Raw genomic sequence first — 113327 nt, 5'->3', positions numbered from 1 at the left:
GGCACGCAGGCGCGAGTGCATCAGCATCTGAATATCGGCCAGGGCGAAGTGCCGTGGGACGACTTCTTCGGCACGCTCTCCGAAATCGGTTTCGACGGCATCATGACCTCCTGCGTCTTCGCCTGGGAGGACAGGGCGGATGAATCGAGCAAGTTCATGCGAGCCAAGATGCAGGACTATATCGACCTCTATTTCAAGAAATAACGCGGCAAACCGGCGCTGATGACGAGGCAGGCCTTGCCTCACGCGACAGACCATTCGGAACATCAAATTGAAAGGCGATTGACATGATCAACGGAGAAAGACTGATTTCACGCCCGCTGCGCTGGGCCATGGTGGGCGGCGGACGCACGGGACAGGTAGGTTACAAACACCGCACCGGCGCATTGCGCGACGGCAACTACCAGCTCGTCGCGGGCGCCTTCGATCTCGATGCCGAAAGGGGCCGCGATTTCGGCGTCAATCTCGGCGTGGCGGCGGAGCGCTGCTATGCGGATTACAAGGCGCTGATCGCGGGTGAAACCGCCCGTGAAGACGGCGTGGACGTCGTCTCCATCGCCACCCCCAATTTCACCCATTATGAGATCACCAAGGCCTGCCTCGAAGCCGGGCTGCATGTCGTCTGCGAGAAACCGCTGTTCTTCACCGTGGCGGAATGCGATGAAGTGGCGCGGCTCGCCGAACAGAAGGGCCTGATCGTCGGCGTCACCTATGGCTTTACCGGCCATCCACTCGTCCACCAGATGGCGGCCATGGTCAAAAAGGGAATGCTGGGCGACATCCGTATCGTTGACCTGCAATATACCCACGGCTTCAATGCCGGTGACGATGTGGGCGCGGGCGAGGCCGTCAAATGGCGCACCAATCCCCGTACCGCCGGCCCGACCTTCGTGCTGGGCGATATCGGCACGCATCTTTATTATCTCTCGGAAGTCGTGCTGCCGCATATGAAGGTGGAACGGCTGCTCTGCGACCGTAAGGCCTTCATCCCCACCCGCGCCCCGCTGGAAGACCACGCCACCGTTCTGATGCACTATGACAATGGCGCACGCGGCCGCCTCTGGGTCTCCTCCGTCAATGCCGGCAATATGGGATCGCAGCGTTACCGCTTCGTTGGCTCCAAGGCCTCGCTTGAATGGTCTGATTCCCACCCCGACCAACTGATCTACGAGGTTCAGGGCGAACCCGGCCGCATCCTACACCACGGCATGCCTTATCTGGAACAGGAAAGCCTCGCCATCGATCGTATGGGGGCGCTGCATACCGAAGGCCTCGGTGACAGCTGGTCGAACATCTACCTCTGGATCGCCCAGGCGATCGACGCAGCAAATCGCGGTGACAGGGCCTTTCTGAAAACCCACCATTATCCCGGCATCACGGCCGGCACCGAAGGGGTTCGCTGGCTGGAAAACTGCGTCCGCTCGGCCGATGCCGGCGCCGCCTGGGTCGACTTCGCATAACCAGTTCGGGGGCGCGCCGGACCACTCTCCCGTCCTCCTCCTCACGCGCGTCCCCATATTTTTCGGAAAGACAACACGATGAAACTCGCGATTTGTACTGATGTCATGGCGAACTTGTCCTTCACAGATATGCTCGACAAATGCGTCGCGCTTGGCGTCGAAGGCATCGAGATGACCGGAGGCGGCTGGTCCAGTGGCCCGCATTTCCGGGCGGACGAACTTCTGGCGAACAAGGGGCTCCTCAAATCCAAGCTCAAGGAAATCGAGGCCCGCGGCCTCGAAATCGCCGCCCTCAATTGCTCCGCCAACCCGCTCGATCCCGGCGATATGGGCAAGCGCCACCTGAAGGAAATGCAGGACACCGTTCGGCTCGCCGGTGAAATCGGCGTGACGAAGATCGTCACCATGTCCGGCCTGCCGGAGGCGGCGCCCGGCGATACCGTGCCGAACTGGCTCGTCTACACCAAGAGCTGGCCGAACGAGATGCCAGAGCGCGACCGTTACCAGTGGGAAGATCGCGCTTTCCCCCTCTGGCATGGGCTCGTGAAGCTCGCGAAAGAAGCGGGCGTCGAAAAATATGCGCTCGAGAATTTTTCGGCCATGCTCGTCTGGAACCCGGGAACCCTGTTCCGCCTGCGCAACGAAGTCGGCCCGACGGTGGGCATGAATCTCGATCCGTCGCATCTGATGTGGATGGGGGCCGATCCCATCGCGTCGGCCCGCGCACTGGGCGGCGCAATCCACCATTGCCATGGCAAGGACACCCGCATCGAACGCGGACTGGCGGATGTGAACGGTCTGCTGGAGCTGAAGGAGGTGACTGACGTCGCCAATCGCAGCTGGAACTATGTGGCGGTAGGCGCCGGCCGCGACCTGCAATGGTGGAAGGAGTTCTTCTCCGTCGTGCGCATGGCCGGTTACAATAGCTGGGTGAGCCTCGAAATGGAAGATTTCACCATGTCCACCGAGGCGGGCATCCAGTCCTCCATCGACGCCCTGCAAGCCACCATCAGCCGCTGAAACCTGCTCCGGGCCGCAGAAGGCGGCCCGGCGTCAATTGCGCCACGAGGATGCCATGACCAACCAGATCACCATCACCACCGCTCCCTGCTGCTGGGGCGTCGACGACGTCAAAAATCCCCATCTACCCCATTGGGAAAAGGTGCTGGGCGAGGCGAAGGCCGCCGGTTTCGGCGGTCTGGAACTCGGCCCCTACGGTTATCTGCCGCTCGATCTCAAGCGGGTTTCACAGGCGCTCAATGAGCGCGGCCTGAAGATCGTCGCCGGTACGATCTTCGACGATCTGGTCTCACCGGAAAACCGCCGCAACCTGTTGCGCCAGACCGACGAGATCTGTGCGTTGATCACCCGCCTGCCAAAACCCGAAACCCATGCCGGCCAGCGTTTTCCCGCCCCCTATCTGACGGTGATGGACTGGGGACATGACGAGCGGGACTATGCCGCCGGCCATTCCGACCGCGCGCCGCGCCTCGATGGAAACGCCTGGAACGGCATGGTGGAAAACATCCGCGCCATCGCAACGCTCGCCCGTGAAAAATACGGCGTGCGCGCCACCATCCATCCCCATGCCGGCGGCTACATCGAATTTGCCGATGAGTTGCAGCAGATCGTTGAGGACATTCCCGCAGATCTGGCTGGCCTCTGCCTCGATACCGGCCATATGGCCTATTCCGGCATGGATCCCGTCGCCACGCTTCGCCGCTATTGGGATCGTGTCGACTATATTCATTTCAAGGATATCGACGCCACGGTTTTTGATGCGGTTATGGGAGAACGTATCCGCTTCTTCGACGCCTGCGCCAAAGGCGTCATGTGCCCGATCGGTCGCGGCTCAATCGATTATCCGGCCATCCGCAGCCTTTTGACGGAACTCGGCTATGGCGGCTATATCACCATCGAACAGGAGCGCGATCCGCGCAATGCCGGCGGCGTTCTGGATGATCTGGCGGCCAGCAGGGCGTTTCTCGCTGAGAATGGGTTCTGAAACGGACACAAGATAGACCGTTGAGCTGTCCCAATGATTATCCCGGTGCGGCGAGCCAGCAATAACTGGCGAGCTTGTTTTCTCAGTGAAAGACCTTCGAAACGAAGCGTCCTATGGCGGAGAGGGTGGGATTCGAACCCACGATACCCTTGCAGGTATGCCGCATTTCGAGTGCGGTGCATTCGACCACTCTGCCACCTCTCCGCATGCGCGAACGCTTGCGTTGCGCGCTCCTCTTAAACATCAATGGCGTGACTGACAAGGGGAATTTCGTGTTTGTGTCACAAATTATTCGTCATGGATGAGGCTGGGGAAATGCTTCGGCTTCTGGCTGTTTTTGGCGGATATTTTGACGTGACGCGCACGAACCGCGACGGTGCGCGTCATATTCGGCAGCGGCGTTAGAGCCGTTGATAACGCCGCAAGATTTCCACGATTCTGTCATCCTGCTCTTTATCCGGCAGAAGAGCCGGTTGGCGGCTGGCGCCGACGGAAGAGTCCTGAAGATAAAGCGAGCGTTTGACCATGGCCGGTGCGAAACCGAGTGCGTAGAGATCAGTGCGGAAGTCGGCGTAGATTGCCTGCTGGCGTTCGGCCTCAGCGATGTCACCGGCGTTGAAAGCACTGAGAATGCCGGCGAGCACATCCGGCAATGCGTTGCCGAGGCCGGAAATGCAGCCTGCGGCACCGTTCTGCAACGACCAGAGAACGAGGTGGTCCGGGCCGGAATAGACCTCGAAACCGGGCATCTCCTTTGCCACCTGAAGATAGGCCTCCAGCGTCTGCTGTGCACCGCCGGAATCCTTGATACCGGCGATATTGCCATGGGCCGCGAGTTTGCGGGCGGTTTCCGGCTCTATGTGGTTCTGGGTTCGGGCGGGAATGTCGTAGAGATAGATCGGCGTTTCAACGGCGTCGGCCACCGTCGAAAAATGGCGGATCAGCCCGTCCTGCGTACAGGCGATGAAGAAGGGTGTGATGACGGCGATGCCATCGACGCCGATGCGGTCGAAGGCCTCGGCGAGCTGCAGGGTTTCGTAAGTGGCGGGCATGCCGGCATTGACAATAACCCGGGCGCGGCCTGCCACTTCGTCCACCACCTCTTCGGTCAGCCGGACCTTCTCCTCGTGCGTCAGCGCGGTGAAATCGCCATTGGTACCGGCGCACATGATGTTGTTGCCGGCCGCCACCTGGCGGCGCACCTGCGCGCGTGTCGCCTCGTAATTGATGGTTTCGTCTTCGTTGAAACAGGTGACGAGCGCGACGAAGGCTTGTTTGGTCATGAAAGAACTCCGCTTGGATTTCCAATAGTGTGATCGGCGCCGGCCGGACGACGCGTAGGCTGCATATCGGGGTCGGGATCGAGGCTGGCCGAAAGGAGCGCACGCGTATAGGCTTCGCGCGGCGCCTCGAAAACCTGCCGAACCGTGCCGAACTCCACCACCTCTCCCCGCTGCATGACCATGACGTGATCGGCAAAATCCCGGACCACGGGCAGGTCATGAGCGATGAAGATGAAAGAAAGGCCCATCTCGCGGCGAAGCTTGTCCAGAAGCGCAATAACCTGCGCCTGAACCGAAACGTCGAGCGCCGAGACCGCCTCGTCGCAGATGATGAGCTTCGGCTCCAGCGCCAGCGCACGGGCAATGGCAATCCTCTGCCGCTGGCCGCCGGAGAACTGATGCGGATAGCGGCGCATATGTTCCGGCGAAAGGCCGACCTGATGCAGCAATTCCGCGACCCGTTCGCGCCATTTCGCTTTGGGCAATATATCGGGATGGATGACCCAGGCTTCGGAAATAAGCTGGAACACCGTCATTCGGGGATTGAGCGACTGGGTGGGGTCCTGAAACACCATCTGCAGATCACGCCGGAGCGCAAAGAGTTCCGCAGGCGAAAGCTTGAAGAGATCGCGACCTTTCCACGAGGCGCTGCCCGCATCCGGCTCGTCGAGCCGAAGGAGAATGCGCGCGAGCGTCGATTTGCCGGAGCCGCTTTCGCCGACAACGGCAATGGTTTCCCCGGCCATGAGATCGAAGGAAACACCCTTCAGCGCCTCGAAGGCGCCGTAACGCTTGCGCACGTCGCGCACGCTGAGCAGCGCTTCGCCCGCCGCCTGCGGCTCGTGCATTTCGCCTCTGCCGGGTGCGGCGCTGATGAGCTTGCGGGTATAGGGGTGCTGCGGATTGCGATAGACCTCACGAACCGTGCCGGCCTCAACCAGAACGCCCTTTTCCATCACTACCACCCGATCAGCAATTTCGGCGACAACGCCGAGATCATGGGTGATGATGAGCACGGCCATGCCGGTCTCCCGCTGCAATTCCTTGAGCAGCGAAAGCACTTCTGCCTGCACCGTCACGTCAAGCGCGGTGGTCGGCTCGTCGGCGATCAGGAGATCAGGCCGAAGCGCAAGCGCCATGGCGATCATCACACGCTGGCGCTGGCCGCCGGAAAATTCGTGCGGATATTTCTTGAGCGCCCGGTCGGGATCGGGAATGCCGACGCGCGCGACCAGCCGCCTCGCTTCCGCTTCGGCCTTTGCCTTGTCCATGCCATGGGTGGTCATCGCCTCGCGGATCTGCCAGCCGACGGTATAGACGGGATTGAGATGGCTGAGCGGGTCCTGAAAGATCATGGCGATACGCCGGCCGTTAATCTCGCGGCGCGCTTCAACCGGCATTGTCAGAAGGTCCTGACCGTCGAGCAGTATCTGGCCGCTGCTGATATGCCCGGGCGGCATGTCGATGAGGTTCATGATGGCTGACGATGATACCGACTTGCCCGAACCGCTTTCGCCGAGGATAGCCAGCGTTTCGCCGCGGTCGATATGGTAGGAGACATCCTTCACCGCATGGACGATACCGCTTGCGGTGTGGAACTCCACGGAAAGGTTGCGCACGTCGAGAAGATGGTCAGCCATGCTTGCGGCCTTTCATTTCCAGCCGCCAGCGCTGCACGGGATCAAGCGCGATACGCAGCCAGTTGGAAAGCAGGTTGAGCGACAGGGTGGTGAGGATGATGGCGAGCCCCGGCCAGAACGACAGCCACCAGGCATTGGTGAGATATTGCCGCCCCTGCGAAATCATCAGGCCCCAGGTGATTTCCGGCGGCTGAATGCCAATTCCGAGGAAGGAGAGAGCACTTTCCGCCAGCATCACATAGGCGAAATCCAGCGTTGCGAGCGTCGTCAGTGTTGGCAGCACGACGGGCAGGATGTGGCGGAACAGAATGCGTTTGCCGGATGCGCCCATCACGCGCGCTGCCTGCACGAACATGCGTTCGCGCACCTCCAGCACCTCGGCCCTTGTGGTGCGGATGTAAACGGGAATGCGGGTGATGGCGAGAACCAGCATCAGATTGAGGATGGAGGAGCCGAGCAGATAAAGCACGATGACCGCGATCAAGAGCGACGGGAACGACATGATCACATCCGCGAGCCGCATGATGATCTGGCCGACACGGTTTGAGGAAAAACCGGCAATCAGGCCGAGCACGGTGCCGGTTATGGCGGAAAGAAGCACTGCGCCGGCCGCAATCATCATCGTATTTTGCGTGGCGGCGACGATGCGCGCGAGAAGCGAACGGCCGAGCGCATCCGCCCCCAGCCAGAAATACCACTCGCGCTGCCAGTCGAACGGGGCGAGATTGCGTCCGCGCAGGTTCTGTTTCGTCGCGAGATCACCGAGCCATGCCGGGCCGACAAAAGCGAGGATAACGACGATGATAAGGAAGACCGCGGCACAGAGCGCGAATTTATCCGCCCACAACATGCGCAGCATGCGCGTTGCGAAGGAGGGTTCGGCTATGATCTCGGTGTCGGCGTTGGAAAGGCTCATGGCTGAAGGGCCTCCTCAGTGCCGGATACGCGGATCGAGGAGCGCATAGGCGATATCGATCAGAAGATTCATCAGGAAGATCGCCAGCGCGGTCACGAGAATGGCGGCCAAAACGACGTTGAAATCGCGTTGAAGAATGGAATCGATCATCAGCTTGCCGACACCGGGAAAGCCGAAGATGGTTTCGACGATGACCGCACCGTTGAGAAGGCTTGCCGCCTGGTCGCCAATGACGGTGATGACCGGCAGCATGGCGTTTCGCAAGGCATGGATGAAAATGATCGGACCCGACTTCACGCCCTTGGCGCGCGCCGTTTTGACATAGGCCGAGGACAAAGCGCCGATCATCGAGCCGCGCACCACCTGCACGATAATACCGAAGGGGCGCACGAACAGGACCGCGATCGGCAATATCCAGTGCAGCACGGAGCCCGTGCCTGACGTGGGCAGCCAGGCAAGATTAACGGAGAAGACGACGATGGCAACGATCGCCAGCCAGAAATCCGGCACGGATGCACCGATGAGCGAGATGCTCGAGGCCATGCGGTCGAAAAAGCCGCCGGAGCGGAAAGCCGCAAGCGAACCCACGACGATTGCGGCGGTTGTGACCAGCGACATGGTGATGACCGCAAGCCACAGCGTCCAGACGAAAGCCTCCAGCACAACATCCAGTGCCGGGCGGGCTTTTCTGAGCGATTCGCCCAGATCCCCCGTCATCACATCGCCCGCATAACGCAGAAACTGCACCATCAGCGGATCATTCAGCCCGTGCAGCGCCCGAAACTGCTGCTTCAACTCCTCCGAAGCCTCCACCGGCAGAAACAGCGCGGCCGGGTCCCCCGTCAGGCGGGACAGGAAGAAAACCATAACGATGAGGCCGACCAGGGAGATCAGGCTTGCAACGGAACGTTTTCGGATGAAGCTCAGCATGGTTGCCTCCGGTTTTTCAATGCGGCGGCGAAGCTTTCGCTGCGCCGCCGCTTCTCAGTTGACAAGACGCGGGGTCTTATTTGATGCCAATTTCCGAAAGCTGCAGCATCGAGTTCGTTGCAATGGTGGGCTTGAAGTCCAGCCGTTCCGAGACACGGGAGAAGCCGACCATGTGGAACAGCAGCACATCAGCCACCACGTCGTCATGCAGATAAGCGATGAGTTCCGACCAGAGCTTGGCGCGTTCGTCACCCACGGCTGCGGATGCACGTTCGATCAGATCATCCACCTTCTTGTCCGAGAAGCCAGACTGCGTGCCCTTGGTGGCATATTTGAAGAACATGGTGAAGGACGGGTCGCCCTTTGAATTGTCGTGCATGGCGGCGACAATCTGCGGACCGCGGCCTTCCTTGAACGGCTTGGAATAATAGCTTTCGTGCTCGGCCACTTCCACGAATTTCAGGTCTATCTTGAAGCCGACTTCCTGCAATTGCTGCTGGATCGCCTCCATGATCTCGGTGACGTTGGGGAAATTCGCGGTGCGCGCGATGATGGTGATCGGCGTATCCACCTTAACGCCGGCAGCCTTGGCTTCCTCCAGCAGCTTCTTTGCGCCCTCGGGGTCATAGGGGAAGACCTTGACGTCAGGGTTCCAGCCAAGCGTGGTCGGCGGAACGAGCGCGGTGGCCAGCACGGCACCTTCCGGAACCAGTGTACCGAGGAAGGCCTGCCGGTCGATGGCAAGGTTGAGCGCGCGGCGCACCCGCACATCGTTCAGCGGCGCTATATTGTGATCGAGACGCATATAGACCGTCTCGCTGTCGAGATAGGAAAAGTCGGTCTTCGCATTGGTGGCGTCGAGCTGGGAAATGGAAGGCGAAAGATCGGCTTCGCCGGTTTGCACCATGGCGGCGCGAACCGAAGGATCAGCGCGGAAAAGATAGGTCGCTTCCGTCACCTGCGGCTTAGAGCCCCAATAATCGTCGCGCGCGGTGAGAACAATCTGCTGGCCCGGCGTCCAGTTGGTCAGCTTGTAGGGCCCGGTGCCCACAGGTTCGCGAATGAACTCCATCTTGGTTTCTTCGGGAACGATGGTGACGAGCGACATCAACAACGGCAGAATGGGCTGTGCCGGTTCGGTCTTGAAGTCGATCGTGTGGTCGTCGACGATCGACGGGGTCACGGTCATGCCACCGAAATATCGGCGGGACTCGCAGGCGTTCTTGTCGCTCATGATGCGTTCGAAGCTGTGCTTGACGTCCTTGGCATCGAATGCCGTGCCGTCGGAAAACTTCACGCCTTCACGCAGGTGGAAACGCCAGCTGCCATCGGCATTCTGCTCCCACTTCTCGGCAAGGCGCGGCTGAACACCCTTCTTGCCGCGCACATCGAGCTCGGTCAGCGTCTCGCTGACATTTTCCATGATGATGCGGCCGATATTGGAGCGGGTCGCCATGCAGGGCTCAAGCAGATCAGCTTCTTCCGCCAGCACGATCTTGATCGGCCCCGATGCCGCAAGCGCCGGCGAAACCGCGGCGCTGAGGGAACCCAAGACAAGGGCGCCCGCAATCAATGACTTCTTCATTCCGTTCTCCTCCCAGATCAGAAATTCAGCAACATGGCGGCGCACCGCAAGGGACGTTCTAAAAGCCCCATCTCCTGCATTGAGGAGCATGGCGTGCGGATGATCGTCTCCTCCACCCGTAAGCAGAGCATCGACGTTATCGCATTTTTTGTCAAATTATTTTTCGAATGCAATTTTTATTCAAGCCAAATCTATTAATTTTATTATTTAAAAACAAATATTTAATTCAGAAAATCAAAAATATTAGATCCTTTTTTTTCATCAAATAAACTTGACAACTTTTTGAATATGCCATTTTCATCAGGACAAGAGGAGACCACGATGACCCCTGATGACATTGCTCACGCCATGACCGGAGCCATGCACGCCGCGTCGGAAAACCGGCAGGAAGCATTCCTGCCATCACCCATGATCCAGAACCATGCGAGCTTCCTGCACCTTCTGGATGACGGCACCCTGATCTGCGTCTGGTTTGGCGGCACATTGGAGGGAAAATCGGATATTTCGATCTTCGCATCCGTGCTGACACATGGTTCAACCCGCTGGGGGCCGCCGCAGCGCCTGAGCCATGACCCCGCCCATTCCGAACAGAACCCGGTTCTCTTCACCGCGCCGGATGGCGTTCTCTGGCTGTTTCACACAGCCCAGCCCTCCGGCAACCAAGATGAGTGCCGCATTCGCATGGCGCGGGTCACACGCGACCCGACAGCACCGGAAAAGCTCGTCTCCGAGGAAGGACGGTTTCTCGATCTCCCGCAGGGCTGCTTCATCCGCGCGCCGCTGCGCATCCGCGATGACGGCGCTTGGCTGCTGCCGATCTTCCGCTGCGTCCAGCGTCCCGGCCAGAAATGGAACGGCAGCCACGATACGGCGGCGCTCGGCATATCCACAGACAATGGCGCGACTTGGCAATTGCAGGAATTACAGAAATCGACCGGCTGCGTGCATATGAGCCCGGTCGCGGTGACGAATGGCCACTACGCCGCCTTCTTCCGCCGTCGTCAGGCCGATTTCGTTTACCGCACGGAAAGCGCCGATGGCGGCCGCTCATGGTCAAAGCCGCAGCCGACCGATGTGCCAAACAATAATTCCTCCATTGCCGTGATCAGGCTCGGCGATGGCAGGCTGGCAATGATCTGCAACCCCATCAACGCCGCGCAGTCGAGCGATCGCCGCGCCTCGCTTTATGACGAGCTGGGAGAGGAAGACGACAGGCCGGATGCCGATCCGAGCGGTGGCTGTGTGCCGGTCTGGGGCGTGCCGCGCGCGCCGGTTTCGATCTGCCTCTCCAATGATGACGGGCGCAGTTTTGCCACCCGGATTCTGATCGAAGACGGGCCGGGCACCTGCCTGTCGAACGATTCGACGGATGGCCGCAATCAGGAAATGTCCTATCCATGGCTTCTGGAAGCGCCGGACGGTACGCTGCATGCGAGCTACACCTATCATCGCCGCGCAATCAAATATGTCCGGCTGGCGCCCGGCTGGGCTGACGAGAACGACGGGAGACAAAGATGAGCAATATCATTGGCATCACCATGGGCGACCCCTGCGGCGTCGGCCCAGAAATCACGGTGCGGTCGCTGGCGGACATGTCCGCGCCGGATCGCGCGGCGACGCGGATTTACGGAAATCTCGCCACGCTGGAAGCGGCGCGGGATGCGCTTGGCGTTGATATCGATCTCTCTCAGCATGTCGTCGACTTGGCCGTGGAAGGCGCGCCGCTGCCCTGGGGTACATTGTCGCCGGTGGCTGGAGACGCCGCTTTCCGTTTCATCGAAAAGGCGGTTCGCGATGCCGAAGCGGGCGCAATCGGCTGCATCGTCACCGCGCCGATCAACAAGGAAGCCTTGAATCTCGCCGGCCACCATTATGATGGGCACACCGGCATGTTGCGCAGCCTCACCGGTTCCTCGGCCGCCTATATGCTCCTCGCCTCGGAACGGCTGAAAGTCATTCACGTCTCGACCCATGTTTCCCTGCAGGAGGCCATTCGCCGGGCAACGACGGAGCGGGTACTGGCGACCATCCGCGCCGGCAACGCGCATCTGAAGCGCATCGGTTACGAGCGGCCGCGCATCGCGGTTGCCGGCATCAATCCGCATTGTGGTGAAAACGGGCTGTTCGGCACTGAGGATGACGACCAGATCGCACCGGCGGTCGCCGCCGCCCGCGCCGAAGGCATCGAGGTGCAGGGGCCTATTTCCGCCGACACCGTATTCCACCGGGCTTATTCCGGCGCTTTCGATCTTGTCGTCGCCCAATATCACGATCAGGGCCATATCCCGATCAAGCTTGTTGCTTTCGATACCGCCGTCAACGTTTCCGTCGATCTGCCGATAGACCGCACCTCCGTCGATCACGGCACGGCTTTCGATATCGCCGGCAAAGGCATCGCCAATCACGGCAACATGAATGCGGCCATTGCCTATGCGCGCAAGCTCGTGGCGGGCAAAGAACCGAAGGGATGAGTACCATGTCTACAGCTCCCATTCTCATCCACCAGCCACGCCGGCTCGCCGTTGGCGCAGGCACCATTTCACAGGTCGGCGCCTGGGCGGGAAAAACCACCTCGACCCTTATTATCGCCACACCGCTGACGGCGAAATTTGCCGACCGGCTGCAATTGCAAGGTCCTTTCACCATATTCGATGCCATTCCCGGCGAGCCGGACACCACAACGCTCGATGCCGCCCTTGCCGCGGCCCGCGCCGCCAAACCGGATCTGGTCATCGGCCTCGGCGGCGGTTCGGTGATGGATGTGGCAAAACTGGTCGCGGCGCTCTGGAATTCCGGTCAGACGCTTGAGGATGTGGCGGGGCCGAACAGGGTTGTCGGGCGCGACACGCGGTTGGTGCAGATCGCCACCACCGCCGGCACCGGTTCGGAGGCTGGCATCCGTTCGCTCATCACAGATCCCGTCAAAGGCAACAAGATCGCGGTCGAAAGCCCTTATCTGATTGCGGATTTCGCCGTACTCGATCCGGAACTCACCTATTCCGTGCCTTCAGCCGTTACGGCGGCAACGGGGGTGGATGCCATGGCCCATTGCGTTGAAGCCTTCACCAACCGCAAGGCCCATCCGATGATCGACGGTTTCGCCCGCATGGGCTTTGCGCTGGTGGGCAAATATCTGGCGCGCGCCGTCCGCGATGGCGCGGATACCGAAGCGCGAGAAGGCATGATGCTCGCTTCCTATTATGGCGGCATCTGTCTCGGCCCGGTCAATACGGCGGCCGGTCACGCCATTGCCTATCCGCTCGGCACGCTTCTCAACCTGCCGCACGGGCTGGCGAACGCCATCGTCTTCCCGCATGTTCTGGCCTTCAACCAGCCTGCGGTTTCGGCGAAAACCGCAGAAGTAGCGGGAGCGCTCGGGCTCCGCGAACACCTTTCGCCTGATGATCTGCGCAAGGCGGCGACGGATTTCTGTGCCGGGCTCGGCATCGAAATGTCGCTCGCACGGCACGGCGCGACTGAAGCCGATCTTCCCCGCTACGCTGAGGATGCGCACGCCATCCGCCGGCTGATGGACAATAACCCCGTCGATATGAGCGTCGAAGACGTGCTCGGGATTTACCGCCACGCCTTCTGAGCAAAAATCCGGTACGCGGACACGCGCATCGGCCTTCCGCTTAATCCGTATGCGAAGACTCAAACAGGCGGTCGCGCGATCCGGTCAGGTGCTGGAGCATAAGCTGGCGTGCCGCCTCTGCATCCCCATCGGCGATCGCCTTAGCGATTGCCTCATGCTCGGCAAAAACACGCGTCAGACCGGATGCCTCCCGCTTCACCGACATGCCGTGGAACTTCATTCCCACTGCAATATGGTCTTTCAGCGCTTCCATCGCGGTGGAGAAATAACTGTTTCGCGCCGCCCGCGCGATGGCAAGGTGGAACTGATAATCGGCATCCTCGCGGTGAGACTGGCGATTGGTCGCGTCCCGCATCAGTTCGAGCGCCTTCCTGATCGCCGCAAGCCTTTCGCCATCGTGCCGCAATGCCGCTGCTGCGGCCGCCGCCGGCTCCAGCGTCAGCCTGAATTCGTAACAGTTGAGAAGATCAGCAACGTTTTCGAGCTGCCCGAAGCCGAGCGGTTCACGCAGACCAAAGGCCCTGACATAGCTGCCGGAGCCTCTGCGGGAATAGATGAAACCCTGCTCGCGCAGCCGCCGGAGTGCTTCACGCACCACCGGCCGCGATACTTCGAATTCCATGGCGAGTTCGTGTTCGGTCGGCAGCCGCTCATCCGGCTTGTAGGCGCCGGATTTGATCGCCCGGTGCATTCTCTCGAAAATAATGTCCGGAAGTGCCTTGCGCGCCGTTTCTTTCATCAGCCCCATCTGGTCAGCTCTCTCCAGCGTCATTGTCGCCAAGCATCATTTTCGCGATCCGTTTCAGCGTGTCAGCTTGCCCAAAACCGCCGGACTTCGCAATGATGCATTGGTCTCCGGACCAGCCGACGCCGAGACCCGGCAGGCATTCGCCGGCAAGACGCAAGCGCGAAATGCCCATGGCCCGCAGCACGGCTTCGGCCGTGGCTCCACCCGATAACAGCAGTCTTGCCGCCCTGGCGGTAAAATGCGGCACGACGCCTTCCGCCAGCCGGTCTGAAACCGCAAGCGGCGACAGATTTTCCGCACCCTGCGTTGCTTGAACCAGCGTCAGGCCGGCACCCCCATCTGCATGACTGGGCACGATACCATTCGGCGCCTCAACGATCGAGACAGGCCCAACACTCCCAAGTACGTCAATCTGCTCCACCGTGATCGGATCGCGGGACCCGATGACAAAAAGCCCCTTGCCGGCTGGAACGGCCGCCGCCTCAGGGACAGTCTGGCCCGTCATCGCCTCAGCCAGCGCCTCGGCAAGCCCACGCGCGCCGACCAGAAGATCTGCCCCCTCCGCCTGCGCGGCGGCGAGAGCTTCCCTGATATCGCCCTTCGATCGCGTATCGGGTACCGTGCAGCGGCCGGCGTGTCCGCCCAGTCTGTCATGAACAGGAATGGCAATTTCGACGCCAAAGCCGGAAACGGCTCCGTCAACAACGACACGGTCAAAGTCCGGAATGGCGGGCGCGACAAGCGCGTGGCGATAGGAAATCGCATCCATTTCCGCTGCAATATGCCCCTTCAGGCGGGAATCGATCTTCTTGAACAAAATTGTACCGGCCGGAACCAGCGCCAACAGTTCCTGCGTGCGGCGGCGGGCTTCATCTGCCTCGCCATCGCGACAGCCGAGATTGACGCTGAGGACGGCAGGCGCATCCGCGAGCGCTGCACGCACACCGTCAAGCCCGATCGCAACCTCGGTCGCCAGCCCGCGCCCGGCAAAGGGGGCGGCGGCGTCGAGCGCTCCGGTCAGATCATCGGCAAAAATCAGCAGCACGAACGAAGCCTTCATAAAAGTTGTAATGTTTTACGTCGATAAATTGATTTATAATCAATAGATAATGGGATGTGAATAACAAAAATTGTAACACGCTATTTCGAATTGACCAAACGGCTGCGAAGAGACCCGCAGAGCGACGGCAGAATTCGGAAATAGTGGCAGGGGATGTCAAATGCGGACCGCAGCCACACATGGCTGGACGGGGCAAAGATGACAAACCGCCGAGGTTGCTAGATGAACCGGAAGGGCAGGCCCGAGATGAGCGCTTTGACAAAACGTTTTTTTTGAAAGCGCCCGTTCAGCGATACCCGCGGCAGCTGCGTCGGCTTTTCGAGGCTGTGGGGACCAATAACGCCGGCCTGCGTGGTCACGGCCGCGGAAAATCCCGCGTCGTGAACAGCTTTCGCTTCGCGTTCTCCCACCGCCCTTACCCAGCCATAGGGATAGGAAAAGGACCGTGGCCGATGGCCGACATAGGCTTCCACCCGACGTGCCGATTCTGCGATCTCATAAGCCAGGCGCGCCGCATCGACCTTGCGCATATTCACATGCGTCATGGTATGGGCACCAAAATGAACCAGAGGATCTTCCGACAGCGTCCTGAGCTCATCCGTATCCATGACGAGTTCGTCCACGATCGCGATGGGATCGACGCCATGTTGCCTCGCGGCACGGTCGATTCTTTCCACCGCCTCGTCTTCCGAAAAGTTCTGGACGAAATCTTCAAGCCGCGTGAATGCCTCCGCTTTCTGCGAAGGGTTGGCGCATGCCACCTGCTCCGGCCCCGCCCCGAAATCGAATTCGAAAGACGCGGCCTTCTGCGTCAGGGCAGCGGCGGTTTCCCACCAAAGGCTGCGTGTTCGCTCGACAAAGCCCGGCGTGATGAAAATAGTGTAAGGCACGGCATATTTGCGGAAGATCGGCGCTGCATGATCGGCATTGTTGCGATAGCCATCATCAAGCGTGAAGGCGCAGAACGACCGACCTTCGTGGTTATCGGCTAGCAGAGCCGGCAGATCGTGCAGATGGACCGGAACGAGGCCGCATTCGAGCGCAGCCTGTATCGCCTCTTCCAGAAATTGCGGCGTAACAGACAATTGAACGTTCGGTACAAAGGCCGAAACAGCCCTGCCCGGGCGCACATGGTGAAGTGTAAAAATCACACCACGCCCGGCAAAGGACGGAAACGCCGACCGGACAGGCGGGAAAGAACTCACTTCCAGCCCCGCCCTTATGGCCCCATATTTTGCGAGGCGTTTGAGCGGCGGTAAAAATCCCGTTTTCGATTGCCCTGACGCCAGACCGGGAAGGATGCGTTTTTTTATGACCCGCCAGACCGTCAATGGCAGATCGATCAGGCCCGGCAAGGGATCGTTCAGCGCAAAAGAGGCCCAGCTGCGGATTTTGCCCAAAGAGGCGAAATAGTCTCCAATCCTCGTCTCACCCCTCCGGGCCAGAGTGAAAGCCGCAACGGTATCGCGGACAAGATAAGACCAGGAAACGCCCTGCCGCGCGCTGACGGGCTGGCCAGTCTGTTCGTCATTCGCGACCCGCCACAGCAAAGCACCAAGATCGACGCCTGCGGCCGAACAGAGGCCGAACCACGACCATGGGCGCGGATTGACATCGAGAAGTTTCAACTCGCCATCCCGGCCGTCGAGCTTGAACTCGACCTCGACAAGCCCGCTATGGCCCGCGGATTTCAGCATTTTTCGGGCCGCATCGATCGCTTGCCCGTTATCGACAACCTCGACACGAGTGCTGGTATAACCGAAATCGACGGGGTATTGCCGGGCGCGCCGGGCCGTGAATTCGGCCACCGGCTCTCCATTGAGCCACAGTGCCGCGTAGGAAAACTGGCTTTCTCCGCAGCCGGGAATGCGTTCCTGCACAACGACATTGCCAGCGCCGATCTCTCCACTCGCATCGGCGAAAGCGGTCTTCAGCGCCTGGCGATCATCCGCCCGGATCACCTTCGCCCGGGCAATCGTGGTATCACCGCCCCCCATGTTGGGCTTGAGAATGACGGGAAACATCACATCCAGCGCATCGATGTCGGCGTCCGATGTCAATGCATAGGTCCGGGGAATGTTGACGCCAAGCTCCGCCGCGCGCTTGTAAAGCAGCGGTTTTTCACACAGCCATTGCAGAGCCGCCCAATCCGGCAGAACGATTTTATAAAGAGCGGAAAGCTCCTCACGGTGCTGCGAAATGAGCTGGACCTCGCCATCGCCGGACGGCACCAGCAGACAGCCCTTCAAACCGTGCTTCTCGGCCATTTGACGCAGGAACACGATCGCCCCGGCATCATGCGGGCCAGCCCAGCGAATTGTTTCCCGCACGAAGCGCGACCAGCCCGGCAAGGGGGAATCGTGGGTGAGATAATAGACGGGCACATTCAGGACGCCGAGGCTGCGCGCAAGGGCTAGCGTGCCGTGAGCGCCGCCGACAATAACAACACCTGGAATGGTCAAAGCCTGATCCCCGTCCTATTCCATATCTTGATCGCAAAAATTGATAAATAAATTCGATATTTCGAAAGTATTGAGCGGAGAGATATCGAATGGCGCGGAAGGCCAAAGCGCCTGTGCTCTTTATTCCTTTGGCAGGCGCTTTGTCGTTGCTTTGAAAAGACGGCGACCTTCAAGCCTCTTTGCGGACGGGGCGCGGCTCACCATTGTCATCCACCGCGACCATGATGAAGACGGCCTCCGTCACCTTTTCGCGTGAATCCTGATAATGCCTGCGGGTCCAGGCTTCGATCTTGAGCGTGACGGAGGTGCGGCCGATCTTTTCGATCCTGGTATAGACGCACAATGTATCGCCGATCTTGACCGGCTTCTTGAAGACGATCTCATTGACTGCCACGGTGACGGTGCGGCCGCCGGCCACATCATTGGCGCGAACGAAAGCGGCAAGGTCCATCTGCGACATGACCCAGCCGCCGAAAATATCACCGGCCGGGTTGGCGTCGGCGGGCATTGCAAGCGTTCTGAGCGTGAGTTCCATGTCGGCGGGCGGTTGCTGGTCCATGTCTCAAAATCCTTTCACAAACCTCCCGCTGCCGGACTTAAACAACCGCGCCCTATCCGCCAATAGCCGATTTTTCGCGGCAGCCCTTCCAAAACAGCAAGGAATCACAGGGCCGTCGTAAGCTTCGGTTAACCATGATGGGGCACGATTCCAAAAAACGCGAGGGCGTGCGAATGGCCTATGACTGGAGTGGAAACAACACAATACAGCAGCGCTACGACCGTATTGTCCTGGCGGTCGCAAGCGTCGTCGCCATCAGCCTGGCGACAGGCACACTTGCCCTGCGCTCGCAGGTGGAGCCGGAATCCGCGATAAGCCTCGTCAAACAGCAACGGCTCGCTTCAGACAGCTGGCATTTGCGGCTCTGATCCGCTCCCATCAGGCTCAGGGCCCGACGATTTACTGCGGAGCACTATCGGGCCTGGAAGTATTTTCCTTCGGAAAGGTGTGGTCGAGATGGGCCACTTGAGGCGTGAGGATCGACAGGAATGTTTCCGACCGGCCGATATAGATGATCGCCGCGCCGTCGATCCCGTTCAAAACCTCCGCCAGCGTATCCTGCGTCTGTTTTTCCAGCCCTTCCAGCAAATCGTCGATCACGAGGAATTTCGGCTTCAAAAGCAGGGCATTGGCAACACGGATGCTGGCCTGCTCATCCGAATCGAGTTTCTTGTCCCAACGGATATTTTCATCGAGACGCGAGGCCATTTCTCCAAGCCCGCATGCGGTGAGCACCGCGAGATAATCCGCATCCGTAAACCGCTGCGGCGCGCGCGGATAGGCGAGGATTTCGCGCAGTGAACCCGACGGTAGATAGCCGTGCTGGGCGATGAAAAGCGTGTCGGATTGTTCGGGCATCTCGATCCTGCCCTGCCCCCAGGGCCAGAGCCCCGCCATGGCCGCAAACAGCAGCCGCCTGTTCACGCCCTGCTCGCCGTTTATCATCAGCCGTCCGCCCGGCCCGACCTCGATCTCGGCCTCGCGCAACCTGAACCCACGCTCCATATCCTGTCCGCCCGCATCACGGCAGATCGTGACCGACTGCAAACGAACCCTCTCATTCTCCGCGCTGCGTTGCAGATCAATCGTCAGGCCGTGCTGTTCAACGCTGTCCATCTGGATAAGGGCATTCCGGAAGACGGAAACGCGCTGCAATGTCGCCTTCCAGCTGGCGATAGGGCCGAAATTGTCGATATACCAGCGCAGCGCCGTATTGACCTGGTTGAAGGCGCCGACGGCCATCATCAGCCCACCGAAGGTGAGGTTGCCGGAAAAATAAACCGGCGCCGCGATCAGGATCGGCGCCACCACCGCCAGCCAGCCATACCCTGCCGAGACCCATGTGAGATGCGTCAGCGCCATGGCAAGGCCCCGGATGACGCCGAGCACCGCGTCAATATCGATACCGATCCGACGCCTTTCGTTCTTCTCACCGCGCGCAAGGGCAATGGCGGCAAGATTTTCGCTCGCCCGCATCAATGAAAAACGCAGTTCCGCTTCTTTGGAATAACGTTCGGCATTCAGCCCGACCAGCCGATAACCGACGAGATTGCTGAGAAGCGAGGCGGAACCGGCATAAAAGATCGCCGCCCAGACCATATAGCCGGGGATAGCATAGGTATCGCCGCTGATGGTGATGGTAAAACCGGCCGAGAGCGACCAGAGGACGCCGATAAAGCTGACGAGCAGGATCGTCGCGTTCACGAGACCGATAGAAAGCGCCGTACTGCTTTCCGCAAGGTTGCGGACATCGTCATGCAGGCGCTGGTCGGGGTTGATGGCGATCGTGCCGAAACCTGCAAGACGGGCGGCGCGACCCGGTTTCAGCCATTGATCCACCATATCCTTGGCAAGACCTTCGCGCATGTTCAGCGCCGTCATCTGGTTCAGCCAGGTCTGGATGACGTTGAGCAGCAGCAGCAGTCCCGCGATGATGGCGAAGACCTCGAGCTGATGAATGAATGCATCAAGATCGCGCCGTTCCAGGGCATTGTAAAACGGCGCATTCCATTCATTGAGCCTGATCTGCCCATAGGCGGTGAGCAATATCACCGTGAGCAGCGCGATCGACAGCAATATCAGCCGGGTGCGCACCGGCGATGTCCAGAAGGCGCGCCCCATCATCCGCAGCTGGGCGGGAAAATCGAGATCGAAACCCGAAAGATTAGCCGCGCTCTTGCGCTGATCGTCGGTCACGGTTGTTGCCATTCATTCCATTCCGAAACGTCAGTCGGCAAAGAAAGCGGGTCGCGATTCTGCGCCTTGCGATGCCAAGCAATAACATGCTGTTTAACCTTGTCCACAATCCCGGCGAAATCTCCGCGACGGTGATTGAAAAGCCCGGGCAATTCTTCGTTCGGGCAAACATCGTGGTCTCAACCAACAATGCGATTGCCCCCGGAAATGATCCTTGCTTTCTTTTCCTGCATTGCACAAAATCCGAATAATTTCAGAGGGGCGGACAAACCGCATAAACCGGAAAAACCGGGCAAGGCAGATTAATGGCGATCAAAGCGAGCATTTATCATCTGACGCATTATAAATACGACAACCCGGTTCGCCTTGGACCACAGATCATAAGACTAAAGCCCGCCTCGCACTCCAGAACCCGCGTCATCAGCCATTCGCTCAAGGTTTCACCCTCCAATCACTTCGTGAACCTTCAGCAGGACCCCTACGGCAATTACCTCGCCCGTTTCGTTTTTCCCGAACCGGCCACGGAGTTTAAGATCGAGGTCGATCTTGTCGCCGATATGACGGTTTACAATCCGTTTGATTTCTTCGTGGAGGAAGAAGCGACAAAGTGGCCCTTCGATTATCCGCAGGAATTGCGTGACGATCTCTCCATCTACATGAAGCCGGAACCGACCGGCCCGCTGCTCGCCGCCTTCATGGCCACCGTCGACCGCACACCGGGGCAACCGACTGTGGACATGGTCGTTGGCCTCAATGCCCGCCTGCAACAGGAGATCGGCTACGTCATCCGCATGGAACCAGGCGTGCAGACGCCTGAGGAAACGCTTGCCTCCGGCAAGGGGTCGTGCCGCGATACCAGCTGGCTGCTCGTGCAGGTTCTGAGGCACCTTGGCCTCGCCGCCCGCTTCGTGTCGGGATACCTCATCCAGCTGACGCCAGACCTCAAGGCGCTGGACGGCCCATCCGGCACCGAGGTGGATTTCACCGATCTTCACGCCTGGGCGGAAGTCTATATGCCCGGCGCAGGCTGGATCGGCCTCGACCCCACCTCAGGTCTTCTGACCGGCGAAAGCCATATTCCGCTGGCGGCAACGCCACATTATCGCAATGCCGCACCGATTTCCGGCGGCTATTACGGCCATGCCAACACGGAATTCGCCTTCGACATGCAGGTCCGCCGGGTTGCCGAAACGCCGCGCATCACCAAACCTTTTTCGGATGAAAGCTGGGAGGAACTCAATGCGCTCGGCCAGGAGGTCGACGAGGTTCTGAATAGCCATGATGTCCGGCTGACGATGGGCGGCGAGCCGACCTTTGTTTCCATCGACGATTTCGAATCCGACGAGTGGAACACCGGCGCGGTCGGGCCGACGAAGCGTGAAAAGGCCGACGCCCTGATCCGCCGCCTGCGTGAGCGTTTCGCACCGGGCGGCTTTTTGCATTACGGACAGGGAAAATGGTATCCGGGCGAAAGCCTGCCCCGCTGGACCTTCTCGCTCTATTGGCGAAAGGACGGCCTGCCGATCTGGCAGAACCCGGCGCTGATCGCCGAAGAGGGCGCCAATACAGGCGTCAGGGCGGAGGATGCGCAGAAATTGCTGGACGGCATAGCCAACCACCTCGGCATCGAGCCGGAGCTGGTGCTGCCGGCCTATGAGGATCCGGCCGAATGGATCATCAAGGAAGGCAGCCTTCCCGACAATGTCGACCCGTCCAATTCCAAACTGAAAGACCCGGAAGAGCGAAATCGCATTGCCCGCGTCTTCGAGCGTGGACTGACGACACCGACCGGCTATATTCTTCCCGTTCAGGCGTGGAATGCACGCGCCGCCGGCAAGCGCTGGATCAGCGAAAAATGGAAAACGCGACGCGGTAAAATATTCCTCGTTCCCGGTGATAGCCCGGTGGGTTACCGCCTGCCGCTCGGCACCCTGCCTCATGTGCCGCCATCCGCCTATCCCTATATTCATGAGGCCGACCCTTCGATCCCGAGAGGTCCGCTTCCCGATGTCCTGACGCCATCTGGCCGCGCCATGCCTGAGGCTTCCTTCCAGGCGAGTGAAGGGGCGGGGCAGGAGCGCATCGAGCAGACGCTCGGCGAAATCGGCGGCGCGGTGCGCACCGCACTCTCCGTCGAGCCGCGCGATGGCCGGCTCTGCGTCTTCATGCCACCGGTCGAGCGCATCGAGGATTATCTGGAACTGATCGCCGCTGCGGAAGCGGCAGCAGCCAATCTTGGATTACCCGTCCATATCGAAGGTTATGCGCCGCCCCATGACGAGCGTATCAATGTCATCCGCGTCGCGCCCGATCCCGGTGTCATCGAAGTCAACATCCACCCCGCCGCGGGCTGGAAGGACTGTGTCGATATCACCACCGCCGTTTATGAAGAAGCGCGTCAGTCGCGTCTCGGCGCCGACAAGTTCATGATCGACGGCCGCCACACCGGCACCGGCGGTGGCAACCATGTGGTCGTGGGTGGGGCGAACCCCAATGACAGCCCCTTCCTGCGCCGTCCTGACCTTCTGAAGAGTCTCGTCCTGCACTGGCAGCGACATCCGTCGCTCTCCTACCTCTTTTCCGGCCTGTTCATCGGCCCTACAAGCCAGGCGCCGCGCATCGACGAGGCGCGCCATGACAGTCTCTACGAGCTGGAAATCGCGATTGCGCAGGTGCCCGCACCCGGCGAGGGCGTGCCGCCGCTGCCGTGGCTGGTCGACCGCCTGTTCCGCAACCTGCTGACAGACGTGACGGGCAATACTCACCGCGCCGAAATCTGCATCGACAAGCTGTTTTCGCCTGACGGGCCGACCGGCCGCCTCGGCCTTGTGGAATTCCGCGGCTTTGAAATGCCGCCGAACGCACGCATGTCGCTTGCCCAGCAATTGCTGGTGCGTGCCCTCATTGCCCGCTTCTGGAAAAACCCGGTCGCCGGCAAATTCGTGCGCTGGGGCACAGCGCTCGCCGATCGTTTCATGCTGCCGCATCATATCTGGGCGGATTTTCTGGATGTGCTCGCCGATCTCAGGGAAAACGGCTTCGACGTGAAACCGGAATGGTTCACCGCCCAGCAGGAGTTCCGTTTCCCCTTCTTCGGCGAGGTGGAATATGAGGGCGCGAAGCTGGAACTGCGCCAGGCGCTGGAACCCTGGCATGTGATGGGCGAACAGGGCGCCATTGGCGGCACCGTGCGTTTTGTCGACAGCTCCGTCGAGCGCCTGCAGGTGCGGCTGGAGACCTCCAATCCCGCCCGCTACACCGTGGCGTGCAACGGCCGCGCCGTTCCGCTGACGCCGACGGAAAACCGCAGCGTTGCGGTGGCCGGCGTCCGCTTCAAGGCATGGCAGCCCGCCTCCGGCCTGCATCCCGTTCTGCCCGTCAATTCACCCTTGACCTTTGACATTTATGATACATGGTCGAGGCGATCGATCGGCGGATGCATCTACCATGTTGCTCATCCGGGCGGGCGCAATTACGAGACCTTTCCCGTCAACGGCAATGAGGCCGAGGCACGCCGCCTCGCCCGTTTCGAACCATGGGGGCATACGGCAGGGCAATATCCGCTACAGGCGGAAACCGTGTCGCCAGAATTTCCGCTGACGCTCGATCTGCGTCGGCCTTACGGAGTGTAAATTGTCCAAAGCCCCGGCAACGGAACGCAAAACGGAAACGAGCGCGCAACCGCGCGGGCTTGAATATTCCCCCTTGCCGGGCGTCGCTGACGAAATGCTCGATACCAACGGCAAGGTGAGGCCGGTCTGGAAAAACCTGCTCGATGCCCTGTCGCGCATGTCTGAACGGGAACTGCACGAGCGTTTTGCCCGCACAGACCGTTATCTGCGCGATGCCGGCGTGTTCTACCGCGATTACGGCAAGGGCAGCAGCGAAAGAAACTGGCCGATCTCCCATATTCCCGTGCTGATCGACGACAGGGAATGGGCCGTCCTTTCCGAAGGGCTGAAACAACGCGCCGATCTTCTGGAAGCCATGGTCGCCGATTTCTACGGCGAAAACCGGTTGGTGAAGGAAGGTTACGTGCCGCCGGCACTGATCGCTTCCAATCCGGAATATCTGCGGCCCATGGTCGGCGTAAAACCGGCAAGCGGCCATTATCTGCATTTCTGCTCGTTTGAAATCGGCCGCGGCCCCGATGGAAACTGGTGGGTGCTGGCCGACCGGACGCAGGCGCCTTCCGGTGCGGGTTTCGCGCTTGAAAACCGGGTGGCGACCACCCGCGCACTGTCCGACATCTACGCGGAAACCCATGTGCACCGTCTGGCGTCGTTTTTCGGCGCTTTCCGCGATACGCTGCAGGCGCACCGGAAACACCCTGACGACCGCATCGCGGTGCTGACGCCCGGCCCCGCCAACGAGACCTATTTCGAACACGCCTATATCGCCCGTTATCTCGGCTTCATGCTGCTGGAGGGCGAGGACCTCACCGTCGTCAACGGCCGCGTCATGGTCAGAACCGTGGCGGGGCTCAAACCCGTCGGCGTTCTCTGGCGGCGTCTGGACGCTTCCTATTCCGATCCGCTGGAACTCAACCAGCAATCCCATATCGGCACGCCGGGCATGGTGCAGGCGCTGCGCAATGAAGCGCTGACCATCGTCAACGCACTTGGCAGCGGCATTCTCGAAACGCGGGCGCTGCTCGCCTTCATGCCGCGCATCTGCCGCCACATTCTGGGCGAGGAACTGAAGCTGCCCTCCATCGCCACCTGGTGGTGCGGGCAGGAGGCCGAGCGCCGCCATGTTGCCGGCAATATCGAAGGTATGGTCATCGGCCCGGCCTATTCGCGGATGCCTTTCTTTGACGATAACGGCCAATCCGTGCTCGGCTCTTCGCTGCGGGAAACGGCAAAGGAATCGATCAGCGACTGGCTTGCCTCCGACGGCCACAGGCTGGTGGGTCAGGAAGTGGTGAAGCTTTCAACCACCCCGGCCTATATCGACAACAAGCTCGTGCCGCGCCCAATGAGCCTACGCGTTTTTGCCGCCCGCACCCAGGATGGCTGGCAGATCATGCCGGGTGGCTTCGCACGGATTGGAAGCGGCGACGACGTTTCCGCAATCGCCATGCAATCTGGCGGGAGTGCGGCGGATGTCTGGATCGTCAGCGACAAGCCGGTGGAACGCACCACCCTTTTGCCCGCAGAGGAGAGCTTCACCCGCAACATGCCCGGAAGCCTGCCGAGCCGTGCGGCCGACAATCTCTTCTGGCTTGGCCGCTATATCGAGCGTTCGGAAGGCGCCTTGCGCATCCTGCGCGCCTGGCATGGACGTTATGCCGAATCCGCTGATCCACGCCAGCCGCTGCTCGCCCATGTGACGCATTATCTCGAAGCGCTGGACGTGGAGATGAACGACGCCGTGCCGGAAAGCCTGTTGAACAACATCAACAGCGCGCTTTATTCCGCCAGCAATATCCGCGACCGCTTTTCGCCTGACGGATGGCTGGCGCTGAACGATCTTGCCAAGACTGCCCGCCGCTTCCACGCGAAAGTGGCCCCCGGCGATGATGCCACCCATGCCATGACGATCCTCTTGCGCAAACTTGCGGGCTTTGCCGGTCTCGTGCACGAAAACATGTATCGCTTTACCGGCTGGCGTTTCCTGTCGATCGGCCGTTATCTCGAACGTGGCCTGCATATGACACGTCTTCTCGGCCATATGACCGGCCCGGATGCGCCTGACGGTTCCTATGACATGCTGCTCGAAATCGGTGACAGCGTCATGACCCATCGCCGCCGCTACAATGTCAGCACGGCCGGCCTGACCGTGACCGATCTTCTGGCGCTCGACCCGCTCAATCCCCGTTCGATCCTGTTCCAGCTGAACGAGATCCGCACCGAGGTGGAGCAGCTTCCGAACGCCTTCGTCAATGGCCAGATGTCGCCCTTCTACCGCGAGGCGATGCGCCTGCATTCCGGGCTGGCGGTCATGACGCCTGAAAACATGAACGGCGCGATCTATCGTCAGCTCGAAACCGATATGGAACATCTCTCCGATGTTCTTGCCCGAACCTATCTCGGATAATCCTATGCTCTACGACCTTTCCCTGCATATGGGTTACACCTACGACACACCGGCCCACGGCGCGCGCCACATCATCCGCGTTCTGCCGCTCTCCATTCCCGGCCGGCAGCGGCTTGTCGCCGGTTCCATCGATGTTTCGCCGACGCCGGAAGAACGTGTCGCCTTCGATGATTTCTTTCATCAATCGGCGACCTCGGTGCATCTGCGCGCGCCGCATGAAAAACTCGACATCCGCATGCAGGCCCGCGTGATGGTGGAGGCACCGGCGCTGACGGCGGATTTCTCTCCGGAGCTTTACCGCCTGCCGCAGGAGCTTGCCGATGTCTGGTCGCTCGATTCCCAGTCGCCGCACCATTTCATTGGCGCAAGCCCGAGGATTGGAATGGACGCGGCGATATCCGCCTATGCCCGGGAGTTGCTGAAACCCGGAATGACCATTCGCGAAATCGCGCGCTCTCTGTGCAAACGCATCCACAGGGATTTCACCTATGATGGCGAGGCGACGACGGTGGATACGACGCCATCGGAAGCCTTCAAGCTGAAGCGCGGCGTGTGTCAGGATTTTTCGCATATCATGATCATGGCGCTGCGCAGCCTCGGCATTCCCGCCGGATATGTCAGCGGCTTCCTGCGTACCATTCCCCCACCGGGCAAGGAACGGCTGGAAGGCGCCGATGCCATGCATGCCTGGGTTCGCATCTGGTGCGGCGAGGCAGCCGGTTATCTGGAGCTCGATCCCACCAATGATATCGTCGCGGGAAGCGACCACATCGTCGTCGGTTATGGCCGGGATTATTCCGATGTCGCCCCGGTCATCGGCGTCTTGAAGAGCTATGGCAACCAGCAGATAAAACAGGCCGTCGACGTCATCCCCGTCCAGTAATGATACGACGTGTATTATTGCGGCCATCGCGCGAAACAATTCTTGAAAATACTTTGAAAACTGCACCAAATTGAACGCTGCGTAAAATTGAACCGATCACGTTAGCGGATTCTACATCGTTTGCGGGTTTCCTGCGCTCAATCGAATATTCTAATCGGTGAGCACCACTATGACCGCCTCCGCACCTCACAAATTGAAGCGCCGTTTCCTTGCCGATAAGAGCGGCAATTTCGGCATGATGACGGCCATTCTGCTGCCGGTCCTGCTGGGTTTTGCCGGCGCCGGCATGGAGTTGGCGAATGTGATGCAGGTGAAAGCCGATCTGCAGAATACCGCGGATTCTGCAGCCCTTGCGGCGGCGACCGAGGCCCGTTTGAAAATGGGCGACCTGACGGACGAGCAGATCAGGGCAATCGCCAAGAACTTCATTGCGGCCCAGATGGAAAAGAACCTGACCGTGGAAGAGAAAAAGGAACTGGAGCAGAACTCTCCAACCGCTATCACGACGACGGAAAATGCCCGCGGCAAGACCTACACCGTCGAGACGACGATCAACCACCGGGTACAGCTCAACCCACTGCTGGGGTTCATTGGCGCCAAAACACTCGATCTTTCGGTAACCGGTACCGCAAAGAGCACCGTCAACAAGGGCGCACCGATCTCCATGTATCTGGCACTTGACCGTTCCGGTTCGATGTCATTCAAGACGGATACCATCGATACGAAAAAAACGTCATGCCAGAACTATACGGCTGACAACTGGAATAAATATCCCAATCTGGGCAAGACATCGCCCTGCTATGTCAACAAGGCCACGTCGCTCAAAACCGCCGTCGGGTTTCTGGTCGCGACGTTGAACAAGGCCGATCCGACCTATACCGCCAACGGCGGTTCCGAGCTCGTTCGCACGGGTGCGTCGGTCTATACACATGAGACCTATGCCGCGCAGACCATCAGCTGGGGCACCAGCAGCGTTGCCAGCTATGTCGACAAACAAATCCCGGAATTTCCGTCCGGCGGCACCGACGCCCGCAGCAGCCTGAACGCCGCATATAACGCCCTTAAAAAAGCCAACCCGGATGAAGCGAAAGCACATAAAACGAAGGGGAGTGAATCCTTCGAGCGCTATATCGTTCTCATGACCGACGGTGAAATGACGGGAAACAGCGCCGCGTGGAATTCGAGCATCGACCAGTCGGTACGCACCACCTGCGAGACTGCCAAGAAAGATGGGATCAAGATTTTCAGCGTCGCTTTCATGGCGCCGGACAAGGGTAAGTCGCTGCTGCAATATTGCGCATCCAGCATCGACAATTATTACGCCCCTGAAAACATGGAGCAGATCGTCACCGCATTTGGTGAAATCGCCCGCAAGGCAGCCGGCAGCATGGCCACGCTGACCAACTGACAAGCGCACAAGGAAATCCCCGGGGCGATATTGCTTCGGGGCTGATGTTGCCAGACTGCATGGCTGGCAAGACACGCACGGCAGGTGACAGCGGCGGCGGCCCGTGGCATAGGAGGGCCGCTCCCATTCACAGGCCCTGTCATGATCCGCATCGAAAATATCAGCAAGTCGAACAGTCACCGCATTCTCTACATCGAGGCCTCCGCCGCGCTCAATCGCGGCGAGAAGATCGGTCTTGTCGGTCCGAACGGCGCCGGAAAGACCACGCTGTTCCGGATGATAACGGGTGAAGAGCAGCCCGATGAGGGCCAGGTCGTTGTCGAGAAGGGCATGACGGTCGGTTATTTCGATCAGGATGTCGGTGAAATGTCCGGCCGCTCTGCCGTCGCCGAAGTCATGGAAGGCGCAGGCCCGGTCAGTGAAGTGGCAGCCGAACTTCGCGAATTGGAAGCAGCCATGTCCGATCCCGACCGGATGGACGAGATGGACGCCATCATCGAACGCTACGGCGAAGTGCAGGCGCGTTATGAGGAGCTGGACGGCTACGCACTGGAAGGCCGCGCCCGCGAGGTGCTGGACGGGCTGAGCTTCAGCCAGGAGATGATGGACGGCGATGTTTCCAAGCTTTCCGGCGGCTGGAAGATGCGCGTGGCGCTTGCCCGCATTCTTCTGATGCGCCCGGATGTGATGCTGCTCGACGAACCCTCGAACCATCTCGATCTTGAAAGCCTGATCTGGCTCGAGGACTTCCTGAAGAATTATGACGGCGCGCTGCTGATGACCTCGCATGACCGCGAATTCATGAACCGCATCGTCACCAAGATCATCGAAATCGATGCCGGCAACCTCACCACCTATTCCGGTGATTACGGCTTTTACGAACAGCAGCGCGCGCAGAACGAAAAGCAGCAGCAGGCGCAGTTCGAACGCCAGCAGGCCATGCTCGCCAAGGAAATCAAGTTCATCGAACGCTTCAAGGCCCGCGCTTCTCACGCTTCGCAGGTGCAGAGCCGTGTGAAGAAACTCGAGAAGATCGACCGCGTCGAGCCGCCAAAACGGCGTCAGACAGTTGCTTTCGAATTCGCGCCGGCGCCTCGCTCCGGCGAGGATGTCGTGGCGCTGAAGAAGGTCAACAAGGCCTATGGCAGCCGCACGATCTATGGTGAGCTGGACTTCATGGTGCGGCGCAAGGAGCGCTGGTGCATCATGGGCGTCAACGGCGCTGGAAAGTCGACGCTGCTGAAACTGGTGACCGGCACGGCGGAACCGGATTCCGGCAATGTCACCCTCGGCGCCAGCGTCAAGCTTGGCTATTTCGCCCAGCATGCCATGGATGTGCTGGATGGCGACAGCACCATTCTCGAATGGCTGGAGGAGCGTTTTCCGAAGGCGGGTCAAGCGCCGTTGCGCGCCCTTGCTGGCTGTTTCGGCTTTTCCGGCGACGACGTGGAAAAACGCTGCCGTGTTCTTTCCGGCGGTGAAAAAGCCCGTCTCGTCATGGCCGCCATGCTGTTCGATCCGCCGAACTTCCTCGTGCTGGACGAGCCGACGAACCACCTTGATCTCGACACCAAGGAAATGCTGATCAAGGCCCTGTCGGGTTATGAAGGCACGATGCTCTTCGTTTCGCACGATCGCCATTTCCTGGCCGCGCTCTCGAACAGGGTGCTAGAACTGACGCCTGATGGTATCCACCAATATGGCGGCGGCTATACCGAATATGTCGAAAGCACGGGACAGGAAGCGCCGGGCCTTCGCAGCTAAGCCACCTGCCGGACCCACCGCCCTGTAACGGCAGCTTTCGTTTGGAGACTGGAGAAACAGATGCGGATCGTGGTCTACAGCGCCAAACCCTATGACAGGCAGTTCCTTGACGCCGCCGCCCGCCCTGGCATGCGGATGCAATATTGCGAAGCACGCCTGTCTCCCGAGACCGTGGCGCTGGCGGAGGGAGCGACGGCGATCTGCGCCTTCGTGAATGACGACCTGTCGCGACCGGTGCTTGAGAAGCTGGCGGAAATGGGTGTTCGGCTCATTGCTCTACGTTGCGCCGGTTTCAATCAGGTCGACCTCGCCACTGCCGAAAAGCTCGGCCTGACCGTTGCGCGCGTCCCGGCCTATTCGCCCTATGCGGTTGCCGAACACACCATGGCGCTCATCCTGTCGCTCAACCGCAAGATTCACCGCGCCTATAACCGTGTCCGTGAAGGAAACTTCGCCCTTGATGGGCTGCTTGGCTTCGATCTTCACGGCAAGACCGTCGGCATTGTGGGTACGGGGAAGATTGGGGCGATTTTCGCGCGCATTGTGGCCGGTTTCGGCTGCCGTCTCGTCGGCCACGATCTCCGGCCAAATCCCGATTGCGAGGCGCTGGGCATGGAATATGTCACGCGCGAGGAACTGTTCCAGACATCGGACATTCTGGCGCTGATGTGCCCACTCACACCGGAGACCCGTCACCTCATTCGCAGGGAGACACTGCCGCTGCTAAAAAAGGGCGTGATGCTCGTCAATACCAGCCGCGGCGCCATCATCAACACGCAGGCCGCGATTGCGGGTCTGAAAGACGGCACGATCGGCAGCCTCGGCATCGATGTCTATGAAGAAGAAGCCGATCTCTTTTTCGAGGACCTTTCCAATGACGTGCTGCGCGATGACGTTTTCGCCCGATTGCTGACCTTCCCCAATGTCCTGGTGACCGGCCATCAGGGCTTCTTCACGCAGGAAGCCCTCACGAACATCGCGGACACCACGATCGGCAATATCGAGAGCTTTTTCAGAACCGGCAGGGCGTTGCATGCCGTTTCCACGGAACAGTTTGCCGGCCCAGCCTAGTATCTCCTGCCAGAGTCGGGAAGATTTTAATGCCATCCTGCCCGACTTCTGCAGGAAAGCGGGTAAAATTGGTATGATCATTGAGTTTTATTGAAATTCATCATACATATTTGACAGGCTCCACGCCTGCCTCGATTTTAATGCATGGTGACCGACGTGCCTGAACAGCAAAAACAGCGCAGCAAATCCTCCGGTTCTCTGGTCAGCAGAGTTAGCCTCAGCCTGAGAAACGCGATTGCCTCAGGGCAATACGGACCCGGTGACCGCTTGCCCAGCGAAATCGAGATGACGGAAACCCATGGTGTCAGCCGCACCGTCGTGCGCGAGGCGGTCACGGCGCTACGCTGCGACGGGCTGGTAGAAGTTCGCCAGGGGGCAGGCATTTTCGTGCTGAAGCGTGAAAAGGAAGCGTCACCCACGCCCGGTATCGACCGCGCCCGCCTCTCTTCCGATCTGGAAGTGCTGGAAATCAGGACGCCGCTCGAAATCGAAGCGGCGGGGCTCGCCGCCCTTCGCCGCTCGCCATCGCAGGAGGAGGCGATTTTCGACTGTCACGCCCGGCTTCTGCAATGTATCGAAGAAAACCGCTCCATTCGCGAAGCCGATCTCGCGCTGCATCTGGCCATTGCGGCCGCCACCAACAATCCGCTCTTCACACAGTTTCTCGAACTGCACGGCCAGGCCGTGATTCCACAATCGCGCGTGGTTTCCGAAACCGCGGAGAACGACCAGACAGCTTACCGGCGATTGATCCACAAGGAGCATGAAGCCATCGTCATCGCCATATCCGACCGAAACGAACAGGCCGCGAAGCTGGCGATGCAGGCGCATCTGCGGGGCAGCCAGCACCGCTACCGCGACATGATGCGAGACCTGCGCGGCATCGCGCACAGCTAAGGGATTTCCGGTAAACTGCGTCGTCGCTCTATGCTCTGAAGGGCGCGATCAGGAACTACGGCGCTTCCCGCAGATCCGCACCCCAGACCTCGATCTGCGTCAGTGCGGGAAAGGGCGAAGGATCGTCCGCTTTCTTGAGATCGTGCAGACGGATCCACTCCACCCGGCGCGGCACGACCGGAAAACTCTGGGCAGCCCCGGTTTTTTGCAGGGAAAAGCTCGCGCTTTCACCGTCAGAAAAAGTGACGCTCGCTTTTTCCCACCAGGCATCATGGGGGAAATCCGCCCTCAGATAAAAGGTCAACTGGTCGATGAGGACTGCGCGGCCGAATACGAGCGTCAACGAGGCTTCGGGATCGCGGTTGATGCCCCAGCTGGTATAGGGCCAGAAACCATGACCAGCGCTTGCCTTTTCGCCATCAATGACATTGCGGGCCGCAAAGGCCGCCTCCCCGCGCGTTTCGGTGCTCGCATAGACATGCGGAAACAGCGAGGTGTTTTCATGATCATCAAACGGGTTCAGGGCCAGATTCCTGCGAACTCCAATCTCGCCGGCAAGTGTGCGGCGGGCAGCGATCCGGTGAAGGTTACCGCTGAAGGCCTGCGGCGGATAGGATTTGCGCTTTGCAGCGGAAGGAACAGGCAGGATGAACTCGTTCCCGTGCAAGAAAACCAGCGTCGGCGGCATGCCGGCATCGAGCGCGAGCCAGATGTGGCCTGGCTGCGAAACCGCGACGACAAGCCTGTCTCCCTCGCAATATTCTGCGCGATAGACTAGCAAAGCTTCATCCTCCGCTCCGGCTTCCGCCAGAACATCTCCCGCCGCATTGACGACCTTGAGTGTGAGCTTCATCGGCACTTCCTTAACTGATCGTCAGGCACAGACGTCCGGCTTTGATGGGAATGAGAACGCGATAGATTTCCGGCGGCCAGGACTGGCGAAGGCGGGCATCGTTGATTGTTATGGCTTCGATGACAGGCTCTCCTGCGCCTTCGCAGGCTATCTCTCCCAGCCCCGCAAAGACCAGGCCACCCGGCATGAGGGCAGGTTTTTCGGCGACCATGAGCGACAGAACCGCCTCCCGGCCGCCCAGATAGTCGTCAACGACCTCCACATGGCTGCCACGCAGCAGTCGGACGCGGCGACGATAGTGTTCAACACCCGCGACGCTGGGATAAGCCCCGGCCATATCGAGAGAAAATTCCGCCTCTTCTTCAGAAAACCTGGTCACAAAATCTGCAGCTGCAAACTCTGCCCCGGCGACCTGCATGACGCCGCCGAAAGTCGGCAGATTGTGAAAGGCCGACTGCATCGTCCAGATGTCATAGCGCTGCGGCGAGAAGGTTTTTGCAGTGTAGGTTTCCACCCCGACATCGATGATGAACGGCCTGCCGTTCTTATAAAGCGTGAAGCTGCCGACATCGTTGTGGTTATGGCTCTCGCCATTATTGTCCGCCTTCACGGCAAGATCGAAAACTCCGTCGCGGGCAATCGCCAGACCGATGCCGGGATAGACGATGTCGGTCTTTGCGGGGTCGGCGGCAGTGAGCGCAGACAATTCCTGTGTGGCCAGAACCGCCTGGACACGATACCAGAGGTTCCACTCCTTGTGCATAAGCCGGTCCGGCGAGCGGTTCCAGCAGGCGGTAGCGAAAGTCTGGAGTGACGGCGAAGAAACGGCCTTGCCGAAAAGATATTCCCGCACGCCGGATGTCTCGATCTTCGCCGGCGCATCGGCGAAGTTGAAAAACTTGTCCCCCGCCACATGCATGTTGACGATGAATTCGGCCATGTTGCGAAGCTTCGGCGCATGAAAGAGCGGTGCCATGGAGCCGGGCGCGGAGGTTTCGAGAATGCTCATCGCCCCGAACATACAAAGTGCCGCATGACCGTAATAAAGAACACCCTCTTCGCAGGCGCCGTCTTCTGCATAATCCTTCTGAAAGGCATCTAGACTCTTGAGCGCCTTTTCGACGACCGAACGTCTCGTCGGCTGGTCAGTGGGAGATAGCATGGTCGAGAGAAGAACATTCTGGGTGATCCAGGCCGTCCAGTTGTTCATTCGCTCGTCGCCATTCCCCATCCACCAGAAATGCCGGGCTAGATAGGGTTTTGTTATACGCTGATCGATCCCGGCGCGGACCCGCGAAACGAGATTTGTATTTGCCCGCTCCAGCTCCGGTGCGAGCAAATGCAGGCACACAGCGAGGTTGGCGCCCGTTTCAGCAGCAAACAGGTCTATCACCGGATTTTGCGGATCGGGCAGAGGATCTCGTGGGCCGCCGCGAATATGGGAGTTATGGGCGGGCAATTGCCAGCCGCTCTCTTCGCATATCAGCCAGAGACCATCGATGATGGCATCGAGAAAACGGCCCTGCCCTTCGGCGCATTCCCCCAGAACCAGCGCGTTCAGCTTCAGTCGCCGGGAAAAATAAAGCGCCTCGAAACGATCGCGATTGCCAGTACGGCTATATTCCCGGTAATCGCCCGCCAAAATGACGGACCACGGCTCGCCAAGCGCCTTTTCCGCCGCCTCGACGAGGCTGCGGCAAACCGTATCCGGCGCTGAAGACCGTATTTTTTCCACCGTCAGTTCCACACCGAAATCGGCGAACCGTTCGGGCAGGAGCCGCATCATTTCGACAAACACGCCCTCAAACCTCCCGCGCGTTCCGCAATCCGATATGCGGCTCCTATCATACGTATTTCTAGAAAACCAGAAAATTTGTCTGACTTTATGCAAAGTTGTTTGACCAATATTGATATTGTGTTATCCAGAGCGCGGGAGGCGGCAGGGTGAAGACCCCGGTCGTAATGGAAAACGCAGCAGCCGACACCGATGACGCGGTGAAACGGCAGCAATGGGAGGTAGGCTGTGGCAATCGCAACCGCGACCATGTCCGACAAGCAGGCGGTTCCGTATGGGAAGAAGAAAGTCCGGGTCGTCTCCAAACGGCGGCGCAGGATCGAAAATGCGCTCGTCGCCTATTCCTTCATTGCACCCAATTTTATCGGCTTTGCGATTTTCACGCTCGGGCCGATCCTCTTCGCCTTTGCGCTGGCCTTCATGCATTGGGATGGCTCCAATGCAATGCGTTTCGCCGGCCTCGATAACTTCTGGCGGCTTTTCGAAGACAGGGCCTTCATCGCTGCCTTCTGGAACACGGTCATCTACACGGTCGCATCGGTGCCGGCGACGCTCGCCTGCGCGCTGGGGCTTGCGATCCTGCTCAACCAGAAAATCCGCGGCCGCAATTTCTTTCGTACCGCGATGTTCTTTCCCTATGTCGCATCGCTGGTCGCCGTGGCCGTCGTCTGGAACATGATTTTCAATCCGGAAATGGGTCCGGTCAACATGCTGCTTTATACGCTCGGCCTTGATCCCGCCGATATGCCGGGATGGGCGGCGGACCGGCACTGGGCCATGGTCACGGTCATTCTCTTCGGCGTGTGGAAGAGCATGGGCTATTACATGGTCATCTATCTCGCCGGGCTGCAGGGCATCAATTCGGAGCTTTACGAAGCGGCGGGGCTGGATGGCGCCAATGCCTGGCAGAAATTCATCCACGTCACCCTGCCGCAGCTTGCACCGACCACCTTCTTCGTCACCGTCATGCTGACGATCCAGTCCTTCAAGGTTTTCGATCAGGTCTATATGATCACGCAGGGCGGGCCGGGCACCTCGACGCTGGTTCTCGTCTATCACATATACAATGAGGCCTTCATTTCTTGGGATCTCGGCTATTCCAGCATGATCGCGCTCGTCCTGTTTTTCCTGGTCCTTGTCGTCACCATCGTCCAGTTCAAACGGCAGCGGGAGGATTGATCCATGCGCATCATGGGCCGTAAAATCCCCACCGCGACGATCGGTATCTATCTGACCGTCATCGTCGTCACCATCGTCATGCTTTTGCCCTTCGCATGGATGCTGTCGGCATCGCTGAAGCTCAGCCGTGATGTCTTCGCCTTCCCGATCGAATGGATACCCTCTCAGCCGCGCTGGGAGAACTACGTGGAAATCTGGACGAAGATCCCGCTGGCGCTGTTCATCTACAACACGTCGAAGCTGACGATCATCGTCACGCTGCTGCAATTGCTGACATCGAGCTTTGCGGCCTATGCCTTTGCCAAGCTGCATTTTCCCTACAAGAACACGTTGTTTCTCGGCTATATCGCCACCATCGCCATGCCCTGGCAGGTCTATATGGTGCCGCAATTCCTGCTGATGCGAGAATTCGGGCTCAACAACACCCATCTCGCCCTGATTTTCCTGCAAGCCTTCACCGCCTTCGGCGTTTTCCTGATGCGGCAGTTCTACATGTCGATCCCGAACGAGCTATGCGAAGCGGCCCGCATCGACGGCATGAACGAGTACCAGATCTGGGCGAAGATCATGCTGCCGCTTTCCAAACCGGCGCTTTCCACATTGACGATCTTCACCTTCGTCACAACCTGGAACGATTTTCTCGGGCCGATGATCTATCTCACCAAGACCGAGCTGAAGACCATTCAGATCGGTCTTCGCATGTTCATTTCGCAATATTCGGCCGAATACGGGTTGATCATGGCCGCGTCGGTCGTGGCGCTTATCCCGGTTCTCGTCGTTTTCCTGGCATTGCAGCGCTTCTTCGTCGAAGGCGTCGCTTCCACTGGCCTCAAGGGTTGATTTCATGCTCGATTTGACCACGTCCCTTCCAACCCCGATCACCATAGCGGAAATCGATGCTGCGCTGACGGCCGCCATCGCGCAGGTCAGGCGCAATCTGCCGCAATTCACCTACGCGGCGCAGAACCATTCGAGCGTGAAGAATTTTTACCCGGCAGTCGCCAACGACCAATGGACCGCCGGTTTCTGGCCGGGCCAGATATGGCTCGCCTTCGAACATACCGGCGACAGGACCTTTCAGCATGCGGCGCAAATACAGGTGCAGAGCTTCCTGCACCGTATCGAAAACCGCATCGAGACCGACCATCACGATATGGGTTTTCTCTATTCGCCCTCCTGCATCGCCGCATGGAAACTGGTGGGAGACGAAGACGGCAGGCGCGCGGCACTTATGGCGGCCGATCAGCTGATGGAGCGGTTCCAGCCCGTCGGGCAATTCATTCAGGCCTGGGGCCGCAGGGACAACCCCAACGAATATCGCTACATCATCGACTGCCTTTTGAACCTGCCGCTGCTTTATTGGGCTAGCCGCGAAACGGGCCGGGAAGACTACCGGACCGTCGCACTCGCCCATGCCCGCACCACACTTGCCCATTCCGTCCGGCCTGACGATTCCACCTATCATACATTTTACATGGACCCGGAAACCGGCGCGCCGGTGCGCGGCGTCACGAAGCAGGGTTATAGCGACGAGAGCTACTGGGCCCGTGGACAGGCCTGGGGCATCGCCGGCATGGCCATCTCCTATCGTTACGAGCGGCTGCCCGCGTATCGCGACACGTTCGAGCGGCTTCTGGCCTTCTATCTCAAACATCTGCCCGACGATCTCGTGCCCTATTGGGACCTGATCTTTGTCGATGGCGACGGTGAACCGCGCGACAGCTCGGCAGCCGCCATCGTCGCCTGCGGCCTCCTGGAAATGGCGGAGCTGGAGACGCCGGAAAAGGCGGGAGAATACCGCGATCTGGCGAGGCGCATGGTGAAAAGCCTCGCCGATATCTATTCGGTTCGCGATCCCGCGATCTCCAACGGGCAGCTTCTGCACGGCACCTATTCCAAGAAAACGCCCCATAATACCTGCCGGGGCGAAGGCGTCGATGAGTGCGTCTCATGGGGTGATTATTATTATCTGGAAGCGCTGATCCGGCTTTCGCGCAACTGGTCTTCCTATTGGTGAGCGCGAGGAACAGATGGCTAGCATTTCCCTGAAAAAACTCAACAAAACCTTCGGCGCACTCAAGGTCGTTCACGATATCGATCTGGATATTGCCGACAAGGAATTCATTATTCTGGTCGGCCCTTCCGGATGTGGAAAATCCACCACGCTCAGGATGATCGCCGGGCTGGAGGAAATTTCCGGCGGCGAGTTGCGCATCGGCGAAGACGTGATGAATGACGTGCCATCCAAGGATCGCGATATCGCCATGGTGTTCCAGAATTATGCGCTTTATCCGCATATGACCGTCTACAAGAACATGGCCTTCGGCCTGGAACTTAGGAAAGCGCCGCGCGATCTCATCGATACCAAGGTCAAGGAAGCGGCGAAAATTCTCGACATCACCCATCTGCTGAACCGCAAGCCCAAGGCGCTGTCCGGCGGCCAGCGCCAGCGTGTCGCTCTCGGCCGGGCGATGGTGCGCAATCCGGAAGTTTTCCTGCTCGACGAACCGCTTTCCAATCTGGACGCCAAGCTGCGCGGCACCATGCGGTCGGAAATTTCCAAGCTGCACAAGCGGCTGGACGCCACCTTCATTTACGTGACCCATGATCAGGTGGAAGCCATGACCATGGCGGATCGTATCGTGGTGATGAAGGACGGCCATATCCAGCAGGTGGATACGCCGCAAAACCTCTACGACCGGCCGATCAACATGTTCGTCGCGGGTTTCATCGGCGCACCACAGATGAACATGCTCCCCGTGACGCTACGCCGTGACGGGGACCGTTTCACCGCCCTGTTCGACGGCACTTCCCTGCCGCTGCCAGCCGAAATCGATGCCGGGCGTCTGCGACCTTACGAGGAAAAGGACATCATTCTCGGCATCCGACCGGAAAATTTCCACGAATTCGCCCCCGCGGATATCGATGCCGGCAATGTTTCTCCCTTCGCGGCCGCCGTGGAACTGGCGGAGCCAATGGGATCGGAAGTGCATCTCAACCTCGTCTCCGGCGGCAGAAACCTTGTTGCGCGCGTCTCACCACGTTTCAGGGCAAAGATCGGCGATCCCGTCGAACTGGTGGCCGATCTGACGAATGCGCAGCTTTTCGATCCTGTCACCGAACGATCGATCCTTTACTGACGCGGCCGGGAGAAACGCGATGCAATGGCTGGAAGGGTTATGGACGAAGGAAGGAGCCGGGATCGACAAGAACGCCCCGCCACTGACCGGCCTTGCGCTCTTCCTGGATATCCTCAAACGCGAATGGTGGGAGATGGTGAAGCTCAACATCCTCTTCATCATCGCCAGTCTGCCGGTGGTGACGATGCCGGCGGCGATGTTCGCCATGGCCCGCATCTGTGTGTCCTTCGCGGACGATAAAAATACCTATCTGCTACGTGACTTTCTCGAAGCCCTGCGAAAACTCGCCCTGCGCGGCACCGCGCTTGTGGTGTTAAGCGCATTGCTGGTGAGCGCCGGTACTTATGCGACTGTCAGTTATGCCGGGGCCGCCCGGCTTCAGCTCGCTTACAGCCTGCCTTTTGCGATCAGCCTGGCGGTAACGCTATTCCTCATCCTCCTCAGTGCCTATGCCAGTGTTGTTCTGGCCAGGCAGCAGGACCTGCCACTTTCGGAAACCCTGCGGCAGGCGGCATTTCTTGCACTCACGAAACCGTTGCCGATGTTGGCGGCGCTCGGGTTCGTCGCAGCGCTCTGGCTCGCACATATCCTTTTTTATCCGGTGTCCGTGTTCATGCCGGCAACCATCAATTTTTCGCTCGGCATGTTCGCCCTGTGTTTCGCGGCGAGAAACGCCGCCGCGAAAACGCGTGTGCGGATGCCCGAACCGGCGGGGAGCGGCACTTAAGGCAGACCAAAATCAAAACGACATCAGTCAGGGAAGGAGAAACGGGCTATGGAGTTTACGACAACCAGACGTGCATTTGCTCTCGCAACCGCCGGTCTCGGCATTGCGATCGGCATGGGAGGAACCGCGCTTGCTGCGGGTGATGCACCCGTCACGCTTAAATGGGCGTTGTGGGATCTGGATAAGGGCGCTTATTTCAAGCCCTTGATGGAGGCCTACAAGCAGAAGCATCCGAATGTGACGTTCGAGGTGGTGGACCTCGGCTCGCAGGACTATACGCAGATGATATCCACGCAGCTGACCGGCGGCTCCAAGGATATTGATGTCGTCACCATCAAGGATGTGCCCGGCTACGCCAATCTGGTGCGCGCCGGCAACATCACCGATCTCAGCGGCTTCATCAAGGACCAGAAGATCGAGACGGCCCCCTATGGCGGCCTGATCGAGGAACTGACCATCGATGGCAAGATTTATGCTTTGCCGTTCCGCTCGGATTTCTGGGTGGTCTATTACAACAAGGATATTTTCGACAAGGCGGGCGTGCCTTACCCCAGCAATGACATGAGCTGGGCGCAATTCGATGAAATCGCCGGCAAGCTGAAGAGCGGCATGGGTGCCAACCGCACCTATGGCGCGCTGCTGCACACCTGGCGTTCGACGGTGCAGCTGCCGGGCATTCAGGATGGCAAACACACGCTGGTGGACGGCAATTATGAATTCCTGAAACCCTGGTATGAGCGTGCGCTTGCCCTGCAGAAAAGCGGCGCGATACCGTCCTATGCCTCGCTGAAAACATCCAACACCCACTATTCCGCCCTGTTCTTCAACGGAACGATCGGCATGTTGCCCATGGGCACATGGTTCGTCGGAACCCAGATCGCCAAGGTAAAATCGGGCGAGTCGAAAAGCGCCAACTGGGGCATCGTGAAATTCCCCCATCCGGATGGGGTCGCGGCAGGCGCGACGGCCGCGCAGATTGCCGGATTGTCGGTGAATGCCAATTCCGGCCACAAGGAAGCGGCGCTGGATTTCATCCACTTCGTCACCGGACCTGAGGGTGCGGCGATCATTGCCTCCACCGGCACTTTCCCTGCACTCAGAACCGACGATGTTGCCGAGAAGATCGCAGCGCTGCCGGGCTTCCCGCAGGATCAGGGCAGCAAGGACGCGTTGCAGGCGGGCAAGGCCTATCTGGAAATGGCGGTCAACCCGAATGCGGCCAAGATCGAGGTCGTTTTGAACCGCGTGCATGATGCGCTGATGACCGACAATATCTCCATCGATGACGGCATCAAGGACATGAATGACGGCGTCAAAGCCATCAAATAATTACCACGGGGGCCGTGGGCGATAAGCCCGCGGCCCTTCCTTTGATCATGAATTCCGGACATTCATAACCGTGCCTCACGAGACCGCCACAGCCAATCCGCTCTTTCACAATCCGCTGCTCAGCAGGGACGATCTCGCAAAGGCGGTGATCGATCTCTTCAACCCGCTGCTTGCCTATTTTTCGCCCGGCGGCGCGCGTGTACGGCTCGGTGCAACCGGGGCGATTTTCGATTTTCCTGCGGCGGAACTGGAGGGTTTTGCCCGCCCACTGTGGGGCATCGTCCCGCTTGCCGCCGGTGGTTATGACTTTCCGCACTGGGATCTCTATCGGCGTGGACTGGCCAATGGCACCGACCCGGCTCACCCCGAATATTGGGGCGATACCGCCGACCGGCACCAGCGGCTGGTCGAACTGGCGGCCATAGGATTTGCGCTCGCCATGGTTCCCGAGCATATCTGGGAGCCACTCGCCGAAACGGACAAACAGGCTGTCGTCGCCTATCTGCTGGCCGCCCGCGAGCGGGAATTCGTCGACAATAACTGGAAATTCTTCCGCGTCCTGATCGATCTCGGACTGGAAAAGGTGGGTGTGGAATTCGACCGCGCTAAGACCCAGACCTATCTCGATGAGCTCGAGGCTTTCGATATCGGCAATGGCTGGTATCGAGACGGGCCCGTGCGCCGGGTCGATCATTATATTCCCTTCGCCATGCATTTTTACGGTCTGATCTATACCGTGCTGGCGAAAGGGGACGACGCGCGAAAAACACGGTTGCTGGAACGCTCGCACATCTTCGCCCGCGACATGCGCCACTGGTTCGGGCCGGACGGAGCCTCGCTCGCCTTCGGGCGCAGCCAGACCTATCGTTTTGCTGCAGGCGGTTTCTGGGGCGCTCTCGCCTTTTCAGGTTTGGAAGCGCTGCCGTGGCCGGAGATCAAGGGCTACTACATGCGCCATATCCGCTGGTGGTCGAAGCGGCCTATCGCCGATCACGATGGCGTCCTGTCAGTTGGATACGCCTATCCGAACCTTCTGATGAGCGAGAGCTATAATTCTCCCTGTTCGCCCTATTGGGCGCTCAAATTTTTCCTGCCGCTGGCTCTGCCCGCCGATCATCCCTTCTGGGATGCGGAAGAAGCCGAACCGCAGGCGTTTAGCGAACCGGTTGCCTTACCGGAGCCGGGCATGGTGGCCTTTCATACACCCGGCAATATCGTGGTTCTATCCTCCGGACAGCAGCACGACAGGATGCGCGGCGCGCAGGAAAAATATTCAAAATTCGTCTATTCCACCCGTTATGCCTTCAATATCGAGGCGGATGACCGGCATTTTGCCGCCGCGAGTTTTGACGGCATGCTCGGCCTTTCCGACGATGGGGTGCACTTCCGCACCCGCGAGACGATGGAAGAGGCGTTGATTGCCAAAGACTGCCTCTATTCCCGCTGGCGGCCATGGGCGGATGTCGAGATCGAGACCTGGCTCGTGCCGCAAAACCCCTGGCACATAAGGCTGCACCGCATCCGCACCCCACGCCCCTTGCAAACATCAGAAGGCGGATTTGCCATAGAGCGGGCCGATTTCAATAGCGACCGCACCGAGGCGGGCGAAGGTCGCGCCGTCTGTTACGGACAGACTGACACCAGCATCATCGCCGATCTTTCGGCCGGTATTCGGCGCGAAGGCCTATGCCATCAGGCAATCGCCAATACCAACCTTATCCACGCAAGAACCCTTGTTCCGCAATTGCGCGGCACCATCGCCTCCGGCGAAACGCTGCTGGTGACGGCGGCCATGGCACTGCCGGCTGGCAAAGAGGCCGAGGCCGCATTGGCTGCCCTTCCCGATATTCCTGATCTCGCAGGGCTGGAAAAGATGTTCAAGCGGAAAGGACGGCGCGTTCCCGCCCATGCTCTCGATGAAAACCGCGCAGGCTGACGGAGATGACCCACGACACACCGGGTGTCTCCCAGAGGCCGGATCGGCTGAACATCCTGACCTGGGAGCGGAAGCAGGAGGATATCGACAGCCCCGACCATCAGGCGCGGCTGCGCGGCCTTGAGCGCTCCGCCAACGCCGTTTTCGGGCAGGGCGTTTACATTGCCGACAAGGCCGAGGTGCATACGGACAGGTTATTGATGGGTGCGCAGTCGTGGGTCGCCGGTTATGCAATCGTGCGCGGCAATATCGAACTGGGTGAAAATGTATCGATCAATCCCTATGCCTGTCTTTCCGGCAAGGTGACGATCGGCAACGGCGTGCGTATCGCCTCACATGTCAGCATCGTCGGCTTCAACCATGGTTTCGACGACATTGAAACTCCGATCTATCGCCAACCGCTGACCTCGCTCGGGATAGAGATTGGTGACGACGTCTGGATCGGCGCCAATGCGGTTGTGCTTGATGGCGTGAAGATAGGACGCGGCGCTGTTATCGCCGCAGGCGCGGTGGTGGCGAAAAACATTCCCGCCATGGCCATTGCAGGCGGCGTTCCCGCCCGGGTTCTGCGATACCGCGGAGGAAAAGCGGCCGCACCGAAGCTGCCCGATCATCTGCTGCAGGAACTCGGCAAGGAGATTGCCGGCGACTGGCTTGCCGCCATCCGCTCCTATGGCGAAGATGGCATCTATCGTTCCGCCGATGCATCCGGACATGAGGTCGAAAGCGTCAGGCATCTGTGCGATGCGATCGAGATCGCGGCGGCCTTCGGACAGGAGGATATCGCTTTCGATGCCGGAAAAACCGTGGCCAGCCTTCAGGCCCTGCAGGATCAGGAAACCGGACTATTTTTCGCCGGTGACCGCCGCCCCTTAACGCCGCCCGAGAAGGACCCTGCCGTCCTCTACAATATTCTGGCGGTCGGATATGCGCTTGAATGTTTCGGCGCCGCGCCGAAACAGCCGGTCGCTTTCGTGGAGCATCTTCGCGCCGACGAACTCATCCTGTTGCTGGAAAAACTGCCGTGGCAAAGCCGGGCATGGCATTGCGGCGCCACCATAGACGCCATCGCCACCGCGCTTTATGTCAACAGGCGCTATTTCACATCCGGCGACAATCTCACCGTTCTCTTCGGCTGGCTGGCCATGAACGTGGAGAAAACCACCGGGCTTTGGGGTGAGCCGACCTCCACACAGGGCCTACTGCAACCGGTCAACGGCTTTTACCGGCTTACCCGCGGCTCCCATGCCCAGTTCGGCCTGCCCGTTCCCTATCCGGCAGCAGCAATAGACTCCGTCATCGCCAATTATCATGCCTATGGCGGTTTTCATGGCGAGAATTTTAATGCCTGCAACCTGCTCGATACGATCCATCCCCTTCTTCTCTGCCTGAAACAGACGGATCACCGGCAAGATGAGGCAAAGGAGATAGCCCGGGAAATTCTGCGCCGAAATGAGGGGCGCTGGCAAAGAGGCAAGGGCTTTGCCTTCGCCGAGGGGCACCCGGCCGGGCTGCAGGGCACGGAAATGTGGATGTCGGTTCTCTGGCTTTCAGCGAAGCTTCTCGGTGCAGAACAGCTCTTGCCGTTCCGACCTCGCGGCATCCATCGCTTTGAGCCTGCGGAAATCGTCCATGGCATGATTGCCCGCCCTAAATCTCCGGTATAGGTTTCCGATACTCTTTTGAAAGCTTTCAAACCGGACCGGTCGGGTAACAGATGCAACTCAGCGACTGCTATAATTTCCACGATTTTCGCCGCATGGCCAAACAGCGTCTTCCCGGACCGATCTTCAACTACATAGACGGCGCTGCCGATGACGAGGTGACGTATCGGCGAAACACGGCCGCCTTCGAAAAATGCGATCTCGTTCCCGATGTGCTGCGGGGCGTGGCCGATGTGGATATGTCGGTCACCGTCATGGGGCAGAAGCTGTCCATGCCGGTCTATTGTTCCCCGACGGCGCTGCAACGCCTTTTCCATCATCAAGGGGAACGGGCGGTTGCGGCAGCGGCGGGGAAATACGGCACGATGTTCGGCGTCTCTTCGCTCGGCACCACGAGCCTGGAAGAAGCGCGCCGGATCAGCGGCGGCCCACAGGTCTATCAGTTCTATTTCCACAAGGACCGAGGCCTCAACCGCGATATGATGGCGCGTGCCAAGAGCGCCGGTGTCGAGACGATGATGCTGACCGTCGACAGCATCACGGGCGGCAACCGCGAGCGCGACAAGCGTACCGGCTTTGCCATTCCGTTCAAGCTCAATCTTTCCGGCATCGCGCAATTCGCCATCAAGCCGGCCTGGGGCATCAATTACCTTACACATGAGCGCTTCAGCCTGCCGCAGCTCGATGACCACATCAAAATGGACGGCGGCGCTCTTTCCATCAGCCGCTATTTCACCGACATGCTCGACCCTTCGATGAACTGGGACGATGTGGCGCAGATGGTGCGCGAATGGGGCGGGCCGTTCTGCCTTAAAGGCATCATGTCGGTGGATGACGCCAGACGCGCCGTGGAAATCGGCTGCAGCGGCATTGTGCTTTCCAATCACGGCGGGCGCCAGCTCGATGGCTCCCGCAGCGCCTTCGATCAACTGGCCGAGATCGTCGATGCGGTCGGCGACCAGATCGACGTGATGATGGATGGCGGCGTGCAGCGCGGCACCCATGTTCTGAAAGCACTGTCTCTCGGCGCGAAAGCCGTGGGGCTCGGCCGCTATTACCTTTTCCCCCTTGCCGCCGCCGGGCAACCGGGCGTGGAACGGGCGCTTGAGCTGATGCGTATCGAAATCGAGCGCGGCATGAAGCTGATGGGCTGCACCTCCGTCGATCAGCTTACACGCCGAAACCTTCGGTTCCGTTGAGCAGGCAGGACGGTTACAGAAGGACTTGCGCGGAGCGCGGTCACTATCGACCACTGAAACCGCATGCCATTTCAGCCGCGTTTCGTCGCTGCTCCTGAAGCGCCATGCCGATATTCCAGACGAGCGCCAGGCACACAAGTCCACAAAAACAGGCTGAAATCAGCGACCGATGGCGTTTGGCTCCGGAGAGAAACATCCAGCCGATAATTGCATAGACCGCAAGCGCCGGCACGGCGGCAATCAGAACGGATATGGGGCCATCGCAATCGACAGCCTTCATGCCGATGGCGCGATATTCGTTCGGAGTCGCCACCAGGCCGAGGACGGCCACGGGAAACATGGCGGCTAAAACCGCATAACGGAAAAATCGGGGCGTGTCGGGCATGCCTGCTCCATAGCCGGATAATCAACTGCCGCGAACGCGGCCGGGAAATTCCACCGTACGGTCTCAGCGACCATCCATCTTGCCGATGATATCGGTTTAGCCACCATTGTCGGCGACCGGGAGAGCAGATTGCCCGCTTTTGCTGAGAAAGCCAGCCTTTTACGTTGGCAGCAATCTTGGCAAGCGAAGCAGAATGTGATTATGGTTGCATGATGCAACCATAATGGATCAACCGTGTCCCAGCAACCTGTCCCCGTAAGCGATATCCGCTCCACCTCGCGCCGGCTCGTCCGCGAACTCGGCTTCATGGGCGGAGATTTTGCCGGCACCGATCTGCCGCCCTCCGCCGTGCATGCACTGATCGAGATCGAGACATGCCCCAACATCACGGCGCGGGATCTGGGAAAGCTGCTGCGGCTTGAAAAATCGAGTGTCAGCCGCATGCTGCGCAAGCTCGTGCTTTCCGGCGATGTTCGCGAAGAAACGGATGAGGAGGATAGCCGTATCAAGCGGTTGCGTCTGACGGGGAAAGGGCAGGAGAAGGTGGGCGCCATTCACGGCTTTGCGAACCGGCAGGTCTCTGACGCCCTGACGCAGCTTACGTCGGCGGATGCCCACACGATCCTCCAAGGGCTCCGTCTTTACGCCGATGCGCTGGGAGACCGGACCGATACCGTTGCTCCCTCCACAGAGATCCAGGAGGGGTACAGGCCGGGTATCATTGCCCGTATCACGCAGATGCATGCGCTTTATTACGCCCGGACATCCGGTTTCGGCCAGCGTTTCGAATCCGTCGTGGCCGAAGGCCTCGCGGCTTTCTGCAACCGGCTCGAAAGCCCGAAGGATGCGATCTGGGTCGCAATGCGTGGACAGGAGGTCATCGGCTCCGTCGCTATCGATGGTGAAGATCTCGGAGCGGATATTGCGCATCTGCGCTGGTTCATCGTTGATGACGGCGTACGCGGTGGCGGTGTGGGACGCAGGCTGCTGGAGACTGCGTTGGCCTTCGTTGATGAAAGAGGGTTTGCCGAGACCCACCTCTGGACATTCAACGGCCTTTTGGCCGCGCGACACCTTTACGAAGCCCATGGTTTCGCATGTGTTGAGGAACATCCGGGCAGCCAATGGGGAAGCGAGGTGCTAGAACAGCGCTTCGTCCGGCCACGGCCCGAATGATCTTTCAACCGCGCGTAAACGGCCGCAATCGAAATCTTCCTGCGACCGTTTCGAAACCAGGGAACGGCGCCCGTTAAAAGGCGAGTTGAACCTTCATCGACCTGCTTCTGTCACCGGCGGCTTCAAATGCCGCAACCGCTTCTTCTAGTGGAAAGGTTCCGGTCAGCAGGGGCTTCAGGTCGACACGGCGCTGATTGATGAAATCGACGGCAAGTCCGAATTCCTCATGGAACCGGAACGTGCCCTTCATCTCGATTTCCTTGGCAACCACCATATTCTGCGGAATGGACACATCGCCGCCGAGGCCAAGCTGAACCACGGTAGAGCGGGGTTTCAGCGCTTCGAGACCCGAACGGACGGCTCTTTCATTTCCGGACGCCTCGAACTGAACGTCGAAATAACCCTTGTTCGCCGAATAGGCGGAGAGCCCATCCGGGTCGCTGGCGACATTGATGACGCGGTCGGCGCCGATGGCGAGCGCCTTTTGCAGAACCGCATCCATGATGTCGGTCGCGACGATTTCCCGGGCGCCATGAGCACGGGCGGCAATGATCGCCAACGCACCGATCGGCCCACAGCCGGTGACCAGAACACGTTTGTCGGTCAATGCGCCAGCGCGGTTGACGCCGTGCAGCGTTACCGCGAAGGGTTCGGCCATGGCCGCTTCATGGATGGAGACGCCATCCCGCACCTTGTGGCACTGGTATGCTTCGGCGACGAGGCGCTGGCGGAATGCACCCTGAATATGCGGCATGGGCATGGCGGAGCCATAAAAGCGCATGTTCAGGCACTGGTTCTGCTGACCCTTCAGGCAGAATTCGCAATGGTTGCAGGGCCGGCTCGGCGATACGGCAACACGGTCGCCAACAGCCAGACCGGAAACCCCCTCTCCCAAAGCCTTGATGGTACCGGCCACCTCATGGCCAAGGATCATCGGCTCACGCACGCGCACGGTGCCGAAACCGCCGTGATTGTAATAATGCAGGTCGGAGCCGCAGATGCCGCCCGCCTCGATGGCGACCTCGACCTGTCCCGGGCCGGGCTGTTCGTCCGGCCGTTCCTCGATCCGCAGATCCTTCGCCGCGTGGATGACAACCGCTTTCATAGTCTCTCCTCCCATGAGGGTTCGGCATGGCGGCTAATGCCGCCAGGCCATTCCCCGGATTTCTCAGATATCGACCACGAGGCCCTTGGCTTTCAGCACAGCCTCGAGCTTGCTGACCTCGATCACCGACTTGCCCTGCTTGTAGGCTTCGATGTAACCGGCCTCGGCATCTTCGCGGGCCTGCGAAAGCTTGGCCGCTTCCTGCGCTTCATCGCGTCTGACAACGACGAGACCATCGGCATCACCGACGATAATATCGCCCGGATTGATGATCTCACCGCCGACGATCACCTGATCATTGACCGCGGCAATGGTCTCCTTAACCGTGCCCTTGATGCAGACGCTGAGCGAGAAGACCGGGAAACCGAGGTCTCGCAGCTGCAGCGTGTCGCGCACGCCGGTATCGGTCACCAGGCCGCCAATACCCTTTGCGAGGCAGGCATTGGCGAGAACGTCGCCGAACGAACCGGCTTCTTCATATTCGCCGGCGGAAACGACGATGATGTCGCCCGGCTTGGCATAGTTGATGGCAAGCTGCAGCATGATGTTGTCGCGCGGCGCACATTTGACCGTGAAGGCCGGACCGCAGAGCTTCATGCGATAATCGACCGGCTTCAGCCGGGATGACAATGCGCCGCGACGTCCCTGCGCCTCATGAATCGTGGCGGGAGAGAATTTGGCTAGGGCTTCGACATCCGCCTTGGCCGGACGCTGCGCGATATCTTTAATGTGGATCATGAAAACCTCCCACGTTGAAACCGTCGGCGAGAACGTCTCGCCGACCGATGATGGTGTTGAATGGATGGAATGATGGCCGAGGCTGAGCCGAAGCTCAGGGGATCGGATCGAACTTCAATTCGGAAAGAGGCACGACCTTGTCGGTGCGCGTCATCTTGTATTCGGTGTTCGGGCCAAGCCACTTGTCCCAGATGCGGTTGATCTCGCCATCCGCATCGAGCTTGCGGAGAATCTCGTTGATCTTGGCGGTCAATGCCGGATTGTCCTTGGCCATGCCAATGCCGATGGGCTGGAAGAGCATCGGCTCTTCGATCATGCGCATCTGCTTGCCCTTGGTCTTGGATTCGTTGACGAACTTGGTCATCGTCATGGTGTTGCCAACGATGCCGCGCGCCTTGCCCTGCTGCACGGCGAGATAGGCGGACGCCGTATCCTGGAACGTCAGCGGCTCGGACTTGTTGAGCTTGACGGAGAGTTCCGACGTCGAGCCCTTGCTGGAAGCGATGCGCTGGCCGACGAAATCGGACTTCTTGGTGCCGGGGTCGTCGACCGGAACGATCAGCATTTCCTTAGCCAGATAATATGGATCGCTGAACTGGATCTGTTCGGCGCGGCTCTGGGTATAGGCAAGGTTCGCTACCGAGAGATCGACGCGGCCGAGCTTGACTTCGGGAACGCGCGCTTCGACCGACACCGGCTTGATCTCAGCCTTGACGCCCAGTTCCTTGGCGATAGCGCCGCACAAATCGACGTCGAAGCCTGCCATTTCACGCGTCTTCGGGTCCGGCGAGGCGAAAGGCGGGACGTCGGCGAATGTCGCGCAACGCAGCGTCTTGTTTGCAATGATCGTATCGAGTTGATCCGCCTTGGCCGGAATGACCGCAGCCGAGGTCGCCAATATGGCGGTAAGAGTAATGCACTTCCAGTTCATTTCAGTTCTCCCTGTTATTATAGAGGTTGGGTCCTAGTGTCTCAGATCGGCAAGAAACCGCTGGGCACGCGGATGTTGCGGATTTTTGAAAAACTCGTCCGGTTTCGCGGTTTCGAGAATGCGCCCGGCATCGATGAACCAGATGCGGTCGGCCACTTCACGGGCAAAGCCCATTTCATGGGTGACGCAGAGCATGGTCATGCCTTCGGCAGCGAGGCTCTTCATGACGGCGAGCACCTCACCGACCATTTCCGGATCGAGCGCTGAGGTCGGCTCATCGAACAGCATGACCGGCGGCTCCATGGCGAGCGCCCGCGCAATAGCGACGCGCTGCTGCTGGCCGCCGGAAAGCTGGGCGGGATAGGAACCGGCCTTGTCGGCAAGGCCGACGCGATCGAGAAGCTTCAGCGCCTTTTCATGCGCAACCGCCGGGGAAACACCCTTCACCCGGATCGGCGACATGGAGACATTTTCCACCACGGAAAGATGCGGGAAGAGGTTGAAGCTCTGGAAGACGAAACCCACACGGCTGCGCAGCGCATTCAGCTCCTTGGCGCGCATCTGGGCATGGATGTTCCTGCCATCCAGCATGATCGAGCCGCTGCTGATCTCCTCCAGACGGTTGATCGTGCGGATGAGGGTGGACTTGCCGGAACCCGACGGCCCACAGATGACCACGACCTCGCCACGGGTGACGTTTTCGTTGACATCCTTGAGCACCTGATAATCGCCATAGCTTTTGCAGACTTGCGAAAGCGTGATGGTGTAGTCCTGAGTGGCGGAAACTGGCGCGGTCATAGCTGCTCCGTAACGATATTGGCGGGGGCCGGTGCGGTGTCAACGGCAAGCTTGCCGCGCGGGCCGGCGCGCCGGCGGGCGATGCGGCGCTCGAGAAGATTGGCGACTTGGGTGAGCGACCAGCAGATGATGTAATAGACCAGCGCCAGAATGAGGAAGACCTGGAAGGGCTGGGTCAGGAGCTGGTTGTTCACCTGGTTCGCCGCAAAGGTCAGGTCAGGCACATTGATGACGTAGCCGAGGGTCGTGTCCTTGATGGTGGATACGAAGGTCGATATCAGGCTCGGGATCATGTTGTAGAGCGCCTGCGGCAGGATGATGTAACGCATCGCGCTGAAATAGCCGTGGCCGAGCGCCCGCGCCGCATCCATCTGCCCCGTGCCCAGCGATACGATGCCGGCGCGCACGACTTCGCTCATGAAAGCGCCCTGATAAATGACGAGCGTGGTCAGCATGGTGACAAAGCTCGGCACGTCGGCGCCGGTCCAGAGCGGAACGAGAAAATAGCTCCAGAGAATGAGCATCAGCAGCGGCACGCCGCGGGTGAAATAGACCAAGGCGGTGACCGGCCAGCGCAGGAGCCGCCATTTCGACAGCCGTGCCAGCGCCATCAGGATGCTGACGGGAAAGGCGAGCGCGATGCTGAGCGCCGACAGGATAAGCGTGTTGGCAAGCCCGCCGAGCGGCCCGTTGGGATATTGGCCGATGAGGAGCAGCAGCCAGTAATCCTGGATGATTGCGATCATGTCGTGGATCATGCCCGTGCCCTCCGGAGAGGATCGGCGCGCATGGAGATATAGGCTCCAAGACCCATGATCAGCAGCGAGAAGAACAGATAAAGCACGGTGGCGACCAGATAGACCTCAAATGTCCGGAAACTCAGATTCTCTACTTCCTTGACGGCATGGGTCAGTTCCGGTGCACCGATCAGAACGCCGAGACTGCTGTTCTTGAAGAGGGAAGTGCTGTGATTGATCAGCGGCGGCAGCGCATTGCGAACGCCCTGCGGCATGATGACGAAACGCATGGCCGAGACATAGCTATGCCCGAGCGCACGTGCGGCCTCGATCTGGCCGGGATTGATCGAACGAACGCCGGAGCGCAGATCCTCGCTGAAATATGCCGCCTGACAAAGACCGAGACCGACAATGGCGAAGATCGCTTCGGCATTATGGCTCGAAAGCCAGCTGGCCAGTCCGCTCGGCAGCAGCGTGAACACGCCGAAATACCACAGCATCAGCTGCACCAGCGTCGGCACGTTGCGGTGATAGGACACATAGGCCGCCACCAGCGGATCACCGAAGCGGAAAGGTGACAGGCGGATGGCAAGCAGCACGATGGCGAGCGACATGGCAAGCAGCCATGAGCCGGCATAGATGATGAACGTCATCTGGATGCCATGCAAAAACATCGAGACGTAGTCCGCATTGTTCAGAATTGCCCAGAGGTCAAAACCGCTCACGCGACTCTTCCTCCGGCTCCACCCGCCGCAGCCTTATTTTCAGTTGGTCGATTTTCAACCGTTTGGGGCTTGGCCGTCTGCAGACCGCCCATGACCTGAAGCGTCGGGGTAATTTCCATGTGGCCAATATTCATGGCCACGGGCGCAGCGATGGCAAACGCGATCGCATCGGCGATATCGGAGGCCTGCGGCAGCTCGAAACCATCGATGAAACGTTCGCGAATGCTCGGATCATCGCCATGAACATGGTTGAAGATGTCGGTTGCGACGCGGCCAGGGCAGATTTCCGTCACCCGCACGCGTTTACCGAAAGCATCGATGCGCAGCTGGTTGGACAGCATCGCCACGCCTGCCTTGCTGGCGTGATAGGTGGAATTGCCACCGAAATTATAATTGCCGGCAATCGAGGAGATGTTGATGACATGGCCGCGATCGCGCGCCACCATGCCCGGCACCACCATGCGGCAGAGATGCAGCACGGCGCGCAGGTTGACGTCGATCAGGAGATCGATATCACTCTCATCCGCTTCCAGAAATTTCTTCGGGCGGTCGACACCGGCATTGTTCACGAGAACATCGAACGCCACCTCACTGGTGAGCTTCGCGAGCGCCGCCCGGTCTGTCACATCTATGGCATGTGCGAAACAGCCCGTGCGCTTCGCCAGCTGGTTGAGGGCGTCCACACTTCTGGCAACCGCATGCACTTCCAGCCCTTCACGGCAAAGTCGCTCGACGACAGCGGCGCCAATTCCGGAAGATGCGCCGGTTACGAGTGCGGTCTTGTAGTCTGAGAATGGCATGTTTGTCCCCTATCGTTGAGCAAACAGTAGTGAAGCTTTCATCGCTTGCCTAAGACCGATTTTTTTTGGAGTAATAAGCAACTTGTATGGATGGCGAATGCGCCAAATTCGGCGATGCGGCAACCCGGCCGATGGGGCGTACGTTGCCGATGCCAGCCACCAGCACATTCTAGACCACTGCGGTCGGCAGGTCCCGTCCCGCGAAATGTGCATCCAGATTGGCGAGAACCAGAGCGCCCATCTCAAGCCGCGTCTCATGCGTCGCAGCGCCGATATGCGGAGCGAGAACGACATTGCGCATGCCGATCAGCGCCTCGGGAACATGCGGTTCGTTCTCGAAGACATCGAGCGCTGCACCCTTCAGCCCGCCTGCCACAAGAACATCAACCAGCGCCTTTTCATCCACCAGAGACCCTCTGGCGACGTTGACGAGAACACCGTCCGGTCCCAGCGCCTCCAGCACCTCGCGGTTGATCGCGTGTTTTGTCTCCGGCGTTGCCGCCGCCGCGACAATCAGGACGTCGCAGTCCCTCGCGAGCGACATGGCCGTCGAATGATACTCATAGACCACGTCCTGTTTCTGCCGGCTGAAATAGGAAATCTCCGCATCGAAAGCTTCCAGCCGCACCGCAATGGCGCGGCCTATGCGGCCAAGCCCGTAAATGCCGTAACGCCGCCGCGAGGCCTTGTTACCCAGCGGCATTTCGCCTCTTTTCCACTCCCCGGAGCGGACATGATGATCGGCGCGCACAAGCTGGCGCAGCAGCATGACAGAGAGACCGATGGCAAGATCGGCCACATCCTCGGTCAGCACGTCAGGCGTGTTCGTCACCCTGAAACCGCGCGCGCGGGCCTGGTCGAGATCGACCTTGTCGAAGCCGACGCCATTGATGGCAACGATTTCGAGAGCGGGCAGACCGGCAGCGAGTTCAGGAGCAACCCCGATATGGCCGCCGGTGACGACAGCCTTTATCGACGCCGCCTCCGCCTGGAGAAACGCCTGCTTGTCGGATATTTCGTGCCAGCGATGGACCCTGAAGCGCTTTTGCAGTTCGGCTTCGATCTGCGGCTGAAGCGGATAGGTTTGCAGAAGATCGGGCTTCATGCGCGCTCCTTACCCGCGACCGACGAAAGGCATGCCGCTCGCCATCACCGTCATGGTCAGCACGTTCGCCTCGAGCGGCAGCGAGGCCATATGCACCACGGCCTTGGCAACGATGCCGGCATCGATGGTCGGTTCGATGGCGGTGCTGCCATCCGCCTGCAGCACGCCGGTTGCCATGGCGCGCGTCATTTCGGTGCTGGCATTGCCGATATCGATCTGTCCGCAGGCGATGTTGAACCGCCGGCCATCCAGCGCGGCCGATTTTGTAAGTCCGGTGATCGCATGTTTGGTCGCGGTATATGGCGCAGACCGCGGCCGCGGCGTGGTGGCGGAAATCGAGCCATTGTTGATGATGCGGCCACCCTGCGGCGACTGCGTCTTCATCTGGCGAAACGCCGCCTGGGTGCAGAGAAAAGCCCCTGTGAGGTTAGCCCCGACCACGGCATTCCAGGTTTCGAACGGCACATCTTCGATATGCACCGCCGGTGCGGACATGCCGGCATTATTGACCAGAAGATCGAGGCGACCGAAACGCCCGATGATTTCCGCAAACAGCCGCTCGACATCGGCCGGAGCGGAAATATCAGCCGCGACGGCCAGAACACAGTCTTTATGTTCGCTCCATTCGGCGGCGGCAGTGTCGAGAACCTCCCGCCGCCGGCCCGTTATCGCGACCTTGTAACCATCTTCCAGAAGCGCTTTGGCAATCGCCTTGCCGACCCCTGTTCCTCCACCCGTGACGAGCGCGATCTTTCCATCACTCATGCTGCTTTCCCCTCCAGCTCATCTTCCACATGCGCTTGAATGATTTCGGCAAAGGAGGTTTCCGCCCTGAAGCCGAGCGACAGCGCTAGTTGCGGATCGTAATCCTCGGCCCAGCCGTCGACGATCCGGATGATCCGCTCGTCGGGAACGCGTTTGATAAGCGCTACAGCCTTTTGCCCGGCAAAGGCGCGCAGCGCCTCGATTTCATCCGCAACCGTGGCCGACAGCCCCGGCATGATGAGATTGCGGCGAACGCCAAGCCCGGAGAGATCCACCGTCGCGGCGCGCAGCAGGAAGGCGACCGCCGAGCGCGGGCTGGCGAACCAGTGGCGCACGGTATCGGCAACGGGCAGCACCGCTTCCTGACCCACCAGCGGTTCGCGCAGGATATTGGAGAAGAAGCCGGAGGCGGCCGCATTCGGTTTGCCGGGGCGGATGCAGATGGTGGGCAGACGGATGCTGACGCCATCAAAGAAACCGCGGCGACTATAGTCCGAAAGCAACAGCTCCACGATCGCCTTCTGCGTGCCATAGCTGGTCAACGGCGCCGTCAGGAACTCGTCGCCGATCACCTTGGGGAATGGCGAACCGAACACGGCAAGCGATGAGCAGAAGACCATGCGCGGCCGATATCCGTCCTTTTCGTGCTCCAGACGAATGGCTTCGAACAGCGAGCGCCCGCCATCGAGATTGATGCGATAACCTTTCTCGAAATCCGCTTCCGCCTCGCCCGAAACCACGGCGGCGAGGTTGAAGATCACATCCGGCCGTTTTGCGACCAGCTTTTCGGCCACGCCGGCATTCGACAGATCACTGCGCTCGATGGTCAGTGCACCGCCGAAGCCTTTCGGCGCGGCCGGTTCGAAAACATCCGTCAGCGTCATTTCGGTAATCTTCGCACCATCAAGCGTTCCGTCGGAAGCGAGACGTTGTGTCAATTTGCGGCCGATCATTCCGGCCGCGCCGACTATCAGAATATGCATTATTTCACCTTTGCTTGGCCGGCGGCACCGGCTCGATTGATTGTCAATCGTCATCACCCTGAAACACCACCTCGCGGCGGCGCATGATCGCCGGCATCGCCATCATGATGACGACCATGCCGGACAAAGCGAGCAGCGTGGCGCTGATCGGATGGGTGACGAATGTTGAGAAACTGCCCTGCGAAAGCAGCAACCCGAGGCGCATGTTCTGTTCCAGAAGCGGACCGAGAACGAAGCCCAAAACCAGAGGCGCCGGCTCGCAGCCGATCTTGCGCAGAAAGAAACCGACGATGCCGAAGACCGCACAGAACAGAACGTCCACAACGCTGTAGGAAAGCCCATAGGCCCCGATGGCGCAGAACATCAGAATGGCGGGGCACAAGAAGCGGTAGGGAATGCCGAGAAGCCGAACCCAGATGCCGATCAGCGGCAGGTTCAGGACCAGGAGCAACAGATTGCCCACCCACATGCTGGCGATCAGCCCCCAGAAGAGATCGGGCCGCGACTGCATGACCTCCGGTCCCGGGGTGATGCCCTGGATCATCATCGCCCCGACCATCAGCGCCATCAGGCCGTTGGCGGGAATGCCAAGCGTCAGGAGCGGAATGAAAGAGGTCTGCGCGCCGGCATTATTGGCGCTTTCCGGCCCCGCCAGCCCTTCGATCGCACCCTTGCCGAACCGGGATGGATCCTTGGCGATCTTGCGCTCCAGCGCGTAGCTGGCGAAAGAACTCATGATCGCACCGCCGCCGGGCAATACGCCGAGGAAGGAGCCGAGCGCCGTGCCGCGCAGGACGGCCGGAAATGCCTGTTTGAAATCCTGTCGGGTCGGCATCAGCGATCCGGTCTTTGTCGTTCCTGCATCACGCTCCACACCCTGCTGCAGGTTAAAAAGGATTTCGCTGACACCTAGCAGCCCGATGGCCAGCACGACGAAATCGATGCCGTCGAACAGTTCCGCCATGCCGAAGGTGAAACGCTGCTCACCCGATGTCGGATCGATGCCGACGAGGCTCAGTGCAATGCCGAAGGCGACCATGCCGATCGCCTTGACCGGCGATCCGCTGGACAGGAACACGGCAAACAGAAGCCCGAAGATCACCAGACTGAAATAGTCAGCCGGCCCGAAGGCAAGCGCAATGGCGGAGAGTGGCTTTGCGACCACGACGATCAGAATGGTCGCCACCGTGCCGGCAAAAAACGACCCGAGCGCCGCAGTGGCCAGCGCCACCCCCGCCCTGCCCTGCCGGGCCATGGCATAACCATCGATGCAGGTGACGACGGATGAGGATTCGCCCGGCAGATTGACGAGGATCGCCGTAGTCGAACCGCCATATTGTGCACCATAGAAAATGCCCGCAAGCATGATCAACGCCGCCGTGTCCGGCATCGTATAGGTGATGGGCAAAAGCAGCGCGACGGTCGCGGAAGGGCCGATGCCCGGCAGGATGCCGATCATCGTGCCGAGTGTGACACCCAGCAGGCAATAGAAAAGGTTGACCGGCGTGACAGCAACACCGAAACCGAGGGCGATATTGGCAAGAAGATCGGTCATGGCAGCAGGGGTATCCTCTGTCCGAGGCCGACGACGAAAATGAGGATGCAGGCGAGGATGAGCACCGCGGAAAGCAGCAGCACCTCAACCGGCCGGATTCTGCCATAGGCGATGCAGGCGAGCAGGATCAGCACAAAAGCGGCGGCGATGAAGCCCAATGGCTCGATCAGCAGCGCAAAACCGGCAATGCCGGCCACTGCCAGAAACGGACGCATCTTCGGGGCCACCCAGGCTTCGGACGGCGTCTTTCCCAACAGATCCTGCGAGAGCAGTGCGATACCGAGCGCGAACATCAATGCCGCGACGACAGTTGGCATGTAGCCCGGCCCGGGCTGGAAATTGGTGCCCATGCTCAGCGGCCGCGCGCCGTAATAAAGCCCGGCGGCGGCCACCAGAAAGAAGACCCCGGACAGAATATTCGCCGTCAGTTTCGAGCCGTTTTTGTGTTCGGCCATGTTTTTCTCCCCTCCTCATTGAGGAATACGCCGTGCCTCCCGACACGGCGTATCCAAATATCGAATATCCGGCTCAATCCGCCCAGACGCACCCCTTCGAGCGCATCATGTCGTAACGATCCTCGATATTCATGTTGCCCTGACGGTGCAGTTCCATCATGTGGTTCTCGTGGTCGTCGCGCTCCTGGCAGGCCTTGACGAGTTTCGCGATATCCTTCTCACGCACGACGACAACGCCGTCATCGTCGCCACAGACGATATCGCCGGGGCTGATCAGTTCACCGCCCACCACGACCGGATGGTTGATGGTGCCGAGCGTGTCCTTGGACGTGCCCTTCATGCAAAGCCCGAGCGAGAAAACCGGAAAACCGATTTCGCGCAGCCCCTTGCCGTCACGCACCGCGGCGCTGACCACGAAGCCGACAATGCCCTTGCCGATACAGGCGGCGGCCAGCACATCGCCAAAGCCGCCCTGATTTGGATTGTCACCGCCATCGATGACCAGCACGTCGCCGGGCTTTGCCAGATTAATAGCTTCGAAAATCATCAGATTATCGCCGATATGGCATTTTGCGGTGATTGCCGGGCCGCAGATTTTCAGGCCGGGCTTGATCGGCTTGATGCGATAATCGAGAGCGCCAAGCTTGCCCTGCGCCTCGTGAATGGTTGCAGGGCTGAACTTGCTGATCGCCTCAATATCAGCCCTTGAGGGGCGCTGGAAATTGCGGATGACATGGGCCATTGGCCGGATTCCTTTCAACAGTGGGTCATGCCCGGGCCACGCACAGGCCCAAGCGTCATTTCGGTTAGTGGTGAGAGAAGCGCCGCTTATTTCGTCCAGGGCTTGCTTTTCCAGAGCTCGGCCAGATTGGCGTTGCCCTTCTTGAGCGCCTCGGCAAATTCCGCCTGGGTCAGCGGCAGCATGGTCAGTTCGCGCTTTTTGGCCTCGGCAAGATAATCCGGGTCCTTCAGCGCCTTCTGGAATGCATCGACCAGCTTGGCCTCGACATCCGCCGGCAGGCCTTTCGGTGCACCAAAACCTGCAAGCAGGCTGAACTGAACGTCGTAACCGGCTTCCTTGAAGGTCGGCACATCTGGCGAGAGCGGCGAACGCTCAGTGCCTGATGTCGCCAGAACACGAAGTGCACCCGAACGATTGTCTGCAAAAACCTCGTTCAAGTTCATGAAACCGAGTGTGACGTGGTTACCGAGCATGGCGAGCCGTGCCGGTCCGCCCCCATTGAAGGGGACGAAATTGAGCTTCACGCCCGCCGCTTCCTCGAACAGCAGGGCGGTGATCTGGCTTGGATGACCGATACCCGTCACGCCAACGACGACCGGGTTCGCCTTGGCCGCTTCAACGAATTCCTTGGCTGTCTTGATCGGCGATACCTTGTTGACCGTCAACGCCAGATCGCCGCCGATCTGGTTGGCGAGCGGCGTGAAGGCGTCCTGCTTATAGCTGGCATTGCCCTGCACGATCGGCGAATACATGGAGGGGAAATTCAACGCCCCGATCGTGTATCCGTCAGGTTTCGCATTGGCGATATAGGTCGCGCCGATCAGCCCGCCAGCACCTTCGCGGTTTTCCACCACGACCGATGTGCCGAGATATTTTTCGAGATAGGGCACCAGCGCCCGCGACTGTATATCGGTGCCGCCGCCGGCCGGATAACCGATGACGAGCGTCACCGGCCGCTCCGGATATTCCGCCGCCGCCCCTCCGGCAGCCAGAACTCCCGCAGCCGCCAACATGCCGAACAGAGATGTCTTCAAACGCATATCTTTTCCTCCCCGATATACTTTCACCGGGGAGGCTAGGAAGAAGCCATCAACAATACAAATACCGAGTTTTCAACTTACCCATACAAATCGTTTATGGGCTGAATGCCGACTCGCGTCTTGCGACGGCCCGCAACAGGTCTCGGAACAGCCTGAACGTCCGCTCGTCCACCTCCCTGTTCCTCAGCAAATGGATGGAGCGATAAATGACGGGATCGGTAATATGAGCGGCCTGAAGCTGACCGGCCTCCTGTTCCTGCTGCACCGAATTCCATGACAGAATCGTCGCGCCAATACCGGCGCTGACGGCGCGTTTGATTGTATCCTGCCCGTCGATCTCCATGGTCACGTTCAGCGTGATGCCGGCGCGGGCGGCGGCCTCGTCGATCGATACGCGCAGCGGGTTGTCCTTCGGCGGCAGGATAAGGTTGAGCCCCGCCACAGCCTCGAGCGGCATCGACCGACCGATGGGTCGGGAAGACACCGCAAAAAGGCTCTCCTTGATGATAAGATCATCGGCCTTGTCCTCCGCGCCGACCAGCGCGACAGCCATATCCACCTTGCCGAGACGAATGAGGCGCAGAGATTCGTCATTGCGCGCCTCTATCAGCCGCAGCGAAACCTTTGGCATAGAAGCGGCAACCTCACTGATGATGTTCGGTGCAAAGGCCGTGGCCCAGGAAGGAATAAGGCTCAGCCGGATCACCCGCTCATCCAGATAGGCCATGGCCCGGATTTCCGCCTCCGCCTGCCGGACCTTCTCGGTAATCTCCCGGGCATGAATAAGGAGTATTTCACCCTTCTCCGTCGCCTTCACGCCGCGCGCCAGCCTGTGCAGCACGGGGAAACCCACCAACCGCTCCAGTTCCGTGATGTGGTGACTGAGCGCCGGCTGGGCGATCCCCAATTGCCGCGCCGCCGCCGACATGGAGCCGCAATCAGCAATCGCGACCAGATATCGCAGCCTGCGCAAATCCAACATGTCGGCTTAAACCTCCCACCGGTTCGAGATGCGATCATGACACCAAATCGCCGCCGGGGCCTAGAGCAAAAGCACCGTCAAGTGGTTCCACCGGTTTTCAAAGGACCCGACTGCGCATGATGGGGTAAGACAAGATTCTTATGGCCAGCGACCATCGCTTTTCTCCGCCTCTTCCCCATGACACGGTCTTTGCTGCGATGGGGAGCGGGATGGATCCTAAGACCGGTATTTTGCTCAAGCTGGCGGCCATGCTGGCATTCACAGTCATGTCCGCCTGCGTGAAGGGTTTGGAGGGGGCGATTCCGGTCGGCGAAGTCGTCTTCTGCCGGGGATTTTTTGCCCTCATTCCCCTCTGTCTCTGGTTCATCGCCTCCTCCGAGCGAATAACCGTGCCGGCCGCGAAAAATATCGGCCGCCTGCTTGCGGGCAGCTCGGCTGGATTGGGCGGCATGTTCTTCGGTTTTCTGGCGCTCGCCTATCTGCCGCTGGTGAATGTCACGGTGCTGAGCTACACGACACCGCTTTTCACCATCATGCTGGCCGCGCTGCTTTTGCGCGAAAAAGTGCGGATATATCGCTGGTCCGCCGTACTGACGGGCTTCATCGGCGTCTTCATAACGCTCTCGCCCAACCTGGTGTTTGACGCCGTGTCAGGCCCCGCGCAGATCGACAGCATTGCGATGATCGGAACGGCGCTGGCGCTGACCGGCGCGCTTTGCGCGGCCTTTTCCTCCATCGCCGTCCGCCACCTGAACAGCATCGAAAAGCCGTCGCGCATCGTGCTCATCTATACGCTGACGGGTGTCGTCGCCGGCTTCGCCACGCTTGGATTTGGATGGAAGATGCCGGATTTCAACCAGTTTCTGCTGCTCGCCGGCGGCGGGCTTGCCGGCGGCATCGGCCAGATCACCATGACGCTCAGCCTGCGCCATGCCCAGGCCTCCCTGCTGGCTCCGTTCGATTACACGACGATGATCTGGGCGATCGCCCTCGGTTATCTCTTCATGGCCGAAGTGCCGACAGGTGCGACTATCATAGGCGCTTTGACGGTCATCGCCGCCGGGCTGTTCGCCATGTGGCGCGAAAACCGGCTGACGAAACAGGCCGTCAGGGAGCCGACAAGGTAAGCTCATCGGTAAGGCGCTTTTTGTGCAGCCGCCTTTCCCGCCACAACGTGAACAAGCCGGCGGCAACCACGATCGAGGCTCCGAGAATGGTCGTCAGTGCGGGCACCTGATCCATGAAGGCATAACCAATCAATAGCGCCCAGATCATCGTCGTGTAATCGAACGGAGCCAGCAGGGAGGCCTCGGCATAACGCAGGCTCAGCGTCACCAGTATCTGCGCGATCCCACCAATGAGACCGGTGCCGATCAGCAGGGTCCATTGCCACGCGGTCGGCATTGTCCAGCCCATGCCGATACTGGCAAAACCGATGACCGTTGTGAGCAGTGTGAAATAGAAAATGATCGCACCGGTATTTTCCGTCTGCGTCAGATGCCGGATCTGGATCATCGATATGGCGGAGAAAAAAGCCGCTGCCAGACCGAACAGACCACCGAGCATGGCAACACCCGACCCGGAGGCGACATCCGAAACATCGAAGGAAAAATGCGGCGACAGGATAAGCACGATGCCGCACAGCCCGAAGACCACCGCCGTCCAGCGATAAATCCTCACGACCTCCTTCAGAAGAAAGACCGCCAGAATGACGGTAAAAAGCGGCGTGGCATAGCTGATGGCCGTCGCATCAGCGAGCGGAATGTAAGCCAGCGCCAGATAGCTGAAGACCATGCCGCCGGTTCCGGAAAAACTCCTCACCAGATGCCCGCCAATGTGGCTGGTCGCCACCTGTTTCCGAAATCCTCCCTGCACGGCCATCCACAGACAGAGCGGTAGCATGGCCACCGCCGACCTGAAAAAAACGACCTGCCCGATGGGTATTTCACCCCTGAGACCGCTGATGCAGGCGCCCATCAGCACAAGAGCGAGCGCTGCAGAGATTTTGAGGAGAATGCCTTTGCGGGAATCCATGGTTCGTTCCTTCGGACGTCTTCGAACCGTTTCACCACGCAGCGGCGGGATATCAAACCTCAAACCCGTGTCCATAGAAACTTCGTCTGACCCCATCAATCCCGCCTCCATGGTAGCTGTTGCTGATGGACAGGGTGCGGATTCCGCTCCGCTTGCCCGCCGCCGTGGGGACAAAAAAGACGTTGGAAACCAATATGGATCTGGAAAAGATCAAGAAACTGATCGAGTTTGTCGGCTCTTCGCGAGTGTCCGAATTGACCGTGAGCCAGGAGGGAACCACGGTCCGGATCATTCGCGAAAACAATGCCGTTTCACAGCACGCGACATCATCGCAGCCCCGCACCATTCCGTTGGCGGAAGCGGCACCCGACGAGGCACCCCGCGCCGAAGAACAGGCACCGGCATCCGCCACAGCGGCACCGGCGCCCTCCGGCATCGTCGCGGCACCCTCATTCGGTCTTTTCCACCGCGCTCCGAGCCCGGGCTCGGCACCCTTCGCTGAAGCCGGAGACGAGGTTAGGGAAGGGCAGGAACTCTTCATCATCGAAGCGATGAAAGTGTTCAACACCGTGAGAGCCGAACGAAGCGGCAGGATCGCCAGATTCATCGCCAATGACGGCGAAGACGTCGAACTTGGACAGCCAGTGCTGGAGTTCGAATGATGGATGCAACACTTCCAAAGGAAGCAGCCGGGCAAAGGGCATTCGACAGCGTCCTCATCGCCAATCGCGGCGAAATCGCACTCCGCGTGCAGCGCGCCTGCCGTGAACTCGGCCTGAAGACCATCATGGTCTATTCGGAAGCGGACAGGGATGCGGATTATCTGAAGGCGGCCGATACCGCCATCTGCATCGGCCCGGCTTCTCCCGGCCAGAGCTATCTCAACGTGCCGGCTATCCTGCTTGCCATGAAGCTGACGGGCGCAGGCGCTGTTCATCCCGGTTATGGTTTTCTCTCCGAAAGGGCATCGTTTTCGGAAGCGGTTGAGGAAGCGGGTGCGGTTTTCATCGGCCCACGTGCCGACGCCATCCGCACCATGGGCGACAAGATCGCGGCAAAACGGGCGATGATGGAGGCCGGCGTGCCCTGCGTTCCCGGCCCCGATTCCGCCCTGCCGGATGACATGGCGGAGGTTTCGAAAATCGCCACTGAGATCGGCTATCCCGTCATCGTCAAGGCAGCCGGCGGCGGCGGTGGACGTGGCATGCGCGTCGTTCATGATGCCTCCACCCTTCACGACGCCGTTCTCGTTACGCGCGAAGAGGCAAGTCGTGCCTTCGGAACGCCGGAACTCTATATCGAAAAATTCCTCGAACATCCGCGCCATGTCGAAATTCAGGTTCTCTGCGATGGTCAGGGCGGCGGCGTCTGGGTTGGCCTGCGCGATTGCTCGATGCAGCGCCGGCACCAGAAAGTCGTCGAGGAAGGTCCGGCCATCGGCATCCCGCCTGATGTTGCCGCCTTTGTCGGCAATCGCTGCGTGGAAGCCTGCCGCCAGATCGGTTATCGCGGCGTCGGCACCTTCGAGTTTCTCTACGAAAACGGTGAATTCTACTTCATCGAGATGAACACCCGTCTGCAGGTCGAACATCCGGTCACAGAAATGACCTCGGGCGTGGATCTGGTGCGCCAGCAGCTTCTCGTCGCTCTCGGCCATCCGCTGGAAATTTCGCAGGAGGACATCGTCTGCGAGGGACACTCGATCGAGTGCCGCATCAATGCCGAAGATCCCTACAGCTTCATTCCCTGCCCCGGTCTGATCACGGCTCTCCACTTGCCGGGCGGCCCCGGCGTGCGGGTCGATACCCATGTAACAGCGGGCTATCGCGTTTCCGCCCATTACGATTCCCTGATCGCCAAGCTCATCGTCCATGCGCCAACGCGCGAACAGGCGATCATGCGCATGCGCCGCGTGCTTGGCGAAATACGCATCGAAGGCGTCTCCACCAACCTGCCGCTGCATCGGGAAATATTGGAAGACCCGGCCTTCTCCGAAGGCGGCACTGACATCCATTACCTCGAACACTGGCTTGCAGCGCGGAGTTCAAAATGAAGCGACAGTCTGTTTCGATATCCCGCTACAGCGAGCCTGGCATCATTGCCGATCTTGCCGCTTACCTTGAGCGCAACAACGTATCCGCCATCGAAATAGAGACGCCGGATGGGTCACTGAAGATCGTCGCCATGGCAGGGGGCCAGGCTCCTGCCGCACCGCACCCCGCCGAGACGGCCAAGGCGCCGGCAAAGACCGGAGACATCCTTGCCCGCGCACCGATTGCCGGCATCTTCACCCCAGCACATCCGCAGCGCCGCGACCGCCCGATCCAGACAGGAAAATCGGTAGTGAAGGGCGAAATCGTTGCATTCGTGACAGTCGGACCCGTGATCGTTCCGGTGATCGCCGACAAAGCCGGCACCGTCACCGAAGTGGTGGCAGAAGCCCGTGCGCTTGTCGGATATGGCTCCACCCTTCTCAGGACCGAAGCATGATGGTGACGTCAATGAGCAACCTCCCGCTGAAAACGCCCCACCTTTCCCCCGCTCATCTGGGCCTGCCGAAAATCTCGATGATCGGCAACAAGACCTTTCTGATCGAAGCGCCCGGCGAGCTGGACCTGCCTGCACAGCGGCGCATCTGGGCGCTGACACGCGCGCTGAAGGACCGCCCCGATGTGCTGGAACTGATACCCGGCATGACCAACCTCCTGATCGTGCTGCGCGGCACGCCCGATGATGCCGGGTGTTTGCAGGATGAACTTCTCGATATCTGGCAAAGAACCGCGGAACTCGATCTTCTCGGCAAGACCATCGAGGTGCCGACGACCTATGGCGGCGAGCACGCCATCGATCTTGCCGCGATCTGCGATTATTCAGGCCTATCGGACAAGGAAGTCGTGCGCCTGCACTTCGAGCAGACCTATACGGTTTTCGCCGTCGGCAGCGCGCCGGGCTTTGGTTATCTCGGCGGTCTCGATCCACGCATTTTCATGCCACGCAAAAAAGTCCCGTCGCTGCGCATGCTGAAAGGCATGGTGACGATCGGCGGTATGCAGTCTGGCATCTCGGTCCTGACCGGGCCTAATGGCTGGAATTCGCTGGGTTTCACCGAAATCACCATGTTCGACGCCGCGGCCGAGCAGCCGGCGGTGCTTGCGCCCGGCGACCGGGTTCGTTTCCTTCCTGAAAGGATCGAACTATGATCCATATTCTTGCCTGCGGACCGCTGAACACCGTCCAGGATCTTGGCCGCGCGGGTTACCGCAATATCGGCATCACCGCCACGGGCGCGATGGATCCCATTGCGCTCAGGGTCGGCAATATCCTCGTCGGCAACGGCGAAGACGCCGCCGCGATTGAAATCCAGACCTTCCCTTTCCGCATCGAGTTCGAAGAGGCACTGACCTTCGCCGTGACCGGCGCAGATTGCGCGGCACGGCTTGATGGTGCGGACCTGCCACCCTACTGGTGCACTCGGGCTGAAAAAGGTCAAATACTCGAGCTTTCGACACCGCAGAAGAATGCGCGTGCCTATCTCTGCCTTCAGGGCGGCATCGACGTTCCGGTGGTGATGGGATCGCGCAGCACCTCGCTTCGCGGTTCCTTCGGCGGCCACGAAGGACGCCATCTCGCGACCGGCGACAGGCTTGCCGTTCTGCCATCCGAGGCCTCGCCACTGCCCTCAAACGGTCTTGGTGTCATGGCGCTTGCCGATGCGATGCCGGACATGTTTCCGGTGTCCGACAATGGCGAATTGCTGCTGAGAGCCATTCCGGCCGCCGAACACGATCTTTTCGGCGAAGGCGCCGAACGTTTCTGGTCGGAGGCCTGGAAAATCACCTCACAGAGCGACCGCACCGGTTACCGGCTTGCCGGAACGCCGATGACACTTTCGGCCCCGGTGGAGCTGCGTTCTTACGGCGTCATTCCCGGGGTGGTTCAGGTGCCGCCAAGCGGCGAGCCGATCATCCAGATGAGCGACGCCAATACGGCCGGCGGTTATCCCAAGATGGCCGGCATCATCGACAGCGATCTGTGGCGGCTCGGACAGGCGCGCATCGGCAGCCGCATCCGCTTCGTGCAGGCGACGGTGCGTGAGGCGCTGGAAGTCGAACAGGCGATCGACGCCTATTTCGCGGATATCCGCAAGACCCTGCCGCTGGTCACTGCCGCACTCGGCACGCTCGCAAAACGATAATCCTGAAAAACAAGGAGAGGGACCATGAAGATCGATGTTAATTCCGATATGGGCGAAGGTTTCGGCGTCTATAAGGTCTGCGACGACGAGAAACTTATGGAAGTCGTCTCTTCGGCAAATATCGCCTGCGGATTCCATGCGGGCGATCCGGAAATGATGGCGCGCATGGTGCGTCTGGCCAAACAGAACGGCGTCGGCGTCGGCGCTCATCCGGGCCTTGCCGACCGTCTCGGCTTTGGCCGCCGCGAAATTCCCGTCGACGCGGAAGAAATGGAACAGCAGGTTCTCTACCAGCTCGGCGCGCTATCGGCGATTGCGAGGGCGCAGGATGTCGCGCTTTCTCACATCAGCTTCCATGCTGCCATGGGCAACATGATCAACCGCGACGCGGCCCTTGCCGAACGGATCATGAAAAAGATCAAAGCGGTTGATCCCAATCTCATCGTCTTTTCGATGCCGGACATGCTGATCGAAAAGGCCGCGCTGGATTGCGGGCTGAAGGTGCTCAATCTTTTCCTCGCCGACCGGGCCTATGATGTGAAGGGGCAGCTCGTGCCGCGCAAGCTGCCCAATTCCGTCATCAAGGAAGAGACGAAAGTGCGCGCGCGCGTGCGCCAGTTTCTGGAAAAAGGCACCGTCACGACAATCGAGGGCGAGATCATCCCCGTTCGCGCCAGATCGATCCTCGTTCACAGCGATACACCCGGTTCGCTGGAGCTTGCTCGCACGGTGCGCAGCGAAGTGGAAGCCTGCGGGGGCAGCGTCGTTCCGGCCCGCGAAGTAGTCGTCTGAGGGCGGCCCGCTTTCCTCTTATCATTGACAATCAAACAATTGCGGCACCGTGCATCATTTCTGGAGCACGGTGCCATTACATTTTCAGGTATTTTTCGTCGGCCGAACCGGTGAACCGATCCGGCAGAGGAAGTATCAATTCAGCTGGATCACGTGATTGCTGTCGTTTGTCCAGCTCAGTTTCACCCGGTCGCCGGCCACGCTGACGGCATTGGTGAACCCTTCCGTCTGGGTCTGCCTGTAGGCGATCATCGGCTCGCCACTATCCAGCCGCAGGTAGTAGTGCAGCATAAAACCGCGATAGACGACCTGCTCCACTTTTGCCGTCGTGGAATTGCTGGCGTTTTCACCCGCGTCGGCCGCAAGCGGCGAAACCGAGATCGCCTCCGGGCGAACCGTGACAACAACCTTGTCGCCCTGGACCGTACCCATGTCATCCACATCCAGCCGCACCCCGGCACCGGTCACAAGCCGTGCGGCGCGACCGTTGCGTTCCACCACACTCGCCTCGAAGAAGTTCGAGGCGCCGATGAAGCCGGCAACGAAGCGCGTCAGCGGCTTCTGGTAGATTTCGCCGGCCGGCGCGATCTGCTCGAGATTGCCGTCCCGCATCACGGCGATCTGGTCCGCCATGGTCAGGGCCTCGTCCTGATCATGCGTCACCATGATGGTGGTGAGGCCAAGCCGCTGCTGCAGGCTGCGGATTTCAACCTGCATGCTTTCCCGAAGGCCCTTGTCGAGTGCGCCAAGCGGCTCGTCCAGCAGCAGCATCGAAGGCTCGATCACCAGCGCGCGCGCCAGCGCTACACGCTGTTGCTGACCGCCGGAAAGCTGCGCGGGCAGCCGGTCGCCGAAGGCGTGCAGCTGAACGAGATCGAGCGCCTGCTTCACGCGCCCTTCCCGATCCGCCTTGGAAACACCCCGCATCTCCAGACCGAAGGCGACGTTTTCGGCAACGGTCATATGGGGAAACAGGGCGTAGTTCTGAAACAGCATGCCGACATTGCGGCGATGAACCGGGGTGCGCGTGGTCGGCTTGCCGCCGACCACGATTTCACCCGAGGTGGGATCGACAAGCCCCGCAATCATGCGAAGGCAGGTCGTTTTCCCGCATCCGCTCGGACCGAGAAGCGCCAGGATTTCCCCTGCCTTGACGGTAAGCGAAACATCATCGACGGCAACGACCTGACCGCTGTAATGCTTGGTCAGTCTTTCCAGGCGGACTTCTACGGATTTCATCTGCGTTCCTCAGCCGTTAAAGGTCTGGTTGTATTTTTCGAGCCACTGCGCGCGGCGCGGAATGATGTATTTCCAGTCCGGCGTGAAGAGGTTCAGCGATTCCATCTTCGCTTCCGGATAGGCAAGGAATTTCGCCGTATCCGCGCCGAACTCGATGCCCTTGACGGAGGGGGCGCTGAGCGTGGCTTCAGACAGCATCTTCTGCACGCCGGGGTCGAGGATGCGGTTGATATAGGCGAGAGCGAGATCGCGGTGCGGCCCGCCCTTGACCAGCGCGATGGAGTTGATGCCGGTGAAAGCGCCTTCCTTCGGGAAGGTCATGTCCAGCGGCACGCCCTTTTTGGTGTGTGGATAAACGGCCTTGGAATATTCGATGCCGCCGAAATCCGCCTGGCCCTGCGCAACCATCATGGTCTGCGCTTCCGCATCATAGATGGAAAGGACGTTCGGCTTCAGGTCGGCAAGTTTCGCCCAGCCTGCATCGGTGGCATATTGCGCTTCTTTCAGCGGTTTGCCGGTCGCAAGTGCGGCCGCCACCATCAGCATCAGAACGCTCTGGGTATTCTTCGGCGTATTCAGAAGCATCCGGCGGGCATATTTCTTGTCGAACATCTGTTCGTAACTTTCGAACGGCTTGCCCGTTGTCGGATTGTAGAACAGGCCGGCAATCGAAATTGCAAAACCGACGCCGAAATTGTCTTCGAAAAGATAACGGGAATAGACGTTCTTGAGGTTGGGGATTTCATCGATCGGCAATTGCTCGATCAGGCCTTCCTCCTTGGCCTGGGGAACGCCGACATCGTCCATCGACATCACGCTATATTGCGGATTTTCGCGGGTGGCGCGCAGCGTGGCGATATTGGCAAGCGTTGCGCCTTCAGTCGTCAGGACCCGGCACTTATATTCCTTTTCGAAGGCCGGGATCACTTCCTTCTTGATCAGCCCGCCCTGTGCCGAATTATAGACGCCGACATACATGGTGCGGTCCTGCGCGGAAGCCGCGGTATAAAAATAGGGTGTGGCGAGCGCGCCTGCGGTGACTGTGAGGAAACTGCGCCGTTTCATGATGATGGTCTTGTCTGTCATTTCCGGTACCCCTCTTGTTGTTGATTTACATTGCCATTGCCCGGCGCAGACCAACCAGCCTGTCGAGGACGAGCACGACGGTAACCGCCAGAACGATGATGATGGTGGACATGGTCGCGACCGAAGGATCAAAGACCGTACCAATCTGGCGATAGAGAACGATGGGCACGGGCAGGTTAGCGGAATCGGCCAGCCACATCGAAACGGGATAATTGTCAAAAGAAACCATGAAGCAGAAGATCGAGCCGGAGGCGACACCGGGCGCGATCTGCGGAAAGATCACCCGCGTGAAGGTTTTCCAGCGGGTGGCGCCAAGCGTGCGCGCCGCTTCCTCGAGGCTGACATTGACGAGCTGGAGGCTGGTCAGCACCGTGCGGATCACATAGGGCGACGTCACCACGGTATGGGCGATGAGAAGCTTCAGCTTGGTATCCATCCAGCCGTAGCCGGAAAAGAGCTGCAGCAGCGCAAGGCCGGTCACCAGCACGGGAAAGATCAGCGGCGAAAGCAGTAGCCCCTTCATCAGCGAGCGGCCGATGAATTTACCCCGGGAGAGCGCGAAGGCTGCGGGAACGCCAAGTGCCAGCGACAGAATGGTGGTCGCCACCGCAAGCGCCGCACTGAAGGTGAGGCCGGCGGTGAATTCCTCGTTCTGCATTACCGCCGCATACCAGCGGAAGGTGAAACCCTGCGGCGGGAAGGTGACGAAATAGCTGTCGGAAAACGAGATGGCGACGACAAGGACGATCGGAGCCAGAATGAAGACCATCATGGCAGCGGTGATCGCATAAAGGACGATGGCGGGTGTGCCGGTCAGCTTGTTGTTCATGATGCACTTGCCTTGATACGACGCCCGCCGAGCAACCTCATCGAGACGGCGTTGATCAGAATGACGATGAAGACGAGGATGGTGGCGATGGTGGCGCCGAACGGCCAGTCATAGACCGCGAGAACCTGCTGTTCGACCATGTTGCCGAGCATTTGCGAGCCGGGACCGCCGATCAAAGCGGGAATGACATAGGATGCGGAGGCGAGCGAGAACACCAGCGTGAAACCCGCCACGAGGCCGGGAAGGCTGAGCGGGAAAGTGATCCGCAGGAAAACTTTCCACGCGGGCGCACCGAGCGTGCGGGCGGCCTGCTGCAGATTCGGATCAATCTTGCCAAGCGCGGACGACAGCGGCAGCACCATCATCGGGAAGAAGATGTGCAGAGAGCCGATGATGACGGCGGCGTCCGAAAAAAGCAGCGTCAACGGGCTATCTATGATGCCCAGATTCATCAGGATGTAGTTCAAGAGACCGGTCGGACCATTGCCCAGAATGAGCTGCCAGCCGTAAGCGCGAACCACGACGCTGACGGCCAGCGGTGCGATGACGATCAGCGTGATGATGCGGGTCGTGACGATATTGCCGCGCACGAGAACGGTCGCGACCGGATAGGCGAGTATAGCCGCGAGAGCCGAAGTGATCAGGCTGATGCGGATCGTCGCCCAGAGCACTTTCTGGTAAAGATCGACCTCGAAAAACCTCACATAGTGTGCAAACGTGAAGGGGGCACCGATCAACCCCTGCGAGTTCTGCGTCATGACGCTGAAGGTCATCAACCGAATTGCCGGCCAGAAGAAAAAGATCGTGAGAAAGATCAGAAGCGGCAGGATGAGTATGCCGGGCGAAAACAGCCGGCGCTCGATGGCTTTCCAGCCGGAAACTCCACGGCGTGGCGGGGCATGTGGTTCCATGATCGCAATATCCGACATCTATACTCCCGTCGCGTTGAATACGGCACGAGGCATCGCGTTGAGCCGAACGAAATCGTCCAGGCCCTATGACTAGAATTTGCTGGGTGTGCTCCCTGTCGAGGTATCCGGTCTTTTGCCGGCCCCTGTCGCATGTTTCTGCATTTTCGCGCCGGTTACCTCTTTGGGTAATATTGTCCGATGCGTCGTTCCCTTGTTGTTGTCAGGAGCTTAGGGGCTAAGCCGACGCGCTGCATAATAGTTTATTGCTCTTAGGTCATCGCATACGAGTATGGACCTGCGCCCTCTCAGAGCGATGCATCAAAATCCCGTATGACCTCACATCGAAGTCGTATTGGGGAAACGGCGGAAATTTCCCGTAACCTCTTTGTCATGCACTGGCACCACGAAGATGCCTGCCTTCACCGTTACAATCGGAAATGATCCATGCCCGCTATCGCCCAACGCCTCAACAACGTCACCGTTTCAGCCTCGCTTGCCATGACCCAGAAAGCCCGCGACCTCGCGGCTCAGGGCATCAAGGTCATCAGCCTGTCGTCCGGCGAGCCGGATTTCCCGACCCCTGCCCACGCGGTTGAAGCGGCGCACGCGGCCGCCGTTGCCGGCGATACGAAATATCCGCCCGCCGACGGAACGCCTGCCCTGCGCGCCGCCATCCAGCGGAAGTTCAAGCGTGATAACAATCTCGACTACGATCCAAGCCAGATTCTGGTGGCGGGCGGCGGCAAGCAGATCATCTTCAACGCCATCATGGCCACCTGCGACCCAGGCGACGAAGTCGTCATCCCCGCGCCGTCCTGGATCAGCTATGCCGATATCGTCAAGTTTTCGGGCGCCGTGCCGGTGCCGGTGGTTTGCCCCGAAAATAACGGTTTCCGCCTGCGGGCCGAAGATCTCGAAGCCGCCATCACCCCGAAAACCAAATGGCTGCTTTTCAACTTCCCAAACAACCCCACCGGCGCCGCCTGCTCGCGAGCGGAAATGAAAGAGATCGCCGAAGTCATGCTGCGGCATCCGCATGTCTGGATCATGACCGACGACATGTATGAGCATCTGATCTATGACGACTTCGAATTCTGCACCATCGCCGAAGTCGAACCGCGGCTCTATGATCGGGTTCTGACCGTCAACGGCGCATCGAAAGCCTATGCCATGACCGGCTGGCGTCTCGGCTTCTGCGGCGGCCCGAAGGACCTCATCAAGGCCATCAGCAACGTCAACACCCAGAACAGCGGCGGTGTCGCAACCATCGTACAGGCTGCCGCCGTCGCGGTTCTCGACGGCCCGCAGGATCTGCTGAAGGAACGCGCCGATATCTACAAGACGCGCCGCGATTTCGTGCTCGACAAGCTCGCCGAAATCGACGGCATCCGCTGCCACAAGCCGGAAGGCGCCTTCTACATCTTCCCGAACATTGGGGCGCTGATCGGCAAGACGACGAAGGGCGGCAAGAAGATCGAGAACGACACCGATTTCGTCATGGCGCTTCTCGCCGAACATCACGTTGCGACTGTGCAGGGTGCGGCCTATGGCTTGAGCCCCTTCTTCCGGCTTTCTTATGCCACCAGCATGGAGAACCTAGCCGAAGGCTGCGCCCGCATCGCCGAATTCTGCAATGGAATGAAATAGGGAGAGCAGCATGGTGGGAGGAAGTGGCCGTGTCATCATGGTTTCCGGCGCATCGCGGGGCCTTGGCCTTGCGATCGCCAAGAGGCTTCACGAAGCCGGTTTCACCGTCGCGGCGGGAGCGCGAAATCCGGCCGCTGTTGCGGTAAAGGACCGGCTTTCAGCTGATCGATACGATGCGGAAGAGGCGGGCTCGGCCGAGGCCTGGGTTGAAGCCGTCGCAACAAGATATGGCCGGATCGACGGTCTGGTAAATTGCGCCGGCATCAACCCGAAGGTCCGGGTCATGGATGCGGGCGAAGAAAGCCTCGACCAGATGTGGCGCATCAACGTCAAGGGGCCCCTGAGGGTAACACGCGCCGCCATTCCCCATCTCGTCAAGTCCGGAAAGGGCAGGGTCATAAATGTCGCCTCGCTGGCGGGACGCCGCGTTGGCTCCAATGTCGGTTATGCAATGACGAAATTCGCCGTCGTCGCCCTCACCCACGGCATCCGCCAGGAATTATGGGACAGCGGCGTGCGCGCTACCGCCCTCTGCCCAGGTTACATCGCGACCGACATGACAGCAGGCGAAACGGAAGTCAGCCGCGAGGATATGACCCAGCCGGAGGATCTCGCTGAAATGGTGCAAACCCTGCTTTGCCTGCCGAACAACCTTTCGGTGGCCGAATTGCTGGTGAATTGCCGCAAGGAATCAATGCTTTAATCTTTTCTGCGCGGTGCAGAATGACTGTGCCGCGCGTAGTTTTAAAACCGGCCTGACCCTTTTATTTCAGGGTCTCCGCCAGTTGCAGCAATATCTCCTTGACGGCCAGCGCAGGCTCGGAGAGCGGCGTATTGTCCGATACGCAGAAGGACAGCGTTTCCTCGATCATCGGGCTGGCGATCTGCCTGACGACGATTTCCTCATTGGATTCCGCCACGATACGATCGGCGATGGCCTTGGGCGTTATGGTCGCGCCAAGCCCGGCATCCACGCCGCGCGCGATGGTTCTTACCGATTCCAGCTCCGCCATGACGATCAGATCCTTGCGGCTGCGGGTGAAAGCGAGATTGATGGCGCGGCGTACGAAATTATAGGTCGGCGGTAGAAGGAAGGGCAGAAACGCCAGATCCGCCACCGTGATCGGCGCGTCGCCCGGTTCCACGCCGAAGCTGCGATGCACGACCAGCACGAATTCCTCACGCAACAGCGGCGTGAACTTGACGCCCCTGATCGGCCCGGTGCCGTGAATCAGGCCCATTTCCAAACGGCCATTCATGATCATCTGGCTATAGGGCTGGCTGACGCTTTCCGTGATGTGCAGCAGAATGCCGGGATGAAGCCGCTTGGTTTCTTCCATCAGACGCAGCGAGAGCGTGGCGGCGCTGCTGAAAGGCGCAAGCCCCACCGACACCTTGCCGGAAAGCACCGCGCCCGCTTCCAGCGCCTCCGCCTGCGCCTGCTCCATCTGTCGCAGAATGACCTGCGCATGCCTGTAGACGACCTTGCCGGCATCGGTCATGACCACGCCCTGCTGGCTTCGTGTCAGCAGTTTCTGGCGGAAATGCTCCTCGATACTCGCCAGTTGCTGGCTAAGCGCCGGCTGGGCAATATGCAGCACATCGGCCGCCCTGGTTATGCTACCCATGTCGACAATCGTGATAAACGATTTCAGGCGCCTGATATCCATCTGCTGTTGATCATCCCATTACTGCTTGCAGGAATAAGATGCTCAATTTGCAGACAAAGTCCATCTTCCATTTCCCCGCCGGCCCCAACAGCGCCGATGGCGAAGGCGTCCAATCAGGCCGCCCTGAGAGAACCCCGATGGACACCCGTTCCCTGACCGAGTTCGAACTGGCCGAGCAGCCGGTTCAGCGCATCGACCTCTGTTGCCAGGGTGTGGCTTGCGGCAGTCATCTCCTCGACCATTGCCGCATTTTTCTGCGTGTCCTGATCCATCTGGTTGACGGCAACGTTGATCTGTTGGAGGCCGGACGACTGTTCCTGCGCGGATTCCACGATCGCGGCGACGTGCCGGTTGATCTCCTGCACTTCGGCAACGATGACATCGAGCGCCTTGCCGGTGTCGCCGACAAGATGCACGCCGTCTTCGACCTGCTGGTTCGACTTTGTGATCAGTGACTTGATTTCCTTCGCCGCGGCGGCGGAGCGTTGGGCAAGCTCACGCACTTCCTGCGCCACCACGGCAAAACCCTTGCCCGCCTCTCCGGCACGCGCCGCTTCCACCCCGGCATTCAACGCCAGCAAATTCGTCTGGAAGGCGATCTCGTCGATCACGCCGATGATGCTGGAAATCTCGTTTGACGATTTCTCTATCCGCTCCATCGCCAGCACGGCCTGCCGTACGACCTCACCCGACCGTTCCGCGCCGATGCGCGTGCGGGAAACGAGCCGGCCCGCCTCATGTGCACGGTTCGCGGCGTCCTTTACCGTTATCGTGATCTCCTCAAGGGCGGCAGCGGTTTCTTCAACGGCCGCCGCCTGCTGCTCCGTTCGCCGCGCCAGATCATCGGACGCCGCCTTGATTTCATTGGCGCCGGCATCGATGCCAGAGGCATTTTCCGATACCCGCAGAAGCGCGTCCTGCAATTTCCCGGCCGAGCCGTTGAAGTCGCTCCGCACCGCATCGAGCTGCTCGACAAAGGGATCGTCTATTCGACAGGACACATCGCCGTCGGCGAGCTTTGCCAGCGCATAGGCCAGGCTGTCGACGGCAAAGCGGATGCTGCTCGCCTCATCGGCGGCCCTGCGTTCCCGGACCGTGCGCTCTTCTTCGCCAAGCGCGCGGTTGCTCTCCGCCTGCTGTTCCAGCGAGGCCTTTTGTCGATTGTTTTCGCGCAGAACGTCAAGCGAGCGGGCAAGATCGCCGATCTCGTCCCTTGTCTCGATATCCTTCAGTGTCAGCTGAAGATTTCCCTGCGCAATCTGGGCGGTCTCATCGATGATGTTGGCGATGCGCCCGATGAACCGCCGCGCGATGAACCATCCCGCCAGCGCCAGCAGCACGGTGGCCGTCACGATCGTCACAGCGGCGTCACGCATCATGGCATGCAGCTGCGCAAGCACTGTTTCTTCCGGCACCGAGATGATTGCGTACCATTTCATGTCCTGGGTAAGCATGACGGGCAAGGCGATGGCGAAGGACTTCGTTCCGTCCTGTGTGGTAATCTCCCGCTCCGCACCGGGATTTGCAATCAGCTGATCCCAGCCAGCGGTCTGCGCACCGCCATCCGCAAGGCTTTTTCCCATGATCGCCGCATCCGGATGGCTGATGATCTTGCCGCCGCCGCTGACGAGACTGACGAAACCCGTTCCCATGGGCCGCATGGTCGAAAGCGCCTTGCCTGTTTCATCAAGCGACAGGTCGAGGCCAGCAACGCCCAGAGGTTTGCCGTCGACCATAACCGGCTTGGCGATAGAGGTGATCAGAACCTCCTTGCCGTCGATTGCATAAGAATAGGGTTCGATGACGACCGTTTTCTTCAGGGTGAAGGGCAATTGATAATAATCGCCCGGGCCTGCGGTGGCATAGTCGGTCAAAGCGGTATTGCTTATTTTGCCGCCGCTGCGTACCCAATAGGGTATGTACCGGCCGGTCGCGTCATGGCCTTCCCTGTTGGCGAAATCCGCGTCCTTACCGTCAAACGCATTGGGCTCCCATCCGGTCCAGAGGCCAAGGATATCGGGGTTATTGGCCAGCATCTGGTGAATGATCTGATCGGCCTTGCCCCGGTCGGCATCACCTGACTGTTTCATCGATTCCAGAACCGAGGCGAGGCTGTTGACGATGTGAATGGTACCGCCGATATTCTTTTCGGTCACTAGCGCTTCGGCATGGGCGATCTGCCGCATACGCTCGAGATTGTTGGCCCTGGTATCCTCCATGGACCGATAAAACAGCACGGCCGAAGCCGTGATCGTCGCAAAGACACCACATGCGGCGACCGCAAAAATATTCCGGCCCGTTGTCGATTTAAAAAGCATGTCCCATCCCTCAAAACTATGCTGCGACGGTAGCGGGAGTTACGGGTGCGTGCGCAACTGTTGGCGACCGGGCTGGAGAGTGAGCTTAAGAAATTAAGTTTAAGATTTACTTTCAATTCTATTTTTCACACGCAATTAAAAAACATCAATACTTTATAAAGTTGCAATATTGAAGTATATACAAGCTATTACGCGATATTTTACCTCCTGCACAGATACTTCTCTGCGCAGGGGCTCTGTTTGATGCAGCGCGGAATTGCGCTCTGCCGAAGCCGGAGACTATTGCGGTAACCTCAAGGCGCTCCAGAAGCCGCGCAACTGTGCGGTCAATTCCGCATAGAGACCATAGCGCCGCCCATAGTGCGAGACTTGCGCAGCATCCGGCTGATAAGCATTCGCGACCCGTGTCATCGCCGCAACCGCCTCCTCATAATCAGGATAAAGCCTAATCGCCACGGCCGCGCCAATGGCCGCGCCGAGTGCGCCCGTCTCGCGCGCCTCCGCGACACGCAGCGGAATTTCCAGAACATCAGCCATGATCTGCGGCCAATGCTGGCTGCGGGAACCGCCGCCGGACATCACGGCGGTTTCCACCGGCAATCCCGCTTCGCGCAGGACACCGATATGGCGGCGATGTTCGAAACACACGCCTTCGAACAGGGCACGCAACATATGGCCCTCGCCATGCCATCCGGCGAGGCCATAAAAGCCGCCCCGAAATTCCGCCCCCAGCCGCGATCCGAAAATGAACGGATGAAAAAACGGATCGTCGGCGCGCGGTGTGACCGAGCCTACCAATTCGTTGCAGTGCTCGAAGGCATGGTCACCATGGTCGCCGCGAACACGATGCACGTACCATTCGAGATTGGCGGCGGAAGTGGCGCTAGATTCGATATTGACATAGCGGTCACGGCCAAAGGTCGTGACCATGAAGACATCGGGACTGATGACCGGCTTGTCTGCGAAAACCTGATTGATGCTCCAGGTGCCAGCGATGATGGAAGCTTCCCCGGCATTGATGACGCCCGACCCCATGGCGCTGGAGACCACATCGAAGAAGCCGCCGATGACGGGTGTGCCTTCGGAAAGCCCCGTCATAGCCGCGGCCTCGCCCGTCACATGGCCGACGATGTCGGCCGATTCCACGAGACGGGGGAAAAACGCGAACGCGTCCTCAAGATCGTAAAGTGACAGAAGCTCGCGGTCGAGCCGCGCTTCCGGCAACGCCAGCAGCCCCGCGCCGCTGAGGTCGGAAATATCATTGGCAAGGCAACCCGTCAGGCGGAAATTGACGAAATCCTTGCAGAACAGGACCGTGCCGATCTGCCCGTATAGATCGGGCGCATGCCGTTTGACCCAGGCAAGCAGGCTGGGTGTTTGCGCAGGCCATGGCCGCTGCAGGCAACGAGCCTGCAACTGCGCTCCGCTTTTCCGGTCAAGCTCGGCCGCCACATCGGCGGCGCGGCTGTCGAGCGACTGAATGCCGATCAGGGGCTTCTGGTTCTTGTCCAGGAGGTAAAGACCATTGCCGTGGCCGGCGCAGCCCACCGCCAGGATGCTGGAGGGATCGACAGAGGATTTTACCAGAAGCTGGCGGATCGCCTCGCAGCCGTTCCGCCATAATTCCTCGAGATCGCGCTCGACATAGCCGGGCTGGGGGAACGTCGAATGTCCATCGATGGCGTGTTGCGCGATCTGCCGGCCCGCCGTGTCGAACAGCACGGCCTTGATGACCGTGTTGCCGACATCGAGACCCAATATGTAATTTTTGTCAGCCACGATTATAGATATCCCATGCTTCCTCACCACCTGCACCCTGATGGATGATGGCCATCAACGCCGCAACGACGGCCTTGGGATTGTCGTGCTGATAGATATTGCGCCCATAGACCATGCCGTTCGCGCCTTCGGCCACCAGAGCCGCCGATTTTGCCAGTACATTGCGCAAGTCCTCACGTCCCCCGCCCCGCACCAGCACCGGGCACCGCGCGGCTTCGATCACCTTGTGAAAATCGCGCGGATCGCTGGTCGGATCGGCCTTGATGATATCGGCTCCCATTTCCGAGGCAAGACGCACCAGCGTGACGATCTTTTCCGCATCGCCATCCACCTGATAACCGCCCCTGATATCATTGGGCAGCATCACCAGCGGCTCGATCATCAGCGGCATGCCGAAACGATGGCAATCTGCCCGCACGCGGCTGATGTTTTCGACGCACTGACGAAACAGGTCCGGCTCGTCCGGCAGCATGAACAGGTTCACGACGACGCAGGCGGCATCCATTTCCAGCGCACCGATGATCGGATCGTGATGGTTCTGTAGCTGCGACCACATCGTTCTGTGGCGCGTGGAATTATAGGGATTGCCCATGTCGATACGCATGACGAGGGCCGGCTTGTCGCGCTCCGACCGCTGCTGCAGCAGATCGGCCTGCCCATAGGCCATCTGGATAGCATCGGGACCGGCCTCGACCAGCCTGCCCACGGTCTGCGCCATATCCTCCAGCCCGACAAGGAAGCTCGGCTCGTTGCAAACCCCGTGATCGATGGCCACATCGAGGCAGCCGCCATTGCGAAACAGCCGGTTCATGCGCGCCTTTTTCGAAATCCGCATCATCATGCATTCTCCTTGCATCTGTGTTGAAGCATTGCCGGCGTGACGCCGTAAAAAGTCTCCAGCTCATGGGTAAGCCGCTGCCGTTCCGCTGCCGCCTGGGTGGTCGGCCAGCCCAGCTCGCGTGCCGCGACGTTCAAGATCGCGTCGATCAGTTCGGCATCGATGACGCCGGTGATGGCGAGCGTCGTACGCCGCAACACGAGATCGGTCAGGTGTCGCACGTGTTCACAGCGGATCAGCCAGATCACCTCCGCGGCCGTTATCGGCGATTTTTCTGAAAGCGGTGCATCATCTGCGCGGTCCCGACAAAAGCCCATCAGATCGAAGGCGCGGGAGCCGTAAGCCAGAGCCAGATGCTCCGCCCGGTCTCCGGCGATCGAGAACTCCTCCGACAGCAGGGCCGGCAGGCTGCCTGCGCCGGCGGGAAAATTCCTGCCGCCGCCGATCGGGCGATCCATGGTGCCTGTCAGTCGTCTGCGTCCAAGAAAGGCCAGAACCTCGTCGGTCACCTGCTCACCAAAGGCTCTGAAGGTGGTCCACTTGCCGCCGATCATGCAGAGCTGTGGCGGATCGCCCGCAACGTGGTGGATGAAATGGCTGCGGGATATTTTTCCGGTAAAGGCGGCATCGCTGCGCGGCAACGGGCGTATGCCGCTGAAACTGAAGACGATGTCGGAATGGTCGATGTCAATCTGCGGAAAGACCTGCCGGATCGCGTCCAGAATATAGTCCCGCTCCTCGGGCTCGCAGCGCACCCGCTCGGGACGATCCACCTTGATATCGGTCGAGCCAGCGAGAACCCGGCCGAGATAGGGAAAGAGGATACAGACGCGATTATCGGCATTCTCGAAAAAGATCATATGGCCGTTCAGGGCCTTGAGAAGCGCGTCGTTGGCGATGATCAGATGTGATCCCTTGGTTCCGGAGACGGTCGGTTTTGCTTTCTCCGCCACTGGTCCGGCGGTCAGCGTGCCAATCGTCTCGTCGATCCATGCGCCGGTCGCATTGACGATGATCCTTGGGCGGATGGGCAGAGTTTCATCCGCGCCCTCCACCCGAAGACGGTACTCATCGCCAAGACGGACAAGTTCGGCATAGTTGAGCGCAATGCTTTGCGGCGCATCGGTACGGGTGTCGATCAGAAGCTCCAGCGCAAGCCGTTCAGGCTGGCTTATCCACGCATCGTAGTAAGTGGCGGAGTATCTGATTTCCGGCGTCAGATCCGGCCAATGCTGCAAAGTCCCGGGCGCGCCTCGAAACGCGTGACGGGGCAGAATACGGTTTTTTCGGGTGACAAAATCATAGAGCATGAGACCCGCCTTGATGGCGAGAGCGCCCCGGCTTGCGGGTTTTCCGCCTGAGCCGGCAAAGGTTGCTGCCGCGTTGAAAAGGCCGCTGAAAGTCGAGAAAATCGGGATCGTGGTCGGCAGCGGACGAACCATATGCGGGGCGAGTCTCAGAAGTGCGTCCCGCTCCCGCAAAGACTCTGCCACGAGGCTGAATTCACCGTTTTCGAGATAACGCAGGCCGCCATGGATCATGCGCGAGGGTGCGGCGCTGCAGCCTGAGGAGAAATCGTTGCGCTCGACCAGCAGCACCCGCAGCCCCTGCAGGGCGAGATCGCGATAGGCGGCAATTCCGTTGATGCCGCCGCCGATAACGACGGCATCAAAATCACCATCGTGCCGGATGCGGCGCAGAGCGTCCTCGCGAAAACTGGGCATAGAAATACCGTTCGCTGGCTGATGACCAGCGTCCCAATGTTGTTGACCGTTTAAAGCGACGTGAGAGACGGGACGAAAATAATGCGCTGTTCGCCTGAAGTCCCATCTCAGCTTACATAATCAGGTATCGAGCCCCACAAGATGCTCCGCGACGCCGGCACTGATGAGCGCCAGTTCACTCTCCGTGAGGCGAAGACGCGCCGCCGCGGCGTTTTCAACCGCCTGAGCCGGATCACGCGCGCCACACAGCGAAAATGTTATGCCGGGCTGCGCAATCGTCCAGGCAATCACCACCTGCGCGACCGAAGCCTCATGGGTGGCCGCCACCGGTTCCAGCACCCCCATCAACCGTGCGATTTTCTGGCGGTTCGCCTGACTGAAGCGCGGATTTCCGTGACGCTGGTCGTCTTCCGCAAAGACCCGTTCAGGCCCGACCTTGCCCGAGAGGAGACCGAGCGCCAGCGACGAATAGCTGAGAACCGAGACGGCATTCTCCAGGCAAAGCGGCAGGAGCGTCGTCTCGATACCGCGCTTCACCATGGAATATTCTTCCTGAATGGCATCCAGCGCGCCGGTTGCGATATAGGCTTCGAGATCGTCCGGCGAAACGTTGCTTGCCCCGATGGAACGGATCTTTCCCTCCTCCTTCAGCCGCACCAAAGCCCCGACCGTCTCGGCAATCGGCGTCGTGGCGTCCTGCCAATGGGTGACGTAATGGTCGATATAGTCGGTTCCGAGCCGTTTCAGGCTCTCTTCGACCTCATGCCGGATGGACGCGGCGCCGAGATAACGGTGAACCGGCTTGCCATCCTGATGGAAGAAATAGGCACCCTCATTCACATGCCAGACAAGCCCGCATTTGGTGACCAGCACCACCTTGTCACGCCTGCCGGCAATTGCCTTGCCGACGATGGTTTCCGCAAGCCCCATGCCATAGGCCGGTGCGGTATCGATGAGGGAAATTCCCGCATCGATGGAGGCCTGTATGGCGGCGATGGATTGCCGCTCGTCGGTGCCACCCCACATCCAGCCGCCGATGGCCCAGGTGCCAAGCCCCACGGCGGATGCGCTGATGGCGCTGTCGCCGATTGTCCGGGTCAATATTGCATTGTCTGTCACGAGGTTTCCCCTCCTTCATGATCCAGTAAATAGCCGGCTATTGCCTCGTCCACGACGAGCGAGGTCAGATAACGGCCGGCAAGCGTGGCAGCCACCGGGCCGGCCTTGATGGCGCCTGCCGCCACGCCGATGATATTCGGACACCGGGCAAGCTGCCCCGGGTCCAGCGCCACCACGCGCGAGTTGAGATCGATCCGCGCCAGCTGCCCGTCCGCCATGGTGAGGTGGGCAAGAAATTCCCCGGCAATGCCCGCATCCACCAGCGCCTGCCCGCCACGGGCGGCATCCGGCAGAAGATCGTAGTAGCCGGAGCCCGGCGCCTCCACCGAACCGATGCCGACCAGCGCCACCTGCGCCTGCCGCGCCAGATCGAAGACCTCGCGGATCGATGCGACGTTCATCAGCAAATCGCGCTGTTCCTCATCCTCGGCAAACAGCGGCGCATGCACGAGCGAGGCGCTGCCGCCGAGCTTTTCCGCCAGCTGCGTGGCGAGATGATTGACATCCGTATAGTGCTTGCCCTGCACGCCGCCCGTCAAAGGCACCACCCGCACATCGAAACGACGCTCCGCCTGCAGATTGTCGACAACCGCGCTCACCGCCTTGCCGCCCGTAATCGCGATCACGTCACCGTCACGGATCGTCTCCAGCAAGTGGTTGGCGGCCACCCGACCCACCATCTGCAAGGCGGTTTCCGGATTATCGGATACCGTCGGTGTGACCACAGACTGCCGGAGGCCGAAACGACGGGTGATCTCGCTTTCGAGGTCCACCAACCGCTGATAGGGGCTGGCAATGGTGATCTTCACCATGCCCGCCTTGCGGCCCGCCGCAATCATGCGGTTCACCTTGGTATGGGAAAGATTGAGCCGCTCGGCGATCTCCGACTGCTTCACACCCTCGATGAAATGCAGCACCAGGACGGAATACATCTGTCTCTGTTGATCGAAATCGTCCTTGATATCCAGCATGATCGTCTTTCTCCAGTTGCCCTTGGGCGTTCAATGGGCGCTCAGCGGCGACGCCTGACCAGATAGTGGTCGAACAGAACCGCAGTCAGCAATATGCTTCCCCTGATGATGTCCTGCCAGTAGACAGACACATTGAGCAAGGCAAGCGAACTGGAAACGACCGAGAGAAGGATCGCCCCAAGGATTGCACCGAGAATGGTGCCCGAGCCGCCCGAAAGGCTCGCGCCGCCGATGACCGCCGCCGCAATCACGTTAAGTTCCATGCCGACGCCAAAGCTCGGCTGGGCAGAACCGAAGCGGGCCATATAGATAACGCCTGCAACACCGCACAGCATCGAACAAAGCGTGGTGGTGGCAAACACGACCCGGCCGACGCGGATGCCGGAATAGGCTGCGGCCTTGGGATTGCTGCCGGTATAGAACACCTTGCGGAAGGCGGTCGTGCGCCGCAGCAGCAGATCGAAAGAGACGACCACCACCGCAAATATGATCAGCACCAGCGGAATGCCGCCAATCACACCCTGGCCGATGAACTTGAATTCGGGCGGCAGGGAATAGAGCCCGAGCGGCCGCCCGCCCGTTGCCAGCAGGCAAACACCGCGCGCAATCACCATGACGCCCAGCGATACGATGAAATGATGCAGGCCGATGACCGTGGTCAGGAATCCCATGGCCATGCCGACCAATGTCGTCAGGCAGATCGCCAGCCCCGCCGCCACCCAGGGATCGACACCGTTAAGGAAAAGCCAGCCGGCCGCCACCATCGCCAGTGCGGTGACGGAGCCGACCGAAAGATCGATGCCGCCCGAGATCAAGAGGATCGTCATGCCAACCACGACAATGCTTTCAATGGCGAAGACCATGGCCATGGCCCGCAGATTGTCCACGGTCAGGAAATAGGGAGATATGAAGGACATCACTGCAAAAAGCGCAAGGATGATGACGATCAGCCCGGTTTCCCGCGCCTTGAGCGCCGGCTCCCACCAGGCGGTGCGGCGAACCGCCGTTTCGGCAAGGCTTGAAGGTGTTTCCGATGTTGCCATTTTCCCGCTCCCTCAGGCCCTTTCCGGGCTATGCACAATATTGATCGATGCAAGCTGCATGATCTTTTCCTCCGTCATGTCTTCGCCCTCGACCTCACCCGTGATCCGTCCCTCGCGCACCACCAGCACGCGATCGCTGACGCCGATAAGTTCCGGCAGTTCCGAAGAAATGACGACCACGCCGACCCCCTCACGCGCCAGTTCCCGGATCTGGCGGTGGATTTCCGCCTTCGCGCCCACATCCACCCCGCGTGTCGGCTCATCCAGAAAGATGACCTCCGGCTCTACCGACAGCATCTTCGCCAGCGCTACCTTCTGCTGGTTGCCGCCGCTCAAGGTCCACACCGCATCGCCAACACTGTTCGCCCGCAATTTCAGCCGACGTCCCAGCTCATCGGCCCGCTTCATCTCCTTGCGCCGTTCGATGAAGCCCATGCCGTTCGATACCCTGCCGATATCGAGCGCGGAGACATTCGAGGCGATGGACATATTGAGGAACAGCCCGTCCCCCTTGCGGTCCTCGGACAGATAGACCAGCCCCTCGCGGATGCTGTCACGGTAGTCTTTCAGCCTCAGCGGCCGGCCACGCAGCGTAACCTCGCCTCTCGGTTTCCCCTCCAGCCGGCAGACCGCCCGGGCGATCTCGCTTCTTCCCGCACCGATCAGCCCTGCCAACCCCAGGATTTCGCCCCGACGCAGATCGAAATTGACATCGAAAACGCGCTTTCCTTCATTCAGGCCACGGACTGAAAGAATGATGTCATCGGATTTCTCGTCGTCCGAAAGCTTTGGCGGGTAGAGCTTGTCGAGCACCCGTCCGACCATGCTGTTGACGACCTCCTCGGGGGAAATGTCGGCAATATTCTCCGTCCTGATATGGCAGCCGTCGCGCATGACGGTGATGCGGTCGCAATGGTCGAAAATCTCCGCCATGCGATGCGAGATATAGATGATGGCAATGCCCCGTTCCGCCAGCCGGTGCATGATCCTGAAAAGCGTCTGGGCTTCGGTCTCGGTCAAAGCCGCCGTCGGCTCGTCAAGGATCAGGATGCGGCAATCCAGCGTCAGCGCCTTGGCGATCTCAACGATCTGCTGTTGCGAAATCGAAAGGTCGCCGGCGCGGCGGGTGGGATCGATATCGCCGATTTCCCGCAGCACGATTGCCGCCTGCCTTTCGAGGTCGCGATAGTTCATGAACCAGGAACGGCTTTGGCCGGTCTGCGACATGAACATGTTTTCGGCGACCGAAATCTCCGGGCAGAGCGCGATCTCCTGATGCACGAAGCCGATGCCAAGCCGGTTCGCCGCATTGGGCGAGGATATCTTGACCGGTTTTCCATCCAGCAGGATTTCCCCACCATCCGGCTGCAGAATGCCGTCGATGATATGCATCAGCGTTGATTTGCCGGCGCCGTTTTCACCCGCCAGTGCGTGGATTTCGCCACGCCGCAGCTCAAATGCCGCATTGCGCAGCGCCCGCACGGGGCCGAACGCCTTGTGAATATTCGTCATGCTGAGGATGACCTCACCCATAACGCCCTCCCGAACCTGCTTCCCTTATGGCCGGCGAGGCGCAAACCTCGCCGGGTCCAGAGCGACGCGTCAGCGCCCCTTCATATAGTCGTTGAGATCGAAGGAAGCGGCGTTCGCCTTGGTGATGACGGCGAAACCATTGTCCATCGAAGGAACCTGCATCGGGTTGAAGCCGGAAACCTTGTAGTCGTTGAATGGGTCGATCAGGTCCGAATGGGCGCCGAGAAAGGTATTCATGAAACCCATGAAACCCTGAACGCCCTGATTGGGATTGATGGACATGTAGATATTGCCCTGCTTGATATGTTCCAGCGTTGCAGGCGTGATATCCGCATGCAGGATCAGGACCTTCTTTTTTGCCTCGAGAACAGCGGTGGTCGCGCCTTCAGCCGAACCGGCCTCGGGTATCCATAATGCGCCGAGATTTGGATTGGCCTGCAGCAGGGCGCCAACTGCCTGATAGGCGACATTCGCATCCTGGTTGGTCGCCTGGCGGCCGACCAGCTTCATTCCCGGATAGGTGCGCCCCATATAGTCGATGAGGGCGGTGACGCGCAGATCGTGATTGCTCTGTCCCGGATTTTCCAGAACGGCATATTCGCCTTTTTCACCAAGCTTCTTGACGATTTCGTCAGCCGCGAATTTCGCCTCGGCGACATTATCAGAGGTGATGTAGGCGGTGCGCTTCGACTTCGGAGAATCCGCCGCAAAAGTCGTCACCGAAACGCCGGAGCCAATCGCCTTGTTGATGGGTTCGATAAATGGATCGGCCTGCATCGGGTGCAGCAGGATGCCTTTCGGCTTCTTCACGAGTTCCTGCTCGAAGGACGCGATCTGCTTGGTGATGTCATATTCCGGCGTACCGGTAAAAACGGCCTCGCAGCCGAGCGCCTTTGCTGCCTGCTTGAAGCCCTCAAAGACCGGCACCCAATAGGGGTGGCTGGAAACCATGACGTTCATCACATAGGTCTCGCCCGGCTCGCAGGCGAATTTGCCCGCAGCGACGGCCTGAGAACCGGCACCAGCGGAAATCGCCACGGCTAAAACACCCGCGGCAGCGGTCGATTTCAGAAAAGCCAACATATTCCCCTCCCAAGGACAATGACTTAGTCCGCAATAAATTTTATATGATGTAATTTATTGCATGTCACTTGAGATAGCCGGAAACCGAGGTCACGTCAACGTGGTTTGAATTTTATTTTGTATCGTGAAATTTATTGCGAGACACGATTGCGGCCAAGATTGAAACCAGCGCAAACGATTCCCGCCTTGTCGATTTCCTGATGTCGACCAGGTCCCGAAGAATTCTTAAGCTTGAGAAAGGAGGTTGCGGTAAGCGCAGGCCAGAAACGAAAAAAGGGTTTCTGATTGCTCAGAAACCCTTTTCATGAATTCGGATGGTGGGCGTGACAGGGATTGAACCTGTGACCCCTACGATGTCAACTTTCGGCCTCCAGCGGAAAGTCCTGCATTTCTGGGACATATCCGCTTCGTAAACTGCCGTTTCCGGTCTTACGTTCCGTCTGTGTTCCGATTTTCAGGTTCGCTGAACCTGAGGAGCACTTCGTAAATCAGGCCGTTGATATCGTTATCAAACTGCTTTCATTACCGGGTCAGAGGTTCGATACCTTGGTTCCGGGTCATTGTTTTTCATGTCCAAGGTATCTGCCAGGTCACGCAGATGTTCCGGCGAGTACCGGGCATATACCCGCAAAGCTGCCCGTGGCGACAAGCTTGCCGTGTCCTTCCTGACTTGGAGGGCGGTTGAATGAACGCCCTCGAAATCGCGAAGTTTCTAATTGACGAGACGGCAAAGAAGAACGGCAAGAAGTGCACTGCCGAGGAGATGACCGACGCCATCGCGAAGACTTGCGCCCGTGAGTTTCCGACGGCGGACGATGCGTTAATCCGGCAGGCGCTCAAGCTGGCGAATGATATCCTCGCGGCTGATGTGATGTTCAAGCTTCGGGTGATCGAACCTGTCAACATTACCGGCCTCGACATGGCATCGCCTGAAAACGGGGAGCCGATATGCGAGCGTGTCAGGCCGACCGATCTGTATGTTGACCCCGCCTATCAGCGGAACATCGGCAGCCGTGGCCTCACTCAAATCCGCAAGATTATAGAGGCATGGGACTGGAACAAGTTCAAGCCTCCGATCTGCGCCTATGCGGAGCACGATGGCAAGACGGTCCTGAAGGTTCTCGACGGGCAGCACACCGCGATTGCGGCGGCAAGCCATCCCGAGATCGTTTTCATCCCGGTTATGATTGTCGAGGCCGCCGCCACATCATCGCAAGCCGCGGCATTCGTAGGGCAAAACACTGAACGTCTTGGCGTCACGGCGCTTCAGCTTCATCAGTCGGCGCTGGTGGCGCGTGACCTTGACGCTCTCACGATCGACTATGTCTGCAAACAGGCCGGTGTGGTTATTCTCCGTCACCCCGGCGCAGGCGGTGTCGCTCGTCCAGGTGAGACAGTGTCTATCACGGCGATTACCGAACTTATCAAGAAGCGCGGCAATGAGCCTTCACGGGATATCCTGCAACTCCTCGTGAAGGCCGGTTTCGCGCCGATCCTCAAGCCGCAGATTAAAGCAGTCGAACTGCTGATGTCTGATGATGAGTACCGGGAATACTTCAAGCCCGACGACCTCGTAGACGCGATGACGGGTTCATGGGCCGCTGACCTCGATGCAGCCAAGCAACTGGCCTTGACGCATAAGTGGGCGCTCTGGAAGGCGCTGGCGATCACATGGTTCCGGAAAACAAAGAAAATCCGCCAGCCGGCGTCAGGGAGGGCTGCATGATCCTGCTCGAAATCATCAAAACCCGTATTTCGCTGGCGCGGCGCGTCAAGCTCCTGGAAGCAACGCTTAAAGACACGCAGTGCCCGCGCCCCGCGAATGGCCAGCCTTGGGACCAGTGCGCCGGTGACTGCATCAAGATCGGGCTTTGCGGCTGCCATGTCGGTTACGCGCTCGGCGTTCGTCACGATGAGGGGGCCAATCACCCACCGGGTGACCGGCGCAAAGCTGAAAGTGGTTGCGGCCGACACCGATACGGTTGGCGGCAAGAAGGCGGCGTTCGTTCTCGTGGACGAACTCTGGATATTCGGCAAGCGCAACAACGCGGATGCCATGCTCAGGGAGGCCACAGGTGGCCTCGTGTCGCGACCAGAGGGTTTTGTTATCTATCTGTCGACGCAGAGCGATGCGCCGCCAGCGGGCGTCTTTAAGGCGAAGCTCGATTACTTCCGAGACGTGCGGGACGGCAAGATTGCCGATCGCAAGAGTCTCGGCGTGATCTATGAGTTTCCGAAGGCGATGATCGAGGCGGAGTCGTATCTCGATCCGCAGAACTTCTACATCACGAACCCGAACCTTGGTCGCTCCGTTAGCGCCGAGTGGATCGAGGAGGAGCTGGTCAAGGAAGTCGCGAAGGACAGCGAGACGCGCAACACCTTCCTTGCCAAGCACCTGAACGTCGAGATCGGAATGAGCCTCCGGTCCAACCGATGGGCCGGCGCGGACTTCTGGGCCGACAAGGCAGACGCTGGGATCTACCTGGAGAGCATTCTGGAGAGATCAGAGGTTGTCGTGGTCGGTATCGACGGCGGCGGCCTCGATGACCTTTTCGGTCTGACGGTGCTGGGACGCGAACGCGGATCCCGTGATTGGCTGTCCTGGTCGCATGCTTGGTGCCACAAGGGCGTGCTGGAGCGGCGCAAGTCGATTGCATCGAAGCTCAACGACTTCAAGCGTGACGGGCTGCTGACAATCGTTGATGACGAGCTGAAGGATATCTCCGAAATCGTGGAAATCATATCCGACGTCAAAGCTCGTGGGCTGCTGGCCTCTGTCGCCGTGGACCCGGCTGGTCTTGGTGAGATGATCGAAGCTTTGGCCGAGATTGAGGTGACACAAGAGGCGGGCAATCTCGTCGGCGCCCCACAAGGCTATGGCAACCGCCAAGGACGTGACACGAGGCATCATCGACGGTTTCATCGAAGGCGCCAGTGCGGCAGACATCTTGGCCGACAGCCTCAAGAAGATCGGCAACGCGCTGATCGATGACGTGCTGAACAGTATCTTCAAGGTCAACAACGCTGCTGGTGGCGGTGGAGGCCTTCTGTCCAGCTTGTTTGGCGGCTTGTTTGGTGGTGGCGCCTCGAAATATGCCGGGCTCTCGGGCGGCTTGTTCGCAGAAGGCGGCTACACCGGCGACGGTGGCAAATACCAGCCTGCTGGCGTCGTTCACAAAGGTGAGTACGTCTTCGATAAGGCGGCAGTCAAAGCTGCCGGCGGGCCCGCAGCCATGGAGGCCATGCGGCGCAATCTCAAAGGTTACGCCAACGGCGGCCCGGTTGGTATATCGGTTCCGAGCGTACCGAGCTTGAGGTCAATGTCAGCGCAATCTGCCGGTGTCGTCGTCAACTTTAATCCAGTCGTCGACAACCGCGGCGCATCTGTCGAAGCAGTTGCCAGGCAGGAAAGGGCGCTGGCCAAGATGCAGGGCGAGCTGCAAAGCCGGGTAGAGGCTGCGGTTCGGTCGGCTCAGAAACGAAACGTGAAGCTGGGATGAGGCGGCAATGGTGCCGCCTCTAGGGATCCTCAAGGAAAACAAATGAGCGAAAAATTCTACCAGGACCTAGTCACCGGGGCTTTTCTTTCTGAGGAAGACGCAGAGAACTCCTCTCATCCTCGGTCAGAACCCATTCATTCGTCAACTCTGCAAGCTTTGCTAGTGAGCTCGCAAGATAGCTCTTACCGACGCGAACTGCGTCAGTATCAGCGTAATCACCCGCAGCTACAATTATTGGAAATTCAAACTCAACGACTCGCCCAACCGTCTTGAAATTGAGTTGGTAAAAGTCACCGCGTCCCCCGTTTTGTTTTACCCTTTCAATCCCATCGAGCTGTATTTCAAATCCAGCGCTCATTCGTGCCCCTTCCCGTCATCTGACATGCCCATGCGATTCTTTTTAGGCTCAACGCTAGAAAATGAGCACGGACACAATCGGGAGTCGAGTCCCGCAATAGGCGGAATCCACAATGACAATCACATACCCGCTCCCAACTTCTTTTTTCGATGAGTTCCCAGGCTGGTCGACCGAGTTCAATCTGCTTTGGCGGCAAGAGCAGTCGCGCACAGCAGGCGGCCAGACGGTCGTCAAGGACATGGGCTCGCCGCTCTGGCAAATGACGGCGCAATCGCGCTCGATGAAGCCGAACGAGCTGGACTACTGGCGTGCGCGGCTCACGAGCTTGGAAAACGGGCTCAAGACGTTCCGCGCATTTCCGAAGTCGCGCTGTTTCCCGGTGGCGTATCCGAACGGCAGTTGGCCGACCGGCGGCGCATTTACCGGGGTGGGGCAGGTGGCCACGATTGCGAGTAACCGCAAAGCAATATCGCTATCGGGCCTGCCCGCTGGCTACAAGGTCACGGTCGGCGATTACATCCAGATCGGCGACAAAGACCTGCATATGGTGATGGAGCCTATGACGGCCGGCGCAGGCGGCGTGACGACGCAGTTTGAGGTCCGTCCTCATCTGTGGCCAGGCGTAGTGGCACCTGTCGCAGCTACGCTGGTGAAACCATCCTGCATCATGGCAATCGTGCCTGGTTCGATCTCAACGACTGCCGACATGGCTACTGGTCGCGGCACTGTCACGTTTCAGGCTATTGAGACCAGGTAGTCATTGAATTTTCACCCCGAAATGCGCCGCGATCATTTTCGATTCACGCGTGCCCTTGGCAACTTCACGATCAAAGCACTTCGCGTACAGCTCGGTACCCTTCTTGTCACGGCAAGAGCGCTCTGCATTCCTGTTGACCGCTTTTTTCCAGTCAAACGGTTCTGGCTTTACAATTGGACCCTGTTGGCAGGCGGTCAGGCATGCGGCCGATAACGCGACGATTAAGTACTTCATGAAATCTCGGACTCTCGCCTGCTGAATAAAATGAACTTGATCCAGCTTATAAACTTCACGAGCGGATCGGTGATGCTCAAGTAGAAGAATGCACAAAGAAGGGTAGACGTCAGCGAGTTGCCAAACGGACTGCCATAAAATGTCAACCCACGACTTCTTCCCTCTCCGAATGGAAGAAGTAAGCCAACAAGCACCACTGGCATTATCATTGCGTGAACGAATGAAATTCCCCAGTTGAACGTGAGCTTGGGTCTGCTCAACTCCAATACAAGCAAGGCGACCAATCTGCAAATCATCATGGAACTTGCGATGTAGTTGGAAAGCAAGAAGGTATTCCATCCGTTGAGGCTGCCAAAGTGGGCTTCGATTTGGCTAATGTAGTACAAATTGACGGGCCAAATCAGCCAATAGTCGGCGGCAGCGAAATCTACCACCTTCTTCGCGAGAAAAAGGGGAGCAACCAGTGCCACGAAATATGCCGCCATAAACGTGGTCAGCGATACCGCCATAAACCGTTTCTCAAACGCCAATACAGACTTTTCAATCACCACTACGCGGCCTCATCGCAGTTGTTGAATTCACAAGCTCAAAGCAATGTCCGGCAGAACGGCGTGACGTCACATATCGATACCCGAGCGCAACCGCGAAAGCATAATATTCCCCCAGCAGTAGCGGGATTATGCTCAACTTTAAGTCTGTGTCTAGGCCACTTGAGGTGGCTTTCGGACGCCAAATCCCCACAGGAAATCAATGAGAAATATCTCAGCAGAAAACCTTGCTGCGCTTGAGGCGCGGCAGCTGGTGGCGCGTGACTTCCTCTGGTTTGTTGCGCGCGATCGAGCGACCGGTGCGCCGGTCACCGATGGCATGTGGTCGGACGTCGGAAACGTGTCGGCGGCTATTGTCCACCCGGATACAGGCCTGCCGGTCACGCGTGACTGGTACGGGTCGGGCACTCTGGTGCAGATCGATGATATTCCGCTCGTCGCCAACCTGTCGGTGCAGAACGTCAACATTCGCCTGTCTCAGGTGAGTGAACACGTTCAGACGCTGGTTCGTCAGTACGACTGCCGTCAGGCCCGCGTCGAGATTTACCGAGGCCTGTTCGACCCGGACAGCCGCCAGATGGTGGCGCCGGCCGAATGCCGCTTCGTTGGCTTCGTCGATACCATCACGATCAACACGCCCTCCGAGAATGAAGAGGGCAGCGTGACGATGGTTTGTGCCAGTCATACGCAGGAAATGACGCGGTCTAACCCGTCGACGCGCAGTCATGCCACGCAGGTGCTGCGTCAGGCCGGTGATGCATTCTACACCGATGCTGACACATCTTCGGAGTGGGAATTCTTCTGGGGCTCGGAAAAGGGCAAGGTCGCCACGCAGCCGAAGCGCCGCAAATTTTTAGGTATATTTTAGAGGAGCTTTTGGATGGCTGAGGCTTGGCTGCCGGTCTGCGGCTTTGAGGGATTCTATGAGGTCTCGAACCTTGGACGTGTTAGCTCCGTCGATCGAACAGTAACGCGAGATTACGGCGACGGCAGGAAAACAACAGTGCGCCGACGCGGCGCCATCATGAAGTTCGATTACCGCGACGGGTACGCGACAGTCCGCATGCAAGCCGAAGGAAGGTCATTCAAGGCATATGTCCACAGGCTCGTCTGTGCGGCGTTCAATGGGCCGCAGCCGACGCCTGAGAAGAGCATGGTCGCACACAATGACGGCGACTTTACCAACAACACGCCCGAGAACGTGCGCTGGGCTACTCCAACTGAAAATCAGCGCGACCGTGAGGGCCACGGAACTCATAACAGGGGCGAACGATCGCACCTGCGCAAGCTGACGTGGGATGATGTTTACGAGATCAGAGAATCTTCGGAACCGAACCCGCATGTGGCCCGCCGATTTGGTGTGACGTCAGCAAACATTCGCATGATCAGACGGATGAAAACTTGGATTCCTCTGTGATGGATGTTCGCTTCGCAACGCGCAAGGACCGCGATCGCGTGGTGGCGCTCCTTCGTGAAAGCCACGAGGCCGCCGGCTTCACCTTTCCATTCCAGGCGGCATATGCCGATCGGCTGTTTCAACAGCATATGGCGTCGGACAAGGCCTGCGTTCTTGTCGCGGGAGATCCCGTGCAGGGCGTGCTGATGGCGTGTGCTTTCGAGCACCCCTTCGGCGTTGGTCGCATTGCCAAAGAAACAGTCTGGTATGTCACGCCGGGCGCGCGCGGGCGCGGCAGCATCAAGATGCTCGATGCCTATGAGAAATGGGCGAGATCGGTCGGCTGCGTGGTTGCCGGCATGGCATCGCTGGCAACCAACGACGTCTCCAACCTTTACGAGCGGCGTGGCTACAGCGCTGTCGAAACACATTTCATGAAGCCGCTCTAGCGGCTCACGCGCGCAACGCGCATCCCAAGGAAAATCGATGGCTATTTTTTCTGGTATCGCAGTCGCGATATCCGGCGTGGTTTCGGCTGTCTCCGGTTTTATTGGCGGCCTTGGCGTTGTCGGCTCCTTCCTGCTGAAAACCGCCGTCGGCGTAGGCCTCAGCCTCCTCGCGCAGTCGCTGGCCGGCAAGCCCAAAGACCCGACATTCTCTATCAACGGCACGATGCAGGGCGGCGGCGATATTTCCCGCTCCTTCATTATCGGTCGAACCGCGACGGCTGGCTCGCTCGTGTTCGTCAATACCTGGGGGCAAGACGGCGACACGCCGAACGCCTACCTCACGCAGGTAATTGCGCTGTCGGATTTGCCCGTGCGTGGCCTTGCCGAGGTTTGGGTCAATGGCGAGCGCGTGACGCTTGGCGGGCTCACGGATCGTGGCTATGCGGTCAACGAGTATCCGGACAGCCTCTGGGTCAAGTTCTACGACGGCACGCAGACGACAGCTGACAGCTTCCTGTTCACGTCGGTTTCCAACGGCAACAGGTGGTGGAACCCGGACCGCATCGGGCGCGGTGTTGCTTATGCAATTGTCACGGCTCGCGTCTCGAAGAACATGTTCTCCGGTGTGCCGTCCTTCAAGTTCGTTCTTGAAGGTATGCGCCTCTACGATCCGTCGCGTGACAGCACGGTTGGCGGCGTTGGTGGCCAGCGCTGGGCCGATCCAGCCACATGGGGCGGCGACGGTGACTTCCTGCCAGCAGTGCAGATCTACAATCTGTTGCGCGGCATCACCTATAACGGCCAGTGGTTTTATGGTCTGCAAAATCTCTCGGCTTCGCGTCTACCGGCAATTGCCTGGATTACCCAGATTGAGAAGCATCGCGCCGGTACGCTGGAATCGACCGGCTGGGTGAACACCTATCGCAGCAGCGGCGAGATACAGGTCGAAGCGCCGCTCACGTCCGCCGTCGAAGCGTTGCTGACGGCCTGCCAAGGCAGGATTTCGGAAGTTGGCGGCGTCTACTATCTGCACTCCGGTGCGCCTGATGCTCCAGTCATCGCCTTCACCGACGACGATATCCTGTCGACGGAAGAGCAGGAGTTCACGCCGTTCCTCGGGCTGGCTGACACCATCAACGGCGTTTCGGCAAATTATCCTTCGCCGGCAGATGGCTGGGTCGCCAAGACCGCACCGCCGCTCTACCGAACGGACCTTGAAGCGATCGACGGCAATCGCCGCCTGATGGCCGATGTCGACCTGAACTTTGTTCCATATCCGGAGCAGGTTCAACGCCTGATGAAATCTGCTCTGGAAGAGGCTCGGCGCTTCCGCAGGCATACGATCGTGCTGCCGCCGAAGTTCTGGGCATACGCGACGCCGGGAACGGTGTTTTCGTGGACGTCAGACCGCAACGGCTACATCGCAAAGTCGATGCGGCTCGATGGCGTTGCCGACCGCGCCAACCTCGATGTGATGATCGACATCACCGAAGTTGACCCGGCTGACTATGACTGGAGTTCCGATACAGAGTTTCAGCCGCCGGTTGACGGCCAGCTTGGTGTCATCAGGCCGACGCCACAGCCGATCGTTGATTGGTTTGTCGAGCCGTGGATTTTGACTGACAGCTTCGGGGAGTCCAGACGTCCGGCGATCCGCATCACCTGGGACAACACAGACGGACGACTCGATGACGTCATTGCTGTCGAGTACGAAGTGCGGCTGCAATCGAGCCTCGAAAAGGTAAGTGAGGGTCGAACCGACCAGCCGCAAGCAGGCTCGCTGATTGCATCGCACGGCCTTCTGCCAAACGAGACCTATGGTGTGCGGGGCCGCTACATTCCCGGCGGAGACCGCCCGACATCTTGGTCTGGCTACATGCTTGTCACGACGCCGAATGTTCGTCTCGGCGCGAAAGATATCGATGTCGTTGTCGACCTGACGACGATCGGAACGGCAGTGCGTCAGCGTTTTTCCGAACTGCAAAAAGAAATGGACGACTTCAATCGTCGTTATGAGGAAGGTCTTTCGGCCTTCTCGCTTGTCGGTGCCGTTGGCCAGATCGACCGCGAGGAAATCCGCGCCGAGTTGGGATCGGCCCGGGCGGAAATCACGGACGAACGCCGCGTGCGCGTCACGGAAAGCGAGGCCATGGCGCAACGAGTCGGTCTGGTCTCGGCATCCGTGGATGAGGCGAATGCCAAGATCATCACGGAGGAGACAGCTCGCGTCAGTGCTGACCAGGCGCTATCGGAAAGCCTCCTTGGTGTGTCGGCTGAACTGGGCGACCGTTTCGCGCAGGGTCTTGTGAAGTTTCAGGCGGTTGCCGCTCCATCCGGCGTCGATGCCCGCTTCTCCGTTCTCCTCAGGGGCGGTGTCGGACAGACCTACAAGGATACAGGCTTCTTCCTCGAGCTCTATACGTCCGGCGGCGTTCAGCGATCCCGTATGGCGATCAAGGTGGATCAGTTCTCGGTATCGGATGGCACGACCGCCTATGCGGTCTTTGCCATTGAGGGCGGCGTGGTGAAGATCATCAATGCCCTTATCGATATGGCTCAGATCAACAATCTGATCGTCGGAACGAGTAACATCGATCCGGGAGCTGTAACGCGATATGACGCGACAAGCGGCAACAGTGGAGACATTTTCTCGACAACCTTCACGACAGTGCTGTCGTTCACCAGCTTTCATGGTGCCGGAGCGCCCCTCATTGAAGTTATGTTCAACGGGGCGGTGGGCGCGGGCACAGCCGGAAACGCCGAGTACAGAATATGGGCCGTGGAGGACGGCGCTGCACTGAGACAAAGAACCGTTCTTGGTGGGGGGGCTCCAAGCACCACATCTCCATCTACGGAAGTAATGACGCACACGCCGCCGTCTGGTCGAACCCAAACGACCTATCAGTTTCAACTCAGATCGACCGCGCCAAGCAACGCGGCGGGCATGGTCGGCGGATATATGCGCGCCTTCGTTATGAAGCGATGATCTCTGAAATAGGCGAGAACAAGAAATGACAGCACCTTATACAGCCGGCACCATCGATCTGGTGTCGGGCAGCGCGGCTGTGGTCGGAACCGATACGGCTTGGGAAGTCAGCCTGATCATCGGCGGAACGATCTATGTTCAGTTTGACGGTGGTAATCCTCTCCCGATTGCCACCGTCGACAGCGACACGGAAATAACGGCTGCTCTAAACTGGACCGGGCCGACGGGCACGTATTCCTATGCCATTATGCGGGATACAGCCTACGGGCAGCAGACGGTCGCTAATGCGCAAGCACTGGCAACTTATATCCAGCGCCTCAACAATCCCGCGCTGGCAGCGACTGCCGGTGTGACGCCGAGTGCGGACAAGATGTTGTTGTTCACCGGCCCCAACTCGGCCACGGTGATTGATCTGGAAGATGTCGCCGGCGTCACTGATGCGATCAGGGCTTTACAGCCTCTGGTTCCAGCTCAAAACAAGCTACCTTACTTCTCAGGTGCAAACAGTGCTGCCCTCACGGATTTATCCGCTTTCGCTCGCTCAATTCTCGATGACGCCTCTGGCGCGGCGATGTTCGCCACAATGGGAGGCGCTCAGTCACTGGCCGCCAACGGATGGGTGAAACTGCCAAACGGATTGATTATTCAGTGGGGTGTCGCCGTTACGCCAAACGGCGGGATTGGGACGATCGCCTTTCCTATGGCGTTCCCGAATGAAGTATTCAGGGTGATCACCGGTACTTTCCACGTCGAGAATACCGCGACAGCAGCATTCGTCACTTGGGTGAACGCCATAACGCTTTCGAACTTCGTTGTGAACGGACGATTTATTGTGAACGGCGGAACGGTTGGTTCTGGCGGCATCCAGGCAGTGTACATCGCGATAGGGAGGTAATCATGAGAATCTATGCTGTGTTCGGTAATGACGGCTTTCCTCTGGCGTTCTACTGCGATGAACTCCACGGCGACAACGTCTCGCCGGATGCTATCGAAATCACGGAGGATCAATGGCGAGACCTCATCGATAACTCTGGCTTCAGAAAATGGGTTGATGGCGAAGTGGTTGAGTACACGCCGCCGCCAATCGAAATTCCCGATCCGGTCACGGTAGTGTACGGCGTTGATCTCTGGTCTCGCATGACTGGCGCCGAGGCCGATCAGGTTGGCGCAGCGATGGAGGCACAGCCTTTCCGCATTCGTAAAATCTTCGAGACCGCCAACTCCTATCGCGAGGACCACGAACTGTGGCCGCTCTTAGTGCAGATAGCCACCACGCTCTTTGGAGAAGACAGGGCGGCGGAAATCTTAGCGCCGTCTGCGCAGTAAACTCTGCTTGGCCGGTAGTGTAACCCGGCGCCCGCCCTGGATACCGGAGGTTAGTCAGCGTTTCGATACAATATGTGCGGACGTATGACGCGGTTGCCGCCCTGCGACTCCGGCTGGCGTGGCTGTTCGCCGCGCCACTCCCTACGATCCTGGCGCCTGTCTCTCGATTCTCTCCGATCACGCCAATCGCGACGGTCATAGTCGCGGCGGTACCGGTCTCCATAGTAGCGGTCTCTATCGTATGAACGGTAGGAAACGCCCGACGAATAATAGCCGCCAGTACGGTACCCGCCATCCTCAACGCATCCACTAAGGATACCGACCGATACGAGCGCAATTGCTGCGGTCAGAAGCTTCATAATCTCATCTCCCATTGAGGCACTCAAACGTGTGTCGGTGCCTTCGGTTCCATGATTGCGAGAATGCGGCGGCAGGGATGAACCGGGGCTGAATGAGTGGAGGCCCACAAGGGCTGGGGGAAAGGTTTGCAGGCCTCCATGCCGTTTCTTGGGAAAAGACGCGACACGCCGAACCTAACCTCGCTCGACATCGCCAGCAACTTCGAGAAATCACCCGCAATCAGGAGAGCTCTGGGGTGCCACCCAGCAGCCAATTCTCCACGAAGGAACACCCATGCCAATTACCAAAATCTCCACACAGGGGAGGGCTTTCGTGCGCCTGCACGAGGGCTGTAAAGAAAGGAGCCGCCAACATGGCTAGAGAAAATCTTGCCGTCTCGCTCGACCTCATGTTCGGCCACGAAGGCGGATACGTAAACGTCAAGAGCGACCGAGGCGGCCCGACCAAATACGGGATCACGCACAAGACGCTTGCCGCGCACCGCGGCGTTGCGTCGGTCACGGCATCTGAGGTCAAGGCGATGACCAAGGAAGAGGCCGTGGAGATCTATCGTCGATCCTACTGGTCGCAGAGCGGAGGCGATCTCCTGCCGTCGGGTCTGGACTATGCCGCATTCGATTTCGGCGTGAATTCGGGACCGTCGACTGCAGCGAAGAAGCTGCAGGTGGTTATGCAGGCTAAGAAGGTGTACTCCGGCGCGATCGACGGACACATCGGCGAGCAGACCGTCGCCGCAGTTGCTGCTTATCCGGGCGGCGTCAAAGACCTGATCATGGCCTACTGCGATGAGCGTATGCGCTACCTTCGCAGCCTGACAAACGCCAAGACCGGCTTTCCGGTCAACGGCAGAGGTTGGACGATCCGCGTTACGGGCGTCGACCCGCTTGGCAAGTTCAAGAAACAGCCTGGTGTCGTTGGCAACGCGCTGATGATGGCCAACTCCGTGGAGCCGCGACCCACCGCCACCCCAGTCGAAGCTGAGGCGAAGGCCATAGTGCAAGACACTGGCCTCGCCGAAGTTCTCAAGAAGCCGGAAGCATGGGGACCACTCGGAGGCTTCCTGTCTGCCGCCGGAGCAATCTTTGCCGGCGCTGGCCCGATTCAATGGGCGCTGGCAATCTTGATGATCGCTGGCGGTATCGTCGGCCTCGTCTACTTCGTCCAGCGCGTCAGATCGGGAGGCTAGCATGCCACTATTTTTTGCGGGCCTCTGGTCCCGCGTTTCTGGCTACTTAGCCGCAATCGGTACGGCGCTCGCGATCCTCGCGGGCGTCTTTTTGTATGGCCAGAGGGCAGGGCGCTCCGCGGCGAAAGACGAACAGGCCGCAGCAAACGTCAAGGCCATCAAGAAGGCCGGGGATGTCGAAAATGAAATCAGGAATCTGGATGACGCTGGCGTTGATGACGCTCTTGGCAAGTGGATGCGCGACAAGCGGTAACTACTGCGACATCGCGCGTCCAGTACGGCCCTCTGTCGATGACCAGATGACGCCAGAAACCAAGCGGCAAATCCTCACCGAAAATGAGAAACTGCAGAAGCTGTGCGGGGTGAAGCCATGACCGGCGCGGAGATCATGGGCGCCGTCGGCTTCTTCGTGCTGGTCTTCGGCTTCATCTTCGGCCTGTGGAAGTACGTCGACGCAAAAATCAGTGCTGCGAAGACCGAGGCGTCTGCGGCGGCGTCAGCTGCATCGGCGATGGCATCTTTGGCGAGGGAAGAACTCGCCGCACACCGTCTCCACGTCGCGGAAACATACGTTTCCAAGTCGGGTCTTCGCGAACAGACAGAACAAATCATGGGTGCAATCGGAGCGGTAAAAGATGCCGTCGATAAGATGACCTTACGCGTCGACCGCATCGTGGAGAATCAGTCGAAGCCACGCGCGACGCGATCTTCATGATGAAAAGCCAGCCCGCAACTGGAGGCTGCGAACTGGCTTCAATCTGTCCCCTCCCACAAAGAGACAGTTGTACTGTGGCACAAAGCTAATGAGAAGCAACGGATTTTTTTGACCGGAGAGAAGAAGCGGGGACCCCTTCTCCTCGACCCAGGGACGGGCCGAGGAGACTGACTGGGGTCGCTGGAGAAAGCCTTTAGGCTGTGGATCTTCGCCAGAACACCAAAGCGACAATACAATCTTTTGATGTATCTGTCTTCTATATTCTTATATACTAAAAAGCCTCGGCATTTATGCCGAGGCCCCATCACTGACAATGTCAGATCAGATTAGAACGAACGCTGCAGACGGATGAAACCGTTCCACTCTTCGTCAACGTTGTCGACGTCGAGGTAGTTAACTGCAACCTTCGTGGAGAGGCCGTCGGTGATCTTGTAGTCAACCGTCAGGCCAGCCTGCCAAGCGTCGTCGTTGGTGAAGTCAGGGCCACCAGCGTAGTAGTTACCGAAGTACTGAGCACCGGGGGTGATCGTCAGCTTGTCGGTAGCCTTGATGGCGTATTCGCCAGCAATTGCCCACTCGGACTCGGTGTAGTAAGCGTTCGGGCCGGAAGCCCATACGCCGGCCAGGCCGAGGGTACCAGGACCAACGTCAGCCGTTGCGATCAGGCGAACAGAACCTTCTTCGCGGTCGGTGTCGTAGCCGCCGATGAGCTGGAAGGAAGCTGCGCCGAGCTTGGCGCCAACGCCGAGAGCAACGCCAACGTTGTTGTCGGGCTCGTCCCAACCAACAGTGATGCCTTCGAGTTCGTCAACCGAAACGCCTGCCCAGAAGGAACCAGCGTCGTAGGTGTAACGAATGGAGTTGAAGAGAGCGTTCGTGGAGAGAACGTCGGACTCACCAGAGAGGCCATCGTCCCACCAGCTGTAGAACTTACCGACCTTCAGGCCGCCGAGTTCGATGAAGGCCTGGTCGACGTGAACGCCAGACGAAGCGGCAGAGCCGTTGTCAGCGTTGCCGCGGAAGCCGATGAAGCCACGCAGAGCGCCGAGCTCGGTGTCGGTGCGGGTGTCAACTTCGAACTGAGCGCGCGTGAACGAATCCCAGTCAGAGGTGCCGCGGCCCGAGTTGAATTCATCACGACCGATGTTCGTCTGGAAACGGATGTAACCGCCGAACTTCAGGCAGGTTTCGGTGCCGGGGATGTAGAAGAAGCCGGTGCCGAAAGCGTCGCAAACGCGAACGTATTCCAGGGGCTCTGGTTCGGCAGCGACGATAGCGTCAGCGGCCTGTGCGCCGGATACTGCTGCGAGAGCCGCAGCGGAGCCGATCAGAAGGCTCTTGATGTTCATGGTTGACCTCCAGTCAAGTTTTTATCCACCACGCAAAGGCTCGAAATTGGTTGTCCCACCCTCATAAGCCCTGCGCTGATTCAGTAAATGACAGAAAGCCACGGAATACCGCAATCTAGATTCGCTGTTTTAGTGTATTCGAATGGACATGAAGCGCATAAGGTGTGTCCATTAGGTAACAGAATCCCTCTTCACCTGTTGATAAAGTTAAACTCTCATTAGGAAATTCAAGCATTTCGCTCATTTGCTGATGTGGCTTTCCGCTGCGGATAATGCTCCCAGCAGTGCCAGGACGACTTCTCGGCTTTGCTACGGCTGTATCCGAACCCGCCCCACTTCTTACAACCTGGATGCTCGCACCAGTGGTTTTCATGAATGCCGTCGCCGGCCTTATCGGTCTGGTCGCTCATGGATGGGTATCCCCGATAATCTCTACCGGTCCCCGCGACGTCTCAATCAGCGGCCAGCGAACCTTCCGCTTCCACTCGGTCAATGCATCGTCGGGTGATGTGCAAAACACCCACTCTATGAACGCGTCGGAAATCTTGGGGTGGTCGTAGAGAAGGGCAGCAACGCTTTTTCGCTCGCTGAACAAAATCTCCATCCTCGCACCTGTCGGTATGTCGTCGTCATCTGCCCAGAGTTCCATGGCGACATATCCGGAATAAGCGGGGAGGTCCGATTCCCGGTCCACTTCTGCGAGCAGGCGCGGGTCGATGTCCTCGTGAATGGCTTTCTGCACTCCGAAGAAGTCTCCATCTTCCAGTAGCGCCTTGGGGTAGACACCGTGATTTTCCAGAATGTAAGGACGGATATGCATATTCGTCTCCTATCCGAATAGATCGGCCGTCTTGGTCTCTTCTTCGACCGGCAGCAGCACGAGGCCGTCGTCAGGCAATGGCCGCTGAAGCTCTTTCGCTTCCTCCCACGGTGAGGTCAGCCACATCTCCACCTCATCCTTGTTTGTCAGGATGACCGGCATAGCCTTTGGGTGGATTGGTTTGACGACGCTGTTCGGATCCGTGGTCAGGAACGCGTATAGCTGGTGATCGCCCTCGCGGGGGTTCCTCATCGATCCGCGGACGCCGTGCCATTCTGTCCAGATGCCGGCGAAGAAGGCGAGGGGTGTTTCTTCGTTGAGCGCAAACCAGCGCTTTGTCTTTCGGGGCTTGGTATCTTCCCATTCGCAAAAGGTCGTCCACGGAACGACACAGCGGTTTTCGGTCCGCAGCCATCGGCGCCAGTGCGGCGAGGTGACGTTGCGAATGTTGGTCACGCCGGTATCAGGTTTGCCCTGCGTCACGAACTGTGGCGACGGCATGCCCCATGTGAGCCCGACAAGCTCTCGTCCGCTTTCGCTGTTGCGTACGACTGGCGCCGGCCGATCTGGATAAACTTCCACATCCGGCTCCAGGTTAAGCCGCTCCTGCATGATGCCCACGATATCGCGGATCGATTCCTGATTGGTCTTCACGCGGTACAAATTACACATGCTCACCTCGGTAATTTGGCAATTGTGATGTAGGAGTCGCCTTTCTCGCCGCACTTCCGGCACTTCAGGCGGGGCTGCAGTTCCTGGAGGGTCGTGTTACCGCCGACCATCTTTATGAGCTTCCAGCGTGGTAACTCCGTCACATGCTTGCAGGATCCACACCCGGCCACAACGACTTCCCAAGAGCGTAGATCGCACACCCGCACACCAGATGCTTCTTCTTGCGACGCTTTTTCCGTTCGCTCCTCGAAGGTCCAATAGTAGCTCATCCTGCATCGTGGGCCGAAATCTTCCTTCGATTTAGGGCATCCTATAAGCTTCTGCGCAATCATGCGGAGCGGGCTTGGGGCTGGGGTAGCGGTAAATTCGGCTTTCACCGCCTTGCCATCAAACGACCGAAGAAGCTCACAATCCTCGCAGATGACCCATATTTTTTCTCTGTCGAGTTCCTTGTACTCGTAGCCGTTGTCATTTGCGGTCGGCGCGTTCGTCATTTGGAACCCAGCCACGCGTAAATCCCCTGCCCATCGCGGCGGTCGCCAGCGCAAGCTGTATCCTCAAATGCTGGATGTCTTCCATCAGCGTTTCGATCGCAGCGCGGCTGTCTCCGTCGTGCCACGCAATGATGTGGTCCACCGGATCGGCTTCCGGTTCTCTTCTCTCTGGGCGCACGTTCTCATTCTCCGGTTCAAGAGTTCAAATCTTCCCTGATTTTCCGATAGGCACACGCCGCCGTGCCAAGCGATGTTCTAATTATGTTCTCGTTTAGGGAGGAGTCAAGCAACTGGCTAAAGAATCACTTTATGGGTGGCTGAGACGTCCCTCACCATCCTTCAAGACGAAAGATTCAAGAGATGGTACTTGGTGTATGTAGTGAGGATGGGGATTCTAGATGACTGTAGAGCAAGAAGCGCAATCCGTTCCAAAACGGAAATTCAGAATCTGGCCATGGCTGCTGGTCTGCGCGCTGATCTTGCTGATTGTCGCTGGTGTCTACGCCTATCTGGAAATCACTGCGATGATTGATGATCTAGGCCGGCTCTGGGATGACCTGGTGCAGTTATTCTGGCTGATCGTACCGGACGGCGCGAAATAGAAATTCTGCAAAAAGAAACCCGCCGGAGCGGGTTGTGGATCGTCCTCGTTAACAAAAGTTCATTTGCAATTGAGAGACAAAATTCCTATTTTTACTCCGTGGACAAGCGCTAGAATCGCCCCAAGTTGCCGAAAGGCAGCAGCACTCTTCGCGGTGTGGGACAGGGGCCTAGGGGTCCACGCAGGGTCCTAGGAAACTAGGGCCTTTTCTTTTGGGCTATTATCCAGTCGATGAATGTCTTTTGTTCACTATTCAACGGGCATTTAGAATAGGGCGGGATAATCGTAAGTCCTGAGTTCAAAGCATTTCCTTTGAACTTCAAAAACCTTGATGAAATCTCCTTGGCATAGCGATCTTCGCAGCGACCGTACCCATTTGGCTCTAGGGCTTTCCACACAGCGCTGGTGAACAAATCTGCGATTTGGAGGCCAGCCCTAACCTTGTGGTTTTCGACCGCAATGTCGTCAGGGTTAAGGACAGTCCAATCGATGGACCGGACAGGCTTCATCTTCTCCTTACCATCCCGCATAAACGAAAGATACTCGCGCATCTGTTCGTAGTCGGTTCCTTTTCTTCGCGAAAATACGACCTTCAGTCGAGCCTGCGCACCATCAGCTGAAGCGCGCCTTTTGCACGCTGCTGTAATTCTTTCGAGCAGAAACCTTGTGAGATAGTTGTAGAGGTGCTGTTTTCGCTTGAATATATCAATCTCTTCAGCGTCCAGTATCGTCTCTTTGCAGGATGAGATGACGCATGCGCCAATAGGCTTTTGCGCAATTATAGATGAGGCGTGTACCCGCTGATCGTGGCTCAAGTCCCGAAAATGAAGGTCGCGTGCTTTCTTGTTTTTGAAGGCGCTCATTATTTCGTCGCGCCAGCAGGGCAGAAGCTTGTCGTTGCCTTCGTTGACCACGCATGCGCCGATGGAAAACCATTTTGACTGAGCGCTTGGAACATCATCCCGAAGCTTGCCGAATCCCTCATCCCCAGCTTCATCAACGTAAGCGACAAAGCGATTAATTTTAATGGGCTCGTTCACCCCAAATGCGCTCAATACCGCCCCCTAGGCCCGCTCACTGCCTCTTCACCTTGTCCCGTTTCATCTCGGCATCACTGCCTTGTATGATCCTCAATGTCTCATCGGCAGCCTTGCTAGCTTCCTCGGCCGCTGCGCTCGCCCTAGCTTCAGCCTCGGCTTGTTCTGCTGGCGTCCGTGTTGGGTAGTCCCCTTGCGCTCGTTCCCCGATGGTAAACCACTGATCTACCGTCAGCAGGCCAATAAAAATCATTATGGCCACAACCGCAAAGAGCCCGCAGACGAGACGTGCCAGGCTCATCATTTACGGCCCCGATTCACGCTTTTTGATCTCGTTGTGTTTCACGATAACCGTTCTACCCGCCAACATGAGATGAGCGAGGCGGATCAAATCCGCGAGCGCCTCTGGCTACGCCAGATCCACGAGCGAAAATTCCCACGCGTCTCAAATCTTATTAAGTTTCAGACAAATCATCGCGCAAAGGATACAGGTTTTGTTCGATCAATTCCGCCTGGATCCTCTCGATTGTTAAAGCTGCCTCCATTCGTGCAGCCCTCGCCTCAGCCCACGCGATCATCCTAGCGTATTCACCGGGAGGATTGTCTGGCCGGGGCAATGCGGCAACCGCGGACTGCCAGTCAGTTAGCTCCTTCCGGTCTCGCTCCAGTCGGTTGAGAAAGTCAATTCGTTTGACCTCCCGTTCCTCAAGACGCCTTCTTCGCTCAGCTTGTTCGCGCAAGGCCTCCAGTCGGAGTTCATTTGCCTTGCGGAGCCGGTCGTCTTCCGCATTGGCGGCGATGATGAGCCGCAACCCTGCGATTATTTCCCTCAGCAAACTCTCGATGGTCTGAGTTTTACCGTCTGCCCACGACCCTCGAAGACCTTGGGTCCATCCTCCGTAGCTGACAGTGAGCTTGCCCGTATAGATTACATCAAATTCCGGCCAGGGCTCAAGGCGAGCAAAGCTCCAGACGTCCCGCTCGCGATCCTTCAACCGCTTCGTTTTCAGTTTCGCATACTCCGCGAGCTCTTCTTCCGTGGGCTGATGCTTTGGGCGCTTCCGTTCTTCCGTCAATGCCAGCGAAGCTGAGCCAACATCATCTTTAACGTAAATTTTGTCATTTCGGACTTGGACCGACGCGCCAGCTTCCTCAGCGATTAGAGCCAAATTGTGGAGAATGGTGATGGCTCGATTAATGCTGAGCGAGTGCACAGCAATGCTGTATACGGAAATCAGCCCTTCATCGTCGGGCTTTGCTTTCCTGAGCGCCTTGACCAAATCTCTAATGTTGCCGTGGGGATCGTCTCCTGGCTCCACTACTGCCGTTTGATTTTTCCAGCCATCCGTTTTGGATTGCACTTTTTGGGCCGCCAAAGCCAGTTGCGCGCCTACGCTCCTGCGTGGGGCGAATGCCGCAATATGAACGGTATGTAGGTCCACATTTTCCACTGGTCGAAGTTTTGTCTTCTTGACTTGTTGGCCAGCACTTAGCTTTGCCCAATAGCCGCGCGGAGGGACGGGGATAAGGTGGCGTGAACACGTTTTGGCCAACCCTCGATCTGATAGGCCGTATTTCTCTGCCAGCTTCTGCATAGGCGTCGACCATACCAGTGCGTAAAGCTCCTCGCGGCTCATTGAGCGTTTCGGTTCTTCCATTCGCACCTCCATCTCGAATGAGGACGCATAAGGTCCCCCTCACCCTCTATACGCCATCCGGAAGTAGCCGTTTTGACAATCCACCACGTTTGAGATTGATGGATCGGATGCGCCCACTTCGAAATGGTCAGGTTCAATGAACCTTGAGGGCAATACGTAAAAAGGCCCTGCGATTTCTCGCAAGGCCTTGATATTAAAGCAATTCGGATGGTGGGCGTGACAGGGATTGAACCTGTGACCCCTACGATGTCAACGTAGTGCTCTCCCGCTGAGCTACACGCCCTCCGTGGCGGCGGATAGACCACAAAACCGGTTGATGCGTCAACTGCTTTTTTTCGGTTTTGTGAAGGTTTTTTGAGAGGCCTTACGCCACAAGGAGTTTGTTGACCTCATCCACCAGATCGCGCAGATGGAACGGCTTGGAAAGCACCTTGGCGTCCTTCGGAGCCTTCGAATCGGCGTTCAGTGCAACGGCTGCAAAGCCGGTGATGAACATGACTTTGAGGTCCGGGTCGAGTTCGGTCGCGCGCCGTGCAAGCTCGATGCCATCCATTTCGGGCATGACGATATCGGTCAGCAGGAGCGAAAAGGGCTCTTCGCGAAGCCGGTCATAGGCGCTGGCACCGTTATCGAAGGAAGAAACCTTGTAACCGGCTTTTTCCAGCGCCTTGACGAGAAAGCGGCGCATATCGTTGTCGTCTTCAGCGAGAAGAATTTTCTGATTCATCATAAGTGACCGTAACTACTCAATGTTTGAAATACCCTAGCCCGATTATAGGATTTTCACGGTAAATATCCTGTGAACACGTGAATCGGTATAGCGCTGCTTAAGCGATAGTATGGACTTGCCGCACCGTAACTGGCAACATGAACATCCCGATTGTTTGCGACATGGTAAATGGCACTGAATGGACTGGGTAACGGGTGAATATGAGCTTTTTGAGGTAACGGAACCTGCCGTTCAAACCCTGCCATTTGTCTATAATTCCCCCCATAGCGGCCGCTGCTACCCCATTTCCTTCCTGGAATCGGCACGGCTCGATTCGCACGAGATCCGCCGCTCCGAAGATCACTTCGTCGACGAGCTGTTCGCGGCGGCACCGGAGATCGGCGCACCGCTTCTGAAGGCGAATTTCCCGCGCGCCTACCTGGACGTCAATCGCGAACCCTACGAACTCGATCCTCGCATGTTCGAAGGCACGTTGCCGCCTTATGCCAATATCGGCTCCATGCGGGTCGCCGGCGGTCTGGGAACGGTGCCGCGCATCGTCGCCGAGAATATGGATATCTATGCCCATCGCCTGCCGGTCGACGAGGCGCTTTCGCGGATCGAGACGATCTACAAGCCCTACCATGCCTGCCTGCGCCGCCTGCTTTCACGCACCCACGCTAATTTCGGAATGGCGGTGCTGATCGATTGCCATTCCATGCCGGGCAATATCCGTGTCGCCGGTTCAAATCTCAGGCCGGATGTGATCATCGGCGATCGCTACGGCACCAGCGCATCCCAGGAAGTCTCCCGCGCCGCCCTGCATTTTCTCGAGGAACTGGGTTTTGTCGCGGTCTGTAACAAACCCTATGCCGGCGGCTTCATCACCGAACATTATGGCCGGCCGATCCGCTCGCTGCATGCGCTGCAGATAGAGGTCAATCGCGCACTTTACGTCGATGAAAAGACGCTTCTGAAAAAAGCCGATTTTCCGGCCATTCAGGCATCGCTTGAAATCTTCATGCGCCAGCTCGGCGTCTTCGTTTCCGAATACGCGATAGAAACGTCGCTCGCTGCCGAGTAGCAGCTCGAATCACCCACTAATTCAATCTTTATCCCGGATCACCTGGCGGCTTGCCGGGCAAAAAAAACCGCGCCTTGGCGCGGTCAAGTCTAGGGAGGAAACACCCAAGGAGGGTATTTACAGTCAAAGACTGCAGGGTCACGCTACGCAGTATCTGCACAATTGTCAATCATTTTATTTTATGCATATTTTTTAGGCTTATGCTGAAAATATGGAAACACCGACCCCATCATCCGTATGAGTGGACGGCGGATGTGATTCCGGTCTATGCATTGCGCCACAGAATTCAGACCCAATATTCAGGCGATGAGGTTTCGCATGCTGCCCGACCGGGATTTCTTCTTCAAACTTGCCGATGCCGCCAGCGCCGAGACGCTTCCCCGCTTCCGCACGGGCATTGCCGTCACCAATAAGCAGGATGGTGGCTACGACCCGGTGACGGAAGGCGATCAGGCAGCAGAAACCGCCATTCGCACCCTGATTGAAGCACATTTTCCGCAGCATGGTATTCTCGGCGAAGAACACGGCAATGTCGGTCTCGACCGCGACCATATCTGGGTCATCGACCCGATCGACGGCACCCGCGCCTTCATTTCGGGCGTGCCTGTCTGGGGCACGCTGATCGGCTTCCAGTCGGCCGGCCGCGCCACGATGGGCATCATGGACCAGCCCTTCACCAAAGAGCGTTATTTCGCCGATGGTGAGGCGGCGTGGTATTTCGGGCCGGATGGCGAGCGGAAGATCCGCACGCGCAATTGCGCTTCGCTATCGGACGCCGTTTTGTTCACCACGACTCCCCACATCTTTACTGCGGAAGAAAAGCCCCTTTACGAAGAAGTGCAGGATCAGGTCCGCCTTTTCCGCTACGGCGTGGATTGTTACGCCTATTGCCTGCTTGCGGCCGGCCATGTCGATCTGGTGATCGAATCCGGCCTGAAGCCCTATGATGTCGGCGCGTTGATCCCCGTCATCGAACAGGCCGGCGGCATCATGACCACCTGGGATGGCGGGCGCCCGGAAAATGGTGGCCGCATTCTCGCAGCCGGCTCAAAAGCGGTGCACGAACAAGCGCTCGCCATTCTGTCCAAACTCTAGGCAACCCGCTTGAGCGGCCATCACTCCGGCGCGAAAAACGCGTCGATGGCCGCCAGCACCTGTTTGCGGAAAACATCGCGCTCATGCAGCAATTCGTGGCGCGCGCCGGTTATCGGAAGAAGCTGCGCCGCCCGGAAATTGCGTGAAAGTTCTTCCTGCGCCTTATAGGGCGTGATCGTATCCAGCATCGGCGCCAGAATAAGCGTCGGTACGGTAATATTCGTCAGGTGATCCTGGCGTTTCACCCGGCCCATGGTCTTCAGCGCCTCATAGACCCAGCGCGCCGTCGGCGCACCGATGAACAATTCCGAAAACTGCCGGTGCAGGGTCAGATTTCTGGCAAAACGCCTGGCGTCCGAGGTCAGCGGATTGCCGTCGAAATCCCGCTCGCGCTGGTCTCTTCCGAGCTGAACCCTGCCGAGACCGACAAGACTCAAGACCGTAGCAACAATCCGGATCACGGGTGAGGGAACCGATTGCTGGCTATCCAGCTCGATGAAGGGCGAACAAAGGGCCAGACGGTCAATGCGGTTCGACAGGCCGGGAGCAGCCGCAAGTGCTGCAAGCGCGCCGGTAGAATGCGCGATCATGAAGAATGGCAGCCGCGTATCCGGCAGCACCACCTGCTCGAGAAAAAGGCTGATGTCATGCTGGTAGTCGGAGAACCGCCGCACATGCCCGGCACCCGGCTTCTTGAGCAGCCTCTCGGAACCGCCCTGCCCGCGTGTATCGAAGGTCGCAACCCAGAAACCCATGGCGGTAAGATCGCCAACCGTTTCGAAATATTTCTCGATACATTCATTCCTGCCATGCAGCAGAACCACCGTTCCGCGGGCAATATGGCGGCTGGCGCGGAAGATTGCATATCGAAGCTGTTTGCCGCCATGGCCGGTAAAATATCCGACGGTATGGTTGCCGGGAACCGGGTTGTCTTCACTGGCGCGCAATGTGGCTTCGATCATCGGTCTTTTCCGGCTTTTGTGCCTTTTCGGGATAGGTCGGCGGCGCGGGAAGGTCAAAGAAAAAATTGCCGGAACCGTCGGTTAAAGCAGTCGCGGTTCCGGCGAATAAGACAGAAGAAGAAGGGACGTTATTGCTTCTGTCCACGGAGAATGTCTCCGATGACCGATGTTTTATGGCTCTCAAACTGAACGATGCCGGAACCTGACGTTCAGCCATGGTTCATGTTGCTTTCACCTTTTCACGCCCCTTGACGCGGCGGCAAGCCATTCCCATCTCATTCATGCGGTCGCCAGAACGGGACCGCGCCATATGTCCGGCCGTAGCCAGAACGGGACGCCGGACTTAACCGCAAACAGTCGCTTCTTAAGGAGGACACCATGCGTCACGTTGATTTTTCCCCCCTCTATCGTTCCACCGTCGGCTTCGACCGTCTTTTTTCGATGCTTGACGGCCTCGGCCAGCCCGAACAGGCCCAGTCCTATCCGCCCTACAATATCGAGCGGACCGGCGAAAACACCTATCGCATCACCATGGCCGTTGCCGGTTTCGATGAGAACGAACTCAGCATCGAATCCCGCGCCAATGCGCTTACGGTGAAGGCCGAGAAGGCCACGGACGAAAAAACAACCGAGGGAGAATTCCTGTATCGCGGCATCGCCACGCGCGCTTTCGAACGCCGCTTCCAGCTTGCCGACCACGTCGAAGTCCAGACCGCTTCCTTGAAGAACGGGCTGCTTCACATCGACCTCGTCCGCAATATTCCGGAAGCGATGAAGCCGCGCCGCATCGCGATCTCGTCCGACAGCGCCGATGCGCCGAAGACAATCGAAGCCCAGATTTCCCCGGCTCAGGTCAACTAAGCTTTTCTGACATG

At 59.0% G+C, this 113327-nt stretch carries 109 protein-coding genes and 2 tRNA genes; 51 read left to right on the top strand and 60 right to left on the bottom strand.

What is annotated here, in order from left to right; genetic code table 11:
• The 4 genes from V6R85_RS20525 to V6R85_RS20510 form a co-directional block, all read left to right on the top strand.
• A partial coding sequence (locus V6R85_RS20525) for a TIM barrel protein (protein ID WP_336377182.1) occupies positions 1–204 on the top strand: 204 nt, incomplete at its 5' end.
• Between the two features lie 83 nt (positions 205–287).
• The gene (locus V6R85_RS20520) at positions 288–1460 is read left to right on the top strand and encodes a Gfo/Idh/MocA family protein (RefSeq protein WP_080864716.1); all 1173 of its coding nucleotides are present in this window, start codon (positions 288–290) and stop codon (positions 1458–1460) included.
• A gap of 78 nt (positions 1461–1538) precedes the next feature.
• Positions 1539–2480: a sugar phosphate isomerase/epimerase family protein gene (locus V6R85_RS20515; RefSeq protein WP_087746098.1), complete on the top strand. Its 942-nt coding sequence runs from the start codon at positions 1539–1541 to the stop codon at positions 2478–2480.
• Positions 2481–2535: 55 nt separating this feature from the next.
• Positions 2536–3465 (top strand): sugar phosphate isomerase/epimerase family protein, encoded by a 930-nt coding sequence (locus V6R85_RS20510; protein ID WP_111792410.1) that lies wholly within the window; start codon positions 2536–2538, stop codon positions 3463–3465.
• 114 nt (positions 3466–3579) lie between these two features.
• On the opposite strand, the gene V6R85_RS20505 is transcribed toward V6R85_RS20510, so the two are convergent.
• From V6R85_RS20505 to V6R85_RS20480, 6 genes are all read right to left on the bottom strand, one after another.
• Positions 3580–3669, bottom strand: a tRNA-Ser gene (locus V6R85_RS20505).
• A 197-nt stretch (positions 3670–3866) separates the two neighbouring features.
• Positions 3867–4748 (bottom strand): dihydrodipicolinate synthase family protein, encoded by an 882-nt coding sequence (locus V6R85_RS20500; protein WP_111792394.1) that lies wholly within the window; start codon positions 4746–4748, stop codon positions 3867–3869.
• Positions 4745–6388 carry an ABC transporter ATP-binding protein gene (locus V6R85_RS20495; RefSeq protein WP_129565244.1) on the bottom strand — a complete coding sequence of 548 codons (1644 nt, stop codon included), beginning with the start codon at positions 6386–6388 and terminating at the stop codon, positions 4745–4747. Before V6R85_RS20495 ends, V6R85_RS20500 begins: the two co-directional genes overlap by 4 nt.
• Complete coding sequence (locus V6R85_RS20490; protein ID WP_003506054.1) at positions 6381–7304, bottom strand: ABC transporter permease; 924 nt, start codon at positions 7302–7304, stop codon at positions 6381–6383. The genes V6R85_RS20495 and V6R85_RS20490 overlap by 8 nt, the downstream gene beginning before the upstream one ends.
• A 15-nt stretch (positions 7305–7319) precedes the next feature.
• Complete coding sequence (locus V6R85_RS20485; protein WP_020009124.1) at positions 7320–8234, bottom strand: ABC transporter permease; 915 nt, start codon at positions 8232–8234, stop codon at positions 7320–7322.
• A 76-nt stretch (positions 8235–8310) separates the two neighbouring features.
• Positions 8311–9819: an ABC transporter substrate-binding protein gene (locus V6R85_RS20480; RefSeq protein WP_112294036.1), complete on the bottom strand. Its 1509-nt coding sequence runs from the start codon at positions 9817–9819 to the stop codon at positions 8311–8313.
• Positions 9820–10140: 321 nt separating this feature from the next.
• On the opposite strand from V6R85_RS20480, the gene V6R85_RS20475 reads away from it, so the two are divergent.
• From V6R85_RS20475 to V6R85_RS20465, 3 genes are read left to right on the top strand one after another with little or no spacing between them, the layout of a single operon-like run.
• The gene (locus tag V6R85_RS20475; protein WP_336377181.1) at positions 10141–11337 is read left to right on the top strand and encodes a sialidase family protein; all 1197 of its coding nucleotides are present in this window, start codon (positions 10141–10143) and stop codon (positions 11335–11337) included.
• Positions 11334–12290 (top strand): 4-hydroxythreonine-4-phosphate dehydrogenase PdxA, encoded by a 957-nt coding sequence (gene pdxA / locus V6R85_RS20470; protein ID WP_336377180.1) that lies wholly within the window; start codon positions 11334–11336, stop codon positions 12288–12290. The genes V6R85_RS20475 and pdxA overlap by 4 nt, the downstream gene beginning before the upstream one ends.
• Complete coding sequence (locus tag V6R85_RS20465; protein WP_060723106.1) at positions 12287–13414, top strand: iron-containing alcohol dehydrogenase; 1128 nt, start codon at positions 12287–12289, stop codon at positions 13412–13414. Before pdxA ends, V6R85_RS20465 begins: the two co-directional genes overlap by 4 nt.
• A gap of 40 nt (positions 13415–13454) precedes the next feature.
• Here the strand turns inward: V6R85_RS20465 and V6R85_RS20460 are convergent, their stop codons facing one another.
• The 4 genes from V6R85_RS20460 to V6R85_RS20445 all read right to left on the bottom strand — a co-directional run bounded on the left by V6R85_RS20460 (position 13455) and on the right by V6R85_RS20445 (position 18243).
• On the bottom strand, positions 13455–14162 hold the full coding sequence (locus tag V6R85_RS20460; protein ID WP_003506041.1) for a FadR/GntR family transcriptional regulator: 708 nt from the start codon (positions 14160–14162) through the stop codon (positions 13455–13457).
• Between the two features lie 4 nt (positions 14163–14166).
• The gene (locus V6R85_RS20455) at positions 14167–15207 is read right to left on the bottom strand and encodes a four-carbon acid sugar kinase family protein (protein WP_060723114.1); all 1041 of its coding nucleotides are present in this window, start codon (positions 15205–15207) and stop codon (positions 14167–14169) included.
• A gap of 233 nt (positions 15208–15440) precedes the next feature.
• On the bottom strand, positions 15441–17684 hold the full coding sequence (locus V6R85_RS20450; protein ID WP_336377179.1) for a polysaccharide deacetylase family protein: 2244 nt from the start codon (positions 17682–17684) through the stop codon (positions 15441–15443).
• Between the two features lie 169 nt (positions 17685–17853).
• The gene (locus V6R85_RS20445) at positions 17854–18243 is read right to left on the bottom strand and encodes an acyl-CoA thioesterase (protein WP_003506036.1); all 390 of its coding nucleotides are present in this window, start codon (positions 18241–18243) and stop codon (positions 17854–17856) included.
• Positions 18244–18416: 173 nt separating this feature from the next.
• On the opposite strand from V6R85_RS20445, the gene V6R85_RS20440 reads away from it, so the two are divergent.
• Positions 18417–18611: a hypothetical protein gene (locus V6R85_RS20440; RefSeq protein ID WP_035212966.1), complete on the top strand. Its 195-nt coding sequence runs from the start codon at positions 18417–18419 to the stop codon at positions 18609–18611.
• A 31-nt stretch (positions 18612–18642) separates the two neighbouring features.
• Here V6R85_RS20440 and V6R85_RS20435 read toward each other — a convergent pair whose 3' ends face one another.
• Positions 18643–20451, bottom strand: coding sequence for an ABC transporter ATP-binding protein/permease (locus tag V6R85_RS20435; protein ID WP_099086267.1), 1809 nt, complete (start codon positions 20449–20451; stop codon positions 18643–18645).
• Positions 20452–20744: 293 nt separating this feature from the next.
• Here V6R85_RS20435 and V6R85_RS20430 point away from each other — a divergent pair, with 293 nt between their 5' ends.
• From V6R85_RS20430 to V6R85_RS20400, 7 genes are all read left to right on the top strand, one after another.
• A complete protein-coding gene (locus V6R85_RS20430; RefSeq protein WP_112356574.1) occupies positions 20745–24071 on the top strand; it encodes a transglutaminase family protein in 3327 nt (1108 codons plus the stop codon).
• 1 nt (position 24072) lies between these two features.
• Positions 24073–26478: a circularly permuted type 2 ATP-grasp protein gene (locus tag V6R85_RS20425; RefSeq protein ID WP_080864706.1), complete on the top strand. Its 2406-nt coding sequence runs from the start codon at positions 24073–24075 to the stop codon at positions 26476–26478.
• Positions 26479–26482: 4 nt separating this feature from the next.
• Positions 26483–27361: a transglutaminase family protein gene (locus V6R85_RS20420; RefSeq protein ID WP_060723102.1), complete on the top strand. Its 879-nt coding sequence runs from the start codon at positions 26483–26485 to the stop codon at positions 27359–27361.
• 169 nt (positions 27362–27530) lie between these two features.
• Positions 27531–28769, top strand: a complete 1239-nt coding sequence (locus tag V6R85_RS20415; protein ID WP_003506025.1) for a vWA domain-containing protein — start codon at positions 27531–27533, stop codon at positions 28767–28769.
• A gap of 141 nt (positions 28770–28910) precedes the next feature.
• Complete coding sequence (locus V6R85_RS20410) at positions 28911–30533, top strand: ABC-F family ATP-binding cassette domain-containing protein (RefSeq protein WP_003506023.1); 1623 nt, start codon at positions 28911–28913, stop codon at positions 30531–30533.
• A 60-nt stretch (positions 30534–30593) separates the two neighbouring features.
• Complete coding sequence (locus tag V6R85_RS20405; protein ID WP_060723100.1) at positions 30594–31604, top strand: 2-hydroxyacid dehydrogenase; 1011 nt, start codon at positions 30594–30596, stop codon at positions 31602–31604.
• A gap of 144 nt (positions 31605–31748) precedes the next feature.
• The gene (locus tag V6R85_RS20400) at positions 31749–32501 is read left to right on the top strand and encodes a FadR/GntR family transcriptional regulator (RefSeq protein WP_111792399.1); all 753 of its coding nucleotides are present in this window, start codon (positions 31749–31751) and stop codon (positions 32499–32501) included.
• 55 nt (positions 32502–32556) lie between these two features.
• On the opposite strand, the gene V6R85_RS20395 is transcribed toward V6R85_RS20400, so the two are convergent.
• Positions 32557–33354 (bottom strand): hypothetical protein, encoded by a 798-nt coding sequence (locus V6R85_RS20395; RefSeq protein ID WP_060723098.1) that lies wholly within the window; start codon positions 33352–33354, stop codon positions 32557–32559.
• A gap of 10 nt (positions 33355–33364) precedes the next feature.
• Positions 33365–35152, bottom strand: coding sequence for a heparinase II/III domain-containing protein (locus tag V6R85_RS20390; RefSeq protein ID WP_175281391.1), 1788 nt, complete (start codon positions 35150–35152; stop codon positions 33365–33367).
• A 246-nt stretch (positions 35153–35398) separates the two neighbouring features.
• On the opposite strand from V6R85_RS20390, the gene V6R85_RS20385 reads away from it, so the two are divergent.
• The 9 genes from V6R85_RS20385 (at position 35399) to V6R85_RS20345 (ending at position 46323) form a co-directional block, all read left to right on the top strand.
• Positions 35399–36328: a carbohydrate ABC transporter permease gene (locus V6R85_RS20385; protein WP_112357198.1), complete on the top strand. Its 930-nt coding sequence runs from the start codon at positions 35399–35401 to the stop codon at positions 36326–36328.
• A gap of 3 nt (positions 36329–36331) precedes the next feature.
• The gene (locus V6R85_RS20380) at positions 36332–37168 is read left to right on the top strand and encodes a carbohydrate ABC transporter permease (RefSeq protein WP_003506013.1); all 837 of its coding nucleotides are present in this window, start codon (positions 36332–36334) and stop codon (positions 37166–37168) included.
• A gap of 4 nt (positions 37169–37172) precedes the next feature.
• On the top strand, positions 37173–38345 hold the full coding sequence (locus V6R85_RS20375; RefSeq protein ID WP_336377178.1) for a glycoside hydrolase family 88 protein: 1173 nt from the start codon (positions 37173–37175) through the stop codon (positions 38343–38345).
• Positions 38346–38358: 13 nt separating this feature from the next.
• Complete coding sequence (locus V6R85_RS20370; protein ID WP_112357185.1) at positions 38359–39468, top strand: ABC transporter ATP-binding protein; 1110 nt, start codon at positions 38359–38361, stop codon at positions 39466–39468.
• Between the two features lie 19 nt (positions 39469–39487).
• Positions 39488–40195: a DUF624 domain-containing protein gene (locus V6R85_RS20365; RefSeq protein WP_065695008.1), complete on the top strand. Its 708-nt coding sequence runs from the start codon at positions 39488–39490 to the stop codon at positions 40193–40195.
• Between the two features lie 48 nt (positions 40196–40243).
• Positions 40244–41524, top strand: a complete 1281-nt coding sequence (locus tag V6R85_RS20360) for an ABC transporter substrate-binding protein (RefSeq protein ID WP_111834225.1) — start codon at positions 40244–40246, stop codon at positions 41522–41524.
• A 70-nt stretch (positions 41525–41594) separates the two neighbouring features.
• Positions 41595–43460 (top strand): DUF2264 domain-containing protein, encoded by a 1866-nt coding sequence (locus V6R85_RS20355; RefSeq protein ID WP_336377177.1) that lies wholly within the window; start codon positions 41595–41597, stop codon positions 43458–43460.
• A 5-nt stretch (positions 43461–43465) separates the two neighbouring features.
• The gene (locus tag V6R85_RS20350) at positions 43466–45127 is read left to right on the top strand and encodes an acyltransferase (RefSeq protein ID WP_111834227.1); all 1662 of its coding nucleotides are present in this window, start codon (positions 43466–43468) and stop codon (positions 45125–45127) included.
• 50 nt (positions 45128–45177) lie between these two features.
• Complete coding sequence (locus tag V6R85_RS20345; RefSeq protein ID WP_111834228.1) at positions 45178–46323, top strand: alpha-hydroxy acid oxidase; 1146 nt, start codon at positions 45178–45180, stop codon at positions 46321–46323.
• Between the two features lie 43 nt (positions 46324–46366).
• Here the strand turns inward: V6R85_RS20345 and V6R85_RS20340 are convergent, their stop codons facing one another.
• Positions 46367–46708: a hypothetical protein gene (locus V6R85_RS20340; RefSeq protein ID WP_111834229.1), complete on the bottom strand. Its 342-nt coding sequence runs from the start codon at positions 46706–46708 to the stop codon at positions 46367–46369.
• A gap of 234 nt (positions 46709–46942) precedes the next feature.
• Between V6R85_RS20340 and V6R85_RS20335 the strand changes: the two genes are divergently transcribed.
• On the top strand, positions 46943–47884 hold the full coding sequence (locus V6R85_RS20335; RefSeq protein WP_336377176.1) for a helix-turn-helix domain-containing GNAT family N-acetyltransferase: 942 nt from the start codon (positions 46943–46945) through the stop codon (positions 47882–47884).
• 73 nt (positions 47885–47957) lie between these two features.
• Here V6R85_RS20335 and V6R85_RS20330 read toward each other — a convergent pair whose 3' ends face one another.
• From V6R85_RS20330 to V6R85_RS20260, 15 genes are all read right to left on the bottom strand, one after another.
• Positions 47958–48989: an L-idonate 5-dehydrogenase gene (locus V6R85_RS20330; RefSeq protein ID WP_111794791.1), complete on the bottom strand. Its 1032-nt coding sequence runs from the start codon at positions 48987–48989 to the stop codon at positions 47958–47960.
• A gap of 63 nt (positions 48990–49052) precedes the next feature.
• Complete coding sequence (locus tag V6R85_RS20325; protein WP_003505993.1) at positions 49053–49727, bottom strand: 4-carboxy-4-hydroxy-2-oxoadipate aldolase/oxaloacetate decarboxylase; 675 nt, start codon at positions 49725–49727, stop codon at positions 49053–49055.
• Positions 49728–49821: 94 nt separating this feature from the next.
• The gene (locus V6R85_RS20320; protein ID WP_026363393.1) at positions 49822–50658 is read right to left on the bottom strand and encodes an ABC transporter substrate-binding protein; all 837 of its coding nucleotides are present in this window, start codon (positions 50656–50658) and stop codon (positions 49822–49824) included.
• A 33-nt stretch (positions 50659–50691) separates the two neighbouring features.
• Positions 50692–51456: an amino acid ABC transporter ATP-binding protein gene (locus tag V6R85_RS20315; protein WP_003505989.1), complete on the bottom strand. Its 765-nt coding sequence runs from the start codon at positions 51454–51456 to the stop codon at positions 50692–50694.
• Positions 51453–52214, bottom strand: a complete 762-nt coding sequence (locus tag V6R85_RS20310) for an amino acid ABC transporter permease (protein ID WP_111834231.1) — start codon at positions 52212–52214, stop codon at positions 51453–51455. Before V6R85_RS20310 ends, V6R85_RS20315 begins: the two co-directional genes overlap by 4 nt.
• Positions 52211–52918: an amino acid ABC transporter permease gene (locus V6R85_RS20305; protein WP_336377175.1), complete on the bottom strand. Its 708-nt coding sequence runs from the start codon at positions 52916–52918 to the stop codon at positions 52211–52213. The genes V6R85_RS20310 and V6R85_RS20305 overlap by 4 nt, the downstream gene beginning before the upstream one ends.
• Positions 52915–53718: an SDR family oxidoreductase gene (locus tag V6R85_RS20300; RefSeq protein ID WP_003505984.1), complete on the bottom strand. Its 804-nt coding sequence runs from the start codon at positions 53716–53718 to the stop codon at positions 52915–52917. The genes V6R85_RS20305 and V6R85_RS20300 overlap by 4 nt, the downstream gene beginning before the upstream one ends.
• 169 nt (positions 53719–53887) lie before the next feature.
• Complete coding sequence (locus V6R85_RS20295; RefSeq protein ID WP_080864693.1) at positions 53888–54823, bottom strand: 2-hydroxyacid dehydrogenase; 936 nt, start codon at positions 54821–54823, stop codon at positions 53888–53890.
• 9 nt (positions 54824–54832) lie between these two features.
• On the bottom strand, positions 54833–55588 hold the full coding sequence (locus V6R85_RS20290) for an SDR family oxidoreductase (protein ID WP_020810699.1): 756 nt from the start codon (positions 55586–55588) through the stop codon (positions 54833–54835).
• Complete coding sequence (denD, locus tag V6R85_RS20285) at positions 55585–56571, bottom strand: D-erythronate dehydrogenase (protein ID WP_336377174.1); 987 nt, start codon at positions 56569–56571, stop codon at positions 55585–55587. Before denD ends, V6R85_RS20290 begins: the two co-directional genes overlap by 4 nt.
• Positions 56572–56614: 43 nt before the next feature.
• Positions 56615–58126: a tripartite tricarboxylate transporter permease gene (locus V6R85_RS20280; protein ID WP_336377173.1), complete on the bottom strand. Its 1512-nt coding sequence runs from the start codon at positions 58124–58126 to the stop codon at positions 56615–56617.
• The gene (locus V6R85_RS20275) at positions 58123–58581 is read right to left on the bottom strand and encodes a tripartite tricarboxylate transporter TctB family protein (protein ID WP_336377172.1); all 459 of its coding nucleotides are present in this window, start codon (positions 58579–58581) and stop codon (positions 58123–58125) included. Before V6R85_RS20275 ends, V6R85_RS20280 begins: the two co-directional genes overlap by 4 nt.
• 73 nt (positions 58582–58654) lie before the next feature.
• Complete coding sequence (locus tag V6R85_RS20270; RefSeq protein ID WP_112294056.1) at positions 58655–59323, bottom strand: 4-carboxy-4-hydroxy-2-oxoadipate aldolase/oxaloacetate decarboxylase; 669 nt, start codon at positions 59321–59323, stop codon at positions 58655–58657.
• 86 nt (positions 59324–59409) lie between these two features.
• Positions 59410–60363, bottom strand: a complete 954-nt coding sequence (locus V6R85_RS20265; RefSeq protein ID WP_003505969.1) for a tripartite tricarboxylate transporter substrate binding protein — start codon at positions 60361–60363, stop codon at positions 59410–59412.
• Positions 60364–60457: 94 nt separating this feature from the next.
• On the bottom strand, positions 60458–61345 hold the full coding sequence (locus V6R85_RS20260) for a LysR substrate-binding domain-containing protein (protein ID WP_113081984.1): 888 nt from the start codon (positions 61343–61345) through the stop codon (positions 60458–60460).
• Between the two features lie 209 nt (positions 61346–61554).
• Between V6R85_RS20260 and V6R85_RS20255 the strand changes: the two genes are divergently transcribed.
• Entirely contained in the window at positions 61555–62472 is a 918-nt protein-coding gene (locus tag V6R85_RS20255; protein WP_336377171.1) for a DMT family transporter, read from the top strand.
• On the opposite strand, the gene V6R85_RS20250 is transcribed toward V6R85_RS20255, so the two are convergent.
• A complete protein-coding gene (locus tag V6R85_RS20250) occupies positions 62453–63379 on the bottom strand; it encodes a DMT family transporter (protein ID WP_111834236.1) in 927 nt (308 codons plus the stop codon). The two genes, V6R85_RS20255 and V6R85_RS20250, sit on opposite strands and share 20 nt — an antisense overlap.
• A 194-nt stretch (positions 63380–63573) precedes the next feature.
• Here V6R85_RS20250 and V6R85_RS20245 point away from each other — a divergent pair, with 194 nt between their 5' ends.
• From V6R85_RS20245 to V6R85_RS20220, 6 genes are read left to right on the top strand one after another with little or no spacing between them, the layout of a single operon-like run.
• Positions 63574–64041, top strand: coding sequence for an acetyl-CoA carboxylase biotin carboxyl carrier protein (locus tag V6R85_RS20245; protein WP_129565227.1), 468 nt, complete (start codon positions 63574–63576; stop codon positions 64039–64041).
• A complete protein-coding gene (accC, locus tag V6R85_RS20240; protein ID WP_111794798.1) occupies positions 64038–65432 on the top strand; it encodes an acetyl-CoA carboxylase biotin carboxylase subunit in 1395 nt (464 codons plus the stop codon). The genes V6R85_RS20245 and accC overlap by 4 nt, the downstream gene beginning before the upstream one ends.
• Positions 65429–65869, top strand: coding sequence for an acetyl-CoA carboxylase biotin carboxyl carrier protein (locus tag V6R85_RS20235; RefSeq protein ID WP_175281399.1), 441 nt, complete (start codon positions 65429–65431; stop codon positions 65867–65869). The genes accC and V6R85_RS20235 overlap by 4 nt, the downstream gene beginning before the upstream one ends.
• A complete protein-coding gene (gene pxpB, locus V6R85_RS20230) occupies positions 65866–66579 on the top strand; it encodes a 5-oxoprolinase subunit PxpB (protein ID WP_129565224.1) in 714 nt (237 codons plus the stop codon). The genes V6R85_RS20235 and pxpB overlap by 4 nt, the downstream gene beginning before the upstream one ends.
• Positions 66576–67574, top strand: a complete 999-nt coding sequence (locus tag V6R85_RS20225; protein ID WP_129565223.1) for a biotin-dependent carboxyltransferase family protein — start codon at positions 66576–66578, stop codon at positions 67572–67574. Before pxpB ends, V6R85_RS20225 begins: the two co-directional genes overlap by 4 nt.
• A 24-nt stretch (positions 67575–67598) precedes the next feature.
• Entirely contained in the window at positions 67599–68366 is a 768-nt protein-coding gene (locus V6R85_RS20220) for a 5-oxoprolinase subunit PxpA (protein ID WP_020810712.1), read from the top strand.
• 135 nt (positions 68367–68501) lie between these two features.
• Here V6R85_RS20220 and V6R85_RS20215 read toward each other — a convergent pair whose 3' ends face one another.
• The 4 genes from V6R85_RS20215 to V6R85_RS20200 are packed head-to-tail and all read right to left on the bottom strand — an operon-like array spanning position 68502 to position 72449.
• Positions 68502–69605, bottom strand: coding sequence for an ABC transporter ATP-binding protein (locus V6R85_RS20215; RefSeq protein WP_020810713.1), 1104 nt, complete (start codon positions 69603–69605; stop codon positions 68502–68504).
• Between the two features lie 9 nt (positions 69606–69614).
• Positions 69615–70691: an ABC transporter substrate-binding protein gene (locus V6R85_RS20210; RefSeq protein ID WP_003505945.1), complete on the bottom strand. Its 1077-nt coding sequence runs from the start codon at positions 70689–70691 to the stop codon at positions 69615–69617.
• 25 nt (positions 70692–70716) lie between these two features.
• Complete coding sequence (locus V6R85_RS20205) at positions 70717–71520, bottom strand: ABC transporter permease (RefSeq protein WP_003505942.1); 804 nt, start codon at positions 71518–71520, stop codon at positions 70717–70719.
• The gene (locus tag V6R85_RS20200) at positions 71517–72449 is read right to left on the bottom strand and encodes an ABC transporter permease (RefSeq protein ID WP_111834241.1); all 933 of its coding nucleotides are present in this window, start codon (positions 72447–72449) and stop codon (positions 71517–71519) included. The genes V6R85_RS20205 and V6R85_RS20200 overlap by 4 nt, the downstream gene beginning before the upstream one ends.
• 426 nt (positions 72450–72875) lie before the next feature.
• On the opposite strand from V6R85_RS20200, the gene V6R85_RS20195 reads away from it, so the two are divergent.
• Together V6R85_RS20195 and V6R85_RS20190 are read left to right on the top strand one after the other, a co-directional pair.
• Positions 72876–74078: a pyridoxal phosphate-dependent aminotransferase gene (locus V6R85_RS20195; protein WP_111834242.1), complete on the top strand. Its 1203-nt coding sequence runs from the start codon at positions 72876–72878 to the stop codon at positions 74076–74078.
• A 10-nt stretch (positions 74079–74088) separates the two neighbouring features.
• Positions 74089–74781, top strand: a complete 693-nt coding sequence (locus V6R85_RS20190) for an SDR family NAD(P)-dependent oxidoreductase (RefSeq protein WP_112978629.1) — start codon at positions 74089–74091, stop codon at positions 74779–74781.
• A 61-nt stretch (positions 74782–74842) separates the two neighbouring features.
• On the opposite strand, the gene V6R85_RS20185 is transcribed toward V6R85_RS20190, so the two are convergent.
• The 10 genes from V6R85_RS20185 to V6R85_RS20140 all read right to left on the bottom strand — a co-directional run bounded on the left by V6R85_RS20185 (position 74843) and on the right by V6R85_RS20140 (position 88156).
• Complete coding sequence (locus V6R85_RS20185) at positions 74843–75748, bottom strand: LysR substrate-binding domain-containing protein (RefSeq protein WP_003505935.1); 906 nt, start codon at positions 75746–75748, stop codon at positions 74843–74845.
• A 113-nt stretch (positions 75749–75861) separates the two neighbouring features.
• Positions 75862–78066 carry a methyl-accepting chemotaxis protein gene (locus V6R85_RS20180; RefSeq protein ID WP_336377170.1) on the bottom strand — a complete coding sequence of 735 codons (2205 nt, stop codon included), beginning with the start codon at positions 78064–78066 and terminating at the stop codon, positions 75862–75864.
• 279 nt (positions 78067–78345) lie between these two features.
• Complete coding sequence (locus tag V6R85_RS20175) at positions 78346–79845, bottom strand: FGGY-family carbohydrate kinase (protein WP_223567283.1); 1500 nt, start codon at positions 79843–79845, stop codon at positions 78346–78348.
• Entirely contained in the window at positions 79838–80680 is an 843-nt protein-coding gene (locus tag V6R85_RS20170) for a class I fructose-bisphosphate aldolase (RefSeq protein ID WP_111782358.1), read from the bottom strand. Before V6R85_RS20170 ends, V6R85_RS20175 begins: the two co-directional genes overlap by 8 nt.
• Positions 80681–80682: 2 nt before the next feature.
• Positions 80683–82407 carry a glycerol-3-phosphate dehydrogenase/oxidase gene (locus V6R85_RS20165; RefSeq protein ID WP_336377169.1) on the bottom strand — a complete coding sequence of 575 codons (1725 nt, stop codon included), beginning with the start codon at positions 82405–82407 and terminating at the stop codon, positions 80683–80685.
• Positions 82408–82527: 120 nt separating this feature from the next.
• A complete protein-coding gene (locus V6R85_RS20160) occupies positions 82528–83526 on the bottom strand; it encodes an aldo/keto reductase (protein ID WP_336377168.1) in 999 nt (332 codons plus the stop codon).
• Positions 83523–84497 (bottom strand): sugar-binding transcriptional regulator, encoded by a 975-nt coding sequence (locus tag V6R85_RS20155; protein ID WP_003505921.1) that lies wholly within the window; start codon positions 84495–84497, stop codon positions 83523–83525. The genes V6R85_RS20160 and V6R85_RS20155 overlap by 4 nt, the downstream gene beginning before the upstream one ends.
• A gap of 41 nt (positions 84498–84538) precedes the next feature.
• Positions 84539–85540 (bottom strand): ABC transporter permease, encoded by a 1002-nt coding sequence (locus V6R85_RS20150; RefSeq protein WP_003505919.1) that lies wholly within the window; start codon positions 85538–85540, stop codon positions 84539–84541.
• 12 nt (positions 85541–85552) lie between these two features.
• Positions 85553–87073 carry a sugar ABC transporter ATP-binding protein gene (locus V6R85_RS20145; protein ID WP_336377167.1) on the bottom strand — a complete coding sequence of 507 codons (1521 nt, stop codon included), beginning with the start codon at positions 87071–87073 and terminating at the stop codon, positions 85553–85555.
• A gap of 69 nt (positions 87074–87142) precedes the next feature.
• The gene (locus V6R85_RS20140) at positions 87143–88156 is read right to left on the bottom strand and encodes a substrate-binding domain-containing protein (RefSeq protein ID WP_020810725.1); all 1014 of its coding nucleotides are present in this window, start codon (positions 88154–88156) and stop codon (positions 87143–87145) included.
• A gap of 685 nt (positions 88157–88841) precedes the next feature.
• Between V6R85_RS20140 and V6R85_RS20135 the strand changes: the two genes are divergently transcribed.
• The 3 genes from V6R85_RS20135 (at position 88842) to V6R85_RS20125 (ending at position 91656) form a co-directional block, all read left to right on the top strand.
• The gene (locus V6R85_RS20135; protein ID WP_336377166.1) at positions 88842–89882 is read left to right on the top strand and encodes a hypothetical protein; all 1041 of its coding nucleotides are present in this window, start codon (positions 88842–88844) and stop codon (positions 89880–89882) included.
• Between the two features lie 156 nt (positions 89883–90038).
• Entirely contained in the window at positions 90039–91148 is a 1110-nt protein-coding gene (locus tag V6R85_RS20130) for a terminase TerL endonuclease subunit (RefSeq protein WP_442892981.1), read from the top strand.
• Positions 91105–91656 carry a hypothetical protein gene (locus tag V6R85_RS20125; protein WP_336377165.1) on the top strand — a complete coding sequence of 184 codons (552 nt, stop codon included), beginning with the start codon at positions 91105–91107 and terminating at the stop codon, positions 91654–91656. The genes V6R85_RS20130 and V6R85_RS20125 overlap by 44 nt, the downstream gene beginning before the upstream one ends.
• A 70-nt stretch (positions 91657–91726) precedes the next feature.
• On the opposite strand, the gene V6R85_RS20120 is transcribed toward V6R85_RS20125, so the two are convergent.
• Entirely contained in the window at positions 91727–92014 is a 288-nt protein-coding gene (locus V6R85_RS20120; protein WP_336377164.1) for a hypothetical protein, read from the bottom strand.
• 112 nt (positions 92015–92126) lie between these two features.
• Here V6R85_RS20120 and V6R85_RS20115 point away from each other — a divergent pair, with 112 nt between their 5' ends.
• Entirely contained in the window at positions 92127–92771 is a 645-nt protein-coding gene (locus tag V6R85_RS20115) for a hypothetical protein (RefSeq protein ID WP_336377163.1), read from the top strand.
• Here V6R85_RS20115 and V6R85_RS20110 read toward each other — a convergent pair whose 3' ends face one another.
• Both V6R85_RS20110 and V6R85_RS20105 read right to left on the bottom strand, forming a co-directional pair.
• Entirely contained in the window at positions 92772–93005 is a 234-nt protein-coding gene (locus tag V6R85_RS20110; RefSeq protein ID WP_336377162.1) for a hypothetical protein, read from the bottom strand.
• Entirely contained in the window at positions 93002–93556 is a 555-nt protein-coding gene (locus V6R85_RS20105; protein ID WP_336377161.1) for a hypothetical protein, read from the bottom strand. The genes V6R85_RS20110 and V6R85_RS20105 overlap by 4 nt, the downstream gene beginning before the upstream one ends.
• 199 nt (positions 93557–93755) lie before the next feature.
• On the opposite strand from V6R85_RS20105, the gene V6R85_RS20100 reads away from it, so the two are divergent.
• The 9 genes from V6R85_RS20100 to V6R85_RS20060 all read left to right on the top strand — a co-directional run bounded on the left by V6R85_RS20100 (position 93756) and on the right by V6R85_RS20060 (position 101971).
• The gene (locus V6R85_RS20100; RefSeq protein WP_113101069.1) at positions 93756–94421 is read left to right on the top strand and encodes a hypothetical protein; all 666 of its coding nucleotides are present in this window, start codon (positions 93756–93758) and stop codon (positions 94419–94421) included.
• Positions 94422–94433: 12 nt separating this feature from the next.
• On the top strand, positions 94434–94970 hold the full coding sequence (locus tag V6R85_RS20095) for an NUMOD4 motif-containing HNH endonuclease (RefSeq protein ID WP_336377160.1): 537 nt from the start codon (positions 94434–94436) through the stop codon (positions 94968–94970).
• A complete protein-coding gene (locus V6R85_RS20090; protein ID WP_336377159.1) occupies positions 94970–95398 on the top strand; it encodes a GNAT family N-acetyltransferase in 429 nt (142 codons plus the stop codon). The genes V6R85_RS20095 and V6R85_RS20090 overlap by 1 nt, the downstream gene beginning before the upstream one ends.
• 37 nt (positions 95399–95435) lie before the next feature.
• Positions 95436–98384 (top strand): phage tail protein, encoded by a 2949-nt coding sequence (locus V6R85_RS20085; RefSeq protein WP_336377158.1) that lies wholly within the window; start codon positions 95436–95438, stop codon positions 98382–98384.
• Between the two features lie 25 nt (positions 98385–98409).
• Positions 98410–99279: a gp53-like domain-containing protein gene (locus V6R85_RS20080; RefSeq protein ID WP_336377157.1), complete on the top strand. Its 870-nt coding sequence runs from the start codon at positions 98410–98412 to the stop codon at positions 99277–99279.
• 2 nt (positions 99280–99281) lie between these two features.
• Positions 99282–99710 (top strand): hypothetical protein, encoded by a 429-nt coding sequence (locus tag V6R85_RS20075; RefSeq protein ID WP_336377156.1) that lies wholly within the window; start codon positions 99282–99284, stop codon positions 99708–99710.
• Positions 99711–100422: 712 nt separating this feature from the next.
• Entirely contained in the window at positions 100423–101256 is an 834-nt protein-coding gene (locus V6R85_RS20070; protein WP_336377155.1) for a glycoside hydrolase family 108 protein, read from the top strand.
• A gap of 1 nt (position 101257) precedes the next feature.
• Positions 101258–101509: a hypothetical protein gene (locus V6R85_RS20065; protein WP_336377154.1), complete on the top strand. Its 252-nt coding sequence runs from the start codon at positions 101258–101260 to the stop codon at positions 101507–101509.
• 117 nt (positions 101510–101626) lie between these two features.
• Positions 101627–101971, top strand: a complete 345-nt coding sequence (locus tag V6R85_RS20060) for a hypothetical protein (protein ID WP_111792603.1) — start codon at positions 101627–101629, stop codon at positions 101969–101971.
• A gap of 326 nt (positions 101972–102297) precedes the next feature.
• Here V6R85_RS20060 and V6R85_RS20055 read toward each other — a convergent pair whose 3' ends face one another.
• The 6 genes from V6R85_RS20055 to V6R85_RS20030 all read right to left on the bottom strand — a co-directional run bounded on the left by V6R85_RS20055 (position 102298) and on the right by V6R85_RS20030 (position 105484).
• On the bottom strand, positions 102298–103320 hold the full coding sequence (locus V6R85_RS20055; RefSeq protein ID WP_112293955.1) for a porin: 1023 nt from the start codon (positions 103318–103320) through the stop codon (positions 102298–102300).
• A gap of 227 nt (positions 103321–103547) precedes the next feature.
• Positions 103548–103730 carry a hypothetical protein gene (locus V6R85_RS20050; RefSeq protein WP_336377153.1) on the bottom strand — a complete coding sequence of 61 codons (183 nt, stop codon included), beginning with the start codon at positions 103728–103730 and terminating at the stop codon, positions 103548–103550.
• Positions 103727–104140, bottom strand: a complete 414-nt coding sequence (locus V6R85_RS20045; RefSeq protein ID WP_336377152.1) for a hypothetical protein — start codon at positions 104138–104140, stop codon at positions 103727–103729. The genes V6R85_RS20050 and V6R85_RS20045 overlap by 4 nt, the downstream gene beginning before the upstream one ends.
• A 9-nt stretch (positions 104141–104149) precedes the next feature.
• Entirely contained in the window at positions 104150–104812 is a 663-nt protein-coding gene (locus tag V6R85_RS20040) for an SOS response-associated peptidase (protein WP_336377151.1), read from the bottom strand.
• Positions 104813–104814: 2 nt separating this feature from the next.
• The gene (locus V6R85_RS20035) at positions 104815–105306 is read right to left on the bottom strand and encodes a hypothetical protein (RefSeq protein ID WP_336377150.1); all 492 of its coding nucleotides are present in this window, start codon (positions 105304–105306) and stop codon (positions 104815–104817) included.
• Positions 105281–105484, bottom strand: coding sequence for a dehydrogenase (locus V6R85_RS20030; RefSeq protein WP_336377149.1), 204 nt, complete (start codon positions 105482–105484; stop codon positions 105281–105283). Before V6R85_RS20030 ends, V6R85_RS20035 begins: the two co-directional genes overlap by 26 nt.
• A gap of 220 nt (positions 105485–105704) precedes the next feature.
• Here V6R85_RS20030 and V6R85_RS20025 point away from each other — a divergent pair, with 220 nt between their 5' ends.
• Entirely contained in the window at positions 105705–105908 is a 204-nt protein-coding gene (locus tag V6R85_RS20025; RefSeq protein WP_336377148.1) for a hypothetical protein, read from the top strand.
• Between the two features lie 196 nt (positions 105909–106104).
• Here V6R85_RS20025 and V6R85_RS20020 read toward each other — a convergent pair whose 3' ends face one another.
• The 5 genes from V6R85_RS20020 to cpdR form a co-directional block, all read right to left on the bottom strand.
• On the bottom strand, positions 106105–106962 hold the full coding sequence (locus V6R85_RS20020; RefSeq protein ID WP_336377147.1) for a DUF3800 domain-containing protein: 858 nt from the start codon (positions 106960–106962) through the stop codon (positions 106105–106107).
• A 19-nt stretch (positions 106963–106981) separates the two neighbouring features.
• Positions 106982–107248 carry a hypothetical protein gene (locus V6R85_RS20015; RefSeq protein WP_336377146.1) on the bottom strand — a complete coding sequence of 89 codons (267 nt, stop codon included), beginning with the start codon at positions 107246–107248 and terminating at the stop codon, positions 106982–106984.
• A 151-nt stretch (positions 107249–107399) separates the two neighbouring features.
• Complete coding sequence (locus V6R85_RS20010) at positions 107400–108602, bottom strand: hypothetical protein (protein ID WP_336377145.1); 1203 nt, start codon at positions 108600–108602, stop codon at positions 107400–107402.
• A gap of 208 nt (positions 108603–108810) precedes the next feature.
• Positions 108811–108885 (bottom strand) — tRNA-Val (locus V6R85_RS20005).
• Positions 108886–108966: 81 nt separating this feature from the next.
• Complete coding sequence (gene cpdR / locus V6R85_RS20000; RefSeq protein ID WP_003497910.1) at positions 108967–109329, bottom strand: cell cycle two-component system response regulator CpdR; 363 nt, start codon at positions 109327–109329, stop codon at positions 108967–108969.
• Positions 109330–109510: 181 nt separating this feature from the next.
• Here cpdR and V6R85_RS19995 point away from each other — a divergent pair, with 181 nt between their 5' ends.
• Both V6R85_RS19995 and hisN read left to right on the top strand, forming a co-directional pair.
• Positions 109511–110395, top strand: a complete 885-nt coding sequence (locus tag V6R85_RS19995) for an N-formylglutamate amidohydrolase (protein ID WP_003505913.1) — start codon at positions 109511–109513, stop codon at positions 110393–110395.
• A 318-nt stretch (positions 110396–110713) separates the two neighbouring features.
• Positions 110714–111490: a histidinol-phosphatase gene (hisN, locus tag V6R85_RS19990; RefSeq protein ID WP_020810332.1), complete on the top strand. Its 777-nt coding sequence runs from the start codon at positions 110714–110716 to the stop codon at positions 111488–111490.
• 20 nt (positions 111491–111510) lie between these two features.
• On the opposite strand, the gene V6R85_RS19985 is transcribed toward hisN, so the two are convergent.
• Both V6R85_RS19985 and V6R85_RS19980 read right to left on the bottom strand, forming a co-directional pair.
• Positions 111511–112452 (bottom strand): alpha/beta hydrolase, encoded by a 942-nt coding sequence (locus V6R85_RS19985; RefSeq protein WP_336377144.1) that lies wholly within the window; start codon positions 112450–112452, stop codon positions 111511–111513.
• Positions 112424–112669, bottom strand: coding sequence for a hypothetical protein (locus V6R85_RS19980; RefSeq protein WP_020810333.1), 246 nt, complete (start codon positions 112667–112669; stop codon positions 112424–112426). Before V6R85_RS19980 ends, V6R85_RS19985 begins: the two co-directional genes overlap by 29 nt.
• Before the next feature lie 161 nt (positions 112670–112830).
• On the opposite strand from V6R85_RS19980, the gene hspL reads away from it, so the two are divergent.
• A complete protein-coding gene (hspL, locus tag V6R85_RS19975) occupies positions 112831–113313 on the top strand; it encodes a heat shock protein HspL (protein WP_003505905.1) in 483 nt (160 codons plus the stop codon).
• Positions 113314–113327 lie beyond the last annotated feature (14 nt).

Origin of the sequence: Agrobacterium sp. CCNWLW32 (assembly GCF_037083425.1) — a bacterium.
GTDB lineage: Bacteria > Pseudomonadota > Alphaproteobacteria > Rhizobiales > Rhizobiaceae > Agrobacterium > Agrobacterium radiobacter.
This window is presented reverse-complemented; position numbering and strand designations above follow the sequence as displayed.

Coding starts and splice junctions, on each gene's coding strand:
- V6R85_RS20520 (WP_080864716.1), top strand. CDS start 288: ATGATCAACGGAGAAAGACTGATTTCACGCCCGCTGCGCTGGGCCATG.
- V6R85_RS20515 (WP_087746098.1), top strand. CDS start 1,539: ATGAAACTCGCGATTTGTACTGATGTCATGGCGAACTTGTCCTTCACA.
- V6R85_RS20510 (WP_111792410.1), top strand. CDS start 2,536: ATGACCAACCAGATCACCATCACCACCGCTCCCTGCTGCTGGGGCGTC.
- V6R85_RS20500 (WP_111792394.1), bottom strand. CDS start 4,748: ATGACCAAACAAGCCTTCGTCGCGCTCGTCACCTGTTTCAACGAAGAC.
- V6R85_RS20495 (WP_129565244.1), bottom strand. CDS start 6,388: ATGGCTGACCATCTTCTCGACGTGCGCAACCTTTCCGTGGAGTTCCAC.
- V6R85_RS20490 (WP_003506054.1), bottom strand. CDS start 7,304: ATGAGCCTTTCCAACGCCGACACCGAGATCATAGCCGAACCCTCCTTC.
- V6R85_RS20485 (WP_020009124.1), bottom strand. CDS start 8,234: ATGCTGAGCTTCATCCGAAAACGTTCCGTTGCAAGCCTGATCTCCCTG.
- V6R85_RS20480 (WP_112294036.1), bottom strand. CDS start 9,819: ATGAAGAAGTCATTGATTGCGGGCGCCCTTGTCTTGGGTTCCCTCAGC.
- V6R85_RS20475 (WP_336377181.1), top strand. CDS start 10,141: ATGACCCCTGATGACATTGCTCACGCCATGACCGGAGCCATGCACGCC.
- pdxA (WP_336377180.1), top strand. CDS start 11,334: ATGAGCAATATCATTGGCATCACCATGGGCGACCCCTGCGGCGTCGGC.
- V6R85_RS20465 (WP_060723106.1), top strand. CDS start 12,287: ATGAGTACCATGTCTACAGCTCCCATTCTCATCCACCAGCCACGCCGG.
- V6R85_RS20460 (WP_003506041.1), bottom strand. CDS start 14,162: ATGGGGCTGATGAAAGAAACGGCGCGCAAGGCACTTCCGGACATTATT.
- V6R85_RS20445 (WP_003506036.1), bottom strand. CDS start 18,243: ATGGACCAGCAACCGCCCGCCGACATGGAACTCACGCTCAGAACGCTT.
- V6R85_RS20440 (WP_035212966.1), top strand. CDS start 18,417: ATGGCCTATGACTGGAGTGGAAACAACACAATACAGCAGCGCTACGAC.
- V6R85_RS20435 (WP_099086267.1), bottom strand. CDS start 20,451: ATGGCAACAACCGTGACCGACGATCAGCGCAAGAGCGCGGCTAATCTT.
- V6R85_RS20430 (WP_112356574.1), top strand. CDS start 20,745: ATGGCGATCAAAGCGAGCATTTATCATCTGACGCATTATAAATACGAC.
- V6R85_RS20420 (WP_060723102.1), top strand. CDS start 26,483: ATGCTCTACGACCTTTCCCTGCATATGGGTTACACCTACGACACACCG.
- V6R85_RS20415 (WP_003506025.1), top strand. CDS start 27,531: ATGACCGCCTCCGCACCTCACAAATTGAAGCGCCGTTTCCTTGCCGAT.
- V6R85_RS20410 (WP_003506023.1), top strand. CDS start 28,911: ATGATCCGCATCGAAAATATCAGCAAGTCGAACAGTCACCGCATTCTC.
- V6R85_RS20405 (WP_060723100.1), top strand. CDS start 30,594: ATGCGGATCGTGGTCTACAGCGCCAAACCCTATGACAGGCAGTTCCTT.
- V6R85_RS20400 (WP_111792399.1), top strand. CDS start 31,749: ATGGTGACCGACGTGCCTGAACAGCAAAAACAGCGCAGCAAATCCTCC.
- V6R85_RS20395 (WP_060723098.1), bottom strand. CDS start 33,354: ATGAAGCTCACACTCAAGGTCGTCAATGCGGCGGGAGATGTTCTGGCG.
- V6R85_RS20385 (WP_112357198.1), top strand. CDS start 35,399: ATGTCCGACAAGCAGGCGGTTCCGTATGGGAAGAAGAAAGTCCGGGTC.
- V6R85_RS20380 (WP_003506013.1), top strand. CDS start 36,332: ATGCGCATCATGGGCCGTAAAATCCCCACCGCGACGATCGGTATCTAT.
- V6R85_RS20375 (WP_336377178.1), top strand. CDS start 37,173: ATGCTCGATTTGACCACGTCCCTTCCAACCCCGATCACCATAGCGGAA.
- V6R85_RS20370 (WP_112357185.1), top strand. CDS start 38,359: ATGGCTAGCATTTCCCTGAAAAAACTCAACAAAACCTTCGGCGCACTC.
- V6R85_RS20365 (WP_065695008.1), top strand. CDS start 39,488: ATGCAATGGCTGGAAGGGTTATGGACGAAGGAAGGAGCCGGGATCGAC.
- V6R85_RS20360 (WP_111834225.1), top strand. CDS start 40,244: ATGGAGTTTACGACAACCAGACGTGCATTTGCTCTCGCAACCGCCGGT.
- V6R85_RS20350 (WP_111834227.1), top strand. CDS start 43,466: ATGACCCACGACACACCGGGTGTCTCCCAGAGGCCGGATCGGCTGAAC.
- V6R85_RS20345 (WP_111834228.1), top strand. CDS start 45,178: ATGCAACTCAGCGACTGCTATAATTTCCACGATTTTCGCCGCATGGCC.
- V6R85_RS20340 (WP_111834229.1), bottom strand. CDS start 46,708: ATGCCCGACACGCCCCGATTTTTCCGTTATGCGGTTTTAGCCGCCATG.
- V6R85_RS20330 (WP_111794791.1), bottom strand. CDS start 48,989: ATGAAAGCGGTTGTCATCCACGCGGCGAAGGATCTGCGGATCGAGGAA.
- V6R85_RS20325 (WP_003505993.1), bottom strand. CDS start 49,727: ATGATCCACATTAAAGATATCGCGCAGCGTCCGGCCAAGGCGGATGTC.
- V6R85_RS20320 (WP_026363393.1), bottom strand. CDS start 50,658: ATGAACTGGAAGTGCATTACTCTTACCGCCATATTGGCGACCTCGGCT.
- V6R85_RS20315 (WP_003505989.1), bottom strand. CDS start 51,456: ATGACCGCGCCAGTTTCCGCCACTCAGGACTACACCATCACGCTTTCG.
- V6R85_RS20310 (WP_111834231.1), bottom strand. CDS start 52,214: ATGATCCACGACATGATCGCAATCATCCAGGATTACTGGCTGCTGCTC.
- V6R85_RS20300 (WP_003505984.1), bottom strand. CDS start 53,718: ATGCCATTCTCAGACTACAAGACCGCACTCGTAACCGGCGCATCTTCC.
- V6R85_RS20295 (WP_080864693.1), bottom strand. CDS start 54,823: ATGAAGCCCGATCTTCTGCAAACCTATCCGCTTCAGCCGCAGATCGAA.
- V6R85_RS20290 (WP_020810699.1), bottom strand. CDS start 55,588: ATGAGTGATGGAAAGATCGCGCTCGTCACGGGTGGAGGAACAGGGGTC.
- denD (WP_336377174.1), bottom strand. CDS start 56,571: ATGCATATTCTGATAGTCGGCGCGGCCGGAATGATCGGCCGCAAATTG.
- V6R85_RS20280 (WP_336377173.1), bottom strand. CDS start 58,126: ATGACCGATCTTCTTGCCAATATCGCCCTCGGTTTCGGTGTTGCTGTC.
- V6R85_RS20275 (WP_336377172.1), bottom strand. CDS start 58,581: ATGGCCGAACACAAAAACGGCTCGAAACTGACGGCGAATATTCTGTCC.
- V6R85_RS20270 (WP_112294056.1), bottom strand. CDS start 59,323: ATGGCCCATGTCATCCGCAATTTCCAGCGCCCCTCAAGGGCTGATATT.
- V6R85_RS20265 (WP_003505969.1), bottom strand. CDS start 60,363: ATGCGTTTGAAGACATCTCTGTTCGGCATGTTGGCGGCTGCGGGAGTT.
- V6R85_RS20260 (WP_113081984.1), bottom strand. CDS start 61,345: ATGTTGGATTTGCGCAGGCTGCGATATCTGGTCGCGATTGCTGATTGC.
- V6R85_RS20255 (WP_336377171.1), top strand. CDS start 61,555: ATGGATCCTAAGACCGGTATTTTGCTCAAGCTGGCGGCCATGCTGGCA.
- V6R85_RS20250 (WP_111834236.1), bottom strand. CDS start 63,379: ATGGATTCCCGCAAAGGCATTCTCCTCAAAATCTCTGCAGCGCTCGCT.
- V6R85_RS20245 (WP_129565227.1), top strand. CDS start 63,574: ATGGATCTGGAAAAGATCAAGAAACTGATCGAGTTTGTCGGCTCTTCG.
- accC (WP_111794798.1), top strand. CDS start 64,038: ATGATGGATGCAACACTTCCAAAGGAAGCAGCCGGGCAAAGGGCATTC.
- V6R85_RS20235 (WP_175281399.1), top strand. CDS start 65,429: ATGAAGCGACAGTCTGTTTCGATATCCCGCTACAGCGAGCCTGGCATC.
- pxpB (WP_129565224.1), top strand. CDS start 65,866: ATGATGGTGACGTCAATGAGCAACCTCCCGCTGAAAACGCCCCACCTT.
- V6R85_RS20225 (WP_129565223.1), top strand. CDS start 66,576: ATGATCCATATTCTTGCCTGCGGACCGCTGAACACCGTCCAGGATCTT.
- V6R85_RS20220 (WP_020810712.1), top strand. CDS start 67,599: ATGAAGATCGATGTTAATTCCGATATGGGCGAAGGTTTCGGCGTCTAT.
- V6R85_RS20215 (WP_020810713.1), bottom strand. CDS start 69,605: ATGAAATCCGTAGAAGTCCGCCTGGAAAGACTGACCAAGCATTACAGC.
- V6R85_RS20210 (WP_003505945.1), bottom strand. CDS start 70,691: ATGACAGACAAGACCATCATCATGAAACGGCGCAGTTTCCTCACAGTC.
- V6R85_RS20205 (WP_003505942.1), bottom strand. CDS start 71,520: ATGAACAACAAGCTGACCGGCACACCCGCCATCGTCCTTTATGCGATC.
- V6R85_RS20200 (WP_111834241.1), bottom strand. CDS start 72,449: ATGTCGGATATTGCGATCATGGAACCACATGCCCCGCCACGCCGTGGA.
- V6R85_RS20195 (WP_111834242.1), top strand. CDS start 72,876: ATGCCCGCTATCGCCCAACGCCTCAACAACGTCACCGTTTCAGCCTCG.
- V6R85_RS20190 (WP_112978629.1), top strand. CDS start 74,089: ATGGTGGGAGGAAGTGGCCGTGTCATCATGGTTTCCGGCGCATCGCGG.
- V6R85_RS20185 (WP_003505935.1), bottom strand. CDS start 75,748: ATGGATATCAGGCGCCTGAAATCGTTTATCACGATTGTCGACATGGGT.
- V6R85_RS20180 (WP_336377170.1), bottom strand. CDS start 78,066: ATGCTTTTTAAATCGACAACGGGCCGGAATATTTTTGCGGTCGCCGCA.
- V6R85_RS20170 (WP_111782358.1), bottom strand. CDS start 80,680: ATGCGGATTTCGAAAAAGGCGCGCATGAACCGGCTGTTTCGCAATGGC.
- V6R85_RS20165 (WP_336377169.1), bottom strand. CDS start 82,407: ATGCCCAGTTTTCGCGAGGACGCTCTGCGCCGCATCCGGCACGATGGT.
- V6R85_RS20155 (WP_003505921.1), bottom strand. CDS start 84,497: ATGCTGGATATCAAGGACGATTTCGATCAACAGAGACAGATGTATTCC.
- V6R85_RS20150 (WP_003505919.1), bottom strand. CDS start 85,540: ATGGCAACATCGGAAACACCTTCAAGCCTTGCCGAAACGGCGGTTCGC.
- V6R85_RS20145 (WP_336377167.1), bottom strand. CDS start 87,073: ATGGGTGAGGTCATCCTCAGCATGACGAATATTCACAAGGCGTTCGGC.
- V6R85_RS20140 (WP_020810725.1), bottom strand. CDS start 88,156: ATGTTGGCTTTTCTGAAATCGACCGCTGCCGCGGGTGTTTTAGCCGTG.
- V6R85_RS20135 (WP_336377166.1), top strand. CDS start 88,842: ATGAACGCCCTCGAAATCGCGAAGTTTCTAATTGACGAGACGGCAAAG.
- V6R85_RS20130 (WP_442892981.1), top strand. CDS start 90,039: ATGTCGGTTACGCGCTCGGCGTTCGTCACGATGAGGGGGCCAATCACC.
- V6R85_RS20120 (WP_336377164.1), bottom strand. CDS start 92,014: ATGAGCGCTGGATTTGAAATACAGCTCGATGGGATTGAAAGGGTAAAA.
- V6R85_RS20115 (WP_336377163.1), top strand. CDS start 92,127: ATGACAATCACATACCCGCTCCCAACTTCTTTTTTCGATGAGTTCCCA.
- V6R85_RS20110 (WP_336377162.1), bottom strand. CDS start 93,005: ATGAAGTACTTAATCGTCGCGTTATCGGCCGCATGCCTGACCGCCTGC.
- V6R85_RS20100 (WP_113101069.1), top strand. CDS start 93,756: ATGAGAAATATCTCAGCAGAAAACCTTGCTGCGCTTGAGGCGCGGCAG.
- V6R85_RS20095 (WP_336377160.1), top strand. CDS start 94,434: ATGGCTGAGGCTTGGCTGCCGGTCTGCGGCTTTGAGGGATTCTATGAG.
- V6R85_RS20090 (WP_336377159.1), top strand. CDS start 94,970: ATGGATGTTCGCTTCGCAACGCGCAAGGACCGCGATCGCGTGGTGGCG.
- V6R85_RS20085 (WP_336377158.1), top strand. CDS start 95,436: ATGGCTATTTTTTCTGGTATCGCAGTCGCGATATCCGGCGTGGTTTCG.
- V6R85_RS20080 (WP_336377157.1), top strand. CDS start 98,410: ATGACAGCACCTTATACAGCCGGCACCATCGATCTGGTGTCGGGCAGC.
- V6R85_RS20075 (WP_336377156.1), top strand. CDS start 99,282: ATGAGAATCTATGCTGTGTTCGGTAATGACGGCTTTCCTCTGGCGTTC.
- V6R85_RS20070 (WP_336377155.1), top strand. CDS start 100,423: ATGGCTAGAGAAAATCTTGCCGTCTCGCTCGACCTCATGTTCGGCCAC.
- V6R85_RS20065 (WP_336377154.1), top strand. CDS start 101,258: ATGCCACTATTTTTTGCGGGCCTCTGGTCCCGCGTTTCTGGCTACTTA.
- V6R85_RS20060 (WP_111792603.1), top strand. CDS start 101,627: ATGACCGGCGCGGAGATCATGGGCGCCGTCGGCTTCTTCGTGCTGGTC.
- V6R85_RS20055 (WP_112293955.1), bottom strand. CDS start 103,320: ATGAACATCAAGAGCCTTCTGATCGGCTCCGCTGCGGCTCTCGCAGCA.
- V6R85_RS20050 (WP_336377153.1), bottom strand. CDS start 103,730: ATGAGCGACCAGACCGATAAGGCCGGCGACGGCATTCATGAAAACCAC.
- V6R85_RS20045 (WP_336377152.1), bottom strand. CDS start 104,140: ATGCATATCCGTCCTTACATTCTGGAAAATCACGGTGTCTACCCCAAG.
- V6R85_RS20040 (WP_336377151.1), bottom strand. CDS start 104,812: ATGTGTAATTTGTACCGCGTGAAGACCAATCAGGAATCGATCCGCGAT.
- V6R85_RS20035 (WP_336377150.1), bottom strand. CDS start 105,306: ATGACGAACGCGCCGACCGCAAATGACAACGGCTACGAGTACAAGGAA.
- V6R85_RS20025 (WP_336377148.1), top strand. CDS start 105,705: ATGACTGTAGAGCAAGAAGCGCAATCCGTTCCAAAACGGAAATTCAGA.
- V6R85_RS20015 (WP_336377146.1), bottom strand. CDS start 107,248: ATGATGAGCCTGGCACGTCTCGTCTGCGGGCTCTTTGCGGTTGTGGCC.
- V6R85_RS20010 (WP_336377145.1), bottom strand. CDS start 108,602: ATGGAAGAACCGAAACGCTCAATGAGCCGCGAGGAGCTTTACGCACTG.
- cpdR (WP_003497910.1), bottom strand. CDS start 109,329: ATGAATCAGAAAATTCTTCTCGCTGAAGACGACAACGATATGCGCCGC.
- V6R85_RS19995 (WP_003505913.1), top strand. CDS start 109,511: ATGGACTGGGTAACGGGTGAATATGAGCTTTTTGAGGTAACGGAACCT.
- hisN (WP_020810332.1), top strand. CDS start 110,714: ATGCTGCCCGACCGGGATTTCTTCTTCAAACTTGCCGATGCCGCCAGC.
- V6R85_RS19985 (WP_336377144.1), bottom strand. CDS start 112,452: ATGATCGAAGCCACATTGCGCGCCAGTGAAGACAACCCGGTTCCCGGC.
- V6R85_RS19980 (WP_020810333.1), bottom strand. CDS start 112,669: ATGGCTGAACGTCAGGTTCCGGCATCGTTCAGTTTGAGAGCCATAAAA.
- hspL (WP_003505905.1), top strand. CDS start 112,831: ATGCGTCACGTTGATTTTTCCCCCCTCTATCGTTCCACCGTCGGCTTC.